At 56.9% G+C, this 115,343-nt stretch carries 102 protein-coding genes and 7 tRNA genes (2 of these 109 cut by a window edge); 72 read left to right on the forward strand and 37 right to left on the reverse strand.

The features are described from left to right. The 10 genes from CPH17_RS16435 to CPH17_RS16480 form a co-directional block, all read right to left on the reverse strand. On the reverse strand, positions 1–245 hold the 5' portion of the coding sequence (locus CPH17_RS16435) for a phosphoribosyl-ATP diphosphatase (RefSeq protein WP_074395310.1). 118 nt of this gene lie to the left of the window's left edge; the window shows 245 of its 363 coding nt (coding positions 1–245); it begins with the start codon at positions 243–245; its stop codon lies off the left edge, out of view. 21 nt (positions 246–266) lie between these two features. Then, complete coding sequence (gene ubiB, locus CPH17_RS16440; protein ID WP_096300392.1) at positions 267–1,889, reverse strand: ubiquinone biosynthesis regulatory protein kinase UbiB; 1,623 nt, start codon at positions 1,887–1,889, stop codon at positions 267–269. Then, positions 1,886–2,524 carry a ubiquinone biosynthesis accessory factor UbiJ gene (locus tag CPH17_RS16445; protein ID WP_074395312.1) on the reverse strand — a complete coding sequence of 213 codons (639 nt, stop codon included), beginning with the start codon at positions 2,522–2,524 and terminating at the stop codon, positions 1,886–1,888. Before CPH17_RS16445 ends, ubiB begins: the two co-directional genes overlap by 4 nt. 22 nt (positions 2,525–2,546) lie before the next feature. Beyond that, on the reverse strand, positions 2,547–3,302 hold the full coding sequence (gene ubiE / locus CPH17_RS16450) for a bifunctional demethylmenaquinone methyltransferase/2-methoxy-6-polyprenyl-1,4-benzoquinol methylase UbiE (RefSeq protein WP_074395313.1): 756 nt from the start codon (positions 3,300–3,302) through the stop codon (positions 2,547–2,549). 121 nt (positions 3,303–3,423) lie between these two features. Next, on the reverse strand, positions 3,424–3,807 hold the full coding sequence (locus tag CPH17_RS16455) for a gamma-butyrobetaine hydroxylase-like domain-containing protein (RefSeq protein WP_074395314.1): 384 nt from the start codon (positions 3,805–3,807) through the stop codon (positions 3,424–3,426). Positions 3,808–3,885: 78 nt separating this feature from the next. After that, on the reverse strand, positions 3,886–5,208 hold the full coding sequence (gene hslU / locus CPH17_RS16460; protein WP_074395315.1) for an ATP-dependent protease ATPase subunit HslU: 1,323 nt from the start codon (positions 5,206–5,208) through the stop codon (positions 3,886–3,888). Between the two features lie 11 nt (positions 5,209–5,219). Further along, positions 5,220–5,753 (reverse strand): ATP-dependent protease subunit HslV, encoded by a 534-nt coding sequence (gene hslV / locus CPH17_RS16465; protein WP_096300395.1) that lies wholly within the window; start codon positions 5,751–5,753, stop codon positions 5,220–5,222. 135 nt (positions 5,754–5,888) lie between these two features. Beyond that, positions 5,889–6,617: an SPOR domain-containing protein gene (locus CPH17_RS16470; protein WP_074395317.1), complete on the reverse strand. Its 729-nt coding sequence runs from the start codon at positions 6,615–6,617 to the stop codon at positions 5,889–5,891. Between the two features lie 3 nt (positions 6,618–6,620). Continuing rightward, positions 6,621–8,306 (reverse strand): arginine--tRNA ligase, encoded by a 1,686-nt coding sequence (gene argS / locus CPH17_RS16475; protein WP_074395318.1) that lies wholly within the window; start codon positions 8,304–8,306, stop codon positions 6,621–6,623. A gap of 117 nt (positions 8,307–8,423) precedes the next feature. Then, a complete protein-coding gene (locus CPH17_RS16480; protein ID WP_074395319.1) occupies positions 8,424–10,646 on the reverse strand; it encodes a primosomal protein N' in 2,223 nt (740 codons plus the stop codon). Positions 10,647–10,789: 143 nt separating this feature from the next. Between CPH17_RS16480 and rpmE the strand changes: the two genes are divergently transcribed. After that, on the forward strand, positions 10,790–11,005 hold the full coding sequence (rpmE, locus tag CPH17_RS16485) for a 50S ribosomal protein L31 (protein WP_074395320.1): 216 nt from the start codon (positions 10,790–10,792) through the stop codon (positions 11,003–11,005). A 318-nt stretch (positions 11,006–11,323) separates the two neighbouring features. Beyond that, a complete protein-coding gene (locus tag CPH17_RS16490; protein WP_074395321.1) occupies positions 11,324–12,595 on the forward strand; it encodes a malic enzyme-like NAD(P)-binding protein in 1,272 nt (423 codons plus the stop codon). 125 nt (positions 12,596–12,720) lie between these two features. Here the strand turns inward: CPH17_RS16490 and CPH17_RS16495 are convergent, their stop codons facing one another. Further along, positions 12,721–13,536, reverse strand: a complete 816-nt coding sequence (locus CPH17_RS16495; RefSeq protein ID WP_074395322.1) for an acyl-CoA thioesterase — start codon at positions 13,534–13,536, stop codon at positions 12,721–12,723. An 85-nt stretch (positions 13,537–13,621) separates the two neighbouring features. Here CPH17_RS16495 and tadA point away from each other — a divergent pair, with 85 nt between their 5' ends. Next, positions 13,622–14,113 (forward strand): tRNA adenosine(34) deaminase TadA, encoded by a 492-nt coding sequence (tadA, locus tag CPH17_RS16500; RefSeq protein WP_269449432.1) that lies wholly within the window; start codon positions 13,622–13,624, stop codon positions 14,111–14,113. On the opposite strand, the gene CPH17_RS16505 is transcribed toward tadA, so the two are convergent. Beyond that, a complete protein-coding gene (locus CPH17_RS16505; protein WP_074395323.1) occupies positions 14,091–16,049 on the reverse strand; it encodes a sensor domain-containing diguanylate cyclase in 1,959 nt (652 codons plus the stop codon). The two genes, tadA and CPH17_RS16505, sit on opposite strands and share 23 nt — an antisense overlap. 12 nt (positions 16,050–16,061) lie before the next feature. Beyond that, the gene (mltF, locus tag CPH17_RS16510; protein WP_096300397.1) at positions 16,062–17,525 is read right to left on the reverse strand and encodes a membrane-bound lytic murein transglycosylase MltF; all 1,464 of its coding nucleotides are present in this window, start codon (positions 17,523–17,525) and stop codon (positions 16,062–16,064) included. A 184-nt stretch (positions 17,526–17,709) separates the two neighbouring features. Between mltF and purL the strand changes: the two genes are divergently transcribed. From purL to nadA, 8 genes are all read left to right on the forward strand, one after another. Continuing rightward, complete coding sequence (gene purL, locus CPH17_RS16515; protein WP_074395325.1) at positions 17,710–21,645, forward strand: phosphoribosylformylglycinamidine synthase; 3,936 nt, start codon at positions 17,710–17,712, stop codon at positions 21,643–21,645. A gap of 46 nt (positions 21,646–21,691) precedes the next feature. Beyond that, complete coding sequence (locus tag CPH17_RS16520; protein ID WP_096300400.1) at positions 21,692–23,500, forward strand: DEAD/DEAH box helicase; 1,809 nt, start codon at positions 21,692–21,694, stop codon at positions 23,498–23,500. Between the two features lie 109 nt (positions 23,501–23,609). Further along, on the forward strand, positions 23,610–24,608 hold the full coding sequence (locus tag CPH17_RS16525; RefSeq protein ID WP_074395327.1) for a segregation and condensation protein A: 999 nt from the start codon (positions 23,610–23,612) through the stop codon (positions 24,606–24,608). Beyond that, entirely contained in the window at positions 24,605–25,423 is an 819-nt protein-coding gene (scpB, locus tag CPH17_RS16530; RefSeq protein WP_074395328.1) for an SMC-Scp complex subunit ScpB, read from the forward strand. Before CPH17_RS16525 ends, scpB begins: the two co-directional genes overlap by 4 nt. After that, positions 25,410–26,273, forward strand: coding sequence for a 23S rRNA pseudouridine(2605) synthase RluB (gene rluB / locus CPH17_RS16535; RefSeq protein ID WP_074395329.1), 864 nt, complete (start codon positions 25,410–25,412; stop codon positions 26,271–26,273). Before scpB ends, rluB begins: the two co-directional genes overlap by 14 nt. 103 nt (positions 26,274–26,376) lie before the next feature. Then, positions 26,377–26,452, forward strand: a tRNA-Lys gene (locus tag CPH17_RS16540). A 40-nt stretch (positions 26,453–26,492) separates the two neighbouring features. Then, positions 26,493–26,568: transfer RNA gene (locus tag CPH17_RS16545), tRNA-Lys, on the forward strand. Positions 26,569–26,814: 246 nt separating this feature from the next. Continuing rightward, complete coding sequence (gene nadA, locus CPH17_RS16550) at positions 26,815–27,843, forward strand: quinolinate synthase NadA (RefSeq protein WP_074395330.1); 1,029 nt, start codon at positions 26,815–26,817, stop codon at positions 27,841–27,843. A gap of 60 nt (positions 27,844–27,903) precedes the next feature. On the opposite strand, the gene CPH17_RS16555 is transcribed toward nadA, so the two are convergent. Next, positions 27,904–29,361: a M48 family metalloprotease gene (locus CPH17_RS16555; protein ID WP_074395331.1), complete on the reverse strand. Its 1,458-nt coding sequence runs from the start codon at positions 29,359–29,361 to the stop codon at positions 27,904–27,906. Between the two features lie 150 nt (positions 29,362–29,511). Between CPH17_RS16555 and CPH17_RS16560 the strand changes: the two genes are divergently transcribed. Continuing rightward, positions 29,512–29,775, forward strand: a complete 264-nt coding sequence (locus tag CPH17_RS16560; RefSeq protein ID WP_074395332.1) for a sulfurtransferase TusA family protein — start codon at positions 29,512–29,514, stop codon at positions 29,773–29,775. After that, the gene (locus CPH17_RS16565; protein WP_074395333.1) at positions 29,772–30,875 is read left to right on the forward strand and encodes an AI-2E family transporter; all 1,104 of its coding nucleotides are present in this window, start codon (positions 29,772–29,774) and stop codon (positions 30,873–30,875) included. Before CPH17_RS16560 ends, CPH17_RS16565 begins: the two co-directional genes overlap by 4 nt. 59 nt (positions 30,876–30,934) lie before the next feature. Here CPH17_RS16565 and CPH17_RS16570 read toward each other — a convergent pair whose 3' ends face one another. After that, complete coding sequence (locus tag CPH17_RS16570) at positions 30,935–31,408, reverse strand: peroxiredoxin (RefSeq protein WP_074395334.1); 474 nt, start codon at positions 31,406–31,408, stop codon at positions 30,935–30,937. Between the two features lie 252 nt (positions 31,409–31,660). On the opposite strand from CPH17_RS16570, the gene dapA reads away from it, so the two are divergent. The 3 genes from dapA to purC all read left to right on the forward strand — a co-directional run bounded on the left by dapA (position 31,661) and on the right by purC (position 34,372). Beyond that, positions 31,661–32,545 (forward strand): 4-hydroxy-tetrahydrodipicolinate synthase, encoded by an 885-nt coding sequence (gene dapA / locus CPH17_RS16575; protein WP_096300402.1) that lies wholly within the window; start codon positions 31,661–31,663, stop codon positions 32,543–32,545. A gap of 82 nt (positions 32,546–32,627) precedes the next feature. Further along, positions 32,628–33,623, forward strand: a complete 996-nt coding sequence (gene bamC / locus CPH17_RS16580) for an outer membrane protein assembly factor BamC (protein ID WP_074395336.1) — start codon at positions 32,628–32,630, stop codon at positions 33,621–33,623. Between the two features lie 32 nt (positions 33,624–33,655). After that, the gene (gene purC, locus CPH17_RS16585) at positions 33,656–34,372 is read left to right on the forward strand and encodes a phosphoribosylaminoimidazolesuccinocarboxamide synthase (protein WP_074395337.1); all 717 of its coding nucleotides are present in this window, start codon (positions 33,656–33,658) and stop codon (positions 34,370–34,372) included. Here the strand turns inward: purC and tsaA are convergent. Then, on the reverse strand, positions 34,369–35,106 hold the full coding sequence (gene tsaA, locus CPH17_RS16590; RefSeq protein ID WP_096300404.1) for a tRNA (N6-threonylcarbamoyladenosine(37)-N6)-methyltransferase TrmO: 738 nt from the start codon (positions 35,104–35,106) through the stop codon (positions 34,369–34,371). The genes purC and tsaA overlap by 4 nt on opposite strands. A 116-nt stretch (positions 35,107–35,222) precedes the next feature. On the opposite strand from tsaA, the gene CPH17_RS16595 reads away from it, so the two are divergent. Continuing rightward, positions 35,223–35,744 (forward strand): GNAT family N-acetyltransferase, encoded by a 522-nt coding sequence (locus tag CPH17_RS16595; RefSeq protein WP_074395339.1) that lies wholly within the window; start codon positions 35,223–35,225, stop codon positions 35,742–35,744. A gap of 10 nt (positions 35,745–35,754) precedes the next feature. On the opposite strand, the gene nadC is transcribed toward CPH17_RS16595, so the two are convergent. Next, a complete protein-coding gene (gene nadC / locus CPH17_RS16600) occupies positions 35,755–36,609 on the reverse strand; it encodes a carboxylating nicotinate-nucleotide diphosphorylase (protein WP_096300406.1) in 855 nt (284 codons plus the stop codon). Positions 36,610–36,687: 78 nt separating this feature from the next. On the opposite strand from nadC, the gene ampD reads away from it, so the two are divergent. The 7 genes from ampD to CPH17_RS16635 all read left to right on the forward strand — a co-directional run bounded on the left by ampD (position 36,688) and on the right by CPH17_RS16635 (position 45,965). Continuing rightward, positions 36,688–37,257, forward strand: a complete 570-nt coding sequence (ampD, locus tag CPH17_RS16605) for a 1,6-anhydro-N-acetylmuramyl-L-alanine amidase AmpD (RefSeq protein WP_096300408.1) — start codon at positions 36,688–36,690, stop codon at positions 37,255–37,257. 386 nt (positions 37,258–37,643) lie between these two features. Continuing rightward, a complete protein-coding gene (aceE, locus tag CPH17_RS16610) occupies positions 37,644–40,316 on the forward strand; it encodes a pyruvate dehydrogenase (acetyl-transferring), homodimeric type (protein ID WP_096300410.1) in 2,673 nt (890 codons plus the stop codon). Positions 40,317–40,373: 57 nt separating this feature from the next. Further along, positions 40,374–42,413: a pyruvate dehydrogenase complex dihydrolipoyllysine-residue acetyltransferase gene (aceF, locus tag CPH17_RS16615; protein WP_096300412.1), complete on the forward strand. Its 2,040-nt coding sequence runs from the start codon at positions 40,374–40,376 to the stop codon at positions 42,411–42,413. 238 nt (positions 42,414–42,651) lie between these two features. Further along, positions 42,652–43,305, forward strand: a complete 654-nt coding sequence (gene adk / locus CPH17_RS16620) for an adenylate kinase (RefSeq protein ID WP_074395343.1) — start codon at positions 42,652–42,654, stop codon at positions 43,303–43,305. 114 nt (positions 43,306–43,419) lie between these two features. Further along, complete coding sequence (tsaB, locus tag CPH17_RS16625; RefSeq protein ID WP_096300414.1) at positions 43,420–44,118, forward strand: tRNA (adenosine(37)-N6)-threonylcarbamoyltransferase complex dimerization subunit type 1 TsaB; 699 nt, start codon at positions 43,420–43,422, stop codon at positions 44,116–44,118. After that, on the forward strand, positions 44,115–44,822 hold the full coding sequence (locus tag CPH17_RS16630; protein WP_096300416.1) for a class I SAM-dependent methyltransferase: 708 nt from the start codon (positions 44,115–44,117) through the stop codon (positions 44,820–44,822). Before tsaB ends, CPH17_RS16630 begins: the two co-directional genes overlap by 4 nt. Before the next feature lie 21 nt (positions 44,823–44,843). Continuing rightward, complete coding sequence (locus CPH17_RS16635; RefSeq protein WP_096300418.1) at positions 44,844–45,965, forward strand: phospholipase D-like domain-containing protein; 1,122 nt, start codon at positions 44,844–44,846, stop codon at positions 45,963–45,965. Here the strand turns inward: CPH17_RS16635 and CPH17_RS16640 are convergent, their stop codons facing one another. Beyond that, positions 45,966–46,628 carry a YecA/YgfB family protein gene (locus CPH17_RS16640; protein ID WP_074395347.1) on the reverse strand — a complete coding sequence of 221 codons (663 nt, stop codon included), beginning with the start codon at positions 46,626–46,628 and terminating at the stop codon, positions 45,966–45,968. It lies immediately after the preceding gene. Between the two features lie 48 nt (positions 46,629–46,676). Between CPH17_RS16640 and CPH17_RS16645 the strand changes: the two genes are divergently transcribed. The 3 genes from CPH17_RS16645 to CPH17_RS16655 all read left to right on the forward strand — a co-directional run bounded on the left by CPH17_RS16645 (position 46,677) and on the right by CPH17_RS16655 (position 50,295). Then, positions 46,677–47,237, forward strand: a complete 561-nt coding sequence (locus tag CPH17_RS16645; protein WP_231896504.1) for a SprT family zinc-dependent metalloprotease — start codon at positions 46,677–46,679, stop codon at positions 47,235–47,237. Between the two features lie 180 nt (positions 47,238–47,417). Beyond that, the gene (acs, locus tag CPH17_RS16650) at positions 47,418–49,367 is read left to right on the forward strand and encodes an acetate--CoA ligase (protein ID WP_096300420.1); all 1,950 of its coding nucleotides are present in this window, start codon (positions 47,418–47,420) and stop codon (positions 49,365–49,367) included. Between the two features lie 265 nt (positions 49,368–49,632). After that, a complete protein-coding gene (locus CPH17_RS16655) occupies positions 49,633–50,295 on the forward strand; it encodes a LuxR C-terminal-related transcriptional regulator (RefSeq protein WP_066318388.1) in 663 nt (220 codons plus the stop codon). A 123-nt stretch (positions 50,296–50,418) separates the two neighbouring features. Here CPH17_RS16655 and CPH17_RS16660 read toward each other — a convergent pair whose 3' ends face one another. From CPH17_RS16660 to CPH17_RS16675, 4 genes are all read right to left on the reverse strand, one after another. Continuing rightward, positions 50,419–54,363 carry a hybrid sensor histidine kinase/response regulator gene (locus CPH17_RS16660; RefSeq protein ID WP_074395349.1) on the reverse strand — a complete coding sequence of 1,315 codons (3,945 nt, stop codon included), beginning with the start codon at positions 54,361–54,363 and terminating at the stop codon, positions 50,419–50,421. Positions 54,364–54,469: 106 nt separating this feature from the next. Continuing rightward, the gene (locus tag CPH17_RS16665) at positions 54,470–54,985 is read right to left on the reverse strand and encodes a hypothetical protein (protein ID WP_074395350.1); all 516 of its coding nucleotides are present in this window, start codon (positions 54,983–54,985) and stop codon (positions 54,470–54,472) included. Positions 54,986–55,091: 106 nt separating this feature from the next. After that, on the reverse strand, positions 55,092–56,873 hold the full coding sequence (locus CPH17_RS16670) for a sodium:solute symporter family protein (protein WP_074395351.1): 1,782 nt from the start codon (positions 56,871–56,873) through the stop codon (positions 55,092–55,094). Between the two features lie 6 nt (positions 56,874–56,879). Continuing rightward, on the reverse strand, positions 56,880–57,140 hold the full coding sequence (locus CPH17_RS16675; RefSeq protein WP_074395352.1) for a DUF4212 domain-containing protein: 261 nt from the start codon (positions 57,138–57,140) through the stop codon (positions 56,880–56,882). Positions 57,141–57,802: 662 nt separating this feature from the next. On the opposite strand from CPH17_RS16675, the gene CPH17_RS16680 reads away from it, so the two are divergent. The 3 genes from CPH17_RS16680 (at position 57,803) to ttcA (ending at position 61,271) form a co-directional block, all read left to right on the forward strand. Beyond that, positions 57,803–59,632: a putative nucleotidyltransferase substrate binding domain-containing protein gene (locus tag CPH17_RS16680; RefSeq protein ID WP_074395353.1), complete on the forward strand. Its 1,830-nt coding sequence runs from the start codon at positions 57,803–57,805 to the stop codon at positions 59,630–59,632. Further along, on the forward strand, positions 59,629–60,270 hold the full coding sequence (locus CPH17_RS16685) for a DNA polymerase III subunit epsilon (RefSeq protein WP_074395354.1): 642 nt from the start codon (positions 59,629–59,631) through the stop codon (positions 60,268–60,270). The genes CPH17_RS16680 and CPH17_RS16685 overlap by 4 nt, the downstream gene beginning before the upstream one ends. A 77-nt stretch (positions 60,271–60,347) precedes the next feature. After that, positions 60,348–61,271 (forward strand): tRNA 2-thiocytidine(32) synthetase TtcA, encoded by a 924-nt coding sequence (gene ttcA / locus CPH17_RS16690; protein WP_441316775.1) that lies wholly within the window; start codon positions 60,348–60,350, stop codon positions 61,269–61,271. Here the strand turns inward: ttcA and fnr are convergent. After that, positions 61,268–62,008 carry a fumarate/nitrate reduction transcriptional regulator Fnr gene (gene fnr, locus CPH17_RS16695; RefSeq protein WP_074395355.1) on the reverse strand — a complete coding sequence of 247 codons (741 nt, stop codon included), beginning with the start codon at positions 62,006–62,008 and terminating at the stop codon, positions 61,268–61,270. The two genes, ttcA and fnr, sit on opposite strands and share 4 nt — an antisense overlap. Positions 62,009–62,070: 62 nt before the next feature. Then, a complete protein-coding gene (gene hemN, locus CPH17_RS16700; RefSeq protein WP_096300974.1) occupies positions 62,071–63,489 on the reverse strand; it encodes an oxygen-independent coproporphyrinogen III oxidase in 1,419 nt (472 codons plus the stop codon). Between the two features lie 133 nt (positions 63,490–63,622). Here hemN and CPH17_RS16705 point away from each other — a divergent pair, with 133 nt between their 5' ends. The 6 genes from CPH17_RS16705 (at position 63,623) to CPH17_RS16730 (ending at position 65,053) form a co-directional block, all read left to right on the forward strand. Beyond that, positions 63,623–64,348, forward strand: a complete 726-nt coding sequence (locus tag CPH17_RS16705) for an alpha/beta fold hydrolase (RefSeq protein WP_231898044.1) — start codon at positions 63,623–63,625, stop codon at positions 64,346–64,348. Positions 64,349–64,455: 107 nt separating this feature from the next. Further along, a tRNA-Val gene (locus tag CPH17_RS16710) sits at positions 64,456–64,531 on the forward strand. Between the two features lie 63 nt (positions 64,532–64,594). Continuing rightward, positions 64,595–64,671: transfer RNA gene (locus CPH17_RS16715), tRNA-Asp, on the forward strand. Positions 64,672–64,712: 41 nt separating this feature from the next. Further along, positions 64,713–64,789, forward strand: a tRNA-Asp gene (locus tag CPH17_RS16720). Positions 64,790–64,833: 44 nt separating this feature from the next. Then, positions 64,834–64,909 (forward strand) — tRNA-Val (locus CPH17_RS16725). A 67-nt stretch (positions 64,910–64,976) separates the two neighbouring features. After that, a tRNA-Asp gene (locus CPH17_RS16730) sits at positions 64,977–65,053 on the forward strand. A gap of 116 nt (positions 65,054–65,169) precedes the next feature. Here the strand turns inward: CPH17_RS16730 and CPH17_RS16735 are convergent. From CPH17_RS16735 to glcD, 4 genes are all read right to left on the reverse strand, one after another. Then, the gene (locus CPH17_RS16735) at positions 65,170–65,571 is read right to left on the reverse strand and encodes a heme-binding protein (protein WP_074395357.1); all 402 of its coding nucleotides are present in this window, start codon (positions 65,569–65,571) and stop codon (positions 65,170–65,172) included. Between the two features lie 77 nt (positions 65,572–65,648). Then, entirely contained in the window at positions 65,649–66,878 is a 1,230-nt protein-coding gene (gene glcF, locus CPH17_RS16740; RefSeq protein WP_074395358.1) for a glycolate oxidase subunit GlcF, read from the reverse strand. 14 nt (positions 66,879–66,892) lie between these two features. Then, a complete protein-coding gene (glcE, locus tag CPH17_RS16745) occupies positions 66,893–67,993 on the reverse strand; it encodes a glycolate oxidase subunit GlcE (RefSeq protein WP_074395359.1) in 1,101 nt (366 codons plus the stop codon). A gap of 33 nt (positions 67,994–68,026) precedes the next feature. Next, entirely contained in the window at positions 68,027–69,526 is a 1,500-nt protein-coding gene (gene glcD / locus CPH17_RS16750) for a glycolate oxidase subunit GlcD (protein ID WP_096300422.1), read from the reverse strand. A 190-nt stretch (positions 69,527–69,716) separates the two neighbouring features. On the opposite strand from glcD, the gene glcC reads away from it, so the two are divergent. After that, the gene (glcC, locus tag CPH17_RS16755) at positions 69,717–70,496 is read left to right on the forward strand and encodes a transcriptional regulator GlcC (protein ID WP_096300424.1); all 780 of its coding nucleotides are present in this window, start codon (positions 69,717–69,719) and stop codon (positions 70,494–70,496) included. Positions 70,497–70,507: 11 nt separating this feature from the next. On the opposite strand, the gene CPH17_RS16760 is transcribed toward glcC, so the two are convergent. Then, positions 70,508–71,188 (reverse strand): GntR family transcriptional regulator, encoded by a 681-nt coding sequence (locus CPH17_RS16760; RefSeq protein ID WP_096300426.1) that lies wholly within the window; start codon positions 71,186–71,188, stop codon positions 70,508–70,510. A gap of 252 nt (positions 71,189–71,440) precedes the next feature. Between CPH17_RS16760 and CPH17_RS16765 the strand changes: the two genes are divergently transcribed. From CPH17_RS16765 to CPH17_RS16805, 9 genes are all read left to right on the forward strand, one after another. Continuing rightward, positions 71,441–71,902 (forward strand): GlcG/HbpS family heme-binding protein, encoded by a 462-nt coding sequence (locus CPH17_RS16765; RefSeq protein ID WP_096300428.1) that lies wholly within the window; start codon positions 71,441–71,443, stop codon positions 71,900–71,902. Between the two features lie 293 nt (positions 71,903–72,195). After that, entirely contained in the window at positions 72,196–73,182 is a 987-nt protein-coding gene (locus tag CPH17_RS16770) for a TRAP transporter substrate-binding protein (RefSeq protein WP_096300430.1), read from the forward strand. Positions 73,183–73,323: 141 nt separating this feature from the next. Next, positions 73,324–73,788 carry a TRAP transporter small permease gene (locus CPH17_RS16775; protein WP_096300976.1) on the forward strand — a complete coding sequence of 155 codons (465 nt, stop codon included), beginning with the start codon at positions 73,324–73,326 and terminating at the stop codon, positions 73,786–73,788. After that, positions 73,785–75,065 (forward strand): TRAP transporter large permease, encoded by a 1,281-nt coding sequence (locus CPH17_RS16780; RefSeq protein ID WP_096300432.1) that lies wholly within the window; start codon positions 73,785–73,787, stop codon positions 75,063–75,065. The genes CPH17_RS16775 and CPH17_RS16780 overlap by 4 nt, the downstream gene beginning before the upstream one ends. A gap of 29 nt (positions 75,066–75,094) precedes the next feature. Further along, on the forward strand, positions 75,095–75,880 hold the full coding sequence (locus CPH17_RS16785; protein ID WP_096300435.1) for an enoyl-CoA hydratase: 786 nt from the start codon (positions 75,095–75,097) through the stop codon (positions 75,878–75,880). Between the two features lie 24 nt (positions 75,881–75,904). After that, complete coding sequence (locus CPH17_RS16790; RefSeq protein WP_096300437.1) at positions 75,905–77,092, forward strand: CaiB/BaiF CoA transferase family protein; 1,188 nt, start codon at positions 75,905–75,907, stop codon at positions 77,090–77,092. A 78-nt stretch (positions 77,093–77,170) separates the two neighbouring features. After that, positions 77,171–78,382: a pyridoxal-phosphate-dependent aminotransferase family protein gene (locus tag CPH17_RS16795; protein WP_096300439.1), complete on the forward strand. Its 1,212-nt coding sequence runs from the start codon at positions 77,171–77,173 to the stop codon at positions 78,380–78,382. 19 nt (positions 78,383–78,401) lie between these two features. After that, a complete protein-coding gene (locus tag CPH17_RS16800) occupies positions 78,402–81,404 on the forward strand; it encodes an FAD-binding and (Fe-S)-binding domain-containing protein (protein ID WP_096300441.1) in 3,003 nt (1,000 codons plus the stop codon). A gap of 27 nt (positions 81,405–81,431) precedes the next feature. Beyond that, positions 81,432–81,956, forward strand: a complete 525-nt coding sequence (locus tag CPH17_RS16805) for a gamma carbonic anhydrase family protein (RefSeq protein ID WP_074395366.1) — start codon at positions 81,432–81,434, stop codon at positions 81,954–81,956. Positions 81,957–82,030: 74 nt separating this feature from the next. Here CPH17_RS16805 and CPH17_RS16810 read toward each other — a convergent pair whose 3' ends face one another. Beyond that, complete coding sequence (locus CPH17_RS16810) at positions 82,031–83,722, reverse strand: L-lactate permease (RefSeq protein WP_096300444.1); 1,692 nt, start codon at positions 83,720–83,722, stop codon at positions 82,031–82,033. A 375-nt stretch (positions 83,723–84,097) separates the two neighbouring features. On the opposite strand from CPH17_RS16810, the gene CPH17_RS16815 reads away from it, so the two are divergent. Both CPH17_RS16815 and CPH17_RS16820 read left to right on the forward strand, forming a co-directional pair. Continuing rightward, positions 84,098–84,793 carry a glutathione S-transferase family protein gene (locus tag CPH17_RS16815; protein ID WP_074398414.1) on the forward strand — a complete coding sequence of 232 codons (696 nt, stop codon included), beginning with the start codon at positions 84,098–84,100 and terminating at the stop codon, positions 84,791–84,793. A gap of 128 nt (positions 84,794–84,921) precedes the next feature. Continuing rightward, complete coding sequence (locus tag CPH17_RS16820) at positions 84,922–85,278, forward strand: phasin family protein (protein ID WP_074395368.1); 357 nt, start codon at positions 84,922–84,924, stop codon at positions 85,276–85,278. Between the two features lie 101 nt (positions 85,279–85,379). On the opposite strand, the gene uraD is transcribed toward CPH17_RS16820, so the two are convergent. Beyond that, positions 85,380–85,925: a 2-oxo-4-hydroxy-4-carboxy-5-ureidoimidazoline decarboxylase gene (uraD, locus tag CPH17_RS16825; protein WP_074395369.1), complete on the reverse strand. Its 546-nt coding sequence runs from the start codon at positions 85,923–85,925 to the stop codon at positions 85,380–85,382. 109 nt (positions 85,926–86,034) lie between these two features. Between uraD and uraH the strand changes: the two genes are divergently transcribed. The 3 genes from uraH to CPH17_RS16840 are packed head-to-tail and all read left to right on the forward strand — an operon-like array spanning position 86,035 to position 88,339. Then, a complete protein-coding gene (uraH, locus tag CPH17_RS16830; RefSeq protein WP_074395370.1) occupies positions 86,035–86,388 on the forward strand; it encodes a hydroxyisourate hydrolase in 354 nt (117 codons plus the stop codon). A 15-nt stretch (positions 86,389–86,403) separates the two neighbouring features. Further along, a complete protein-coding gene (locus tag CPH17_RS16835) occupies positions 86,404–87,606 on the forward strand; it encodes a urate hydroxylase PuuD (RefSeq protein ID WP_074395371.1) in 1,203 nt (400 codons plus the stop codon). A gap of 16 nt (positions 87,607–87,622) precedes the next feature. Next, positions 87,623–88,339 carry a GntR family transcriptional regulator gene (locus CPH17_RS16840; RefSeq protein WP_074395372.1) on the forward strand — a complete coding sequence of 239 codons (717 nt, stop codon included), beginning with the start codon at positions 87,623–87,625 and terminating at the stop codon, positions 88,337–88,339. A gap of 55 nt (positions 88,340–88,394) precedes the next feature. Here CPH17_RS16840 and ilvY read toward each other — a convergent pair whose 3' ends face one another. Then, positions 88,395–89,273: an HTH-type transcriptional activator IlvY gene (gene ilvY / locus CPH17_RS16845; protein WP_074398415.1), complete on the reverse strand. Its 879-nt coding sequence runs from the start codon at positions 89,271–89,273 to the stop codon at positions 88,395–88,397. Positions 89,274–89,464: 191 nt separating this feature from the next. On the opposite strand from ilvY, the gene ilvC reads away from it, so the two are divergent. From ilvC to CPH17_RS16860, 3 genes are all read left to right on the forward strand, one after another. After that, a complete protein-coding gene (gene ilvC, locus CPH17_RS16850; protein ID WP_074395373.1) occupies positions 89,465–90,937 on the forward strand; it encodes a ketol-acid reductoisomerase in 1,473 nt (490 codons plus the stop codon). 109 nt (positions 90,938–91,046) lie between these two features. Then, positions 91,047–92,549, forward strand: a complete 1,503-nt coding sequence (gene modF, locus CPH17_RS16855; RefSeq protein ID WP_074395374.1) for a molybdate ABC transporter ATP-binding protein ModF — start codon at positions 91,047–91,049, stop codon at positions 92,547–92,549. Between the two features lie 63 nt (positions 92,550–92,612). Further along, positions 92,613–92,681, forward strand: a complete 69-nt coding sequence (locus tag CPH17_RS16860) for a CopG family antitoxin (protein WP_231896540.1) — start codon at positions 92,613–92,615, stop codon at positions 92,679–92,681. A gap of 157 nt (positions 92,682–92,838) precedes the next feature. Here CPH17_RS16860 and CPH17_RS16865 read toward each other — a convergent pair whose 3' ends face one another. The 3 genes from CPH17_RS16865 to CPH17_RS16875 form a co-directional block, all read right to left on the reverse strand. Continuing rightward, positions 92,839–94,311: an NCS1 family nucleobase:cation symporter-1 gene (locus CPH17_RS16865; RefSeq protein WP_074395375.1), complete on the reverse strand. Its 1,473-nt coding sequence runs from the start codon at positions 94,309–94,311 to the stop codon at positions 92,839–92,841. A 54-nt stretch (positions 94,312–94,365) separates the two neighbouring features. Then, positions 94,366–95,736 (reverse strand): NCS1 family transporter, encoded by a 1,371-nt coding sequence (locus CPH17_RS16870; protein WP_074395376.1) that lies wholly within the window; start codon positions 95,734–95,736, stop codon positions 94,366–94,368. Between the two features lie 120 nt (positions 95,737–95,856). Further along, positions 95,857–96,573 (reverse strand): aspartate/glutamate racemase family protein, encoded by a 717-nt coding sequence (locus tag CPH17_RS16875; protein ID WP_096300977.1) that lies wholly within the window; start codon positions 96,571–96,573, stop codon positions 95,857–95,859. A gap of 345 nt (positions 96,574–96,918) precedes the next feature. Between CPH17_RS16875 and puuE the strand changes: the two genes are divergently transcribed. From puuE to CPH17_RS16905, 6 genes are all read left to right on the forward strand, one after another. Further along, complete coding sequence (gene puuE, locus CPH17_RS16880; protein WP_074395378.1) at positions 96,919–97,848, forward strand: allantoinase PuuE; 930 nt, start codon at positions 96,919–96,921, stop codon at positions 97,846–97,848. Positions 97,849–97,869: 21 nt separating this feature from the next. Beyond that, positions 97,870–98,751: a MurR/RpiR family transcriptional regulator gene (locus CPH17_RS16885; protein ID WP_074395379.1), complete on the forward strand. Its 882-nt coding sequence runs from the start codon at positions 97,870–97,872 to the stop codon at positions 98,749–98,751. Positions 98,752–99,013: 262 nt separating this feature from the next. Beyond that, positions 99,014–99,832 (forward strand): transporter substrate-binding domain-containing protein, encoded by an 819-nt coding sequence (locus tag CPH17_RS16890; protein ID WP_074395380.1) that lies wholly within the window; start codon positions 99,014–99,016, stop codon positions 99,830–99,832. 8 nt (positions 99,833–99,840) lie between these two features. Further along, positions 99,841–100,518 carry an amino acid ABC transporter permease gene (locus tag CPH17_RS16895; RefSeq protein WP_074395381.1) on the forward strand — a complete coding sequence of 226 codons (678 nt, stop codon included), beginning with the start codon at positions 99,841–99,843 and terminating at the stop codon, positions 100,516–100,518. After that, entirely contained in the window at positions 100,515–101,171 is a 657-nt protein-coding gene (locus tag CPH17_RS16900; protein WP_096300446.1) for an amino acid ABC transporter permease, read from the forward strand. Before CPH17_RS16895 ends, CPH17_RS16900 begins: the two co-directional genes overlap by 4 nt. Further along, positions 101,152–101,880, forward strand: coding sequence for an amino acid ABC transporter ATP-binding protein (locus CPH17_RS16905; protein WP_074395383.1), 729 nt, complete (start codon positions 101,152–101,154; stop codon positions 101,878–101,880). The genes CPH17_RS16900 and CPH17_RS16905 overlap by 20 nt, the downstream gene beginning before the upstream one ends. A gap of 51 nt (positions 101,881–101,931) precedes the next feature. Here the strand turns inward: CPH17_RS16905 and CPH17_RS16910 are convergent, their stop codons facing one another. Then, on the reverse strand, positions 101,932–103,380 hold the full coding sequence (locus CPH17_RS16910; protein WP_074395384.1) for a YfcC family protein: 1,449 nt from the start codon (positions 103,378–103,380) through the stop codon (positions 101,932–101,934). 293 nt (positions 103,381–103,673) lie between these two features. Between CPH17_RS16910 and CPH17_RS16915 the strand changes: the two genes are divergently transcribed. From CPH17_RS16915 to CPH17_RS16945, 7 genes are all read left to right on the forward strand, one after another. After that, entirely contained in the window at positions 103,674–104,504 is an 831-nt protein-coding gene (locus CPH17_RS16915) for a bifunctional allantoicase/(S)-ureidoglycine aminohydrolase (protein ID WP_096300448.1), read from the forward strand. 9 nt (positions 104,505–104,513) lie between these two features. Next, positions 104,514–105,005: an ureidoglycolate lyase gene (locus CPH17_RS16920; RefSeq protein WP_074395385.1), complete on the forward strand. Its 492-nt coding sequence runs from the start codon at positions 104,514–104,516 to the stop codon at positions 105,003–105,005. A gap of 82 nt (positions 105,006–105,087) precedes the next feature. Beyond that, complete coding sequence (pyk, locus tag CPH17_RS16925) at positions 105,088–106,572, forward strand: pyruvate kinase (RefSeq protein ID WP_096300450.1); 1,485 nt, start codon at positions 105,088–105,090, stop codon at positions 106,570–106,572. 3 nt (positions 106,573–106,575) lie between these two features. Next, positions 106,576–107,358, forward strand: coding sequence for a molybdate ABC transporter substrate-binding protein (gene modA / locus CPH17_RS16930; RefSeq protein WP_096300452.1), 783 nt, complete (start codon positions 106,576–106,578; stop codon positions 107,356–107,358). A gap of 56 nt (positions 107,359–107,414) precedes the next feature. Next, positions 107,415–108,026 (forward strand): molybdate ABC transporter permease subunit, encoded by a 612-nt coding sequence (gene modB / locus CPH17_RS16935; RefSeq protein WP_231896506.1) that lies wholly within the window; start codon positions 107,415–107,417, stop codon positions 108,024–108,026. After that, on the forward strand, positions 108,019–109,125 hold the full coding sequence (locus CPH17_RS16940) for an ABC transporter ATP-binding protein (RefSeq protein ID WP_096300454.1): 1,107 nt from the start codon (positions 108,019–108,021) through the stop codon (positions 109,123–109,125). The genes modB and CPH17_RS16940 overlap by 8 nt, the downstream gene beginning before the upstream one ends. Before the next feature lie 15 nt (positions 109,126–109,140). Beyond that, entirely contained in the window at positions 109,141–109,662 is a 522-nt protein-coding gene (locus tag CPH17_RS16945) for a DUF192 domain-containing protein (protein ID WP_096300456.1), read from the forward strand. Here the strand turns inward: CPH17_RS16945 and CPH17_RS16950 are convergent. After that, positions 109,659–110,519 carry a DMT family transporter gene (locus CPH17_RS16950; protein WP_096300459.1) on the reverse strand — a complete coding sequence of 287 codons (861 nt, stop codon included), beginning with the start codon at positions 110,517–110,519 and terminating at the stop codon, positions 109,659–109,661. The two genes, CPH17_RS16945 and CPH17_RS16950, sit on opposite strands and share 4 nt — an antisense overlap. A gap of 225 nt (positions 110,520–110,744) precedes the next feature. On the opposite strand from CPH17_RS16950, the gene CPH17_RS16955 reads away from it, so the two are divergent. From CPH17_RS16955 to CPH17_RS16975, 5 genes are all read left to right on the forward strand, one after another. Next, the gene (locus tag CPH17_RS16955; protein WP_096300461.1) at positions 110,745–111,755 is read left to right on the forward strand and encodes a DctP family TRAP transporter solute-binding subunit; all 1,011 of its coding nucleotides are present in this window, start codon (positions 110,745–110,747) and stop codon (positions 111,753–111,755) included. Between the two features lie 72 nt (positions 111,756–111,827). Next, positions 111,828–112,307, forward strand: coding sequence for a TRAP transporter small permease (locus CPH17_RS16960; protein ID WP_096300463.1), 480 nt, complete (start codon positions 111,828–111,830; stop codon positions 112,305–112,307). Continuing rightward, positions 112,297–113,604, forward strand: coding sequence for a TRAP transporter large permease (locus CPH17_RS16965; RefSeq protein WP_096300465.1), 1,308 nt, complete (start codon positions 112,297–112,299; stop codon positions 113,602–113,604). Before CPH17_RS16960 ends, CPH17_RS16965 begins: the two co-directional genes overlap by 11 nt. A 280-nt stretch (positions 113,605–113,884) precedes the next feature. Beyond that, entirely contained in the window at positions 113,885–114,877 is a 993-nt protein-coding gene (locus tag CPH17_RS16970) for a TAXI family TRAP transporter solute-binding subunit (protein WP_074395395.1), read from the forward strand. A gap of 138 nt (positions 114,878–115,015) precedes the next feature. Further along, positions 115,016–115,343: the beginning of a TRAP transporter permease gene (locus CPH17_RS16975; protein WP_074395396.1), read on the forward strand. Its footprint extends 2,276 nt past the window's final position; only the first 328 of its 2,604 coding nucleotides appear in the window; the start codon lies at positions 115,016–115,018; its stop codon lies off the right edge, out of view.

The following is a 115,343-nucleotide window of genomic DNA, read 5'->3' on the forward strand; positions in this document are numbered from 1 at the left end:
CATAAGTCAGCTGTTTCAGCGACCAGTGCCTGACGCTCGGCCAAACTGCCATGTTCGGCGTCTTTGGCGGCGATCAGCGTTTCTGTGGCTTCCTCGCCCAGCTTTTCGAGTATCTTGTTCAAACCCTTATGATGCAAGGAGGCAACATACGAATCGTCCGGCGAGGCGTGGCGACGCTTACGTAATACCTCGTCGAGCGCATCCAGTACAGGCGCATTATTGGGGGTAGGCGTCGTCGTGTCCATGGGGATCCTTAGGTTCTTCAACTATTGCCACGCCAACAGTAGCAGGCCAATCGCAGCGGCAGCCAGAACGGGCCATTGTTGACTGCTAGCCCACTGACTGAGCGGCTGCCAAGCGAGCGCTAACCCTAACAGAATCAAGCCAATGCGCAGACGATGCTGGCGCTTGCTCTGCCGCGACAACTGCTGTCGCATGGCGCTGATAGCGGAGGCTTGCTGATGGCGTTGGCGGTGTTCGTGTTCCATGCGGCTAAGCGCCTGGTGTGCCAATACTGGCAGCTCAGGTAACTGATGTGAAAGCTCTGGTGCCTGGCGTTTTAGTGAGCGCCACAGCCCACCCAATCCTGCACGCTCTTTCATCCACTGCTCTAGATAAGGTTTTGCTGTGCTCCATAGGTCTAGGTCTGGGTAAAGCTGTCGACCTAGGCCCTCAATATTAAGCAGCGTTTTTTGCAGCAATACCAACTGGGGCTGAACTTCCATATTAAAGCGTCGGGCGGTTTGGAACAGCCCCAATAACACCTGACCGAAAGAAATATCTTTCAACGGTTTTTCTAAAATAGGTTCACACACGGTTCGAATGGCCGCAGCAAACTCGTTGGCGCGGGTATTTTCACTTACCCAACCCGACTCAATGTGCAGCGCGGCGACTTCGTAATAATCCTGATGGAAAAACGCCAGCAGGTTGCGTGCCAGGTAATCTTGATCCTCGCGCGTCAGGCTGCCAACAATGCCACAGTCAATGGCGATATATTGAGGGTCTTCCGGGTTGTCGCAGTTGACGAAAATATTGCCGGGGTGCATATCGGCATGGAAGAAATTGTCGCGAAACACCTGGGTAAAGAAGATTTCCACGCCGCGTTCGGCAAGCTTTTTTAAGTTGGTACCGCTGGCTTTGAGGGTGTCGAGGTCGGCCACGGGGACGCCGCGGATACGCTCCTGCACCATGACGTGGCGACGCGTGTAGGGCCAGTAGATGGTGGGTACAAACAGCAGCGGAGAATCCTTGAAATTACGCTTAAGCTGCGAGGTGTTGGCGGCTTCCTTGTACAGGTCAAGCTCGTCGAAAAGCGTCGCCTCGTAGTCTCTGATCACTTCCACCGGGCGCAGACGACGCGCCTCGGGCACCTTGGCCAGTAGTTTGGCCACCTGGTACATCAGCGCCATGTCCTGACGCATGATGCGGTCAATGCCGGGGCGAATGATTTTAACCACCACGTCTTCGCCGCTATGCAGTCGGGCGACATGGACTTGCGCGATTGAAGCCGATGCCAGGGGAGCAGGGTCGAAAAAGGCGAAGGCTTCACTGAGTGGCATTTCGAGTTCTTTTTCGACCCGGGTCACAGCTTGCTCGCCTGGAAAAGGCGGTACCTGGTCTTGCAGTCGCCTCAGTTCATCGGCGATGTCTTCAGGTAGCAAGTCTCGGCGGGTGGAGAGCATCTGGCCGAACTTGATGAAGATCGGCCCCAGCGTCTCTAGTGCGAGGCGAAGGCGTTCGCCTCGTGAGCGCTGACCGATAGGCATCAGGCGCAGCGGCGAGAACCACAGCAGAAAACGCAGCCACCAGGGGAGTCTATCAAGCGGCAGGAGCGTATCCAGGCGATGACGGGCAATGACCCAACTGATGCGTAAAAGCCGCAAGCTCATTGATTCGCCTCCGCTCGAAGTCGTCGGTCGAGGCGCTTAAAGCGAGCTTCTAAGCGGTCGGTGGCCACCTCAAGCGCAGTGAGCTGGTCGCGTAATACATCACGCTGTTGTCGTCCAGGCAGCAACCGGGCCTCTTCAAAGACATATTCTGAAACGTCCTGCACTAGCTCCTCTTTGGTGCGCAGCCCCCAATCAGCAGCCCGCCGTAACCCTTCGGCAAGAGAATGAGCGGGGGTGTCGCCCAGCCAGCGCGCCAGTTCGTTTTCCCAGTCGAGATCCAGGTCAAGCAGCAGCGTACGCGTGGCTTCCAGTAAATGTACTTGACCACGCATTGCCAGTTTACCTTCAAACATCAGCTGCTCTACTGATGCGCCACTCAGCCATCTCGACAGCGTTTCAGGTGTCAGTTCCACGACCGCATCAACGTCGTTGTCGCCCAGATCGTCGGCGCGCAACAGGTCAATACCCGCGGCATGGTAGTGAAGTACCAGCGCAAGTTGGGGCTGTTCGAAGCGCACCAGCAGGCGGCTACCCGAAAGCTGCGCAAGCCGTGCAGGCGACGCCGGGTCTCGGGCGAGCAAGGCGTTCAACGTGCGTTCACATCCGGCCAGCAATAAGGTCGGGGTTACCAGCATGCTGACCTCTCGGTGGTTGATGTCATAACTTGATGCCGCGGTGAAGCGCGACAATGCCGCCGGTAAGGTTGGTGTATTCGACCCGCTCAAGACCCGCGTGCTCCATCATACTTTTCAGCGTCTCCTGGTCGGGGTGCATGCGGATCGATTCGGCTAAATAGCGGTAGCTATCGCCGTCTCCTGCCACCCACTCGCCCATTTTCGGCAGCAGGCGGAACGAGTATTCGTCGTAGGCTTTCGACAGCAGTGGGTTGTTGGGCTTGGAAAACTCTAGCACCAATAACCGTCCACCGGGTTTGAGCACCCGTGTCATCGAACGTAGCGCGGCGTCTTTGTCGGTGACGTTACGCAAGCCAAACGCAATGGTGATGCAGTCGAAGCTATTGTCGGGGAACGGCAGGCACTCGGCGTTGGCCTGGACATACTCGACGTTGCTGCCCACGCCGTTGTCCATCAGCTTGTCGCGTCCCACGTTGAGCATGGAGGCGTTGATATCGGCCAGCACGACCTTGCCCCGGGGGCCGACCAGGCGCGAGAACTTGAGCGTCAAGTCGCCGGTACCGCCGGCGATGTCAAGGACGTGGTGACCGGGCCGCACGCCTGCACGCTCAATGGTCAGGCGCTTCCAGACGCGGTGAATGCCCATCGACATAAGGTCGTTCATGACGTCATAGCGTGCGGCGACCGAGTGAAAAACATCGGCCACCCGAGAGGCTTTTTCGTCGAGAGGGACTTTCTGATAACCAAAATCAGTAGTGCGTTTATCCGTGGGGCTCATGGGGCTCTGGCTCCAGAGTTCAAGGCGATGAGCGTCGACCCAGCGGTCGTCGCATTAAAAGATTGACGACATTGTAGCCCTGTCCGCCCCGACTTGTCTGCGTTTGCCCTGGGGCGCGACGTCACAGCTGTTTGAACTGGATGCTGGCAGGCTCGCGGGAGGCGCCGGCGTCTTCAAGCCGTTGCAGGTAGTTTTCCCAGTAGGCCGTTTGATGCTGGGCGAGATCATATAGATAGTTCCAACTGAACAGGCCGCTATCGTGGCCGTCGTCAAAGTGCAGCTTGAGCGCGTAGTTGCCCGCTGGGGTGATGTTCTGCAGCCCCACATCTTTTTTGCCGACCTGCAATACAGCGGTATCTCCGCCGTGGCCGCGCACCTCGGCAGAGGGCGAGTAAACGCGTAAAAGCTCCACCGGCAGGCGATAGCTTTCGCCATTGGCATAACCAAGCTCAAGTTCGCGGGTCGGCTTATGATAGTGAACGCGGGTGGGGGTGGGAGCAGTCATAACACACCTCAAAAGTGGCTGGGTGTCGGCGGCCAGTGGTGGCACACCAAAACTCGGCATCCTTGCCGAGCCAGTACGTTACAGAATATAGCGCGATAGATCTTCGTCGACGGCTAGTTCACCCAGTTGAGCATTCACATAGTCGGCGTCGATCAACAGCGGGCTTTCCATATCGCCTCCTTTGAACGAAGCCTCTTCCAGCAGCCGCTCCATCACGGTATGCAGGCGACGCGCACCTATGTTCTCGGTACCTTCGTTGACCTGCCAGGAGATTTCGGCGATGCGCTCAATGCCATCCGGAGTGAACTCAACATCAAGCCCTTCAGTGGCCAGCAATGCCTTGTACTGCCGGGTCAATGAGGCAGACGGCTCGGTCAGAATGCGCTTGAAGTCACCGGGTGTCAGCGCATCCAGCTCAACGCGGATGGGCAGGCGGCCCTGCAGCTCAGGTATCAGGTCCGACGGCCGCGACAGATGGAAAGCCCCCGACGCGATGAACAGGATGTGATCAGTCTTGACCATGCCGTACTTGGTCGAGACGGTCGACCCTTCGATAAGCGGTAGCAAATCGCGCTGCACGCCCTCGCGGGAGACTTCGCCACCGCTTGATTGGCCGCTGCCCTTGGCCACCTTGTCGATCTCATCCAGGAAGACGATACCATGTTGCTCGACCGCTTCCACGGCGCGGGCCTTGATTTCCTCTTCGTTGACCAGCTTGCTGGCTTCTTCGTCGCGCAGCAGGCCGAAGGCTTCTTTCACCTTCACGCGGCGGGTTTCGCGCTTTTGCTGGCCCATGTTGGAAAATAGGCTTTGCAACTGGCTGGTCATTTCCTCCATGCCCGGCGGGGTCATGATGTCGATGCCTTGGCCCTGGGCAGACACTTCGATATCGATTTCTTTGTCGTCCAGTTGCCCCTCGCGGAGTTTTTTGCGGAAGGTCTGGCGAGTGCCGCTGTCGTCGCGGGGCTTGTCTTCCTGGCCGCGGGGCGGTGGCAGCAGGGCGTCGAGGATGCGGTCTTCCGCCGCGTCCTCGGCCCGGTGACCGACTTCTTCCTTGGCGTGCTCGCGCACCATCTTGATGGCCGATTCCATCAAGTCGCGAATGATCGATTCGACGTCGCGGCCCACATAGCCCACTTCGGTAAACTTGGTGGCTTCCACCTTGATGAACGGTGCCCGCGCCAGCTTGGCGAGGCGGCGGGCAATTTCGGTCTTGCCCACGCCGGTGGGGCCGATCATCAGGATATTCTTGGGTGTGACCTCCGGGCGCAGCTCGTCGTCCAGCTGCATGCGGCGCCAGCGGTTGCGCAATGCAATGGCGACGGCGCGTTTGGCGTCTTGCTGGCCAATGATGTACTGGTCCAGGGCGTGGACGATTTCACGGGGTGTCATCTGGGTCATAAAAGGTGGCCTCAACGTTCGTTGATGTTCAGCTCTTCAAGCGTGATGTGGTGATTGGTGAACACGCAGATGTCACCGGCTATAGCGAGGGATTTTTCGGTAATCTCTCGGGCACCCAGTTCAGTATTTTCCAACAGTGCCCGAGCGCTTGCCTGGGCAAAGTTGCCGCCAGAGCCAATCGCGATAATGCCGCGTTCGGGCTCAACGACATCACCGTTGCCGGTGATAATCAGCGAAGCGCTGTGGTCGGCCACCGCCAATAGCGCTTCCAGGCGGCGCAGCGCTCGGTCGGTGCGCCAGTCTTTGGCAAGCTCAACGGCAGCTTTGGTGAGGTGGCCCTGGTATTTTTCCAGTTGGGCTTCGAAGCGCTCAAATAGGGTGAACGCATCGGCGGTGCCGCCGGCAAAGCCCGCTAGCACCTTGCCGCGGTAGAGGCGGCGTACCTTGCTGGCGTTGCCTTTCATTACGGTGTTGCCAAGCGATACCTGGCCGTCACCCGCCAGGGCGACTTGGTTTCCGCGACGCACGGATACGATGGTGGTCATGGAGGTAACTCCTTGGGGGAGGCGAGCTCCCGATGACGGTCGGGTCGGGGTGCGACCATTATTAAGCGGTTCACAACAAAATGCGGGCGGCCGATAAAAAATCAACCGCCCGCGCACCATTGGGGTGTGAGTTTCTCAGTTTTGTAGTTGGATCAGCAGTGGCTCAATACCCTGCGTGGTCATTAGATCCTGAGCGCGATTGAGTTCGCGGGTGTCGTCGTAAGGGCCCACCTGCACTCGGTGCCAAGTACTGCCATCGGCTTGGATCTCGCTGATTTGCGCCAGCAGACTTAAGTTGCGTAGCCGCTGCTGAAGCTGCTCCGCGTCATCAAGCTCGCGGAACGAGGCGGCTTGTAGTACATAGCGTGCATCCTCTTCATTGGCTGCTTGCTGTGCGGTGGTGACTTGTTCTTCCGGTCGCATATTGGCAGCGATGACCTGGGCAATGGGGTCGTCAACGGTATCGTCGTCGCGATTGGACGCATCCGCATCCGCTTCGGCAGCGGCCGGCTGTTCAACGCTGGAAGGAGGCGTGACGCCGGGCGCAATGACTTCGGTTTCAGGCAGCAGGGTGTAAAACTCGAACGTTGGCATGGACGACTCAGACGATGACTCGGTTTCTCGTGCGGCCTCGCGTGCTTCTCGCTCCTCAGCGGTTGAGTCAGACGTCGTTTGGGCGTTGTCATCCGGCGTGTCCTGCCAGGGGGCGGTGCCATGCTGATGCTGGGCAAGAAAGAAACCGGCCGCCACACCTGCCAGTGCCCATAACCAGCCGGGCAAGCGGAACCCACCGCTGGAGCGGCGGGCAGCTTTGCGTTGGCTCGTGGCACCGCGGCGGGCGGGCTTTTTACGCGGACTGGCCATGGATTACATCTCCTCGGGGGCGCTGACCCCCATTAAATCCAAGCCATTGCGCAAGACTTGGCGGGTCGCCAGGCCCAGCGCCAGACGTGTGTTGCGTAGTGTGTCGTCGTCGACCATGACCTTGACGGCGTTATAGCAGGTATGGAAATCGCCCGCGAGGTCTAGTAAGTATTGGGCTACCTGCTGGGGTTCACGGTTGTTAGCGGCATTTTCGACCACCTCCGGGTAGCGGGCCAAACGGTTGAGCACGGCGCGTTCCTGGTCGCTGTCCAGTAGGGCTAAATTGGCCATGGCAAGGGGGTGATCGAAGGGCTGCCCGGCTGCTTCGGCCTTGCGCAGCATGCTGCACACCCGGGCGTGGGCATACTGGATGTAATACACCGGATTATCGTTGGACTGCGAGCGCGCCAGGTCGATATCAAAGGTCAACTGTGAGTCGGCGCGGCGGGCGGACAGGAAAAAGCGCGTGGCGTCGCGGCCCACTTCGTCGATCAGGTCGCGCACGGTGACATAGCTACCGGCGCGCTTGGAGAGTTTTACCTCGACGCCTGAGCGGGTCACCATGACCATTTGGTGCAGCACATAGTCGGGCCAGCCTTTGGGAATGCCGACTTCCAGCGCCTGCAAGCCTGCACGCACGCGGGTCACGGTCGAATGGTGGTCGGCACCCTGTTCGTTGATCACCGTCTTAAAACCGCGCTGCCATTTGTCGAGGTGGTAAGCCACGTCGGGCAGGAAATAGGTGTAGCCGCCTTCGCGTTTGCGCATCACGCGGTCTTTATCGTCGCCAAAATCGGTGGTGCGCAGCCACATCGCGCCGTCTTCTTCATAGGTGTGGCCCGCCGCGATGAGCTTCTCAACGGTGGCATCCACCTTGCCGTCGGCATATAGCGAAGATTCAAGAAAGTACACGTCGAACTCGACGCCAAAGGCTTTGAGGTCCAGGTCCTGTTCGCGGCGTAGCCAGGCCACGGCAAAGGCCTGAATCGCGTCAAGGTCGTCGGCGTTGGCATTGGCGGTGACTTCTCGGTCATCGGCGGTGACCGTTTCACCCGCCATGAAGTCCTTGGCGACATCGGTGATGTATTCGCCGCGATAGCCGTCTTCCGGCCAGCTTGGATCGTCGGGGCCGAGGCCCTTGGCGCGGGCTTGCACCGAGCGCGCCAGATTGACAATTTGCGCCCCCGCGTCGTTGTAGTAGAACTCGCGGGTCACGTCATAGCCGCTGGCATTAAGCAGGCGGCACAGGCAATCGCCGATCGCGGCGCCCCGGCCGTGACCCACATGAAGCGGCCCGGTAGGGTTGGCCGAAACGAACTCCACCTGAACTTTTTGACCCTTGCCGATCAGGCTGCGGCCAAATGCATCGCCGCTGTCGAGTACCTGAGCCACAATTTGTGCGACGGCATCCGAGGCGGCAAAAAAGTTGATAAACCCAGGGCCGGCGATCTCGGTTTTTTGGATAGCGTCGCTTGCAGGCAGCGCCGCAACCAGAACGTCCGCCAGTTCGCGGGGTTTCATGCCGGCCGGTTTGGCGAGCATTAACGCCAGGTTGGTGGCGTAATCGCCGTGGGATTTGTCTTTGGTGGGGTCCACCTTGATGGTGGGCTGTAGATCAGCGGGCAGCACGCCTTGGTGCTTGAGCGCGGAGACCGCGCCGTCGAGCAGTGAACTAATCGTGTCTTTCATTTAAGTATCCGGGTGTTATCAGTGGCGGCGTGTACATGCACGCATCGCTATGCGGCGGCAAAGTGCCCCATTATCGGCAATTGGCGCGCAGTTTCAAAGCGGTGTGTGCGCTGGCGACTAGGACAGACTTTGTGGGTCGATGTCGATTGACCAACGAACCCGCCGCGCCTCGCGGTTGGCTTCAAGCCATTGCACCATCCAACTAGTCGCAGCATGTAGCTGACTGCGTTTATCCGCGGCGAGCATCACCTGCAGATGGTAACGGTTTTGGCGACGCTCCATAGGCGCGGGTACCGGCCCTAGACAACGTACTGGGGAGCCGGCTTCGCCTAGCCATTGGCGTAGTGCCTGGGCGGCCTGCTGGGCCAGGCTAAGAGCCGCCTCTTCTTTAGGACTTTCGACCCGCAGTAGCGCCATAAAACAAAACGGCGGCAATTGGGCCAGGCGGCGCTCTTCCAGCAAGTTACGTGCCAGTGCCCCATAACCGTGTTCGGCGAGCTGACCCAGATGCGGGTCATCGGGGTGAAGCGTTTGTACCAGCACGCGGCCGGGGTGGGCCGCCCGCCCAGCTCGGCCGGCCACTTGTTCGAGCAACTGAGTGCTGTGCTCAAGGGCGCGGAAGTCCGCCGCGTAAAGACCGCCGTCGGCATTGACCACCACTACGAGCGTTACGTGGGGCAAATGGTGGCCCTTGGCAAGCATTTGCGTGCCCACCAGCAGGCAGGGCTCGCCACGTTGAATCTCTTTAAGCATTTTCTCAAAGCTGTCTTTGCGCCGCGTGCTATCACGGTCGATGCGTTGCACCGTGGTCTTGGGAAACAGGCTTTGCAGCGTTTCTTCGGTACGTTCTGTACCGCTGCCCAGGGCGCGTAAATCACCGCTACCGCATTGGGGACAAGCGTCCGGCAGGGCGCGGCGGCTGTCGCAATGGTGGCAGGCCAGTAGCGGTGGCTGTCGATGCAGCGTCATACGGGCATCGCACTGGCCGCATTCAGCCAGCCAGCCGCAGGCATGGCAGGCAAGCGTTGGCGCAAAGCCTCGCCGATTGATAAAAATCAATACCTGCTTGCCGGCAGCCAGGGTGTTTTTGATGGCGGTTAACACTGGTGGTAATAACCCGCCCTGACGACGTTGGTGGCGCATGTCCACCAGCTCGAGTTTAGCGGGTGGGTGGCTGCTGGGACGCTGGGTCAAGCGTAAGTGGCGGTAAGACCCCGCCAGTGCCTGTTGCAGACTTTCAAGGGACGGCGTTGCACTGCCCAGTAACAAGGGAATTTTATGTCGGTGGGCGCGGGCGACGGCCAAGTCCCGCGCATGGTAGCGCAGGCCGTCCTGCTGCTTGTAGGAACCATCGTGTTCTTCATCGACGATAATCGCCCCTGGGTTGGCTAGCGGCGTGAAAATCGCCGAGCGAGTACCAATGATGATCAGCGCCCGTCCGCTGGCAGCGGCCTCCCAGACGTCCAGGCGCTCAGGGTCGGTGAGCCCTGAGTGCAGCGCCAAAACCGGCACGCGAAAGCGGCTCTTAAAGCGCGCAAGCGTTTGTGGGGTCAGGCCAATTTCCGGCACCAGTACTAGCGACTGCTTACCTTTGGCGGCCACCGCTTCAATTAGCTGTAGGTAAATTTCCGTTTTGCCGCTGCCGGTGACGCCCTCTAGCAAGCAAGGGTGATAGCCATCGAGCTTTTCGTGTAATGCAGCAAGCGCGGTGGCTTGTTCGCGATTAAGTGGCAGCGCCGGGCTCGCCAATAAGCTGCCGCTGGGTGGCTTGGGGGCGGTAAGAGTAATGTCCTGGGCATGGGCGAGGCCTTTTTTTTCCAGGGCAAGCAGTTGGTCGCGGCTAAAACCATGCGCGCTGACCGCACGGCCCGGCAATCCGTGAGGGTGCTGGCGCAGTAGCGCGTGTAACTCTGCCTGCTTGGGAGCACGGCTCAGGCGTTCATCGTTGGAGGGGCCTTCTGCGTGCCAAAGAGTTTGCGTGCGCCCCGCCATCGGGTGGCCCTGGCGTAGCCGTGCAGGCATCGCCATGGCCAGCGTGTCGCCCAGGCTATGCTGGTAATAGCGTGCTGTGAATTGGCAAAGCCATAACCAATCGGCGGGCAGAGGGGCGTCGTCTAATATTTCGCTGACGCTGCGCAGTTGGGACTGCGGCAGGTCACTGTGGTCGGCCAGTTCAACGACCACCCCGACCACCTCTCGACGACCAAACGGGACGCGGACGCGTAGCCCCGGCTGCCAGCCATCAGGCGGCGCTTGGCGGCTGGGCAGGTAGTCAAACAGACGCCGCAGTGGCGACGGCAAGGCAATTTTAAGCACCTGAGCGGAAACAGCGTTGGGCAATTGGCCTCCGGCATTAGTTTTGCTAGAATATGCGGCCGCTCCGACTTTAAACGAAGGAGCGATTAACCGGTTAGTCGTTTTTAAACCCGTATGCGGTGCCTGGCACGAGATCAGGTGGCGGCATACCGCTGATGAGGCTCAAGATGAAACAAGGTATCCATCCGAATTACAACACGGTCACCGCCAACTGTTCTTGCGGTGCTACCTTCGAGGTAGGCTCGACCTCGGGCCAGGGATTTTCTCTGGACGTGTGCTCCAACTGCCACCCTTTCTACACGGGTAAGCAGAAGCAAGCGACCACTGGTGGCCGTGTAGAGCGCTTCAACAAGCGTTTTGGCGCTGCAGTCAAGCGCGGCTAATCCACGCAGGATTTGCCTTCTTGTCAGTGCTTCGGTGCTGTCAACAAAACCCACGCACTGGCGTGGGTTTTTATTTGCCTTGATATTCTTGTGGAAAAAATTTCCACAAAATGTTGCGTTGCATCAGTAAGGTAACTGTTATAACTGAAGCGGTTACATATAAGTTTCATTAAATATATTCGAAATGTTACGAAGTTGGGGTTAAAGTCGGTTAAACGACCGTTTTTATGTTGGGTTTACCGCTCGCTTGAGCGGGCTGGGATTTTTCTATATTCTGGCACCACTTATCCTCACATTAACGTAACTGGACCCTTTAACATGACCGATGCAAACAAGCAGGCCGCTTTGGATTATCACGCTAAGCCGATCCCCGGTAAGCTGTCGGTGGAGTTGACCAAACCCACCGCCACAGCAAGGGATCTAGCGCTGGCGTATAGTCCTGGCGTTGCCGAGCCGGTCAGGGAGATTGCCCGTGAAGCCGAGAACGCCTACCGCTACACGGGGAAAGGGAATCTAGTCGCGGTGATTTCCGACGGCAGCGCGATTCTTGGATTAGGTAACCTTGGGCCGCTGGCTAGCAAGCCCGTGATGGAAGGCAAGGGTGTATTATTTAAGTGCTTCGCCGGGATTAACTCGGTGGATATCGAAGTTGACGCTGAAAGCCCGCAGGCGTTTATTGATACCGTGGCGCGTATTGCCGATACCTGGGGCGGTATCAATTTAGAAGATATCAAAGCGCCCGAATGTTTTGAAATTGAGAAAGCACTGATTGAGCGCTGTCGTATTCCGGTATTCCATGACGACCAGCATGGCACGGCAATTGTTACCGCTGCGGGTATGCTCAACGCACTGGATATCGCAGGCAAGGCTATCGAGAACGTGAAGATCGTTTGCATGGGGGCGGGAGCCGCCGCGATTGCCTGCATGCGTTTGCTGGTAGCCTGTGGAGCGAGCAAAGACAACCTGATTATGCTCGACCGCCGCGGGGTTATCCACGGTGACCGCGAGGGCATCAACGAATATAAAGCCGAGTTTGCGCGGGATACGGACATGCGCACCTTGGATGATGCCATCGACGGCGCCGATGTGTTTATTGGTTTGTCAGGCCCTGGGCTGCTGTCGGCGGAGCAGGTGAAGAAAATGGCGGCGGATCCGGTGATTTTTGCCTGCACTAACCCTGATCCCGAGATTCACCCTGATGTTGCCCGCGAGGCGCGGCCTGATGTCATTATGGCGACCGGCCGCTCGGATTTCCCCAACCAGGTGAACAACGTGTTGGGCTTCCCATTTATTTTTCGTGGTGCGCTCGATGTTCGCGCGACGCGCATCAATGAGGCCATGAAACTGGCGGCGGTGCATGCGCTCAAAGATCTGGCCCGCGAGCCTGTTCCCCAGGAAGTCCTGGATGCCTATGAGCGGACCGATATGCAGTTTGGTCGCGAGTATATTATCCCGACACCCGTCGATGTACGCCTGCTGGCACGTATATCCTCGGCGGTGGCCCAGGCTGCTGTGGACTCAGGGGTGGCGCGTAAGCCGTATCCAGCCCATTACCCACTCGGTTCCATCAACGACGTATATGGCGACTAGCCCGCGATATCCGCTATCACCATTGCCAACGCCCGCTATCCAGCGGGCGTTGGTGTTCCAGGGTGGCTAATTGAAAAAAGCTAGAAGCGCTCAATGTGCCTGCCCCCTGGTATTTTTATCTACGATTACGGTGAATAGCGTGTCAGGCCTTCCTGAGCGGTAGAGGCGATTAAAAGGCCATCGCGCTGGTAGATATGCCCCCGCGCCAGTCCACGGGCGCCGCCCGCCCAAGGTGAATCGATGACGTACAGTAGCCAATCATCCAGCCGTGTGTCTTCATGCAGCCATAGTGCATGGTCAAGGCTCGCAATGCGTAATTGCGGATCGGTGAAGCGGATGCCGTGGGGTACCAGACTGGTGGTCAGCAAATTAAAGTCTGACGCGTAGGAGAGCAAGTGGCGGTGAAGGGCGGCGTCGTCGGGTAGACTGCCAGCCAGTCGAAACCACAGGCACTGGCCCGTCGGCATCGCCTGGTCTGGATTACCCTTGAGGTGCAAAAACTCGATCGGGTGGCCAGGAAAGCGAGCGTGCTTGACATCACCGCTTTCCATCAAGGCCTCGGGCGAGAGGACTTCGGGCATCGCCCGTTGATGGCTAAAGCTTGCCTCGGTGCTTTGGAACGAGGCGCTGCAGAAAAAGATCGGGCGGCCCTTTTGAATGGCTGTCACGCGGCGTGTGGTAAAACTGCCGCCATCGCGGATGGTATCAACCTGATAGACCACCGGACGGTGAGGGTCACCAGGGCGAAGAAAGTAGCCGTGCTGAGAATGCGGGCGGCGCTCATCGGGCACGGTACGACTGGCGGCGGCGAGTGCCTGCCCGAGGACCTGCCCGCCGTAGAGTTGGGGTAAGCCTAAATCTTGGCTCTGGCCGCGAAACAGAGTGTCTTCCAGAGTTTCTAGCTCAAGCAAATTGACCAGCGTATTCAGCGCGTCTGCCATTCTCGGTATCCTATGGTCTCTTATCAAGCGGCGCTGGAAGCACCGTTCATACGATCGTTTTGTTACCTTAACGGAGTTTGCCGTGATACGCAGCGATGAATTTTATATGCATCGGGCCCTGGACCAAGCGCGCCTAGCGGCAGAAATGGGCGAAGTGCCGGTAGGCGCGGTGGTGGTCGACGCAAAGGGCCAGGTGATTGGTGCGGCCGGCAATGCCCCCGTTACTAGTTGCGACCCCAGCGGCCATGCGGAAATTCGCGCGCTGCGCGCAGCGGCCCAGTATGCAGCTAACTATCGTCTGGCGGGCTGTACGCTATTCGTGACGCTTGAACCCTGCATGATGTGTGCCGGTGCGATGATTCACGCACGCATCAGCCGCCTTGTGTACGGTGCTCCCGAGCCGCGCACGGGGGTGGTTGAGTCCAAAGCCAACCTGCTGGCACAGCCTTGGTTTAATCATGCGATTAGCGTGCAGGGTGGCGTGCTGGCGGTACCCGCAACCAAATGTTTAAAAGCGTTTTTTGCCGCTAGGCGGGGCGAGGCTGATGGGGAGCTTAGTCAGCGGCTCGACCGGTAGCCACTCGGTTGCGGCCTTCCCGTTTAGCGCGATACAGCGCTTCATCGGCAGTTTGCATCATAAGCGTCATGTTGAGCGGTTGCGGGTCGTTAACGCTGACCACACCAGCGCTAAGGGTGATGGGCTCGCCATTCGCATGAGCCAAATGAGCACCAACGAGTTGCAAGCGTAGCGTATCAGCCACCTTGTATGCGGTGTCTAAGTCTAACCCAGGCAGCCAGGCGACAAATTCCTCACCACCGTAGCGCGCAAAAATGCCGCCGTAGTGCCCGATCAAGGCTTCTCCCAACACGGCCATGCGTGCTAAGTAGTCGTCGCCCACCAGGTGTCCCAACTGATCGTTGACGCGTTTGAAATGGTCGATATCAAACAATGCCAGGCTGAGCGGCCGTTGGTTCTGATGCTCATTGACATGGTCGAGAAAGTGTCGGCGATTAGCAATGCCGGTTAACTCATCGTGGCGCGCCAGCCATTCGACCTCGCGCTGCAATTTGCTGCGGGTCTTTATTTCTTGCTGAAGTGACTGATTGCTTTCCTGTATGGCGCGGTGATGATGGCCTAACCGCTTAAAGGTATAGATTACCAAGTACACCAAATAGGCGAATGTCAGACCTAGCACGAGGCTTAACGTAGGCAGCCTGGGGAGTTGGCTCAGTAGGTACTGCCGTCGCGGCTGGTCCGAGAGCGTCAGTGTTTTATCGCCTAGCGCTACCCGGTGTTGATACGCCCATGGACCAGGGTGCGAAGCATCTCCGTGTTCGGCGAGGATCTGTTCGCCATCGCGCCACTGAATCAAACCTTCGGTATCGGTTAGCCGCTCAAATAGGGTGTCAGCCAGCTGTGAAAAGCTCACCACCATTGCCGCTGCGCCTATCGGAGTTTGTTGCTCGTTGTTCACGGGCAAATAGTGGATCATGCCCGCTTCGCCTTGCAGCAGCTCAATAATATCGGTGCTGCCTTCACGCTCACCGCGAAGTGCCGGTTCCAGCGCGGGACGGCCTGCTGGTTGCACGTCGAAAAGGCGTAGCCCAAGGGTGCTTAAGTTAACCGGGGTGGCGGGGTAGACTTGGCGAATACCGCTATCGGGTGTGATGAAGGCCATATTGATCAGGTAGCCAAAGTCGCGTTGATATCCTTCAGCCTGATGCACCCATTGACGGTAGCTGGGTGGCGCCGATTGTAGCTCCCAAGTGCGCGCAAAACGGCGCATGGCGTCAAGGTGGGCGGTAATCTCGCGACTCAACTGGCTTGTCACGGTTTGCACGCGGGCTTCAGCACGCTGGTAGAGCGTGCGCTCGGCCTGGAGGTGGAGCTGCTGCCAAAGCAGCAGGGTTACGCCTACTAAGCCGAGGGTCGACCATAGCGACGTGGCAAGATAGCGCTTGCCATACCAGTAAGGGCTGGCGTAAACGGCTTGGGCGAGCAGCAGCGTTGCATGGAGGAGTAGTGAAGGCCAAGTCGCTGCATAGTGAAGCAAGGGGGTAAAGCCAGAGTACAGGGTAGAACCAATGCTTTGTAGGCCCAGCAAAAGGGCGGCCGCAATGACCAGTAATGGAGCGCCAAGCCGCGCGCGTAAATCTAACAGCAGTGCCAGCGCAGTCAGTTGTAGGGCGATGCTGGTGAGTAACGGTGCGCGGAGTGTTTCGAGCGTCGCGCCCGGTAAAACGCGTTCGGCCAGCAGTTGCCAGGCGGCGGTGGGCAGCCAGGCTTCGGGCAGCAGGTAGCTGAGCATGCCTGGGGCGAGTAATGCGAAGGCGCCGGAGGCGAGCAGGCATGCCAATGGCCGGGTTCCACGCATCGTTGCCAGTTGAGCGAGGCCCAGTAACCACAATGCCAGGGAGGTGATCCCCGGTGCCAGCATCAAAAGTGCTGCCGCGCCGACCATGACGATGACAGCAAGACTTAGCGCGGTGCGATTGAAAAGCGTTTGAGGCATTACGGTCTCGACTTAATCAAGCGACGGTATAGACTCAAACATTACCAGCGGGTCTGCGTTGACAGGCGTTTGGCCTAGTTGAAAAAACTGCTGGCGGCTGCGCTCAACATACTCAATCATCTCGTAATAACGGCGAATATTGCGCACGTAAATCACCGGCTCGCCGCCGCGGGCATAGCCAAAACGTGTTTTGCTGTGCCATTCGCGCTGTTGTAGCAGGGGCAGGGCCTCGCGAACGTCTGCCCAGCGGTTGGGGTTGCCGTCGCGCATTTCGGCGATATCGCGGGCGTCATAAAGGTGGCCAAGGCCAACGTTATAGGCTGCCAGCGCCATGTAAAGACGGTCATCACCGGTGATGTCGTCAGGCAGCCGGTCTTTGAGGCTGCGCAGGTAGCGCGAGCCGCCATCAATGCTTTGCGCGGGGTCGCGGCGATCATCAATGTCCATTTCCTCTGCGGTAGGGTGGGTCAGCATCATCAAGCCGCGCACGCCGGTGGGGGAGACGGCGTCAGGGTCCCAATGGGACTCCTGGTAGCCAAGCGCCGCGAGAAGCTTCCAGTCGAAACCGGTGGTTTGGGCGGCTTGTTTGAAGTCGTCGGTGTAACGAGGCAGCCGAGCATCCAAGTGAGCAAGGAAGGTTCGGGTGCCGACATATTCCAGGTAATCATCGTGGCCAAAGTAGCGCTCCATCAGCTGGTCGAGCATGCCCGTCTGCTGCAGGTCTTCTATAAAGCGATTGGCCGCCTCAAGCAACCCAAGCCCGCGTCCGCTGGGCACCGCCCACGCCATTGATACCGGTTCGCCCAACGCGAAGCCGTGCTCAACATTAGGGAAAAACAGTCGGTTAATGCGGAACTGGTGGTCAAAAGTCACCGCTGCATCCAGGCTGCCGTTTTCAACCTGAGCCAGTAGCTCGGCAACTTCGAGCTCCTGGGATTCACGCCAGCTTAATTCTGGGTAATCGCGCTGAAGCTCACGTAATGCTTTGCCTGTTCCGGCGCCGCTTAACGTACCCAGTGACAGTTCGACTAAGTCACTTGGCGCATTGATGCCGTTGATTCCGCGACGGTAAACCACGAGCGGCTGCATATTGATAATCGGGCGGGTGTAGTGAATGCCCGGCGTGTCAGGGAGCAGTGGTAGCGCGGCAGCCCCCAAATCTCCTCTTTCGCGCACCGTGGAAAGGATGCTTTCCGGATGATGCTGGGCTTCAATGTTAAGGCTGACACCCAAGCTATCGGCAAACCGACGCATGAGCTCATACTCAAACCCTGTTGGTCCGTTGCGCCCTTCATAATAAGTGAAGGGGGTATTGCGCGTATGGAGGGTAATAAAGTCACGCTGACGAACTTGCTCCAGGTGCTCGCCTTCCGGCACAAACGAAAAGGTAGGCATCATCACCAACAGCGCAATGGCCGTTAGCGCGAAGTAATGGCTGGAGCAAGCGATAAAATGTCGGCAAATCAACGTCAGCATGGCGTCTTGTCGGCACAGGGTAAGCTGCCACGATACCCAGCCGCTAGCAGGCTGTCACCTTGTTGATTTCGTGTGGCCGACGCTTTCCAGTATCATAGCCGCTAATTAGTGTCACAAAAGACGGCCGCATGGCGGCCTGTTGATTTGTCTGCTCGAATTCTTCCTGCTCTAGAGGCTTCTGGATATGCTCGAACTGCGAGGCGCGCCCGCCCTTTCTGCCTTCCGTCATGCTCGGTTATTAGCGGTGCTGCGTGAACGTGTTCCCGAGGTCGAGGCGCTATCCGCCGACTACGTTCATTTTATTGACCATCACGACGAATTGGATGAGGCTGCCCACGAGCGGTTGGCGCAGCTGTTGGATTACGGCCATGAGGAAGCGGTTGAGCCACCCAAGGGCGCACGGCGTTTTTTGGTGGTGCCGCGCATTGGCACCCAGTCTCCCTGGTCGTCTAAGGCCACCAATATTGCCCATAATTGTGGCTTGATGGGCATTTCGCGGATCGAGCGCGGTATTGATTATCGCATTGCATTTAGCTCATCACCCGACGAAGACGCATTTAACGCGGTGGTGGCCTGCCTTCATGACCGGATGACCGAAAGCGTGCTGACCGATGCCTCGGATGCCGCCAAGCTGTTCGCCCGTCACGACCCGGCGCCGTTAGGCAGCGTGGATATTCTCACTGGCGGCCGCGAGGCCTTGGCCACGGCTAACCGTGAGCTGGGGCTGGCGCTGGCGGATGACGAAATCGATTATCTGGTGGAAGCGTTTAATGAGCTGAACCGCAACCCAAGCGATGTTGAGCTGATGATGTTCGCCCAAGCGAACTCCGAGCACTGCCGCCATAAAATCTTCAATGCCGACTGGCTGATCGACGGCGAGCCGCAAAGCCATTCGCTGTTCAAGATGATCAAGAACACCTTCGCTACGTCGCCGGAAAATGTACTCTCCGCCTACAGCGACAATGCAGCCGTCATTAAAGGCAGTCAGGCGGGACGCTTTTTCGCCACCCCATTGACGGGTGCCGATAACCAGCGCGCCCTTTACGGCACGCATCAGGAACCTATCCACATCCTGATGAAGGTGGAAACCCATAACCACCCCACGGCCATAGCGCCCTTCCCAGGTGCGGCGACGGGGTCGGGCGGTGAAATTCGCGATGAAGGGGCGACCGGTATCGGCGGCAAACCCAAAGCGGGGCTGTCAGGTTTTACCGTATCCAATCTGCGCATTCCCGAATTTGTTCAGCCTTGGGAAGCTTTCGATTACGGTAAGCCCGAGCGCATGCAGTCGGCGCTTTCGATTATGCTCGATGGCCCTATCGGCGGCGCGGCCTTCAACAACGAATTTGGTCGCCCTAACCTGACCGGTTATTTCCGCACTTACGAGCAGGATGTGCTGAGTGACGACGGGATTGAACGGCGTGGTTTCCACAAGCCGATCATGATCGCCGGCGGTTATGGCAATATCCGTGCCCACCATGTGCAAAAAGGCGACATTCCGGTGGGTGGCAAGCTGATCGTCATGGGCGGCCCGGCGATGTTGATTGGTCTGGGCGGCGGCGCGGCCTCCAGCATGGCTTCGGGTGCGTCGAGCGCCGATTTGGATTTTGCCTCCGTACAGCGGGAAAACCCGGAAATTGAACGCCGTGCCCAAGAGGTCATCGACCGCTGCTGGGCGCTGGGTGACCATAACCCCCTTCGCTTTATTCACGATGTAGGCGCCGGTGGGCTTTCCAACGCGCTGCCCGAACTGGTTAAGGATGGCGGCCGCGGCGGCCTGTTTGATTTACGCGCGGTGCCTAATGCCGAGCCTGGCATGAGTCCGTTGGAAATCTGGTGCAACGAAGCGCAGGAACGCTATGTGCTGGCCGTGGCACCCGAGGATATCGCTACCTTTGATGCACTTTGTGCCCGTGAGCGCTGTCCCTACGCTGTGGTGGGCGAAGCCCTTGAACAGCACTATCTGGAAGTGCGCGACGGCCACTTTGAAACCAAGCCGGTGGATTTGCCGATGAGCGTGCTATTTGGCAAACCGCCCAAAATGCTGCGTGAATTTAACCGCCAAACGCCCGCCACCTCGAGTGTAATGCTCGATAACCTGGACCTGCGTGAAGCGATGGATCGCGTGCTGCGACTGCCGACGGTGGCTTCGAAAAGCTTCCTGATCACCATTGGCGACCGCTCTATTACCGGCCAAGTGGCGCGTGACCAAATGGTCGGCCCATGGCAGGTCCCAGTGGCCGATGTGGCGGTGACCACTGCGAGCTTTGATACACACACTGGCGAGGCGATGGCCATGGGCGAACGTCCCCCGGTGGCTCTGATTGACCCTGCCGCAAGCGCCCGGCTGGCCGTCGCTGAGGCGATCACTAACTTGGCAGCCGCACCGATTGCCAAACTGGGCGATATCAAACTCTCGGCTAACTGGATGAGCGCAGCCGACTACCCCGGCGAAAACCAGGCGCTGTTTGATGCGGTGCATGCGGTGGGCATGGAATTATGCCCGGCGCTGGGGATTGCTATTCCAGTGGGCAAAGATTCCATGTCAATGCGCACGGCTTGGCAAGCCGACAATCCGCAAGGCGAAAAAGAAGACAAAAGCATTACCTCGCCGCTCTCACTAGTGGTCACCGGTTTTGCTCCTGTGACCGATGCGCTGGCGACCCTAACGCCGCAAATTAATCTCGAACAGGACGAGTCCGATCTGATTTTGATCGACCTGGGCAACGGCCAGAACCGTCTAGGTGGCTCGGCATTGGCGCAGGTGTATGGCCAAGTGGGCGATGAATGTCCCGATGTAGATGACGCCGAAGACATCAAGGCGTTCTTTGAAGTCATTCAAGGCCTAAACCGTGACGGCAAGCTGTTGGCGTACCACGATCGCAGCGATGGTGGCCTGCTGGTGACGCTGTTGGAGATGGCCTTTGCTGCCCACGCGGGGCTTGAGATCAAGCTCGATTGGCTGATTGATGAGCCGGTGGAGGCGTTTAGCGCGCTGTTTTCCGAAGAACTGGGCGCGGTAATCCAGGTCAACCGTGAGCACACCGAAGAAGTGCTGACCCAGTTTGCCGTGGCCGGTATTGAAACCTGCGGCGTGATCGCGCGTCCGCGCTATGATGACCAAGTACGCGTGACGCTATTTGAAGAGCCGCTGCTCGAAACCACGCGTCAATTGACCCAGCGTACCTGGTCAGAAACCAGTTATCGCATGCAGGCGCTGCGCGATAACCCAGAATGTGCGAAAAACGAATTCGACAACCTGCTCGATATTCGCGATCCCGGACTTAGTGCATCGCCTACCTTTGATATCAATGACGATGTCAGCGCGCCGTTTATCAACACCGCAAAACCGGCCATGGCCGTGTTGCGTGAGCAGGGCGTCAATGGCCAAGTGGAAATGGCCTGGGCGTTCGATAAAGCCGGTTTTGACGCCGTAGATGTGCATATGAGTGACATTCTTGAAGGACGGGTGTCGCTTGATGATTTCAAAGGCTTGGTGGCCTGCGGCGGTTTCTCTTATGGCGACGTGTTAGGCGCAGGTGGCGGCTGGGCGAAGTCAGTGCTGTTCAACGAGCGTGCCCGCGAGCAGTTTGCCGGGTTCTTCAAACGTGATGACAGCTTCTCGCTAGGCGTTTGCAACGGCTGCCAAATGCTTTCGCAACTGAAGTCGTTAATACCCGGGGCAAAAGACTGGCCCGACTTTGTGCGCAACGAATCCGAGCAGTTTGAAGCACGTGTTTCTATGGTGCGGGTCGAAAAGAGCCCCTCCATTTTGCTGGCGGGCATGGAAGGCTCTCAGTTGCCGATCGCAGTTGCCCATGGCGAAGGCCAGGCGGCATTCCGCGACAGTGCCCACCTACGCCGGATGCAGTCGAGCAGTCAGGTGGCACTGCGTTACATCGACAATTACGGCCAGGCGACTACCCGCTACCCGTCGAATCCCAATGGGTCACCGTCGGGTATTACCGGGCTGACCACGCCCGACGGGCGCGTCACGATCATGATGCCGCACCCAGAGCGCGTGGCGCGCGCGGTTACCAATTCCTGGCGCCCCAGCGAATGGACCGAGGATGGCGCCTGGCTGCGCTTGTTCCGCAATGCGCGCACTTGGTTGGGTTAATTGTTGAGATCATCCAGTTGACGTCAGTCAAAACACTAGGTGAATGATGACACACCCTGAAAAGGCGGCCTGCGGGCCGCCTTTCGGCGCTGGCCCTGCAACACCCACACTGCGGCCTTATCAAACCCAGGCGGTTAGCCGCGTGGTGGCGCATTTTCGTGCCTCCCACGAGCCGGCGGTGGTGGTATTGCCGACCGGAAGCGGCAAGTCATTGGTGATCGCCGAACTCGCCCGGCTGGCGCGGGGCCGTGTGCTGGTGTTGGCCCACGTGCGTGAGTTGGTCGAGCAGAACCACGCCAAGTACCAGGCCTACGGTCTGAAGGCGGATATTTTTAGCGCCGGACTCAAGCGCAAGGACGCCCAGCGGCAGGTGGTGTTCGGCTCGGTGCAGTCGGTGGTGCGCAACCTGGATCGCTTTGCCGATGGCCGCTTCACCTTGCTGGTGGTTGATGAATGTCATCGTATTTCTCTGGATGAGGACGCCAGCTATCGCCAGGTAATCGACCACCTGCAGCAGCAAAATCCACAGCTTAAAATACTTGGCCTTACGGCAACGCCCTATCGCCTGGGCCAGGGGTTCATCTATCACCGCCATTATCACGGCATGGTGAAAGGTAGAGATGACTGTTTCTTTCGTGACTGCGTGTTTGAGCAGCCACTTAGATTAATGGTCAAGCAAGGCTATTTGGCCGAACCCAAACGGCGCGATATGGCGGTCGAAGGGTATGATTTTTCGCGTCTAGCGCCGTCAGCTAATGGTCTTTATAGCGAGGCGGCGCTGAACCAGGTGGTGGCGGGCAGTCGCGCCACGCCGGGCATTATCCGCCAGGTCGTCGAGCTGGCGGAGGGGCGCCAGGGCGTGATGATTTTTGCCGCCACCGTGGCCCATGCGGAAGAGATCATGGGCTATCTGCCGGTGGGGCAAGCGGCGCTGATTACTGGAGGCACTGTCTCTCAGGACCGCACGGCAATTATCGACGCCTTTAAAGCCCAAACGCTTAAATACCTGGTCAACGTGGCCGTGCTGACCACCGGGTTCGATGCTCCACACGTTGACTTGATTGCGATTTTGCGGCCTACCGAGTCGGTCAGTCTGTATCAGCAGATGGTGGGGCGGGGGCTGCGCCTGTCTCCCGGCAAGCAGGATTGCCTGGTGCTCGACTACGCGGGCAACCCTTGGGACCTGTATGCGCCGGAAGTCGGTGAACCTAAGCCGGATAGCGATAGCGAGCCGGTTCAGGTGGAATGCCCCGCTTGCGGCCATGCCAACCTGTTTTGGGGCAAGCGCGACGGTGAGCTGGTGATCGAGCACTTTGGCCGCCGCTGCCAGGGGTTGATCGAGGATGAGGCGGGCAAGCGTCGCCAGTGCGACTTTCGATTCCGCTTTAAAGTCTGCGGCGAATGCGGCGCGGAAAACGATATTGCCGCCCGCCGATGTCATGGCTGCGAGACGCTGCTGGTCGACGCTGATAACAAGCTTAAGGATGCCCTAAAGCTGAAAGATGCCAAGGTGCTAAGGGTCAGCGGTATGGCGCTGGAAGCCACCACCAACGGGCGGGGCTTACCACGCCTCAAAGTCACCTACTATGATGAGGACGGCGCGAGCTTGGCGGAATGGTTTGCGCTTGAGACGCCGGCCCAGCGTCGCGCGTTCTACATCGCCTTTATGCGCGACCACTTGCGCGCGCCTGGAACGCCTTGGCAGCCCGTCACGCCCCAAGAGGTGGTCAGCGAGCAGCGGCGCCTGCGCCATCCCGATTTTGTGGTCGGCCGTAAAGTGGGTCGTCACTGGCAGCTTCGCGATAAGCTGTTTGATTATCATGGACGCTACCGCAAAGCCGCGGAAGCGGGGTAAAGTGGCCCCAGGTCACGTCGCTCAGTGACTTTGTTACACTGCGCTTTGTATGAACTAGGTGACAACGATGCTATTTAACCCGCGTGATTAACCAAGGAAACCGACCCGCGTGAGCGAGACGCCAAGCGCTAATGCTCCCCTCTTAAGCACGGACACCTCGGACACAGCGCCGGTGGCCGAAGCACTGGGGCGGCTATTTAACGAACCGATCACTCAGATGCCGGAGGATTTATACATCCCCCCGGAAGCGCTGCGCGTTTTTTTGGAGGCGTTTGAAGGACCGCTGGATCTCCTGCTTTACCTGATTCGTCGCCAGAACCTGGATATTCTGACCATCAATGTAGCCACCATTACCCATCAGTACATTGAATATGTGGAACTGATGAAGGCCATGGAAATTGAGTTAGCGGGTGAGTACCTGCTAATGGCCGCTATGTTGGCCGAGATTAAATCGCGCACGCTACTCCCCCGCCCGCCTAAAGCGGAAGGCGAGGAGGAAGAGGATCCGCGAGCAGAGTTAATCCGACGCCTGCAAGAATATGAGCGCCTCAAGGAAGCCGCGGAATCGCTGGATACCCTGCCGCGGGTGGGCCGCGACTGGTTCAGCGTGCAGGCGGGTTTGCCACCGCTGGAAGCGCGGGTCATTCATCCGCCGGTCGAGCTGGACGAGTTGCTGGGCGCGCTGGCCGATATTCTCAAGCGCGCCGAGCTTACCCAGGCCCACCATATAAGCCGGGAGGTATTGTCCACCCGTGAACGGATGCTCGCGATCATGGAACAGCTCAGCGGAGAGGGCGCCGCGCCGCATTATATCCCCTTCGCTGCATTGTTTACCTTGGAAGAGGGTAGGGCTGGCGTGGTGGTGACGTTTATGGCGATTTTAGAACTGGCCAAAGAGGCGATGATCGATATCGTGCAAAACGCGCCGCTCTCACCGATCCATGTGCGCGCAAGGCCTGCGGCCATAAACGACCACGATGATCCTGAAGGCGCGTTTGAGATGGATGACATTGGCGAGAATAGTCTGGAAGAAAGCGCGTTTGAAGCGCGCACCGACGAGCAAGCGTCGCGCCGGGCAGATGAGCCCGCCGATAGGGAAACGCCATGAGAGAAGTCAACTCGGCACTGGACGAGATACTCGAAGCCGCGTTATTGGCGGCGGGTGAACCGCTGCCCCTGGAGCGCCTGGAAACGCTGTTTCTGGATGGTGAGTGCCCATCAAAAAACGAGCTGCGCGAGGTGCTGGCACGTCTGGACGAACGCCACAGGCAAGGTGCCCTTGAGCTCGTTGAAACCGCTTCAGGTTATCAACTGCGTATTCGTCCGCGGCTATCCCGGTGGGTATCCCGTCTATGGGACGAGCGACCGCAGCGCTACTCCCGGGCGCTGCTCGAAACCCTGGCACTGATTGCCTATCGGCAGCCGGTCACCCGCAGCGATATTGAAGATGTGCGTGGGGTTAGCGTTAGCAGTTCGATCATGCGCACGCTGATGGAGCGTGGTTGGGTAAGAGTAGTCGGGCATCGCGATGTGCCGGGAAGGCCTGCGGTGTATGCCACCTCGCGAAGCTTTCTGGATGATTTTGGGTTAAAAACGCTCGATGAGCTGCCGCCGATGCACGAGCTGGTTAGCGGGGAAGCCGACTGGCAAGATACGCTTGGCGAAAACGACGAGCAACCCCTGCTGCAGGCCCCTCCGACGCCTGAAGCGCAAGAAGGACTGGACGACACGCCTGAAACCGTGCAGGATGCGCCACCCGAAACGGCCGATAGCGCCGATACGCACGCCGAGACGGCGTTAACCCAGCCGCTGAGCTTTGCCGATTTAGAGGCACGCTTGACGGCACGTGCGCAGCGCTCCAGTGATCAAGGTGCGCGCACGCAGACCCATGATGAGAGGTCAGACGACCATGAGTCAGAGTAATACTCCCCCTACCAGCGAAAAGCTGCAAAAAGTACTTGCCCGTGCCGGATTCGGCTCGCGGCGTGAGATGGAAACCGTCATTGCGGATGGCCGCGTCAAAGTTAACAATCAGGTCGCCAAGCTGGGCGATCGCGTTGAAGCACGCGACAAAGTCAGCGTTGACGACCGGCTGGTAACACTGCGAGCAGAAGACGAAACACCCCGCCGGGTGATCATGTACAACAAGCCGGAAGGCGAGTTGTGCACCCGCAAGGATCCCGAAGGCCGTCGTACCGTGTTTGATCGGTTGCCGCGCTTGAAAGGCGAGCGTTGGATTGCCATCGGCCGTCTGGATATCAATACCAGCGGGCTTTTGCTCTTCACCACTGACGGCGAACTGGCTAACCGCTTAATGCACCCCTCGACGCAAGTCGAGCGTGAATACGCGGTGCGGGTGATGGGCGAGGTTAAGCGCGAGCATATCGTGGCCATGGTCGACGGCGTAATGCTGGAAGATGGGCCCGCCCGGTTTACCGATGTGCAAGAGTTTGGTGGCGAAGGGATTAATACCTGGTTCCACGTGGTCATTTTGGAAGGTCGTAACCGCGAAGTCCGTCGCCTTTGGGAATCACAGGAACTGACAGTAAGTCGTTTGAAACGGGTCCGATACGGCAATATCTTCCTTGATAAGCGCGCTAAAGCGGGCGAATGGGTTGAGCTTTCTCAGGATGAGGTGGATGATCTTGCCGCGCTTGCTCAACTTGAAACTCGCAAAGTGCCTGAGCTTACGCCAGACGAGAAAAACCGCTGGAGCCGCGATAAAAACAAGCGTCGTCCGGTGCAAGCGATGCGCAAGCCCAAACGGCGTTAAGGGCTGTTTAATACAGGTGTGAGTCGGCCAGCGGTTGAGGCAAAAGTTCAAAAAAGACTTGCGGATAGCGTAGCTCGTCCGTAAGATATGCATCCGTTCGGGCGGGTCGTTAGCTCAGTTGGTAGAGCAGTTGACTTTTAATCAATTGGTCGCAGGTTCGAATCCTGCACGACCCACCAGCCGAACTGTATTATCATTTGCCACCGCCGCGTGAGCGCCGGGTCGTTAGCTCAGTTGGTAGAGCAGTTGACTTTTAATCAATTGGTCGCAGGTTCGAATCCTGCACGACCCACCAAATTCAACACCCCTGGCAGTTCGCTGCCAGGGGTGTTTTGCTATGAGCGATTTGTCGGGGCTTAATAATTGGGCTTGCCGTCGGCAACCATTTCCCGCCAAAATGGTCTTATTAACGATGAATACCGGTAAGGCCCATCGCGAAAGACGCAGCGGTTCTTGCCATCGAGAGCGGCGCGTGCGGAGCGCATACGCCGTGACTGGTGTTTAACAGGGGGATACCCTGTTCGTCACAGTGGTAGACACGATGACTATTATGACTTCCCAAGCCGAGCTTGATGCTCCGCTCCCCAGCCCGTACTGCCCGACCCGCATTCCCGCCGAAGATCAGGCGCGCGTAGCGGAAATCAAACAGCTACTGAAACAGCACAACGCTGTACTGGTGGCGCACTATTACACCGATGATGCCATTCAACAGCTCGCGGAAGAGACCGGCGGTTGTGTGGCTGATTCGCTGGAAATGGCCCGTTTCGGTGCGCGCCATGACGCCACTACGCTGGTAGTGGCCGGGGTGCGCTTTATGGGGGAAACGGCGAAAATCCTGTCGCCGGATAAACGCGTCCTGATGCCGACGTTAGAGGCTACCTGCTCGCTGGATATCGGCTGCCCCGCCGATGAGTTCAGCGCCTTTTGCGATGCTCACCCTGATCGCACCGTGGTGGTCTATGCCAATACCTCGGCGGCCGTTAAAGCACGTGCCGATTGGGTAGTGACGTCGTCTATTGCCGTCGACGTCATCGAGCATCTCCAGGCAAAAGGCGAAAAAATTCTTTGGGCGCCTGATAAACACCTGGGCAGCTACATTCAGAATAAAACCGGTGCCGATATGCTGATGTGGGATGGCGCCTGCATCGTCCACGAGGAATTCAAAGCGAAAGGCGTCGAAGATCTAAAGCGACTTTATCCGGATGCCGCTGTACTGGTTCATCCTGAATCACCCGCGCCGGTGGTCCAGTTGGCTGATGTGACGGGGTCAACATCCCAATTAATCAACGCCGCCAAAAGCCTGCCTAACGAACAATTGATTGTGGCAACCGATCGCGGGATCTTCTTCAAAATGCAGCAAGCGGTGCCCAACAAAACGCTGTTTGAGGCGCCGACGGCGGGTAATGGCGCTACTTGCCGCAGCTGCGCGCATTGCCCGTGGATGGCAATGAATGCCCTTGATAATCTCGCGGGTGCATTGCGTGAAGGCAGCGGTGAAGTTTTCGTGGATAATGCACTGCGTCAGCAGGCACTCAAGCCGCTGGAGCGAATGCTGAATTTCAACGCCTAGCTATCTGACCTCGCACGGCTGGCTTTAAAGCCCCGCCGTGCGCACATTGTTTTGTAGCGCCTAAAACTGTTCCAAGGCCTCGCGATAGTCCATGAAATCTTTGCGCCGCTGTTCGATGCGTGCCAGCGCCTGTTGGTCGTTTTCACGCTCGGCGGCGTCTTCGGCAATATCCAACTGGCGAATGCCGCGATCCATGCGGCCGGTCAACTGAAGATATTCTGCGCGTGCCAAATGGCCCCAGCCGTTGCGTCCGCTGCGGCCAGCGGCTTCTGATAGCAGATTAAAGCCTTGCGGATTTTCAGGATGTTGTGAGGTGACGTCGCGTAGGACATCGTAGGCCGCGTCAGGATCCCGCTGAAGCTGCGCCTCGGCCAGCACCAGTTGGGCCGGTAAGTAGTTGGGCATTAAGCGCAGCAACTGCTGGCTGCGTTGGATCGCTTCATCGTAACGCTGTGCCTGAAGTGCAACGTCCGCCGCCGAGCCAGGCAGCATGGCAAGGTCTGGCTGTTCATCGCTTAGTTGATCAAGCGCTTGTAGCGCGTTATCGACTCGCCCGCCCTTGGCATCCACTAAGGCGGCTACATAGCGTTGTGCAGTCTCATCGGCATCTTCCTGAGCCAGGCGAGAGCTGGCCTGCTGGGGAGACTGTTGATGGATCTGCAGCAACGCACGGCCGCGAATCATGTCGTAGAGCGTGTCGCTTGAGTAGGCTGAGGCAATATTCATCTGGGCGGCGCGAGATTGGGCGTCACTTAGCCGAGACTCCGACACCGGGTGGGTCAATAAAAACTCCGGGGGCGTACCGCCTTGGAGACTGGCCATGCGCTGCAGGGTGCGGAACATGCCCACCATGGCCTCAGGGTCGTAGCCGGCATCGGCCATGGCCTGAAGGCCCACGCGGTCTGCTTCCTGCTCATAGCGGCGCGAGTAGGTAAGCTGGTCTTGAATGAGAGCTGCTTGAGAGCCCATAACGGTGGCAATGCCTGCATTACCGCCGCCCCCCGCCGCGATCAGTAGTCCGGCCAGCATGCCGGCCATAGCGGGAAGCTGTGTCTGTTCAGCACGCTCACTACCGCGCGCATAGTGGCGTTGGGAAAGATGCCCCAGTTCGTGGGCGATGACCGATACAAACGCTCCCTCGTCTTCTGCAAAGGCGAATAGCCCGGCGTTGATGCCGATGACACCACCGGGGACAGCAAATGCATTGAGCGTTCGGTGGTCGACCATGACGGTGGTGACGTCCAGGTCGCCCAACTGGCTATGCGGGGCTAACCGATTAATCAGGCTGTTTAAATAATCGTTGGCAATCGGGTCCTGCCATTGGGGGGCCTGAGCGCGGAATTGGCGTAGCCAAGCGCGGCCGAGCCGGTACTCTTCGCTGCTAGCCGACGAAGAAGAACTGCCTAGACTGGGTAACGACTGTTCGTTACTTACGGCAGGCAGGGGTATTAACAACGTGCTACAGGCGAGCGCTAAGGCGCGCGTCCAGCCTGCAGAGACGATACAAAATCGCGGCATGGCATCCTCATCGGTGATGGAAAGCGCTGAGTCATTACCTATGACATTGATTCACGATGTGAAGTGCCGTTAAATCAAGTGCGCAGAGAATACTGCACAGTCTATGCAACAATGGCTGATACGTGCAGGGTCTTTTTTAAGGGGATAAGAATGATGGAACAAACAACGCGCTTACAGCCCGATACCGTGCTTGACGCCTGCGGGCTTCACTGCCCGTTGCCGTTGCTAAAGGCCAAGCAGGCATTGGCGGGGCTTGCCCCTGGCCAGTTACTGGAAGTGCGTGCCACTGATGCGGGCTCATGGCGCGATATTGAAGCCTTTGCCCAACAGAGCTCGCATTGCTTGGAAGCCCGCGAACAGCACGGAGATATTTACTACTATTGGCTTCGTAAGGCTGAAGGTGAACACTCATGACTATGCGTGCGATCCTGAAAAGTTGGGTGGATCGTTATTTTTCGGATGAAGAAGCCCTTATTCTACTCGTAGTGCTCATCGCTGGGTTTGCCGCGGTCATCTGGTTTGGCCGTATGCTGGCGCCTTTTTTTACCGCGTTGGTCATCGCGTTTTTGCTCCAGGGGATGGTGGGGGCCTTGACCCGCCGTGGCATTCCTCATTTACTATCGGTGATAGTGGTTTTTCTTGCGTTTGTCAGCGTGTTGCTGGCCTTGGCGTTTATTTTGCTGCCGCTAATATGGAATCAGTTGATTGGCCTTGTGCAGGAAACACCGCGGATGTTTGCAAGCGGGCAGAGCTGGCTGGATGAGCTGCAGTCGCGCTATCCCAACCTGATTACCCCGGACCAAATGCAAAACTGGATTGGCGTCGCCAGCCGCGAAATAAGTCAGTTGGGCCAGCGTGCGTTGACGTTGTCGCTGGCATCGTTGGGCAATATTTTATCGCTGATTATCTATCTGGTGCTGGTACCTATTTTGGTCTTTTTCATGCTTAAGGACCGGGAGGCGCTAGTCGGTTTTACACTGTCGTTACTGCCACAGAAGCGCACCTTGATGGCGCGTATCTGGCGTGAAATGGACGATCAGATAGCCAACTATATTCGTGGCAAGTTTATCGAGATTATTATTGTCGCCATCGTCACCTTTATTACATTCTCGTTCTTTGAATTGCCATACACCGCACTGCTAGCTGTATTGGTTGGCTTTTCTGTACTGGTCCCCTACATCGGTGCGGCAGTCGCGACACTTCCCGTCGCGGCGGTAGCCGGGTTTCACTTTGGGCTAAGCGAGTCGTTTGCTTACGTGCTGGTTGCTTACGGGGTTATTCAGGCATTGGATGGCAACGTGCTCGCCCCGGTACTATTCTCGGAAACCAACAATATTCACCCGGTGTCGGTGATTGTGGCAGTGTTATTCTTCGGCGGGATATGGGGGTTCTGGGGCGTGTTTTTTGCCATTCCGCTCGCCACGCTGCTGAAGGCGTTGGTGCATGCGTGGCCGCGGGGGATGAAAGGGCGCGATGAGCGTCACCATGTTCTCGTCAACGAAGAGTCGCTGTAAGGGAAGACAGCTCGCTAGCTTGGTGTCTACCCATCCGCCTGGCGGATGGGTAGGGTGGTTTAACGCGCGTTAAGTGCCTGAGCCGTCGCGAGCACTTCATCGACGTGACCGGGCACTTTGACGCCACGCCAGGCTTGAGCGAGCTTGCCTTCGCTATCAATTAAAAAAGTGCTTCGCTCAATGCCCCAATGCTCCTTGCCGTAGAGCTTTTTGAGTTTGATAACGTCGAATAATCGGCAAACGGTTTCGTCTTTATCCGACACCAGCGTAAAGTTAAAATCCTGCTTGGCTTTGAAGTTCTCCTGGGCGCGTAAGCCGTCCCGCGAAACGCCGATAATTACCGTGTTAGCCTCATCAAAGTCGGCTTTGCGGTCGCGGAAATCGCCGCCTTCGGTGGTACAACCCGGTGTGCTGGCTTTGGGATAGAAATAAATAACGACCTGCTTGCCGCGAAGCTCGGATAACGTCAGGGTGGTATCACCCGTTGCCGGTGCCGAAAAATCGGGGACCGGTTGGCCTACGTCAATAGACATATAAAGCTCCTAATGTGTAGTGGCTTTCAAGGGCGATTACACGCAAGCTTGTGGTGCATGTCAAAGGAGAAAACATCTTTGGGTCAAAACTTGCCGCGCTTTCCGCTGTACAGGGTCGAGCCGCCTGAGTACCATTTGCCCTTTGTGGATTCCTGTTGAGATGATGGCAGGCTGCGTCATGCATTAACTCGGCTCCTTATCTCGTGAGTCATAGACGCTTGATTTAACCCTTTAGCAGGTGAGGAAATACGGATGATCACAGGCAGCATCGTCGCCCTGGCGACGCCGATGAAAGTCAATGGCGACATCGACTGGGAGGCGCTTCGTCGTCTGGTGAACTTCCATCTCGAAAACGGTACCGATGCGATTGTGGCGGCGGGCACCACCGGTGAGCCGACGACCATGTCATTTGCCGAGCACTTCGACGTAATACGCAGTGTGGTCGAGGAAGTAAACGGGCGCATACCGGTAATTGCTGGCACCGGGGCCAACGCCACGTCGGAGGCTGTTGAGCTGGCACGCTATGCGGGCGAAGTTGGCGCTGATTACTGTTTATCCGTATGTCCTTACTATAACAAGCCTACCCAAGAGGGCTTGTATCAGCACTTCAAAGCCGTGGCCGAGGGCAGCAAACTGCCGGTGATCCTCTATAACGTGCCCGGCCGGACCTGTTCAGACCTCTATAATGAAACCGTCGTAAGGCTGGCTGAAGTCAAGAATATCATTGGCTTGAAGGATGCAACGGGCAACCTGGAACGTGCCGAGGATCTGATCATTCGCCTCAAGGGCAGTGATTTTATGCTCTATTCGGGTGACGATGCCACTGCCTGTGATTTCATGCTAATGGGTGGGCATGGCGATATTTCGGTAACGGCTAACGTCGCCCCGAACGCGATGCATGAATTATGCGCCGCTGCGGTAGCGGGCGATGCGGATAAAGCACACCAAATCAATACGCGCTTGATGCCTCTGCATACCAATCTGGGGGTTGAGTCCAATCCCATTCCGGTAAAGTGGGCGTTACATCGAATGGGATATGCCGACGCGGGTATTCGCCTGCCGCTGACGTGGCTGTCGGAAAAGTACCACGCCACGGTCAGTGAAGCCCTACAACTCGCGGGGGTAGTTGAAGAATAACCCGCAAAAGACCCTTTGCTACCTGGCGAGGTAATGCTTCATAGCGCCAGGTGACCGATCTGTTGACTGTTAAGGTGGCTTAATGAGCTCTGTGCTTGAAAAACGTGCGCTTAAATGGATACCGCTGGCCCTGGTGGCGGCCGTAACGCTTGCTGGTTGCGCCCGCGATGAAGGCTTCTACCATGATCGCAATTTGGACTATGTAGACGCCAAGCCCGCGTCACCGTTGGTATTGCCCGATACCCGCAATACCCAACGCTACCGTGATGCGCTGCCGGTACCCGACGTTGCCAATCAAAGCGAACAGGATGACGTCGCCGAGGTACAGCCACCTCAGCCACTCGGCGTGGGGAGTGGCTTGTCGCCTGATTACGTCGAAGTTCGTGAAATCGGCGACCAGCGGTGGTTGGTGGTAGACGCTGAACCGAGTAGCGTATGGACGCAGTTGGAAAGCTTCGCACAAGCGCGTGGTTTGGATGTTCAGGAAAGCCGTTCCTCTGAAGGCATCCTGGTCACCTCGCAGGCTGAGCTCCGCTTGCAAAGCGCTCTGCGCGAGGGAAGCAGTGAAATTCGCTGTGAACGTGGTGGCCAGAGCATGGACAGCTGCATAGATGCATTAGCCACCTACTTGGATGACAGAAGCGCCTCTTCTGTTTCTTCTGATGCGTCATCTTCTTCATTAAATGCCCAGCGCCTGGAAGACAGTGACGAGGTAGCGCTTCGTCAACAAGGTGATGATTGGCTAGTGGCAGTCTCGCATCCGGTTGAGCGGGTTTGGGCTGAGTTGAATCACTACTTGGAGCTCGATTTTGACCAGGAAGGGGAGCGTGATCTGCTGGCTTCTGATCCGGATAATCGCTCGTTCACTGTTGAATACATGACTGAAAAGGAACGCAATCGTAACCCCCTCCAGATTGTGTTTAGCGCGGATGTACGTCGCATGTCTCAAGAAATACGTTTGGAGCTTCAACCTGATGGCAATGGTTCGGTTCTGCGAGCAGTTAACGCAAGCGACCGCTCGTTCAGTGAAGACGATCAACGCGAGCTTCTTGAGCGTGTAGCCGGCTATTTACGTTAATTCAATGATCTTTGTCTTTTTGCGGAGCTCCCATGGAAAAGCGCCAAGAACTCTACGCCGGTAAGGCAAAATCTGTATACACCACCGATGATCCGGACCTGCTGGTACTTGAGTTCCGTGATGATACCAGCGCCTTTGACGGCAAGAAAAAAGAGTCGCTGGCGCGCAAGGGGATGGTTAATAACCTCTTTAACGCCTTTATTATGGAGCGCTTAGAAGACGCCGGTATCCCAACGCATTTCGAGAAACAGCTTTCTGACACGGAAAGCCTAGTCAAGAAAATGCATATGATTCCGGTGGAGTGTGTGGTGCGCAATATTGCGGCAGGTGGTCTCGTGAAGCGCCTTGGCGTTGAGGAAGGCATTACCTTGACGCCGCCTACGTTCGAGCTGTTCTTGAAGAACGACGACAAAGGCGACCCGATGATCAACGAGTCACTGGCAGAGACCTTTGGCTGGGCGACGCCTGAGCAACTTGCCAAAATGAAGACACTCACCTTCAAGGTTAACCACATACTTAAGCAGCTGTTTGCAGAAGGCGATATGCTGCTGGTGGATTACAAACTTGAGTTTGGTGTATTTAACGGCGACGTCGTGTTAGGCGATGAGTTTTCTCCCGATGGGTGCCGGCTATGGGACGCCAATACCCGAGAAAAACTCGATAAAGACCGCTTTCGTCAAGGCTTGGGTGGCGTCATCGAGGCTTACGAAGAAGTAGGCCGCCGCTTAGGTATTACTTTTCCCCGTTAACGTTGAGCCGTCAACGTGTCGATAGCCACCACCTCCAACGTGGTGGCTTCGCCGTTTTGGCGTGGGTGAAATTTGACGTCCACATCGCGCAGCCTCACCCCGTATACCCGTTCAGCAGGCCGGCTTTGCTGGTAGGCAGGGCGAGGGTCTTGGCCCAGTACCTGTTCGATCAACGTCCTGAGCGAGGCTTGATCATCGCGCGTTGCCAACTGGGCGAGGGCGGCTGCACTGAAATGCACCGCTAGCCGAGCGGGGGCCTCGGGGGCAAAGCCGGCCTGGGCATCCGGGCGCGCTTCAGCCCAGGGCAGATAGGGTTTAATATCCACCACGGGCGTGCCGTTAACCAAATCGCAGCCTGACAGGATCAGGCGCACGCCCTGGCGGGTATCGATGCCACTCAGTTCGACCAGCGAAAGGCCAAGCCGGTTGGGACGATGCGTGCTGCGGCTGGCAAACACACCCACTTTGCGGTTACCGCCTAATCGTGGGGGTCTGACGAGTGGCGACCAGCGCTCGGGGCTTTGATGAAACACAAAGCTGATCCATACATGGCTGAAAGCGTCCAGTCCACGCACGGCGAGTGGATCGTCGTAGGGCGGACTAAGCACAAGTTGTGCATTGGCAGCAGGCGCAAGCCCAGGCTGGCGGGGCACGCCAAATTTATCGGCGTAGTCGCTTATTACATGGCCGATAGGTGTCAGCGCAAAAGACTCGCCGGGTGGGGCATCGTGCATCACACTGCCTCATCAAAGGGAAAAATAGATAGCCGAGTATAATGCAGCCGTGTTCTCAGCGCAGTGGCGCAGGGCATGCCTTGAAAAAGAAAGCGTTAACGCCCACAAGGTGAAGCATGACAGACGATCAGACTGTAAAGCCCTCGACGGCCCGCGTGACCTATCGCCTGGCGCGCGCACGCGATGCCGCCGATCAGGCGGAAGTGTTTTACCATGCCGTGATGCAAGGGGCCGCAACGCGTTATAGCCTGACGCAGCGGCGCGCATGGGCAAGCGTCTTGCCCCGTGAGGCCACCGCCTGGTCCGCTCGACAAGCGCTGTATACGACCCTTGTCGCGAGCTGTGACGGGCGCTGCGTGGGATTTATAGAGCTTGATGTGCCCGCTGGGCGAGTCGAAACGTTATACGTCTGGCCGGCACTCAATGGTCGAGGGATTGGCACCACACTATTAATTCACGCCGAACGGCTGCTGTTGGAACAAGGTGTTGACCGCATCCATATTGAAGCGAGTTTGACGCTTTACGAGCGGCTGATGCGACGAGGCTGGCAGAACCTGGGCGAACAGTGGGTCGAACGAGGTGGTGAGCCACTTCAGCGGTTTCGTCTTCAGAAGCGGCTCAACGCCGTCGAAACGTAAACGTTGCCGGTTACGGGGTCGCTTGACGGGTGACGCGCATCGACAGGTCAATGGCCTTGATGTCTTTGGTCAGCGTGCCGCAGGAAATACAATCCACGCCTGATTCGGCAATCGCGCGCAGGGTCGTGGTATCGACGTTACCCGAGGCTTCAAGAGTGGCGTTGCCCGCCGTGAGCTCCACCGCCGTGCGTAGCTCATCCAGGCTGAAGTTATCCAGCATGATGACATCCGCCTTGGCCGCCAGCGCCTGCTCAAGCTCGGCAAAATTTTCGACTTCCACCTCAACGGGAAGCTCGTCGGCCAGCTTGCGCGCCTGGGCGACGGCCGCCTGGATGCCGCCGCAGGCGGCGATGTGGTTTTCCTTGATCAAAAACGCATCCCACAGCCCAATGCGATGGTTGTGGCCGCCGCCACACATCACGGCGTATTTTTGCGCCAGCCGCATGCCTGGCAGTGTCTTGCGGGTGTCCAGCAGGCGCACACCCGTGTCGGCAATGAGATCCACGTAGGCCCGCGTGGCCGTCGCGGTCGCGGACAGGGTCTGCAGCACGTTGAGCGCTGCGCGTTCGCCGGTCAGCAGGCTGCGCGCTGGCCCTTCCAGGGTCAGAAAGCACTGCCCGGCGTCCAGCCGGTCACCGTCGGCGGCCTGCCAGCGGAGTGCCACGCGGCTATCCAGGCGGCGGAAAATATCGTCGACCCAGGCCACGCCGCAGAGCACGGCGGGGACCCGGGTAATCACTTCGGCGGTCGCCCACTGCTGATCGGGAATCAGTTCAGCGGTAATATCGCCCGGTCCAACGTCTTCGGCCAGCAGGCGAGCAGCGCTGGAACGGATTTCTTCGGCAAGTGCGGTCTGGTAATGCATAGCAGTCAATTCTCTGGGCGTTAGCGTTTATGCCCGGCATTATAGTGAAAGAGTGCGCCAACGTAGAGGAGTCCTTGCGTGACTGACCCAGATTCTTCACCGGGCTGGTGGCCATCCGCCCGCCGGGTGGTCTCGCCAAATGCCGACCAACGCCCCCACGATGAGGTGTCGTTGCTGCTGATTCACGCCATCAGCCTGCCGCCCGGCCAGTTTCACGGGGCTGCCATCGAAGCGCTATTTACCAACCAGTTGGACCCCCAGGCGCATCCTTATTTTGCCGCCATTGCCCACCTGCGCGTGTCGGCCCATATGCTGATTCGCCGCGATGGTGAGTGTATTCAGTTCGTCGATACCGATCGGCGTGCCTGGCACGCGGGGCGCTCCTGCTGGTGGGACCCGAACCAGCTGCGCTGGCGCAAGGCGCTGAACGACTTCACGGTGGGCATCGAGCTGGAAGGGGACGACACCACCCCCTATACCAAAGCGCAGTATGCGCGTCTGGCAGAGGCGATCGCGTGGCTCAGGGCGCGCTATCCGGCGATCACGCCTGGGCGAATTACCAGCCACGCCCGGGTGGCGCCGCTGCGCAAAACCGACCCCGGACCGGCCTTTGACTGGGCCTATTTGCGCCAGCAATTGGTGACGTGAAAAAGTGATTTAAGTCACGGTGAAAGCAGACAATGAAACGGGAGTTTGACTACATGGGCGCGCACTTTTTTGCGTCTTTCAACGTCTTAACAATGCCTTATGTTGCGGTGCAATAGTTTGTTTTCGATAGCCTTTTCCGTCTTACTGGAATTGGCAGCGTGGCGACTTTGCGGTATCTTCACCTATACAAAAGGCTAACTTTTACAACACTTATGTAGCTTTATTACATTTGGCGGCGTGTAGCTTGTTGAATGTAGAACGAAAACCCCAGGCGACGCTCAGGCGTCGGCTACTTGCATGCCTGTGGTGGCGACACACCACAGCCGCCCCTGACCCGGTGGGTTAGCGGGGCTGACTGTCATTTATCGTCATTCGGAGAGACCTCTATGAGTCTGGAGACAAGAGAAGATCTCGATCCGGTCGAAACCACGGAATGGATAGATTCCCTGGAGTCGGTGCTGGATCGTGAGGGCGAAGATCGTGCCCGCTACCTGATGACCCGCCTGGCGGATCGCCTGCGCCGGGACGGGATGAAGGTGCCCTTCTCGGTGACAACCCCGCACCGCAATACGATTCCGGTTCATCGTGAAGCGCCGATGCCCGGTGATTTGTTCATGGAGCGGCGTATTCGCTCTTTGATCCGTTACAACGCCATTGCTCAGGTCATTCGCAATAACCGGGCCAAGCCGGGCCTTGGCGGGCACATTGCCAGTTTCATGTCGTCGGCGACGCTTTATGATGTGGGCTTTAACCACTTCTTCCGCGCTCCTCAGGGCGACTTTGAAGGCGACCTGATTTACATCCAAGGCCACGTGGCGCCAGGCATTTATGCGCGTTCGTATCTGGAAGGCCGCCTCAGCGAAGCGCAGATGGATAAATTCCGTCAGGAAGTTGATGGCGACGGCCTGTCTTCTTACCCGCACCCGTGGCTAATGCCGGATTACTGGCAGTTCCCCACGGTATCCATGGGCCTTGGCCCGATCCAGGCGATCTATCAAGCCCACGTGATGAAGTACCTTCATCACCGTGAGCTGAAGGATATGTATGACCGCAAGATCTGGTGCTTCATGGGCGACGGTGAGTGTGACGAGCCGGAATCCCTGGGCGCCATTTCCCTGGCCGGTCGTGAAAACCTCGACAACCTGATCTTCGTCATCAACTGCAACCTGCAGCGCCTGGACGGCCCGGTACGCGGCAACTCCCGCGTCATGGACGAGTTCGAAGGCGTCTTCCGAGGCGCTGGCTGGAACGTGATCAAGGTCGTCTGGGGCCGTCACTGGGATCCGCTGTTCGAAAAGGATAAGAAAGGCATCCTTCAGAAGCGTATGGACGAAGCGGTCGACGGCGAGTACCAGAACTACAAGGCCAACGGCGGCGCGTACACCCGCGAGCACTTCTTCGGTAAATATCCAGAAACCGAGGCGATGGTCAAGGATCTCTCCGACGAAGATATCTGGAAGCTCAACCGCGGTGGCCACGACCCGTTCAAGGTATACGCGGCGTACAACGAAGCGGTTAATACCTCAAACGGCAAGCCGACGGTGATCCTGGCGCACACGGTTAAAGGCTACGGCATGGGTAGCGGCGATGGCGAAGCAGCCAACGAAGCGCACCAGGTCAAGAGCATGGAATACGAAGCGCTGAAGACATTCCGCGACCGCTTCGGCATTCCATTGACCGACGAGCAGCTCAAGGAGGTCCCGTATTACAAGCCGGAGGATGATTCTCCTGAGCTGAAGTATATGCATCTGCAGCGCGAGCGCCTGGGTGGCTACCTGCCCAGCCGTCGCAGCGACTTTGACGCGCTGGAAATTCCGACCCTGGAAGACAAAGCCTTTGCCTCGCAAATGGGCGGTTCCAAAGGTCGGGAAGTGTCTACCACCATGGCCTTTGTGCGCGTGCTTAATGGGCTGGTCAAAGACAAGAAAATTGGCAAGAAAGTGGTGCCGATCATTCCTGACGAAGCGCGTACCTTCGGCATGGAAGGCATGTTCCGTCAGTTGGGGATCTACACCTCTGAAGGCCAGAAGTATGAGCCGGTCGATAAAGGCCAGATCATGTTCTACCGTGAGGATCAGAAGGGTCAGATTCTCGAGGAAGGTATTTCGGAAGCAGGGGCCATGTCGGCGTGGATTGCCGCGGCGACCTCCTACAGCAACAACAATGTCACGCTACTGCCGTTTTACGTCTATTACTCGATGTTCGGCTTCCAGCGTATCGGCGACCTGGCCTGGGCCGCAGGCGATCTGCAGGCGCGTGGCTTTATGGTGGGTGGCACGGCGGGGCGCACGACGCTCAACGGCGAGGGCCTGCAGCACCAGGACGGTCACAGCCTGATTCAGGCATCGACCATCCCCAACTGCAGAAGCTATGACCCGACCTATGCCCATGAAGTGGCGGTGATTCTGCAGGACGGCTTGCAACGCATGTTCGCCAACAAGGAGAACTGCTTCTATTACCTCACGGTCATGAACGAGAACTACGAGCACCCTGAGCTCGACGACGTGCCCACTGAGGACATCGTCAAAGGCATGTACCTGCTGCGCGAAACCAAGGGCGATAAGGGCCGCGTCCAACTGTTGGGCTCGGGTACCATCCTGCGCGAAGTTGAAGCGGCCGCTGAACTGCTGGAAAACGACTGGGGTATCGGTGCCGATATCTGGAGCGTCACGAGTTTCAACGAGCTGCGTCGTGAAGCGCTGCTGCTGGAGCGTGAAGCCTTCCTAAGCCCAGAAGCCGATGCCAACAAGCCCCACGTCACCAAGTGCCTTGACGGCCGTGACGGGCCGGTGATCGCGTCTACCGACTACATGAAGCTTTACGCGGATCAGGTGCGTGCCTGGGTGCCGAGTGATTACACCGTGCTCGGCACAGACGGCTTTGGTCGTTCCGATACCCGCGAGAAGCTGCGTTATTTCTTCGAGGTAGATCGTTACTTCGTGACCGTCGCGGCCCTGCGCGCGTTGGCTGACCGTGGCGAGATTGATCGCAAGCACGTTGGTGAAGCACTGAAGAAGTACGGCATCGATGCCAATAAGCCGAACCCGCTGACCAGTTGATCCGCTGCCCGGCGGGCAGTGCCCGCCGGCTCGATCCGATTTTAAAGGAGCGCGACCTTGAGTAGCGAAATCATCAAAGTTCCCGATATCGGTGGCGATACCGATGTCGAAATCATCGAGATTGCGGTGTCGGAAGGCGATGTCATCGAAGCGGAAGACACCCTAATCACGCTTGAATCCGATAAAGCCAGCATGGACGTCCCCGCGCCTAAGGGCGGCAAGGTGGTCAAAGTGCTGGTCAAAGAGGGCGATACTGTCTCCGAAGGCGACGATATCGTTGAGCTGGAAGTCGAAGGAGGCGGCGACGAGAAGCAAGAGAGCTCGTCGGACAGCCAGTCTGAAGAGGCCCCAGCGAAACAAGATAAGCCGAAAGAGCCGTCTCAAGAGCAGAAGCCCGCGGCTAAAAAGTCCGCAGGCGGTAAGCAGACGGTGGATATCAAAGTGCCCGATCTCGGCGGCTCGGACAGCGTCGAAATTATCGAAGTTGCGGTCAGCGAAGGCGATGAGGTCGAGGCCGAAGACACCCTCATCACCCTGGAGTCTGACAAAGCCTCAATGGACGTGCCTAGCCCCCATAGCGGCAAGATCGTCAGCTTTACCGTGAAAGAGGGCGACACCGTCTCGGAAGGCGATGTGATCGGTAAGATGGAGATCGCAGGCGAAGGCGGCGACGATAGTGAAGATGCACCGCAAGAGAGCGCTTCTTCTGAGCAGTCGTCTAGCCAAGCCAGCAGCGAGCCCGAAGAGTCGGTAGAGGAAGACGATCAGGAAGAGGCCGCCAGCGGCGAACCGGAGCGCAAAGAGATTCGTGTGCCGGATCTTTCAGGCTCTTCTGATGTGCCGATTATTGAAATCGGCGTTTCGGCCGGTGACGAGGTCAACGAAGAAGACCCGTTGATCACGCTGGAGTCCGACAAAGCCTCCATGGACGTGCCCAGTCCCTATAAAGGCAAGCTCATTGAGCTGACGGTCAAAGAGGGTGATACGGTCTCTGAAGGCGATGTGATCGGTTATATCGAAGTCGCTGGCGCCAAGAAATCAGCCCCCAAAAAAGCCCAGCCGGAGAAAGCCCAGCAGAGCAGCGCTAGCCAGCCAAGCGCCAAATCTGCCGAATCGCCCGCCGGCACACCAAGCCCGGAAGCCCAGATGGCGTCGCACAAGCCGCGTGATGGCAAGTTGGTGCATGCAGGCCCCGCCGTACGCATGCTGGCGAGGGAGTTAGGCGTGGACCTGGGCCTCGTTAAGCCCAGCGGCCCGAAGGAGCGCGTGCTTAAAGAAGACGTGCAGGCCTATGTGAAGCAGGCGATTGCCAATCAGGGTAAGGCTCAGGCTGGCGCTGCCCCCGCCGCTGCCGGTGGCGCAGGTATTCCGCCGGTACCGGAGGTCGATTTCAGTCAGTTTGGCGAGGTCGAAGAGAAGCCGATGGGACGGCTGCTCAAAATGGGCGCCACCAATCTGCATCGCAGCTGGCTCAACGTGCCTCACGTTACCCAATTTGATGAAGCGGATATTACCGAGCTTGAAGCCTTCCGTAAGTCGATGAAGGCCGAGGCCGAAGCCCAGGGCGCGAAGCTGACGCCGCTGCCGTTTTTGGTCAAGGCGTGTGCCTTTGCGCTGCGCAAGTTCCCGCAATTCAACGTCAGCCTGAAAGGCGATGGCGAAACGCTGGTATGGAAAAACTACGTGCATATCGGCATTGCGGTGGATACACCGGAGGGACTGATGGTGCCGGTACTGCGCGACGCCGACAAAAAATCCTTGATTGAGATTGCCAAGGAAATGGCGGAGCTAGGTAAGAAAGCGCAAACCAAAAAGCTCAAGCGTGACGAAATGACCGGCGGTTGCTTTACCATTTCGAGCCTTGGCTCGATTGGCGGCACCGCGTTCACGCCGATCGTCAATGCACCGGAAGTGGCGATTTTGGGCGTCTCCAAGTCGCAGATGAAGCCGGTGTGGGATGGCAGTGACTTCCAGCCGCGCCTGATGATGCCGCTGTCGCTTTCTTACGATCACCGAGCCATCAACGGTGCGGATGCGGCACGTTTCACTGCGTTCCTGGCGGACGTGCTGACCGATATTCGTCGTCTACTGCTGTAAGTGGCGAAGGTGGGTCTCATGAGCGGCGCCCGATAGGGCGCCGCTTGTGTTTGGGCCGCTGCCGTTTGTGAATAAGAGGACGACCAAAGTACAAGTTGGGCGTCACTTGGCTGTTTTTATTTAAAAAAATGCCTTCAGGGCAGTGCTTTCAGGCTTTTGGGTAGTTGTGTCGCCTGGAAGGCACGGTTATTGTCGGCTAATTGATTTTTTGCATTTCTATCATTCAAGGAGCAGTGCCATGCGTTTAATCCTGTTGGGTGCCCCCGGCGCGGGGAAGGGGACTCAAGCTCAATTTATCTGCGAGCGGTATAGCATCCCCCAGATTTCCACCGGAGACATGCTGCGCGCGGCAATCAAGGATGGTAGTGAGCTGGGCCTTAAAGTGAAAGAAATCATGAACAGCGGTGGCCTGGTGTCGGACGATATCATCATCGACCTGGTCAAAGAGCGTATCAGCCAGCCCGACTGCGAAAATGGTTTTCTGTTCGACGGCTTCCCGCGCACTATCCCCCAGGCGGATGCCATGAAAGAAGGCGGCGTTAAACTCGATCACGTGCTGGAAATTGCCGTGCCCGACGAAGAGATTGTCAATCGTTTGGCGGGGCGGCGTGTACATCCTGCCTCGGGGCGGGTTTACCACGTTGAGCATAACCCACCCAAAGAACCGGGTAAGGATGACGTGACGGGTGAAACGCTGATCCAACGTGAAGATGACCAGGAGTCTACCGTGCGCAATCGTCTGGCGGTGTATCACGACCAAACCGCCCCGCTGGTGGATTACTATCAGCAGTGGGCCAAAGATGATCCCCAAGCGGCTCCACAATACCACCGCGTTGAAGGGGTTGGCAGCGTGGATGAGATTACCCGCCAGGTGAAAAACGCGCTGAGTTAAGCCCTGTTAAAGGCTGACCTGCGAATACGTGATGGCTCGCCAACGGCGAGCCATCGTCGTTTGGGCATGGCAAAGGTACAATGCCCGTTTATTGTTTACGAGTGCTGAACCGTTATGTCGCTATATCTGCTTGCCCTCGATGCGTCATCCAGTGCCTGTTCGGCTGCTTTGCTTCGTAAGGACGCTGACCACAGCGAGTGCGTGGCGCGCTTTGAAATGACCCCACGGGGGCATACGCGGCGGCTGATGCCGATGATCGATGACGTATTGGCCGATGCACAGCTTTCCGCAAACCAGTTGGATGCGGTTGCCTATGGCTGTGGTCCTGGCGCCTTTACCGGGCTGCGCATTGCGGCTGGGGCAGCTCAGGGCCTGGCATTTGGGCTGGACCGCCCGCTGCTGGGCATTTCTACGCTGGAAGCGCTTGCTCTACAGGCCCATCGTCGCTATCACTTGCGCCATGTCGTAACGGCGCTGGATGCCCGCATGGGGGAAGTCTATGTGGCAATGTGGCACTGTTTGAATGACAGCCTGCGGCGTCAGGGCGACGAGGCCGTGTTGGCTCCCGAAAGGGTGACCCTGCCCGACGAAGAAACCGACTGGGTGGGGGTGGGGTCGGGCTTTACGCTTTGGGAGCAGTTCAGCACGCCGCTGCAGGCCGCGATGACGCATCATTTGACCGATCTGGAACCGCGAGCTGAAGAAATGGCCTGGTTGGCCGCTCGGAATTTCGCCGCCGGGCTTGGGCAACCCGCCCACGCTGTGCAGCCGGTTTACCTGCGCAACCAGGTGGCCTGGAAAAAGCCGGCATGACGCTGCCCGATGCCGGTACATTGCCCGCTGGGTTAACGCTTGCCTACCACGATGGCCAATTGGTGTTAGCCGGCGATGAGCGACAGTTCGGCAAACCGCTCAGCGTTGATTTTGTTGCCGGCCGGGCGGCGCACCGGCGCCAGTTTGGCGGCGGGCGTGGTCAACTGATTGCCAAAGCCTGCGGGCTGAGCAAGGGTGTAAGCCCCAATGTGGTGGATGCCACAGCGGGGCTGGGGCGTGATGCCTTTGTACTGGCAAGTCTGGGCGCATCGGTATTGATGATCGAGCGCGTGCCGGCCATTGCCGCACTGTTAAACGATGGCTTGACGCGTGCGGCTAATACCGCGGAAACCGCAGCCATCGCCGCGAGGATGACTTTTCGCCAAGGGGATGCCGCCCAGGCATTGGCCATGCTAGTGGCTGACGCTGCTTTTGATCCTCAGGTGATTCATCTTGACCCCATGTTTCCCCACCGCGAAAAATCTGCGCTGGTTAAAAAAGAAATGCGCCTGTTTCGGGCGTTGGCCGGGGACGATGATGATGCGCCGCGTCTACTGGAAGCCGCTTTAGACGTCGCGACGCACCGTGTGGTGGTTAAACGCCCTCGTAAAGCGCCACCGATTGCCGGGCCCACACCTCAGCACACGCTACAAGGCAAAACCAGTCGCTACGACATGTATGTTCATCGCGCCCTGACCCGCTAGCAACGCCACCAAGGAGGGCTTATGTCGCCGAAGTGGCGAGACAGCAATCGCTTTACCCTGCTTCCCGAAGCCTCGCGTTTTTTACCCGCGATGCTTGGGGCGATTCATCATGCCCAGCATTATGTACTGGTTGAGCTCTATTTGATGGAGTCGGGCAAGCTGGCTGACCAGGTTAGCGAGGCGCTGATCAAAGCCGTAAAGCGGGGCGTACCGGTATGTTTGCTGCTAGACGGGTTTGGCTCAATGGGCTTGGCGAGCGAAGACCGCCATCGCCTGATGCAGGCTGGGGTGCAACTGCGCTTTTTTAACCCTCTGGGTTTTCATTCTCTGGCGCGCAACTTGAGTCGTGACCATCGCAAAATCGTGGTGGTAGACGGGGAGGTGGCATTCACCGGCGGGTTTGGCGCGGTGGATGAGTTTCTTGACGCATGGTACGAAATCGCGGTGCAGGTTGAAGGTCCGGTAGTCGCTGATTGGGAAGCGTTGTTTAGGCGGCTATGGCGGTCGCGGCTGGCTCGCCCTGATAAAGCCCAGACGCGCATTCAAGCGTTGCCCGACCAGCGTACGTCACCTAGCTATGCCGATGGTGCGCGCGGGCGAGTGGTGTCGGCAAGAGGCTATCGCTACCAGGCAATTCGTTATTCGCTACACCAACGCATAGGGCAGGCAAGGCAGCGACTATGGCTGTGTACGCCCTATTTTGTGCCGACGTTTCGCTTACGTCGGCGCTTGATGCGTGCCGCCAAACGCGGTATCGATGTGCGGCTTTTGCTGCCGGGTGCCCAACACGACCATCCTGGTGTGCGCTATGCCGGGCAACGGTTTTATCATGCGATGCTCAAGTCTGGCGTGCGCATCTACGAGTTTAAACCGTCGTTTATCCACGCTAAATTTGTGCTGGCCGATGAGTGGGTAAGTATCGGGTCGTGTAATTTCGACCATTGGAATCTCCACTGGAACCTCGAGGCAAATCAAGAGGTTGATGATCCCAGGCTGGCTCAACAAGTATGCGAGCTTTTCGAGCGCCACTTTGCCGCGAGTGACGAAGTGGATGCCGCCAAATGGGCGGCGCGGCCCTTAAGGCAGCGCGCTAAAGAATGGCTCTATGGGTTGCTGGACGCCTTGGTGATGCGGCTCAAGTAACTACCGGCGTGGTTTGCCTTTGGCCGGTGTTTTTTTGCGTGGTTTGGGCTTGGGAGTTTCCGGCGGTACGCGGTAATGTAGATATAGATCGAGTACCAGCTCCGGCAACTGCGCTACCAGAGTTTCCTGACGCTCCAAGTCGTTGGCCATGTCGGCCATATCCGGCTCGTCGTCAAATAGCCCTGAAAGCAGCATAAAGGGCAATAGCAGCGTGGCCGCAGTTTCTTCATCGTCTTGGAACCAGGCGCTCTCATCGCAGAACACGCCTTCCATGAAGCCAGCGCACCAGTCGCCTATGGGGGTCTCTTCGGCAGAAATACCGGCAAGCGTCAGCTCGAAGGGGAGTTCGGGCAATCCGCCTTGCTCCAGTACAGACATGGCGTTATCGCGTAGCAGCGTGAGCAGATGGGTGATCTCATCGCGCTGTTCATTGTCGGCATAGCGAGGCACGCCATGAAACAGCTCTGCAAGCCATTGGCTAGGCGGTACTTCGCTTGGGCCGACCGCCAGCGCAACGAGAAATCCATGCGCTGAAATCAGGTCGAGCGCATCTTCGTCGACCTGGTCGGAATCGAGAAAATCGTCCAGCTTATCGAGTTGTTCATCGTCAAGCAGCGGCTGCGGCGGAATAGCCTCTTCGGGCGTGTTGGGGGGCGCTGGCATAAGAAGCCTCGTCAATGAGCAGCGGAAACAAACAGTCAAAAAGACATAATGACCACTAGTTTATCACTAATGAATACTAAGCCACTCCCCCCTTGGCCGGATGCAGCACTTGCGGCTTTATCGACGCAAGCACTGCACCAGGCTGCCCGTGAGCGAGCCGATCTTGCCTGGCAGCGCTGTCGCGAGGTCTACCCCGAGCTGCCTCGGCCAGCGGTATGGTTTGATTTAAAGGGGGCGTCCGCTGGACAGGCGCATCTCGGCCGTGGCGGGGTAAGGTTTAATCCGGTGCTGCTGAATGAAAACCGCCGTGCATTTTTTGACGAGGTGATCCCTCATGAAATGGCCCACTGGCTGGTGTTTCATCTCGCCGATGGGACACGCCTAAAGCCGCATGGGCGCGAATGGAAAACCGTGATGCGTGACCTGTTTGGTCTGACGCCCCGAGTAACTCATCGCTTTGATATCGGTCGTGCTCAGCCGGCCCCTTATCGCTATCGGTGTGGGTGTCAGCATCATCAGTTGACGGCGCGGCGTCATGCTTTGGTGGTAAAAGGTCGTCGTTATCGCTGTCGCCACTGTGCTGAGACCTTGGTCTACTGTGCGGAATAGAGTCGCTGTTTCTATTATAAGTTATTGTAATTTATATTAAAAATGTTAATACCAATGTCTAAAGGGAAGCTCACGCTGAGAGGTTTATGCTAGGGTAACAATATGTGGTGCCGGTAACGTTAAATATTATATCGGCTACATTCCTTTAGAGAGTGCATTTCCACGGACAGAGGCAATTTCATGAGCGAACAGCAGAACGTCTATCCGGTGCGCGAGGATATCGCCGCCAACGCGTGGGCTGACGAAGCCACCTACCAGGCCATGTACCAGCAGTCGGTAGACGATCCGGAAGGCTTCTGGGCCGAGCAGGCCAAGCGGCTTGACTGGATTAAGGCGCCCGCCACCATCAAAAGCACTTCCTTCGCGCGTGATAATGTCGATATTCGCTGGTTTGAAGACGGCCAGTTGAACGTTGCCGCCAACTGCCTGGATCGTCACCTCGAGAAGCGCGGCGACCAGACCGCCATTATCTGGGAAGGCGACGATCCCAACGATGCCAAACACATCAGCTACCGCGAGCTTTACGAGCGTACCAATCAACTGGCCAACGGCCTGAAAGAACTAGGTATCGGTAAAGGCGACACGGTCACCCTGTACATGCCGATGATTCCTGAAGCGGCAATGGCCATGCTGGCCTGTGCGCGCATCGGGGCGGTGCATTCGGTCGTGTTTGGTGGTTTCTCCCCCGACGCCGTGGCGCAACGGGTTATCGGGGCCGACTCAAAACTTGTGATCACCGCCGATGAATCGGTGCGTGGTGGCAAGCAGGTGCCGCTGAAAGACAATGTCGACGCGGCACTGACCCGTGAGGGCACCGATGTCTGCAAAAACGTATTAGTCGTCAAGCGCACCGGTGGCGAAATCGAGTGGAATGAGGGCCGCGATCTATGGTTTGACGCCTTGGTCGACAAGCAGTCCACCGAGTGTGAACCCGAAGCAATGGGCGCTGAAGATCCTTTGTTTATTCTTTACACATCCGGGTCTACCGGCGCGCCCAAGGGGTTGAAGCACACTACCGGCGGGTACCTGACCTACGCGGCCATGACCCACCAGTACGTGTTTGATTATCAGGACGGTGAAGTTTACTGGTGTACCGCCGATGTCGGCTGGGTCACCGGGCACAGCTACATTGTTTATGGTCCGCTGGCCAACGGGGCCACCACGCTGATGTTTGAGGGCGTTCCCAGCTATCCGACCCACGGGCGGATGGGCGACATCGTCGACAAGCACAACGTCAATATTCTATATACCGCACCCACTGCCGTGCGTGCGTTGATGGCCCATGGTGAAAACGTCATGGACTCAAGCAAGCGCGACTCACTCCGCCTGCTGGGTTCAGTGGGTGAGCCGATCAATCCTGAAGCGTGGGAGTGGTTCTATCGCGTCATCGGTAACGAAAAGTGCCCGATCGTGGATACCTGGTGGCAGACCGAAACCGGCGGCATCATGATCTCGCCGCTGCCGGGGGCTACGCCGCTCAAGCCAGGGTCGGCCACCAAGCCGTTCTTTGGCGTTCAGCCCGCCCTGGTGGATAACGACGGTAAACTGCTCGAAGGCGCCGCTGAAGGCAACCTGGTCATTCTGGATGCTTGGCCCGGCCAGGCACGGTCAATCTGGGGCGACCATGAGCGCTTTGTGCAGACCTACTTCTCTACGTATGACAACATGTACTTTACCGGTGATGGCTGTCGTCGTGATGAAGACGGTTATTACTGGATCACCGGACGGGTTGACGATGTCCTGAACGTCTCCGGCCACCGGATGGGGACCGCCGAGATCGAATCGTCGCTGGTTGCCCACTCTGCCGTGGCCGAAGCCGCTGTGGTGGGCTTCCCCCACGATATTAAAGGCCAGGGCATCTATATTTACGTGACCTTGAACGATGAGGTCGACCCGACGGATGAGCTGAAAAAAGAACTGACCCAGTGGGTTCGCAAGGATATCGGTCCGATTGCCTCGCCGGATGTCATTCAGTGGGCGCCGGGCCTTCCTAAAACCCGCTCAGGCAAGATCATGCGTCGTATTCTGCGCAAGATTGCGGCCAATGAATGCGATGGATTAGGGGATACCAGCACGCTGGCTGATCCTTCGGTAGTGGATGAGTTAATCGAACATCGCGCTAATCAATAGTCCATTCACCGGCCCTGTGGTGGTCACCGCTGGGCCGGTGAGAGGGGGTAGGCTAAGCTTTTTGGCTCCTCTCCTAAGGGCGATGAAATGTCAGTGCCGGCCAACGCGCCGGCACTGCTATGTTGAGTGTGATGAAGAATCCATTACAAATTGTGCATGTGATGCTTGGGCATGACGAAGTCCATGGGGTACCATGCTTCAACCGTATGAGCCTAGCGTCGCGGCAGCAGCAAACCCCGCTGCTTGAGGAACCGGAGGAATATCCATGGCAGTAGCCCACAAGTTTATCGTCGCAGACGACCACCCGCTGTTTCGTGCAGCGCTCACCCAGGCGTTACGCCAACTGGCCCCGCAGGCAGAAATCGTCGAAGCCGATACCATGGAGGCGACTACCGAGGTGGTCAACCGACACCCGGATGCTGACCTTATCCTGCTGGATTTACACATGCCAGGTGCCCATGGTTTTTCAGGCCTGATCCAGCTGCGCGGGCAAATGCCTGATATTCCCGTAGCAGTTGTGTCAGGTAGTGACGAGCCATATGTGGTGCGTCGTGCCATCGACTATGGTGCATCAGGCTTTATTCCTAAATCGTCGTCGCTGCAGCTTATCGCCGAAGCGGTCAGCGAGATTTTGCAGGGTGAGGTATGGTTGCCCGAGGCGTTGGCGGGTGTATTGGAAGAGACCAGTGAAGAAGAATCGCGCTTTGCCGAAGCGATTGCTTCGCTAACGCCACAGCAATTCCGGGTGCTCAACATGCTCACGGAAGGGTTGCTGAACAAGCAGATCGCCTACGAACTTAACGTTTCCGAAGCGACCATCAAGGCGCACGTCACGGCGATTTTGCGTAAGCTAGGCGTGCACTCGCGCACCCAGGCGGTGATTGCAGCGCAAAAACTGGAAGTCGAGCCGCCCAAAGTCGAGTCCTGATGGGCTTCGCCCGGAGCTAGTAGCTGGAAGAGCGGCGCTTCGCGCCTGGCAGCGAGAAGGAAAAACTGCCTCCGTGGTCTTGCCACGGAGGCAGTTTCATTCAAGCTGTCATCCAGCTTCCAGCTAGGCCTTACCCGCTCGGCTGGCCTGCAGCGTACGCGTCAACAGCGCCCGTAGGGCTGCAGGTCGTACCGGCTTGAGCAGCAGCTGATACCCGGCACGCTTGACCTCTTCGGCTACCGCCTCGGTGCGGTCGGCGGTAATCACGATGCCGGGGACGGCGCCAACCAGACGCTCGCTTAAGGCTTCCAGCGCCATCAACCCGGTGACCTCGTTATCCAGGTGGTAGTCGGCCAGGATGGCGTCTGGGTCACCGTCCATGTTGCGCAGGATCGACTTGGCGCCGCCGATGCTGGTGGCGGTGAATACCTCGCACCCCCAGCCGCTGAGCATGGCAGTCATGCCTTCGAGAATCAGCGTTTCGTTGTCGATGCACACAATCCGGGTGCCGGTCAGCTTGTTGCCGCTGCGCCGTGGCCCGTGTTCCTCATCCTCGGCGCTGGGCTCGCGTGCTGCAACGTGCGGCACGCTCACCGAGAAGACGGTGCCGGTTCCCACCCATGAACGCACCTTGATGGGATGATCAAGCACACGGCTCATGCGATCGGCAATGGAAAGCCCCAGACCGAGGCCTTTTTCACTCTCTTTGTGCCGCGATACCTGGTCGAGACGACGAAACTCTTGGAAAATCTCGCTGAGCTTCGAGTCAGGAATCCCGGGACCGCTATCCCATACCTCAATCACCAGCCGCTCGCCTTGGCGTCGACAGCCCAGCAGTACACGGCCCTCCTGGGTATAGCGAATCGCGTTGGAAAGAAAGTTCTGCACAATGCGGCGCAACATTTGCGGGTCCGAATCGACCCACTGCTGGGTGGGGACCACGACCAGGTCAAGCCCGCGGTCGTCGGCCATCACTTCGAACTCTGCGCGCAGCGGCCGGAAGATATCGGCCAGCGCGAAATGGCTGCGCCGCGGCGTTAGAGCGCCTGCGTCGAGTTTGGAAATATCCAGCAGCGTACTGAGCAGTTCTTCCGCCGCTTGCAATGAATTATCGATATGGCCAATGGTGCGCTGGGTATCCGGCACGGTGACATTTTGCATCAGCGCCGAGGTGAATAGGCGGGCGGCATTCAACGGCTGGAGTAAGTCGTGGCTTGCCGCCGCTAAAAAGCGCGTTTTTGAGGCGTTGGCATCTTCGGCCAACTGCTTGGCCTGGCGCAGTGCCTGCTCGGCTTCAGCGCGGACACGATTCTCCTGACGCAGGGCGGCGTTGGCTTCGGAGAGCGCCTGGGTACGTTCACGTACGCGTTCTTCAAGGGTTTCGTTGGTTTCCTTAAGCGCAATCTCGGCCTGTCGGCGTTCGGTAATGTCCTGATAAAGCGCAAAGAACCCGAGAATCGACTGGCTGTCACCGAAGTGGGGCGTATAGGTGACCAGCATGTAGCGCATGGCGTCATTCAACTGCATGGCTACTTCAAAGCTTACTCGCTCACCGGCCAATGTAAGGGCTACCCAGGGCGCTCGCTCCTGGGCCTGCCGTTCTGGCAGAACATCTTCGTAGCGCTTGCCGATCACCGCGTTACGGTCGATACCGAAGGCCTGTTCATAAGCGCGGTTGGTGAACAGGTAACGACACTCTTTATCGAAGTAGGCGATCAGCGCGGGAACGTTATCGGTGTAAATACGGATGTTGTTTTCGGAGCGAATCAGCGCTTCTTCGATGCGTTTCTGCTGGGTAATATCCTGATAGGTATACACGAAGCCGCCACCCGGCATCGGGTTGCCCTGCACTTCGAGCACGCTGCCATCCTGCCGGTAACGAACGTAGCGGTGCGGCTGGCCGTCGCGAATGTTGTCGAGCAGCAGCTGAACGTGCTCTTCGGGATCGCCTGGGCCGTACTCGCCGTTGTGGGCGTTGTATCGGAAGATGCGGTCCATCGGTGCGCCCACGCGTATCAGGTGGTCGGGAAAGCGAAACAGTTCTAGATAGCGCTGATTCCATACCACCAGACGTAGGTTTTGATCGACAACGCTGATGCCCTGGTTAATGTTCTCGATGGTGGCCTGCAGCAGCGCGCGGTTGAATTCGAGCACCTGGGAGGCTTCATCGACGATCGAGATGACGTCGGAAATGCCGATCCCGCGCCCCTGGAGGGCAGAGTTGACCACGATCCTTGCCGACGATGCGCCAAGCACTGAAGCGAGAAAGCGCTCGGTGAACTGGATCACATCGATAGAGGCACGGGTGCCATCATCCAACGGTTTGCCCGCCCGTCGTGCATAGTCCTCAAAAGCGCGGCCCACCTGCCCGGCGCCCAGAAAACGCTCACAGAGCACCTTCAAATCGCCCACTGTGGTGGCCCCCGTCCAGGGGCGGTTAACCGAGGTTTGGCGGGTCTCAACGCTATCCACAAACAGTGACGCCTGAATACGCTCGACCACGCGCTGTGACGTCACCTGGGAAACAAAGATGTAGCAGAATAAATTGACGCCCAGCGATAGCATTACCCCATGAGTAAAACTGTCGCCCAGATTCAGGCCAAACAGCGCCGTGGGCGAGAGCCACGCGAGCCCTAGGGGGCCGCCATCCAGCCAGTTGGCCGGCAGCACATCGGCGTTAATCATGGCGGGCATGAGCAGGCTATAAACCCAAATGGCAAAGCCGGCATTCATGCCGACGATAACCCCAAGCCGGTTACCGCGCTTCCAGTACAGGCCGCCGATCAGCGCAGGAGCGAATTGTGCCGCCGCCGCAAAGGACAGCATGCCAATCGACGCCAGCGAGGTGAACTCGGCGATCATCTGGTAGAAGCCGTAGGCCATGGCCAGGACAGCGACAATGGTCAGTCGTCTCGCACGCAGGACCAGGCGACCGTAATCGCGCGCCTTGGTGTCGAACCAGCGCAAACGGAAAAGCGCAGGAATGACGATTTCATTGGAGATCATGATCGACACGGCGACCGCCGCCACAATGACCATGCCGGTCGCGGCGGAAAACCCGCCAATGAACGTCAGCAGAGTCAGCCATTCATGGCCGGACGCCATGGAAAGCGCCAATACGTAGGTATCCGGTTCAACCGAGGTGTCGGAAAACAGCATTAGGCCGGCGGCCGCCAGCGGCACGACGAAAAACGCGATCACGATCAGGTAGAGAGGAAACAGCCAGCGTGCTTTCGTCGCATCGTCGTGGTGGGTGTTCTCGACGACCGCCACATGGAATTGGCGGGGCAGGCAGAGAATCGCCAGCATGGCCAGCAGGGTTTGCGCCCAGAAGCTCTGACCGAAGTCCTGGTTGGCCAGTTGGCGCTGTAACTCCAGATGCGTTTCTGCATAACCCATCAGCTCGCCCAGGCCGTCGAACATCCCCCAGGTGACGAACACCCCGAGCACCACGAAGGCGAGCAGCTTGACCAATGACTCGAAGGCGACCGCGTGGATTAAGCCTTCGTGGTGCTCGGTGGCATCGGTATGCCGCGTACCGAACAGGATGGCGAAAATAGCCATCACCACGGCCACATAAAAGGCAGTATCGCCAAACAGTGGCGCATTGGTCATGTCGCCTTCGTCGGTTAATACGCTGAAAGTGGTGGAGACAGCTTTTAACTGAAGGGCGATGTAGGGCAGGGTGCCCACTAGTGCCACGAGGCTGGCGAAGGCTGCCAACGACTGGGTTTTACCGTAGCGCGAGGCGATAAAGTCGGCGATAGAAGTGACGTTTTGGTGCTTGGCCACGCGGATCATTTTCGCAAGCACAGGCCAGAACAGTAAAAACGTAAGCACCGGCCCGACAAAGATACTGGCGAACGACCAGCCGGCCGTCGCGGCTTGGCCTACAGCCCCATAAAACGTCCAGGAGGTGCAATAAATCGCCAGGGCAAGGCTGTAAATAATAGGGCGGCGGCGTGTTGCTCCGACTTTTCGAGCACGACGGTCACCGTACCAGGCGATAGCGAAGAGCACCGCGATATACAAAAGCGATACCGCGACTAACAGTCCGCCATGAAACATAGCCTTCCCCCGCCTGTTGCCTATCGATCAAGCCGCTATGGGCTACTCGTCCAGCGCCCCATTCTAGGCGAAATGAGATGGGGCGTCAGGCGTGAAATGCGAAGGCTTACACGCCGTCGCAAACATTGTTAAGCAGTGGTGAGGTGTCACGTAGTGTGCGCATTTGGTCGACTTGCGGCTCGCGGGTTTCTGGCTCAAGGGGAACCAGTTCACGGCTATCGCAGTTGAGCAAATACGGCTGATGGGTGACGACATCGGTATAATGGCGTTCAAACTGGTAGAGAATAAATTGCGCCAGACGGTCATCGCCGCTGGTGCCGAGTTTGATATTCTCGCTATCCACCACGCTGAACTCGGTGGTCATAGGAAACATAAAGGTCCAGGGTCGCCAGACCTGTTGGCTAGTGTCGCTGGAAATAACCTCGGCGGTTTCAGGAAGCTGTTGTTGCTTATGTTCAAACCAAGAATACTCGACATAGATTTGATAGCTGAGCATACCCAGCCCGCCGAAGACCGGCACGATCCATTTAGGCAGTCGCTTGCCACTCAACGTACGCAGTAATAGACCAATCCCTGCCGCCGCCAAGCCAGCAAATACGGCGGCAATCAAATGCCAAATCATAATACGTCCTTCTAAAAAGCCATCGGGCCTCCCGGAGGAAGCCCGATGGCGGGTCGGTTCCAAAGCCTGTGACACTTGGGTCAGCAGGTTAGGGAAAGATTATGACTTAGTGGTCGACGGCAACGCCAGCACCTTTCGGGTAGCGAACGCTTTCGACCAGTTCCTGGATCTCCTGCGGCGGTGCTTTGGTCACGCTGCAGACCGCAAAGGCCACGGCGAAGTTGATCATCGCGCCTATCGCACCGAAGGACAGCGGTGAAACCCCGAATATCCATTCTGCAGGTTCGTTGGCCAGCATATTTGTGCCGGGGACGAAGAACCAGCCCAAGTAGGTGAAGATGTACAGCAGGGTACAGATCAGACCGCTGAGCATGCCGGCGACAGCGCCTGAGTTGTTCATCTTCTTGGAGAAGATACCCATCATCAGCGCGGGGAACAGCGACGCACCGGCGATACCGAAAGCCAACGCCACGGTTTGCGCCGCAAACCCGGGTGGGTTAAGCCCCAGATACGTGGCAAGTAATATCGCCCCGGCCATGGAGATTCGCGCCGCCAACATCTCGCCTTTCTCGGATATCTTGGGGTTGATCATGGTCTTGATCAAGTCGTGACTGATCGCGGACGAAATCGCAAGCAACAGACCCGCCGCCGTGGATAGCGCCGCGGCGATACCGCCTGCTGCAATCAAGCCAATGACCCAGCCGGGTAAGTTGGCAATTTCGGGGTTCGCCAACACCATGATGTCGTTGTTGACGTCCAGTTCGTTGCCTTCCCAACCACGATCTTCAAAGTCTGAATCGTCGTTGTAGAACTGGATGCGGCCATCTTCGTTCTTGTCTTCAAACGTCAGCAGACCGGTGTCTTCCCAGGTGCGGAACCATTCCGGACGATCTTCGTAGCGCAGGGCTTCTTCGGAGGCGTCGGCGTAGTTTTCCGTTTGACCGGCCATCTCTGGATAGACCGTGGTCATCAGGTTCAGGCGCGCCATGGACCCAACCGCCGGTGCGGTGAGGTACAGCAGGGCAATGAACACCAGCGCCCAGCCGGCTGACCAGCGAGCATCCGCCACTTTCGGCACGGTGAAGAAGCGAATGATAACGTGGGGCAGACCCGCAGTACCGACCATCAGCGACAGGGTGAACAGCACCATGTTGAGCTTGTTGTCGACGTCGGCGGTATAGTCCTGGAAGCCCAGTGCACTGACTACGTCATCGAGCTTGGTGAGCAACGGTACGCCCGATTCGGTATGCGTACTGAACATGCCGAACATGGGAATGGGGTTGCCGGTGAGCTGCATGGCGATGAATACCGCCGGGATGGTGTAGGCAATGATCAGTACGATGTACTGCGCCACCTGGGTATAGGTGATGCCCTTCATGCCGCCGAAAACGGCGTACAGGAAGACGATAAAGGCCGCGATCCAGATGCCAGCGGTGTTAGGCACTTCCAGGAAGCGCGAGAACGCCACGCCCGCACCGGTCATTTGACCGATAACGTAGGTCACCGAGGCCACTATCAGACAGATAACCGCCACAAGACGGGCCGTGTTGCTGTAGAAACGGTCGCCAATGAAGTCGGGTACCGTGAACTTGCCGAACTTACGCAGGTAAGGGGCAAGCAGCATGGCGAGGATAACGTAACCCCCGGTCCAGCCCATCAGGAAGGTGGAGTTGGCGTAACCGCCCGACGCCAGCAGGCCAGCCATTGAGATGAACGATGCCGCTGACATCCAGTCGGCAGCGGTAGCCATCCCGTTGGTGATCGGGTGAACACCACCCCCGGCGACGTAGAAGTCTTTCGTCGATCCCGCGCGTGCCCAGATCGCGATGCCTATATACAAGGCAAAGGAGGCACCCACGAAAAGTAGGTTGATTGCAAATTGGCTCATACCGGCTTACTCCCCAAGGCCAAATTTTTCATCAAGCTTGTTCATTTTCCACGCGTAGAAAAAGATCAAGACGATGAAGGTGAGAATTGACCCTTGCTGAGCAAACCAAAAGCCCAGGTCGGTACCACCGACTGGAATAGAGGCAAGTAGCGGGCGGAATAGAATAGCGCAGCCGTAAGAAACGAATGCCCAGACTACCAAACATCCAATAATGGTACGGACGTTGGCTTTCCAGTATTCAGCAGCATTGGATTTGTCGTCTGCCATTGTGTTGCTCTCCACTTGTGTTTTTAGGTTGGAAAGTTCACTCGAAATAGCGGTTGAACCATCAGATCAATCGCACGTTTTTGGAACCACTCGCTATAGTGATGTCATGAATCAGCTGTTAGTTAACACGTCACCTGGCAAAAGGTGGATTTCGAGTGGTGCAATGACGTGCGATTACCCTGCATGACTCACTGACAATAGTGGGCAATAAATGCGAAAAAATAAATCCCAGACTTTGGTATCAATAAACTTTGGTGGTGAGCAAAAAGTAGCCAATCAGTTGAAAATGAGCTTTTTTATGGACTTTTAGTGTATTCATATAAGTTTTACTTAGCGCCATGGGACGATGGTCTAGGTGGGGGGGATACGGCAATGTTTGCTATGTTCAGAAACTGGCCTAGACATGTTTTTAATAATTCAAAAAGTGGCGACATGTTTTGCCTTTTTCACAACACCGAAGTGAATAAAGGTAGTTAGACATTAGCGCAATAACCCAAAGTAGTAGTCGGGTAATGAATTTCCTTAACGCCAGTTTTTAACCCAATGGCGAATGATGCCTTAAACGTTAGACTGCTTGACATTATTAACTAACACGCCTTGGACAACCATCCTCAGGTCAACGAGGTTCGCTTACACCGCATCATAATAACGAGGTCATGCTCATGGTAGATGTCGACCTTTCCCAGCCACCGTTTTCGCTGCTGGATGCCGAGGGGAAGGAGCACGTGCGTCGCGGCATGGACCTTGCCTATTTTGAGCGTCACGACATCATTGTCGAGACAGGCCAAGCGGGCGAATACGTGTATGTGATCCATAAGGGGGAAGTTGCCGAACTAGACCCCACCTTACCGTCATCAGTATCGCGCATTGGGCATTACACTGCAGGCGATTTATTTGGTGCCATTAGCATATTGAACGGCAAAAGCCGCTACCGGTTTCAAGCGGAACAGGAATGCTTGTGTTATCTGATGCCCAAAGCGCTATTCAAGACACTGTGCCATGAGTATCCCGAATTTAGTCAATTCTTTCGCCAGTCGTTGGCTCATAAAGCACGCCTGTTAACAGAAAAGCGCGCCGAAGGCGGCGTGACGATGGCAGGGTTCATGCTGGCCCGCGTCAGTGAGTGCATGCGCGCGCCCTTGTTACTGCCCGCCGATGCGGATGTCGCCACCGCCGTGCGCACGCTCAATGATAGTCATGCTGACAGCTTGCTGGTTGATGCATCCAGTCAACTGGGCATGGTGACTAAAACCGACCTGCTAAACGCCATTGTGCTGGGGGAGCATCCCGTAACCACACCGCTTGTTGATATCGCCCAATATACTCTGGTAACGGCGACGCCCGACCAATACTTATTTGAAGCGCTGGTCAGTATGACGCGCCATAAGGTGACGCGGGTCGTGGTGATGGACAATGCCCAGGCCGTTGGTGTGGTCGAACTGACCGACGTACTTAGCTATTTCTCAAGCCGCAGCTATGTGGTCAGCCTTCAGGTGGAGCAGGCCGGTGATTTGTCGGCGCTGGCCGCAGCTAGTCACCGTACGCCGGAGCTGGTCAACGCCTTGATGGCGCAGGGGGTGAAGCTACGTTTTGCCATGGATCTGTTGGCAGCCTTGAATGGCCGCATCATGAGCAAGGCTTGGGAATTCACTATTGATGCGTCACATCAGCAGCACAGCTGCATGATGGTCATGGGCAGTGAGGGGCGCGGCGAGCAGATTCTCAAAACCGACCAGGATAACGGCTTGATTCTGGCCGACGACGCTGAGTGGCCCGCTGTTGGGGATGACATGCAGCGCCTCACGGCCACCCTTATTGAGCTGGGTTACCCGCCTTGTCCGGGCAATATCATGGTGTCGAACCCGGATTGGGTGGCCACGGTAAGCGAATGGAAAGGGCGCATTGCGCGCTGGGCCAGCGCACGTGACGGCGATAGCCTGATGAAGCTGGCGATCATGCTCGACGCCCACGGCGTGGCGGGCAACCCGAGCCTGCTGGAAAGCGTCCGTGAGGAGCTGTTCGAGCGTTGCTCCCGGGACGAGTTGCTGCTGTCGTATTTCGCCCGCACTGCGCTGCGTTTTTCTACTCCCTTGACGCTGTTTGGTTCGCTTAAGAAGCCCCAGCACGGCATCGATATAAAAAAAGGCGGTATTTTTCCCATCGTTCACGGCGTTCGCACCATGGCGCTTGAGCGGCGTATTCACGACACCTCGACGTTTGGCCGGTTGGATGCGCTGGCCGAGGACGGGCGTCTCAACCGGCGCTTTGCTGACGACCTAGGCGAAGCCTTAGCGCTGTTTACCGAGTTGCGGCTTAAGCAGCAGCTCAATGATATCGCCGACGGATCATCCGTTAACCAACCGGAGCGCTCCAACCGGGTCGTCGTGCAGGAGTTATCGTCGTTGGAGCGTGATTTGCTTCGCGAAGCGCTGCACATCGTTAAAGATTTCAAACAGCGTCTCTCGCATCGTTATCACCTGGAGTATTCGTGATCAGTCGACACTATTTAGATGCCCCCTTTGGTTGGCTTGGCGGCCTGCTGCGCCGGGGAAGCGAGCGCCGCCGCTATGCAGCTTCTCCCTATGCGTGGCTTTTCCAACCTTACCTAGGAAATGAACTGGTGGCGCTTTCGTGTTTTGCCCACCATGGGGTAATGAGCATCGCGGCGGTAACGCTGCGTCATCACCAAATCCTGACCAGTCGCGCATGGGTTGCAGCGCTGAGCGAAGGCGCGCGAGGAAGCGACGCCGCCGAGCGCCGTCATCAGTTGCTGTACAACGTGGAGACCACGCTACCGCTCGATGTTGAAAGCCTGCGTTCGCTAGTCGAGTTTATCGGCAACCGGCCGATCGTCGGCTGGCAGCTTGAGCAGCGCCTCGCGCCGCTCGAGCAGGCGCTACGCCGCCATCTAGGGTTTGGCCTGCCCAATGCACGGGTGGATGTCACCAAGCTGCACCAGCGCCATCTGCGCCGCTTACACCCCCAGGCTGAGCAAGAAGATGAGCTAGCCAGAGCGCTAAACTGTTGGCAAGTGCCCAGCCAGGCGCCTCAGCGGGCGCTTGAAGATGCCACCGCCAGCGCGCTGCTGTATCTTCGCTTGCAGCGTACGGAGGTGGATGCTGCCCTGTAGTGGCAAGCAGTTGGGCGCTGGCGCTGGGAGTTGCTAGAATAGCGGTTGCTTCTTTTACCATCGGCAGTGCTTATACCATGCAACATCACCTTGATCATTTTGACCCAGCGTTGGCGACCCCTAATGCGGCACCCGGCTTCCCCGAAGCGGCTGTCGCTTCTGAATCCCACGCAGCCAAACAAAAACGCGAGTTCAATAAGCTACAAAAGCGTCTTCGCCGCGAAGTGGGCAATGCGATCATTGACTATCGCATGATCGATGAGGGCGATCGCGTTATGGTCTGCCTGAGCGGCGGCAAAGACAGTTATACAATGCTGGAGATGCTGCTCAGCCTGCAGCGCAATGCGCCGGTGAACTTCTCGCTGGTGGCCGTCAACATGGACCAGAAACAGCCGGGCTTTCCTGAGCATGTGTTGCCGACCTATCTCGAGCAACGCGGGGTGGAATACCACATTCTGGAGCGTGATACCTATTCGGTGGTGAAAGAGAAAACCCCGGAAGGCAAAACCACTTGCGCGCTATGTTCGCGCTTGCGCCGCGGTTCGCTGTACGGCTTTGCCGAAGAGATTGGCGCCACTAAGATTGCCCTGGGCCACCATCGGGAAGACATTCTTGAAACGCTGTTTTTAAATATGTTCTTCGGTGGCACGCTAAAATCAATGCCGCCCAAATTGCTTTCTGACGACGGCAAGAACATCGTTATCCGACCGCTGGCGTACTGCAAAGAGGCGGATATCGTTGAGTACGCCCAGCAAATGGCGTTCCCTATTATCCCTTGCAACCTTTGTGGCTCGCAGCCCAACCTACAGCGTCAAGTAGTGAAAGATATGCTGGCGGATTGGGATAAAAAACATCCCGGCCGATTGGAAAGTATGTTTAAAGCCGTCACCAATGTTGCGCCCTCGCAGCTTGCGGACCGCGATCTGTTTGACTTCGCCGGGCTAGAAGCCAAACAGGCTGAGTTAATGGCGGGGCGCATTCAGGCGCTCACTGTTGGCTAGGGAGCGGCGTCTTCTTCGGCAAGCTGCTGCAGTCTCGCTATATCAAGAATGCGTACCTCGCGGCCTGACACGTCCACCACTTCCTGAGATTGGAAGCGGCTTACAATCCGGCTGACGGTTTCCACAGCGAGCCCGAGATAGTTGCCGATATCCGCTCTGGGCATCGAGAGTCGAAAACTGTAGGGCGAGTAGCCCCGGCGGCGAAAACGGTCGGAAAGCGTGATCAGAAAGCTTGCCAGGCGCTGGTCGGCGGTTTTGCGGGACAGCAGCCGCATCATTCGCCGGTCATTACGCAGTTCTTTGCTCATGCTGCGGTATAGCTGGCCGCGTAGCTCGGGCAGCTTTTCAGACAAATGATCCAGTTGGTCAAACGGAATCTCGCATACCGTGGTGGTTTCCAGCGCGACCACGCTGCCGGGGTAATGGGGTTCATCGATAGCATCTAAGCCTACCAGTTCACTTGGCAGATAGAAGTTGGTCAGCTGTTCAAAGCCACCGCCTTCGCTGGTGACCTGTTTTAAGCTGCCTGAACGCACGGCATATACGCTGGTAAACGGCTCCCCCTGGCGAAAAAGCTGCTCGCCTTTTTTGAGCGGGGCGCGTCGCCGAATAATCGCATCAAACTGGTCTATATCTTCCAGTTCGAGCGCTAATGGCAGGCACAGCGAGCTTAAGCTGCAGGTTTGACAGCGTGCCTCATGTAGGATGGCACGCCGTTGGAGCATTGGTTCCAGCATGAGAGTCTCCGTCAGTGGCGCATGGCTTCATTATGTAAGCTGGAGCATATGGGCAGCAACCGTCAAACTATTTTTGAATAGCGCTGTTCGCTCTGATTAGCCAGGCGAGCATCAAACGCCATGGCTAAATGGCGAATTAGCAATCGCCCTAAAGGGGAAACGCGCAGCTTGTTGCCCTGTATATCCACTAGTCCATCGCGCTTTGCCTGGTCGAGAGAACTAAGCGCTAGGCGGAAATACTGGTGGGCATCAATCTGCCAGCGCTTGCCGAGCGCCGCCAAATCCAACTGCATGTCACACATCAAGCGCTCAATGGCATCGCGGCGAATCAGGTCGTCGCGACTCAGGCATACGCCACGCTGTGTGGCTAGCTGCCCTTGATCAATGGCTGACTGGTAAAGATTGAGCTGGCTGTTGTTTTGCGCATAACAATCGTCAAGGCGTGAAATGGCTGATACACCAAAGCCAATCAGATCGCACTGGGCGTGGCTGGAATAGCCCTGGAAGTTGCGCTGCAGCGTGCCGTTTTGCTGGGCAAGAACCAGGCTGTCGTCCGGTCGGGCAAAATGATCCATGCCGATATGCACATAACCGGCATCGGTGAGCATCTCGATGGTGACGCGCAGCATGGCCAGTTTCTCGTCGGCGTCGGGCAGGTCCTGCTGGCGAATGCGCCGCTGGGGCGGAAAACGCTCCGGAAGGTGGGCATAGTTGAACACCGACAGGCGCGCCGGGTTCAGTTCTATGACCTGGCGAAGCGTCTGTGCAAAACTGTTCGCCGTTTGCAGTGGTAGACCGTAGATAAGGTCCAGGTTGAGCGAGCGGAAGCCCAGTCGCTGGGCTTCGTCCATCAGCGTTTCGGTGAGTACCCGTGGCTGGTCACGGTTAATCGCTCGCTGTACCTGAGGATCAAAGTCCTGCACGCCCAGGCTCAGCCGGTTAAAGCCCAGCGATTGCAGATGACGCAGGGTTAACACATCGGCTTCGCGCGGGTCGATTTCAATGGCGTAGTCGCGCTCGGGGTCGCTGGACAGACCGAAGCGGGCATCCAGGCGGTCAATCAATTCGCTCATCTGGTCAAGCGTTAAAAAGGTTGGTGTGCCGCCACCCCAGTGCAGCTGCCTCACCGGTCGCCGGGTGTCGAGAGGCTGCGCTGCCAGCGCCATTTCACGGTCGAGCCTTGCCAGATAGGGTTCGGCAAGTGCGGTGTTCTTAGTGGCGATCTTGTTACAGGCACAGTAGAAACAGATCTTCCGGCAGAACGGAATATGTACATACAGCGATAGCGCTCGTTGAGCGTCGTTGCTGCGTGCCAGGGCAGAGGTAAAATCGTCGGCCGTAAACGCCTCGTCAAAGGACAGGGCGGTGGGGTAAGACGTATAGCGGGGGCCGCTTATTGCGTAGCGCTGGAGTAATGCGTCGCTCCACGTTGAAGTGGTCAAGGTGCTATCAGAAGCATCATCATTCACGGTGGTAGGCATGGGGCCATGCTCCAGGTCAAAGGCTTGACGCAAGGGTAGCGGCTGCCAGGCAACCCCGTGTTGAGCTACGTCAAGAAAAGCAGCGCCAGGTGGATGTTGGCGCATTCAGTCAAACAGCCCGGAGGGCCGCGTTGTGGAAACCCACTGGCCGCAGGAAACAAGCATCGATAAGCAGACGCTGGCGGAGGTGGTCGCCAAGCAGGTCAGCGGCTGTTTTTGGCTTGAGGGGATGGGGCCGCTCAGGCTTTATGGACAGGCCAGTCACGGCTGCCTGCTGTTGGCCCATGGCGCTGGCGCCGGGCACCGATCCGCTTTTATGCAGCAGTTTGCCAGTGCGTTAGCGCAGCATGGGTTGCAGGTGATTACGTTTGATCTTGGCTATATGCAGCAAATGCAGGCCACGGGAAAGCGCCGCCCTCCGCCCGCCATTGATCGCACGGTGGCGGAGTTGGCGCGTTGGTATGACGGCCTTGCCCCGCTAACGGCTAAGCCGCTTTGGCTCGGCGGCAAGTCGATGGGTGGCCGCGCGGCAAGCATGTTGGCCAGTCAGCAAGCTTGCCCGGGGCTAGTGATCGCCGGTTATCCGTTTCATCCGCCAAAAGCACCCGACAAACTGCGCCTGGCGCATTGGTCAGACGTGCAGGTGCCTTCACTGATACTTCAGGGCGAGCGTGATCCTCTGGGCAATCACGCAGAGGTATCGAGCTACGCGCTGCCGCATAACACCCAGGTGATGTGGCTTACCGATGGCGATCACGACTTTAAACCCCGCCGTGCCTCGGGGGTAAATCAGACGATTTTGATTGACGAAGCCGCCGCTCATGGGGCATCCTTCGTGCGCGCTCAATCGCTGCAGTGAGGCGTTTGGAAGGGTGCGTTTAAAGCCGTCTGTGGAAGCACAGTATTTGAACGTAGTGTGTTGACTTCCTTCGCGTCTACTGTAGAATGCAGCGCCACGTGACCAGCGGGTGGTTAGCTCAGTTGGGAGAGCACCAGCCTTACAAGCTGGGGGTCACTGGTTCGAACCCAGTACCACCCACCATCGTATGATGGCCTGGAAACGTCGCAGTAAGGAAAGCACCTAGCGTTAATAGTGCAATACAGCGGACCGGTAGTTCAGTTGGTTAGAATGCCGGCCTGTCACGCCGGAGGTCGCGAGTTCGAGTCTCGTCCGGTCCGCCATCGTTGCATTACCCGCCTGTTTTCCATGTTTTGTCGTATGTGGACCGGTAGTTCAGTTGGTTAGAATGCCGGCCTGTCACGCCGGAGGTCGCGAGTTCGAGTCTCGTCCGGTCCGCCACGATAAACACGTAACATAGCAAATATTGGCGATGCCAATAACCTGGGTGGTTAGCTCAGTTGGGAGAGCACCAGCCTTACAAGCTGGGGGTCACTGGTTCGAACCCAGTACCACCCACCATTTGAAATACTCGACGTGCTCAAATGGTCAAAACGCAAGACCCTGCTAGATGTAAGTACACTACAGCGGACCGGTAGTTCAGTTGGTTAGAATGCCGGCCTGTCACGCCGGAGGTCGCGAGTTCGAGTCTCGTCCGGTCCGCCATTATGCAGTCTACATTTCAGCAGTGATCATTATCGGTGTTATACCGAACGAATTTAAAAAAACCCCGGATCATCGATCCGGGGTTTTTCGTTTGCGCGGCGTTTACATGTTTATGTTCAGCCAATCGCGCTGACGCCAGCTTTGGCGACTTGAACGTCCTGGTCCGGTTTGACACCAGAAATGCCCACCGAGCCAACCACATGGCCATCGACGATAATCGGTACACCGCCTGAAAGCAGCCCCTGAAGCGGCGCAGAAACAAATGCCGTACGACCACCGTTGATCATCTCTTCAAAAACCTGGGTTTCTTTGCGGCCGACAGCCGCGCTGCGTGCTTTTTGGGTGGCAACGTCGGCGCTAAAAGGTGCCGCACCGTCCAGGCGACGTAGCGCCAGCAGGTGGCCGCCATCGTCGGCGACGGCAATGGTCACCGCCCAGCCATTGCTGTCAGCTTCTTTTTGAGCGGCATCAAGCACGCGAATAACGTCCGATTGGGATAAAATCGCTTTGGTTTGCATAGCGTGTCCTTTGGTCAGTTTTACAATTTAAAACGCCACTACCGACAGCGTGTTGGCAGTGGCAGCTTAATGGGTCTTCAGTGTAGCGCAGCGTCGACGATTTCTACCCAGTGGCGAACCGGCGTTCGGTTCGCACCGGCTAAATGGGTTTGGCAGCCGATGTTGGCCGTGACAATCATTTCCGGATTGCCCGCTTCCAGCGCGTTGAGTTTATTGTCGCGCAGTTGGGTCGCCAGTTCAGGTTGGGTGATCGAGTAGGTGCCCGCCGAGCCACAGCAGAGGTGCGCGTCCTGCACCGGGGTCAGCGCGAAGCCAAGCTTGGTCAGCACGCCTTCTACCGCGCCGTTGAGCTTTTGAGCGTGCTGCAATGTGCAGGGGCAGTGAAACGCCAGCCGCTGGCTGGCCTGAACATCCAATGCTTCCAGTGGTTCGTCGCGCAGCACTTCGACGATGTCCTTTGCCAGGGCGCTGATTTTCTCGGCCTTGTCGGCATAGTCAGGGTCATCCTTGAGCATTTCGCCATACTCTTTGACGAAGGCGCCGCAGCCGCTGGCGGTTTGCACGATGGCCTCTGCGCCTTGTTCAACGTGGGGCCACCAGGCGTCGATATTGGCGCGCATGCGGGCACGTCCGTCTTCCTGGGCGTTGAGGTGGAAATCAATCGCACCGCAGCAACCAACCTCTGATACCGTCGTTACGCTGATGCCCAAACGGTCCAATATGCGTGCGGTGGCAGCATTAGTGTTGGGTGATAACCCCGGCTGTACACAGCCTTCCAGCATGAGTACCTGACGGCTGTGCTGGGCGCTGGGCCGCTGGCCCGCATCGACCGGCGCGCCGGGCATTTTGCTGCGCAGCTTGCCCGGCACCAGTGGCTTGAAGGTTTGTCCCAGCGCCAGTAGCGCCTTGAAACGCTTGGGGTCGACCAGCATTTTGCGTAACGCATAACGCTGCGCACGCTCGGCCGCTGGGCGGGGTACGCGGCGTTCGATTTCGGCCCGGCCAATGTTGAGCAGCTTGTGATATTCCACACCTGACGGGCAGGTGGTCTCACAGTTAAGGCAGGTGAGGCAGCGGTCCAGGTGCAGGCGGGTTTCTTCGGTGACCTGATCGTCGTCATCACGACTCTCAAGCAACTCCTTCATTAAATAGATGCGCCCTCGGGGGCCGTCCCGCTCATCGCCCAGCAACTGATAGGTGGGGCAAGTGGCGTTACAAAAGCCGCAGTGCACACAGGTGCGCAAAACGCGTTCGGCTTCCTGGATATGCGGCTTTTCAAGGTCGGCATCGGTAAAGTGCGTCTGCATGTCAGCTCTCCTGATTAAAACGCCGCATAGAGACGTCCAGGGTTAAAAATACCGTGGCCGTCCAATTCCGCTTTCAAGTTGCGGTGGTATTTTTCCACCACGCTTGGCAACGGTGTAAAGGGGCTTTGCGCGCCGCCCTGAGTATAGGGGGTATAGCAGGTGGCGTGGCCACCGGCGGTGCGGCAGGCGTCGCGCAGCGTATCGGCATCCAGCGAGGTTTTTACCCAGCGTTGGCTGCCTGCCCAGTCGTAGAACACATCACTGTCTGGAATATTCAGCGTTAGTGGCGGCGTGTTGGGCGGCAGTGACAGCCGCCATAGTGCCTGGCCTTCACTCAGAGTGAAAAACGCGTGCTGATGGTCGCGTAACTGTTGCCAGAAGCTGGCATCAAGATCGTCACCCCCCAAGCGCTCGCGGGTGGCTTTTACTGAGCTATTGCCGCCTTCCAGACGAATAAACAGTTCATTCTGGTGCCATGCTGCGGCAGTGATTGGCAGCGGTTGACGTCCCAGTTCGGCAAGCTTCTTGAGTGCATCGTCGATGCCCATGGACAAGCGTAAGCTGTGGCTGGCGCTGGGCAATGGCAGTACCTTGAAAGAGATATCCGCCAGTACCCCAAGCGTACCCTGCGCGCCTGCCATCATGCGCGAGAGGTCGTAGCCGGCGACGTTTTTCATTACCTCGCCACCAAAGCGCAACAGTTTGCCTTCTTGGGTAATAATCCGCGTGCCGAGCACGAAGTCGCGGGCGGCACCGGCCCATGGACGGCGTGGACCTGAAAGCCCGGTGGCGACGGCACCGCCGATGGTGCTGGCGTCACCGAACGCGGGAGGCTCAAAGGCGAGCATTTGGTGGTTATTGGCTAACTCGGCGTCTAGCGTGCTTAACCGGGTGCCAGCGCGAACGGTGACCACCAACTCGACGGGATCGTAATCGACAATGCCGCTATGGTCGGCAAGATTGAGCGTTTGGCCTTCCACCGGACGGCCGTAAAAGGCACGGGTGTCGCCGCCGACAATCCGCAGCGGAGTACGGGAGGCATGGGCCTCGCGGACCTGGTCGCACAGCGCCTCGGCGATGTCGCCATTCGCAGTGTGAGTCACGGTGTTAGTCATGGTCTTTCCTAGTCAGGGTCTTTGCCTGGCGCATCAGAAACGCGGCAGTTCAGGATGCGGTAGCTCGTTATTGTGCACGTGCATTGCACCGAACTCGGCGCAGCGCGCCAGCGTCGGAATGTTCTTGCCCGGATTGAGCAGCCGCTGCGGATCAAACGCCGCTTTCAGGGCATGGAAAACGGTCAGTTCGTCGGGCTGGAACTGGCTGCACATCTGGTTGATCTTTTCCCGGCCCACGCCGTGTTCGCCGGTAATCGACCCGCCGGCGGCGACGCACAGCTCGAGGATCTTGCCGCCGACGTCTTCCGCCAGCGCCAGCTCGCCTTCCTTGTTGGCATCGAACAGGATCAACGGGTGCATATTGCCGTCGCCGGCGTGGAATACGTTGGCCACCAGCAAGCCGCTTTCTGCGGACAGGGCGGCAATGCCCTTGAGCACGCGGGGTAGCTCACGGCGCGGAATCGTGCCGTCCATGCAGTAATAGTCGGGTGACATGCGCCCAACTGCCGGGAAGGCGTTTTTGCGGCCCGCCCAGAACTTGGCGCGTTCGACCTCATCGCGGGCCAGTTGAATATCGGTGGCCCCAGCGGCGGTCAGCACCTGGCGCACGGTGTCGCAGTCGTCGTCCACGTCGGCTTCGACGCCGTCGAGTTCGCACAGCAGAATGGCCTCGGCGTCCAACGGGTAGCCTGCCTTGACGAAATCCTCGGCGGCCTTGATGGCCAGTTTGTCCATCATTTCCAGGCCGCCCGGAATAATGCCCGCGGCAATGATATCGCCCACCGCGCGGCCAGCTTTTTCAACGTCATCGAAGCTTGCCATCAGCACCTTGGCGGTTTCCGGCTTGGGCAACAGTTTGACGGTGATCTCGGTGACCACCCCGAGCATGCCTTCGGAGCCGTTCATCAGCGCGAGCAGATCAAAGCCTGGGGCGTCCAGCGCTTCTGAGCCCAGCGTCATGCGTTCGCCCTCGATGGTCAGTATGTCGACGCGCATCACGTTGTGAACCGTCAGACCGTATTTCAGACAGTGCACGCCGCCGGCGTTCTCGGCCACATTGCCGCCGATCGAACAGGCGATCTGCGACGACGGGTCCGGCGCGTAGTAAAGCCCGAAGGGCGCGGCAGCTTCGGAAATGGCCAGGTTGCGTACACCAGGCTGAACCCGGGCCAGGCGTGCTTCCGGGTCGACCTTGAGAATTTGATTGAAGCGCGACATGACCAGCAAAACGCCCCGTTCCAGGGGGAGTGCGCCACCGGATAGCCCGGTGCCAGCGCCGCGAGTGACCACGGGGACGCTTAGCGCATGGCAGCGTTTCAGCAGGCCCTCAACCTGTTCAAGGGTTTCCGGCAGGGCGACCAGCATCGGCAGAATGCGGTAAGCCGCAAGGCCATCGCATTCAAACGGGCGCAGGTCCTCTTCGCGATGCAGTAAGGTTAGCGATGGGACCGATTGCTGTAGGTCGGTCAACACCTCGGATTTGTCGCGGCGAACCAGTTCGCCGTCGAGGCGCTCATCAAAGAGGATATTCATAAGGACATCCCTAGCGGTTTAGTTTTGTGCCTTTTTCACTTAATAAAGTGATAGCCACGGTGCTTAGGCATTTGGCTCAATCTGAGCTTTTTTTGTGCGTCTGTCTAGGTTGTGGTGCAATGGTCGGACCAGTAATTGGTCGATAGTCAGTCAAGCGCTAGCAAAGTCAACACTACCCATAGGAGGCTGCATGGCATTTAGCAATGATGAAATACCAATGGGCCGACGCACCCCCGAGCATGTGGCCGCCAGGTTGGAAGAGCTGATTTTAGAAGGCGTTTTTCGGCCAGGGCAGTTGCTGCCCTCGGAGCGGCGGTTGTGTGATCGTTTGGGCGTTTCCCGCGCATCGCTGCGCGAGGGATTAAGAATCCTGCGTAGCAAAGCCATCATCGATACCCGGCAAGGGCATGGTTCCACGGTGGCCTCGCTGTTGCCGGTAGACCCGCAAAGCCCGCTGATGCACCTGTTTCGCGACCACCCACGTACCTTGTTTGACTTGTTGGAAGTCCGCTCGTTACTGGAAGGTGAGTCGGCTTATTTGGCAGCCAAACGCGGTACCTCCATGGACCGAGTGCTGATTACTCGCCGCTACCGCGAAATGGCCGACTATGCCGCGCAGCCTGAGGCGTTGGACGTTGAGCGACTGGCGCGGCTGGACCATGCGTTTCACCTGGCGATATCCCAGGCCTCGCACAATCCGGTATTGGTTCATACGCTGCAGAGCTTGACCGACTTACTGCTAAGTTCGGTGTTTGCCTCAATGAAGCACTTGTATCACCGCCCCGGCCCACGCGAAATGATCAATCAACAACATGTGCAGCTTCACGATGCCGTGGTCAGTGGAGATGCCGAGCAGGCAAAACGGATCGCCCTGGAGCATTTAACCAGTATTAGTGAGTTGTTGCGCGAACTGGAAGCCGAACATCATCGCCTAGAGCGCTCAGCCATGCGCTTGGAGCAGTGGCAGTAGCGTTTAACGCCTTAAGAATTCGCCACGCTCAGGCGGTCGTCTTCAATCACACCGGCCAGGGTCGCGACCTCCAGTTTATTGCACAGGTGGTCGCGTAAAATTTGCCCCAGTAACCGACCGTCGCGTTTTTCAAGTGCGGCCATCATGTTCTCGTGGTCTTGCACCGCCTGACTCCAGAACGTTTGGGTCATCTTTTTGGAATAGCGAACCCGTTTCACCCGCTGGCTTAAGTTACTGTACATCTCTTGAAGCACGTCGTTACGCGATGCCGCCAGAATGCTTTCGTGTATTTGCCGGTTGACCTCGAAATAGGGCATTAGCTCTCGATTACGGTAATGCGTCAGCATCTCTTCATGCAGCCTGCGAATGTCGGCGATTTCTGCATCGCTGATGTATTGGCAGGCCAGCTCGCCGGAAAGGCCCTCCAAGGCGGCCATCAGGTCGTAAGTATCTTTGACTTTTTTGAACGTTAAGCGAACCACTCGCGCGCCCCGGTTAGGCAGTAATTCAATTAGCCCTTCGGTGGCGAGCACTTTGAGCGCTTCGCGCAAGGGCGTGCGCGATACCCCAAATTTCTCGCACAGCTGCTTTTCTGAAATACGCTCCCCAGGCGCGAGTTCCCCGTGTTCAATAAGATCGCCGATACGGTCGGCCACTTCACGATACAGATTGCGTTGCAATATCTTGGTCATATTCGTTTCTCTTCACCTGAAGGCGCATATTGTGCATTACCTATCCCTTGGCTACCCAATATTACCGGAACCGTATGCGGCTATGGAGGTTCGGGTTGCGCCAGTACGTTAACGAGTATGATCTATAAAAAATATTATGAATTCAATATTCTTTGGTTGTGGTCAAGTGACACAGTTGCTATTTCTATTTTTCGGCAGTTCATTTCTTTCGGCAGTTTAGCAATCATTCACTCAAAATAAATGGAGCACGATATGGCTGGTCAGGTATTTAAGTGTAGCGTGCAGCTCACGCGGGAGCAGGCGCGTCAGATGATCGATGCCGCCATTATGAAGGCGCGAGCGCTAAATATACCGCCGTTAACGCTGGTGGTGCTGGACGGGGGTGGCAATCTTGTGGCCGCCGAGCGCGAAGACGGCTGCGCGCCGCTGCGCCACCCGGTGGCCCAAGGTAAAGCGTATACCGCGCTGGGCATTGGTGTTGCCAGTGGTGTGGTTGGGGCTCGTAATGCGGAGCGACCCGCCTTTGTGTCCAGCGTTTCGGCGGCTTCCCAGGGGCGCTTTGTCGCGGTTGCGGGTGGCGTCCCTGTTCTTGACGAGCAGGACTGTGTTATCGGGGCGATGGGCGCTAGTGGCGCTTCGTCGGAAGAAGATCAGCAGGTCGTTATTGCAGGTATCGAGGCTGCCGGGCTCAAGTGGGGGCTTGAACCCGAATAATCCCCTTCCTTTATACTACTAATTTTATTTAGTTGAATTCGCCAAGCCATTGAGTGAAATAAATTATTTGTTTCACTCAATGGCTTTTCTACTAAAGTTTAATACCTAATTATGCATTTTGAATTCAAGTTGAGGGTATGACGATTTGTTTCGCCGCTTCGCCAGACGGTCGAAGACGATACGTTTCGTCGTCGCGCTACCCAGGCGACAGCCACGCTACCCAAACAACCTCAAAGGAGCGCTGACCTGGGCAACACGCGCACAACAACAACAAGCCAGCACTGGAGTACCCAATGAAAAACATCAAGACAGCATTCGTCACCGCCTCACTGGCGTTGAGCCTTACGCCAGGGCTCGGTATGGCTCAGACCGAGCTACAATTCGGCCACGTGGGCAACCCTGGCTCGCTATTCGATACGTCCGTAAAAGAATTCGCCAAGCGGGCCAACGAACAGCTGGGTGATGACTACAAAGTGGAAGCCTATGGATCGAGCCAGCTTGGCGGCGACAGCTCCATGATGCAGAAGCTCAAGCTCGGCCAACTGACCTTCACACTACCCTCCACTGTGATGTCCTCAGTGGTAGACGAATTCGGTCTGTTCGAGATGCCCTATCTGATTCAGGATCGGGATCACATGAAGCGCGTCATCGAGGAGGTCATCGAACCCGATCTCTACCCGCTAGTGGAGGAGGAAGGCTACAAGATCCTCGCCGTCTGGGAGAATGGCTTCCGCCAGATCACCAACAATGAGCGGCCCATTGAGACGCCCGAAGACCTGGACGGTTTGAAACTACGCACCCCAGAGGGCAAGTGGAGGGTGCGTATGTTCGAGGAATACGGTGCTAACCCTTCTCCTATGGCGCTTTCAGAAGTCTTCACGGCGCTGCAGACCGGTACTATGGATGGCCAAGAGAACCCTCTGGTGCAGATCTCTTCCCAGAAGTTCCAAGAGGTGCAGGATTACCTCTCCATGACCAATCACGTCTACACGCCTGCCTACGTGGTGGTGTCCAAGAGCCACTGGGAGGATTTGCCGGAAGACGTGCGTGACGTCCTAGAGGAAACCGCTCAAGAGGTTCAAGACTTCGTCTACGAGACGGCCGCCAAGCAGGATGAAGAACTCCTCGGCGAGATGGAAGAGGCCGGTATGGAAGTCAACGAACCTGACCTGCAGGCCTTCATCGATGCCAGTGACCCGGTCTATGAGCGCTTCGACGAGGAAGTGGAAGGTGGCGGCGACTTAGTCGACCGCGTGTTGGAGCTCGGTGAGGAAGACTGAGCCTCACTGCAGTCTGAACCTTTCTGAACCCACCCCTGGACCGCCCTTGTCGGGCGGTCCTTTCCTCTGATCGACGGAGTGGCTTTAATGTCCCTTTTGAAACTTCGATCCGGATTCGAGTGGCTGCTCGAGGTCATCACCATGTTTCTGGTGGTTGCATTGACGGTCGTGGTGTTGCTCGGTGTCAGCTTCCGCTATACCGGCAATTCCCTGGGCTGGTATGACGAGGTCGCTGCCGTGATGCTGGCGTGGGTGACCTACTACGGTGCCGCCCTTGCCGCTCTCAAACGTGCGCACATCAGCGTCCCCGGTTTCGTCTATTCTCGCCCACGGGCCGTTCGCATGGCACTGGTCGTGATCGGTGAAGTCATCACCATTACCTTCTTTGTGCTGCTGGCTGTTTATGGCGTCTACATTATCGGCGTTCTCGGTGGCTCTACCATGGTCAGCGTGCCGATTCCCACCGCTGTTACTCAGTCCACCATTCCTATTGGCGCGGCGCTCTATGTCATCGCCGAGCTGCTTAATCTGCCGGACATCCTGCGTGAAGCCTGGGATGGGCGCAGCCCGCCCTCGGAGCAGGATATTGTGGAGGAATTGCAATGACGACGGCTTTGATTCTGCTGGCCGGCCTGGCCATGATCTTCATCAATATACCCATCGCGGTCGCCCTGGGGGCGATATCCATTGTCGCCATGCTGTTGCTGCAAGGCACCAACAGCCTACTCGGCTTCCCGCTAGTGCTGTTCGAGGGGGCGACCAAGTTCCCACTGATCGCTATTCCGTTGTTCGTGCTGGCCGGCGCCATTATGAATACCGGCGGCATCTCCCGGCGGCTGATCGACTTCGCCTCGGCGCTGCTTGGCTTCGTTCGTGGCGGCCTGGCCATGGTCAATGTCGGCACCTCGCTGTTCTTCGCTGAGATCTCCGGGTCTGCCGTGGCCGACGTGGCGGCGCTTGGCTCCATTTTGATTCCGGAAATGAAGCGCAAAGGGTATCCCGCTCCGTTTGCTGCGGCCATCACGTCGTCTTCGGCATCGCTTGCCATCATCATTCCGCCGTCGATCCCGATGATCCTGTATGCCGCTATGGCCGATACCTCGGTCGTGCAGCTCTTCGTTGCCGGTATCGTACCGGGCATTGTCGGCGGGCTGCTGATGATGGTGCTCGCCTGGTACTTCGCGGTCCGCTACAACTTCCCCGTTGAGCAGACCTTCAAGCTGAGCCGCGTATGGTCCACCTTTAAAGCAGCGGGCCTCGCCTTTTTGCTGCCCATGATCATTCTGGGTGGCATTTTTGGTGGCTTCATGACCGCGACCGAAGGCGCTGCGCTGGCGGTATTGGCGGCATTGTTGATCAGTTTCCGCTACGGCGAGCTGCGCTGGAAGAAGCTGCGTGCGGCCATGGTCGATGGTGGTGTTCAGACTGCTGTGGTCATGCTGTTGGTGGCAAGCTCGGCGCTGCTCGGGGATTTCCTGACTCGCGCCCAACTGCCGCAGATGCTGGCGGCGATGATCGGCGACTTCACCAGCAACAAGTACGCGGTGCTTGCATTGCTCAACATCTTTCTGCTGTTGATCGGCATGATCCTGCACTCGGCGGCGGCGATCATTCTTACCGTGCCTATTGTCATGCCGTTGGTGATGATGGTCGGCATCGACCCGGTTCATTTCGGCATGATCGTGACGCTGAACCTGGCGATTGGTCAGCAAACACCCCCGGTGGCCAGCGTGCTGATGACAGCCTGTTCGGTGGCTAAGGCGGATATTTGGGAGGTGTCCAAGGCCAATATTCCGTTCGTTGCTTTGCTGTTTGTGCTGCTGATGCTGGTGACCTACGTGCCGATCTTCCCCATGGGTCTGGTGGAACTATTTTACCGGTAAGCCCGATTGATGCTTAGGAGGACACGCTTATGTCCGACGAGACGCTGATTTTTCGGCGGGAGGGTAACCTCGCCTGGCTCGGTTTCAACCGGCCCGTGAGCCGTAATGCCATGACGTGGGACATGTATAACGCTCTGGAGGCCAGCTGCGTGCAGCTGGCCGAGGACGACAGCGTACATGCCGTGGTGCTGCACGGTGTCGGTGGCGAAGCCTTCGTGGCGGGGACCGACATCACCCAGTTCGCCCACTTCACCAAGCCCCAGGATGCCCTCGATTACGAGCAGCGCATCGAGCGGGTGGTGAGTGGCCTTGAAACCCTCAACAAACCGACCATCGCCATGATCGAGGGTTTCTGCGTGGGCGGTGGCGCGGCGCTCGCCATGGCGTGCGATTTCCGCTATTGCACGCCGTCGCTGAAATTCGGTGTGCCAATCGCCAAGACCCTGGGCAACACCCTGTCGATCACCAATGTGTCGCGGTTGATCGATATGGTGGGTGTCGCGCGCACCAAGGAGGTTTTGATGCAGGCGAAGCTGTTTAACGCCGACGAAGCCTATCAGGCGGGGTTGGTCAACAACGTCTTTTCGCCCGACACCATTACCACCGAGGTCACGGCGATTGCCAATGAATTCTCAAGGCGTGCACCGCTGACGCTCCAGGCCAGCAAGGCGCTGGTGGGGCGTGTCCAGGCCCAGCGCCGGGCGGCACTCGAGGCGGGTAACGATTGGGTGACCACCTGCTATATGAGCGATGACTTCAAGGCAGCCGTCGACAAGTTCGTCAACAAGACGTCTTTCGAGTGGACGGGGCGTTAAGTCATCCAGAGAGGAATTCAGCCAATGCTGCCACTACAGAACGTAAAAGTGCTCGACGTCTCACAAATCATGGCAGGCCCTTATTGCACCATGGTGCTGGCCGATATGGGCGCGGAAGTGATTAAGGTCGAAAAGCTCAATGGGGGTGATGACAGCCGCCAGATGGGTCCCTACATCAACGACGAGTCGACCTGCTTTTCACAGATCAATCGCAACAAGAAAAGCATCTCGCTCAACCTGAAGGATGAGCGGGCCAGAGAGATCTTCTATCGCCTGGCCAAAGACGCCGATGTCATCGTCGAGAACTACCGCACCGGCGTTACCAAGTCGCTGAAGATCGACTACGACACCATCAAGGCGATCAATCCGGGGATCATCTACTGCTCGATTTCCGGCTACGGCCAGTCAGGCCCCTATAGCCATCGCGGTGGCTTCGACCTGGTGGCCCAGGGCATGACCGGGTTAATGTCGATGACCGGTGAGAAGGGGAGACGCCCGCTCAAGACCGGCATTGCCGTCTACGATATCGGTGCCGGCATCACGGCGGTGTACTCGATTCTCGCGGCCTATATCCACAAGGCCAACAGCGGTGAAGGCCAGCATATTGATATCGCCATTACCGAGTGTGGCCTGCCCTGGTTTGCCTGGGAGGCAGCGGCCTACTTCGGTGAAGGCACGCTACCCGAACCCACTGGCTGGCGACATCGCGTGTCAGCGCCTTATCAGGCGGTCAAAGCCAGCGACGGCTACATTATGCTGGGCTGCGCCAACCAGCGTACCTGGGAGCGTTTCTGCCAGGACGTGCTCGCGCGCGAGGACCTGATGGCGGACCCTCGGTTCCTGACCAACTCCGACCGTGGTCAGCACGTCGAGGAACTCGAGGCGGTACTGGAAGCAATCATGGTTGATCGGGACATGAATCATTGGCTTGCGCTTTGCGACAAGGCGGGCGTGCCGGCCGGTCCGATCAACAATTTCGCCCAGGCCATGCAGGACGAGCATTACCTGGCGCGGGGCATGGTGCAGGAAATGGATCACCCGGTGATCGGCAAGATGAAGACCATCGGCTTTCCAAGCAAGTTCTCGCTTACCCCCTCGCAGATACGCAGCCCGGCCCCGCTGTTCGGACAGCATACTGATGAAGTGCTCGATACCCTGGGCGTCTCGCCCGATCAACTGGAAAAGCTGCGGTCCGAAGGCTGTATCAAGTAATTTTTTAAAAGACACGATTGAATTCATTATCCAATTTGCGGAGACATCTGCTTCGCAACAACAATAGGAAGCGACCGAATGTTAAATCTCGACTTTCATCCCTCCGGCCGTCATTTTCTGCAAATTCCTGGCCCGTCACCGGTGCCAGACCGTATTTTACGGGCGATGAGCCTGCCGACCATCGATCACCGTGGTCCAGAATTTGGCGCTTTGGGTCTTGAGCTGCTGAGCAAGATTCAAAAAATCTTTAAAACCGAGAATCCGGTGATTATCTACCCAGCGTCGGGCACTGGCGCTTGGGAAGCGGCACTGGCGAATACCATGTCACCCGGTGACCGCGTGCTGATGTTTGAGACCGGCCACTTCGCCACCCTATGGCACAAAATGGCGCTACGTTTGGACGTGCAGCCCGAGTTTTTAGGGTTGCCCGGCTATGAAGGCTGGCGACACGGCGTACAGGCCGACATGATCGAAGCGCGTCTTAAAGAGGATACCGGCCACGAGCTGAAAGCCGTCTGCGTGGTGCATAACGAAACCTCTACCGGTGTCACCAGCGATATCGCGGCCGTGCGTAAGGCTATCGACGCCGCAGGTCATCCCGCACTGCTGATTGTGGATACCATTTCCGGTTTGGCCAGCGCCGACTACCGCCATGATGAGTGGGGCGTTGATGTCACCGTCTCCGGCTCGCAAAAAGGCCTGATGCTGCCGCCGGGCATTAGCTTTAACGCGCTCTCGCCAAAAGCAATTGAAGCCAGCCAGCAGGCCAAACTGCCTAAAAGTTTCTGGGCCTGGGACGAAATTCTGGAGGCTAACAAGAACGGTTTCTGGCCCTACACACCCAGCACCAACCTACTTTATGGCCTGAACGAAGCGCTGGATATGCTGCTGGATGAAGGCATCGAAAATGTGCTGGCTCGCCATCAGCGCTGGGCCGCTGGGGTTCGCAGCGCAGTAGAAGCATGGGGGCTTGAGATTCAGTGCCTGGATCCGTCAGTTTACTCGCCTGTGCTAACCGGCGTGGTAATGCCGGAAGGCGTCGATGCCGATGCCGTGCGCAAGATTATCTACGAGCGTTTTGATCTATCGCTGGGCATGGGGCTGGGTAAGGCCAAGGGCAAGATGTTCCGAATCGGCCACTTGGGCGATTGCAATGACCTTACGCTGATTGCCACCCTGGGCGGCTGTGAGGCTGGCATGAAGCTGTCAGGCGTTAACCTCAAAGGCAGCGGCGTGACGGCAGCGCTGGACTATTTTGCCGCCAACCCGCTTAACGCAGGCAAGCGCTAAAACGACGGGGGAGAGCCATATGACGTCTCTGACGAACCAACACCCGTCCCGTGATGCCAAGATTAAGCCGCTCGGCGAATTCGCCGAGCGGTTATCCCGAGAAATGTCGGGTGAGGTGCTGTTTGATCAAGCCACCCGGGGGCGCTATTCCACCGATGCTTCTATTTATCAGGTGACGCCGGTGGGCGTGGTGATTCCCCGCCATCAGCAGGACCTGAAAATCGCCTTGGATATTGCCCGCGATGCCAAGGTGCCGATATTGGCCCGTGGCGCAGGTACCAGCCAGTGTGGCCAAACCGTCGGTGAAGCGCTGGTGATCGACACCACCCGCTGGCTTAACGAGATCGTTGAATTTGACGCCGAGGCGCGCACCGTCGTGGTCGAGCCGGGCATGGTGCTGGATCATCTCAACGCCTGGCTTAAACCCCACGGGCTCTGGTATCCAGTCGACGTTTCTACCAGCGCCCAGTGCACCATCGGCGGTATGGCGGGCAATAACTCCTGCGGGTCGCGGTCGATCTACTACGGCAACATGGTGCACAACGTGCTGGGCGTGGACGCGCTATTGGCAGATGGCAGCGCGGCGAGTTTTGGTTTCATTGACAGCTTCGCGGAGGGCTCGCGGGAGGAACGTCTTGCCCAGCAGGTGAGGGCGATTGCGGAGCGTGTGGGCCCTGAAATTCGTGATCACTTTCCCAAGGTACTGCGTCGGGTGGGTGGCTACAATCTGGATCTGTTCGATTGCCAGAACCCGATGCCTTACGACCCAGACCACCGCGCCAACCTGGCCCACTTACTGGTGGGCTCGGAAGGGACGCTAGGGGTAAGCCAGCGCATCAAACTCCGGCTGTCACCGCTGCCCGAGCAGAAGGTGCTGGGAGTGGTGAACTTCCCGACCTTCTATCAGGCGATGGATTTTACCCAGCATATCGTCAAGCTCGGCCCCACGGCGGTGGAGCTGGTTGACCGCACCATGATAGATCTGTCGCTTGAGAATCCCGCCTTCCGCCCGGTCATTGAGAAGGCGCTGATTGGCAAACCTGAAGCCATTTTGCTGGTGGAATTTGCCGGTCAGGATCACGCAGCGCAGCTTGAGGCGCTCCGCGGGCTTAATGAATTGATGGGCGATTTAGGCCTGCCGGGCAGCGTGGTGGATATGCCCGAAGCCGCCGAGCAAAAAGCACTTTGGAACGTACGCAAGGCCGGGCTCAATATCATGATGAGCATGAAGGGCGACGGCAAGCCGGTCTCCTTTATTGAAGACTGTGCCGTGCCGCTAGAGCACCTGGCCGAGTACACAGACAAGCTCACCGAGGTGTTCAACCGCTACGGTACCGAGGGCACCTGGTACGCCCACGCAGGTGTCGGCACGCTGCACGTGCGGCCAATTCTCGATATGCGCCGGGATGGCGCGACGAAAATGCGCGAAATCGCCGAGCTGGCCTCAGCGTTAGTACGCGAATACAAGGGCGCCTACTCCGGCGAACATGGCGACGGCATCTGCCGTGGCGAGTGGGTGGCGTGGCAGTTTGGCGAAACGGTCAACGACGCCTTCCGCGACATCAAGCAGCTGTTTGACCCTGAAAACCTGTTCAATCCTGGCAAAATCGTCGATACCCCCAAAATGGACGACGAGCGCTATTTTCGTTTTCCTAAGTCCTACACCACCATTCCGCTTACCCCGGTATTCGATTGGTCTGCCTGGAATGTGAAGCGTGACCCGCTCACCGGCGAGCAAACGCCTCCAGGCTCAGGCGGCGATGCGACCCACGGCTTGGCCATGGCGGTGGAGATGTGCAACAACAACGGCCATTGCCGCAAGTTTGATGCGGGCACCATGTGCCCCAGTTTCCGCGTTACCAAGGATGAGCAGCACCTGACACGTGGCAGGGCCAATACGCTGCGCCTGGTGCTCTCGGACCAGTTGGGCGAGGCGGGGCTAGCCAGCGACGATGTAAAAGAAGCGCTGGATCTCTGCGTATCGTGCAAGGGCTGCAAGCGGGAATGCCCCACCGGCGTCGATATGGCGAAGTTCAAGATTGAAGCCCGCACCGCTCGCGCCCGCGTCAAAGGCTTATCGCTACGTGACCGGATGGTTGGGGAAATGCCGCGCTACGCGCCATGGGCTAGCAAGTTTTCATCGTTGGTCAACGGCGTTGAGCGCGTGCCCTTCCTGGCTAAACAGATCAAGCAGGCGCTAAAACTCGCTCCCCAGCGCTCGCTGCCGGTGTTTAACGGTAACTTCCTTGCCAGTGCCGAGGCGTCTCAACATAAAGCCACGGCAGAACGTGAAGTGTTGCTGTTCGTGGATACCTTCAATAACTATATGGAAGGCGATAACGCCAAAGCGGCCAAGCGGGTGCTGGAAGCGGCGGGCTACCGTGTGCACCTCAATGTGACCAAGGGCCAGCGGCCGCTCTGCTGCGGGCGAACCTACCTCTCGTCAGGTCAGTTTGATAAAGCTAAGGCTGAAGCCAAACGCACGCTTGAGCACCTGATGCCGTTTGTAGAGCGGGGCGTGGCGATAGTGGGGCTGGAACCCTCTTGTTTGCTCAGTATGCGTGATGAGTTTCTGCAGTACGGCTTTGGCGAAGAAGCGCAAGCGCTGTCGGCGGAGGCCTATCTATTTGAAGAGTTTTTGGTCAAGGCACGTGCCGTGGATCAACTTCCCCTCGAACTTAAACCGCTGAACTACGAACGAGCGATGCTGCACGGGCATTGCCACCAAAAGGCCTTCGATGCGCTACGTCCTGTTGAGCAGGTGCTGGGCTGGATCCCCGGTCTTGAAGTCGAGACTATCGAGTCCTCCTGCTGCGGGATGGCAGGTAGCTTTGGCTACGAAGCTGAGCACTACGATGCCTCGCTGAAGATGGCGGAGCTGTCGTTATTGCCTGCGGTCCGAAAGGCAGGCGCAAATGCGGTACTGATTGCCGATGGCACCAGCTGTCGCCATCAGATTCATGATGGCAGCGGTCGGGAAGCGATACACGTTGCTCGATTGCTGGAACAAGCGCTAGCCTGAGTACGAACAATAACCCAGGAGGTCAATGTGGCCATTTATCAATACGGAGAGCATCGCCCAGATATTCAGGACGACGTATACATCGCCGAAACGGCGGATGTTATCGGTCAGGTGACCTTAAAGGCACGCTCAAGCGTGTGGTACCAGGCGGTGTTACGTGGTGACACTGAGCACCTTGAGGTGGGCGAAGAGAGCAATATTCAGGACGGCGCCGTACTGCACGCGGACCCAGGCTTTCCGCTTAAGGTGGGCAAAGGCGTGACGGTCGGGCATCAGGCCATGCTGCACGGCTGTACCGTTGGCGATGGCTGCTTAATCGGTATTCAGGCGGTAGTGCTCAATGGTGCGGTGATTGGTGAGAATAGCCTGGTGGGTGCCGGTGCCTTTATTAAGGAAGGCGCGGTATTTCCGCCTAACTCGTTGATCGTTGGCTCGCCTGCCAAGGTCGTGCGGGAGCTTTCCGAAGAGGCCGTGGCCGGTATGAAGAAAAATGCTCAGGGCTACGTCGAGCGAGGTCGGCGCCACGCCGATCAGTTGAAACGCATCGGCTAATTTTTCATTGCGTATAAAAAACCCCAGGCCTTGGCCTGGGGTTTTTGTTTTGCTCATAAAACAGGGATTCAACATCACATGAGCGCGTCGGTAACCCCCAATACATAGAAGGCGATCAAGCCAATCAGGCCGGTAAACACCAGGTAATAGATAGTCGGCAGGATCGTTTTACGGATCGTCGCCCCTTCGCGGCCGAGTAGGCCAACAGTGGCGGATGCCGCGACCACGTTGTGGATCGCAATCATGTTACCTGCTGCCGCACCTACCGCTTGCAGTGCCACCATCATCGCAGTGGACAGCCCGAGAGATTCAGCAACGCTGAACTGGAACTCGGCAAGCATCAGGTTGGAGACGGTGTTCGAGCCGGCGATAAAGGCCCCCATGGCGCCGACTGCAGGTGCAAAGAACGGATATACACCGCCAACACTATCAGCCACCGCCTGGGCCATCATTACCGGCATTGAGACGAGGTCTGCGCCGTTAACGCCCGAGTTGATCAGTATGCGCACCATCGGCACGGTGAAGATCAATACAAAGCCTGCGCCAAATATCGTTTTGGTCGACTCTGAAATCGCGGCACTAATCTTGCGGCCATTCATCTGGTGCAGGAAGTAGGTGATAAACACCACCGCAAGAATGATACCGCCCGGCAGATAAAACGGCTCAACGCTGCCGCTGATGCCTTCCTCGCCAAGGATGTTTGTCCAACCCAGGCTCAGCGAGTTCAGTGCGGCTTTCAGCGGTTCAATGGTGCGTGAAGCGACCAGGAACAGCGCCAGCAGTACGTAGGGTATCCAACCTTTAAAGGTGGACATGGGAGCTTTGCCTGCAACGTCATCAAGCTTGATTTGCAGGTTGCCGATCCACTCGTCGGGCCAGGAGCTGGCTTCAGGAAAGTCCCAGGTGTCTTTAGGTAGCAGGAAGCCCTTGCGCGCGGCAGGGACCACAATTGCCAGACCGACCATCGCCCCGATCATCGAGGGGAATTCCGGGCCGAGGAACACGCCCACCAGCATGTAAGGCACTACAAAACAAATGCCGGTAAAGATGGCGAAAGGAGTAATTGAAAGCCCTTCTTTCCACGACTTGTTGGCACCGAAGAAGCGGACCATCACAGTGACCAGAATCAGCGGCATTAAGATGCCTACAATACCGTGGGTGATGGCCACTTCGCTGGTCACTAGCTGGAAGAATACGTCCCATGTAGAGCCAGCTGATTCCAAGTCAGAGGTGATGCCTGCGCGGTCAAGGCCGCTACCCACACCTACGACAATCGGCGTGCCGACGGCACCAAACGATACCGGCGTGGACTGGATCATCATGCCCACCACGACAGCTGCCAGCGCTGGGAAGCCCAAGGCTACCATCAGCGGTGCAGCCACAGCGGCAGGGGTGCCGAAACCAGAGGCACCTTCAATAAAGCAACCAAACAACCATGCGACGATCAGCGCTTGAACACGACGGTCGGGGCTGATCCCCGAGAACCCGTTACGGATGGCGGTGATGCCACCTGAGTGCTTAAGCGTGTTGAGCAGCAGGATCGCACCAAAAATAATCCACAACAGCCCCGCCGTTTGGATAAGTCCTTGGATGGTTGAGGCGACAATCCGCGAAAAGGACATATCCCAAGCGGTAAGGCCGATGATGGCCGCAGTGATAAAAACGATGGGCATGGCTATCTTGGCCGGTATTTTAAAGCCAATAAGCAACACCCCCGCTAACAGCAGCGGCGTGAATGCCAGAAGTGCAAGGATTGATTCATTCATGGGACGAACTACCCCTTGTTATTGATCGTATGCTCCACAATGATGACAAGCCGCATCGCGGCTTTTGGCGTCACTGTGAAAGATACGGCGCTGCTGGAGAGATGACTACTATTGGAAAATTGGTAATACCAATAGAAAACACGCTAAACGTTAAGTTTTAATTAAGGGTTTAGTTTATAACTTATTGTTTTTATTTGGCTTTAAAGGCGTACGGTGAGTAAGTTTCGAGTGCTATCCATTAGACTAATAGACAGTCCTCGTGAGCGCCTATTATCGAACGTTAATGGCATAGCGTGGTAAAACGAATGACCCATAGTGAATGCTATTGTTCATTTAGAGGTATGACGGGACTCTTTCAACCAAGAGAGATTTATGATGCCAAGACAGCTTTATGATTTATGCGGCCGTGACGAGCGGTTACGGTTCTCGCCTTTTTGCTGGCGGGTACGGATGGCACTGGCCCATAAAGGTCTCGAGTTTACCACTCGGCCTTGGCGGTTTCTGGAGAAAGAAGCACTGGCGTTCGCCAAGCACGATAAAGTGCCGGTGCTCGTCGATGGTGAGCAAGTCGTTACCGATAGCTTTGATATCATGCGCTATCTGGACGATGCCTATCCCCAGGCGCCGCTTTTTGGCCAAGGTGCCAGCTATCAACGGGCACGCTTCTTCAAGCATTACGTCGAACGTAGCGTGACGCCAGCGCTGTTTAAGATTGTTGCGCTGGATTTACTGGCGGCGATCCATCCCGACGACCGTGACTACTTCCGCGAAACCCGCGAAGCGCGATTTGGCTGCACACTGGAAGCGTTCCATCAGCCAGAGCAGGGGCGTGCGCAGCTCAAGCAAGCGCTGGCCCCGGTTTATGCCCAGCTGAAAGAAAGCGACTTTCTTGATGGTGATACCCCAAGCGGTGCTGATTACTTGTTATTTGGCAGTATGATGTGGGCTTACACTGTGTCGCTTGAGGCGCTGGTAGAGGCAGGAGATGACATTGATCAGTGGTTTCAACGCATGTTGGCCGTTCACGATGGCCTTGCCAGTAAGGCCACTACAGTGAGGGATTTAGCCTAGTACTAAAATTTATGTTGCACTGCACAAAAGTGACTGCTAACGTGTGGTGTAGCAAAGGCGCCGACCTTATCGATGTTCCCATTTCAAGGCGCGCCTATGTCGTTACTCACTCCTAAGGAGATAGTGCAATGAACAAAGCCGCCGAAAAAACCAGCCAGCAAGTCGAGTCCATCTTTGTATCGCCGATGCGTTCTTACACGCTGACGGCACTGGACTACTACGATCAGATCGTAAGCGCGCAGCTCGACGCTGTTCGTGCTTACTCGGACCTGAGTGTTGCCCAGGCCCGCACTTGGCTGGACGTGAAAGATGCCGACAGCTTCAAAAAGGCACTGGAAAGCCAGCAGAAAACTGCCAGTGATCTTTTGGAGCGTATGAAAGGCGATGGCGAGAAAGTTACTTCCATCAGCCAAAGCTTCATGAAAGACAGCCAGAAAATGGCCGAAGACACCACCAAGAAAGCGGTAGAAACGGCTAAGCAGTAAGTCTAGCCGCTAACGCTTAATCGCTTGGGTTAATCACTGCGCTCTTTTAAGGGCGCAGTTTTTGTATATCCGTATATAAAGTGAGCAGAAGGGTAAGTCTCTTACGCTTTTTGCTCTGCTCGCGCACGCAGTCGCAGACGCGCGATACGAATGATTTGCTCAATGGCAGTTCTCCGTTCCGTCGCGGCGTCATTATCGAGGCGCTCGGCAAACGCCTGTAAGATGGCGTGTCGATCAAGACCTTTAACGGCGATTACGAAAGGAAAACCGAATTTTTCCTTGTAGCTGGCATTAAGCGCCTCAAAGCGGGCAAACTCTTCTGGGGAGCATTGATCAAGCCCCGCGCCTGCCTGTTCGCTAGTAGAATCCTGCGTCAACTCGCCTGCTAAAGCCGCCTTGCCTGCCAGGTCCGGGTGGGCCTGAATGACACTAATCTGCTGCCCGCTTCTTGCCTGCTGCAGTTGGAGTCCCATTAAGTCAGCAAGCGTATCGGGGGCGTCGTGGGCGGAGGTTAGCCCGGCTTCCCAAGCGGCTTGTGCCACCCAGGGTGAATGCTCGTAGATGTCGCCATAGTGGTCGATAAACGCATTAAGCGATAACTCACTTGGGCGGGGGTGTAAACACAACGCGGCGTGATGTGACGACATGGTGGCTCCAGGCTAAGCTAAGTCTGTGATGGCTCTATGTATACAATAAAGCAAGCTGACGGTACTCTAAAGCCATCCATATAATACACAATAGCAATAAGGAGCCATCATGGGACGTCTGACTACCCACGTGTTGGATACCGCACGCGGCTGCCCTGGCCAAGGTATTGCCATCGACATCCTACGATTGAACGGCAGCGAACGTCAGCATATACGCACGGTGACCACCAACCAAGATGGTCGTTGCGATGCGCCGCTCCTCGAGGGTGAGGCCTTAACGCCCGGCGAGTACGAACTTTGCTTTCATGCGGGTGACTACCTTCGCGCGCAAGGGGTGGAGGCCACTGAGCCGCGTTTTCTCGACGTCATCCCCATCCGCTTCGGTGTAGCGGACGCTCATCAGCATTACCACGTGCCGCTATTGCTTTCGCCGTATGGCTACTCGACCTACCGTGGCAGCTAATAGCGGAGGCCTTTGATGCAAGCGTATTTGATCGACGCGGTTAATGTCCTGCTGCGGTGGTTGCATGTTATTGCAGCGATCGCCTGGATTGGTGAATCCATCTACTTTGTGATGCTGGATAACAGCCTGCGCACGCCAAAGGCAGAAACGGACCGCCAGAAGGGGATTTTTGGCGAGATGTGGGCCGTACATGGCGGCGGCTTTTATCATAACCAGAAGTACACTACGGCACCTGACAAACTTCCCAACGACCTACATTGGTCGTTCTGGAAAGCCTATACCACCTGGCTTTCCGGATTTGCCCTGTTTGTCATCCTCTACATGGTCAATCCTGGCTTTTATCTGGTAAACCCGGATAGCCCCTGGCAGTGGGCCGCCAGCATGACCGGCTGGCAGGCTAATCTACTGGCGTTGCTTTTCTTATTCGGCGGCTGGGTGGTGTATAACGAGTTGTGCAAGCGCATTAGCCCCAATATGGATCGTGACGGCCTGCTTAGCGTAGCGGTTGCTGTAATGATGGTTGTGGTTGCCTACCTAAGCACGCAAATGTTCACCGGCCGTGCGGCTTTTCTGCTTACCGGGGCGGTGATGGCGACGGCGATGTCGGCGAATGTCTTCTTCTGGATTATTCCCGGCCAGCGCCGCATGGTAAAAGCCATGAAAGCAGGCGATGCGCCTAACCCGCTGGATGGCAAGCGCGGCAAGCAACGCTCGGTACACAACACTTACTTCACGCTGCCGGTCGTGCTGTTGATGGTGAGTAATCACTATTCGTTTATCTACTCCCACGAGCTTGCATGGGTCGTGATGGTACTGTTCATTTTTGCCGGTGCGTTGATCCGTCAATTCTTTGTCTTGATGCATGCAGGCAAAACCCAGCCGGCGTATTCCGCTGTCGGTGTGGGGCTTATTGTATTAGCGTTTTGGGTAGCTGCACCCAGTGCTTCCGCGCCTGGTGACGCTGACGGTAGAGAAGGGCCAGATCAGGCGCAAATCAGCGGTTTGATTGAGCAGCACTGCGTGCAGTGTCACGCACGCGATCCCGAGCATGAGGGTTTCTCAGCCCCGCCGGCCGACTATGCGTTCGATGACTGGGACGACATGCTGGCCCAGAAAGAGGCTATTCAGCAGGTCGTCGAGAGTCGTTACATGCCGCTAGGCAACTTAACCAAGATGAGCGATGAAGAACGCGATACCATTGCCGCCTGGGAGGAATGAACCACGAGGAGAATCCATGAGCGATGCGCAGGCGGTTGTTAAGCGACCCGCGTCGAAAGCGGAGGGCGATGAGCGTCACGAAGCGATTTATCGTGCGGTAAGCGACGCCATTGTAGAACAGCGACTGAAGCCCGGTGCAAGGCTGCGCGAAGATGCCCTGGCCGATGTGTTTGACATCAGCCGTACCGGGATTCGCAAGATATTGCAGCGGCTGGCGCTGGAGCAGTTGGTGACCCTAACGCCGCGCCGCGGTGCCAGTGTTACCCGACCCACCGCTGATGAAGCGAAGGATGTGTTCGACGCGCGCCAGTTGATCGAGTGCGGATTAATGCCTGACGTGGCAAGGCGCATCACTGAGCAGGACGCCCGCGAACTTCGCGATATGGCTCAGCGCGAGCGCCAGGCGTTGCGAAACGGCGAGCAGAGCGTCGCCATTCGACTCTCGGCGGATTTTCACGTGCGCTTAGCGCAGCTTTCGGGCAATGCGACCCTGGCGGCCTTTGTTGAACGGCTTTGTTCTCGCTCGTCGCTGATTTTGGCCGTCTATGGCCACCCTGGCCACTTGGGCTGTGAATCCCACGACCACGACGATCTTATTGGCTATCTGGAATCAGGCAGCGATGAGCGCGCCCGAGCCTTTATGAGCCGGCATCTGAAAGCCATCGAAGCCTCGCTCTCGATGGTCGAGGAAGAAGACACCGTACCGGACCTGCAGCAGATATTTGGGGGGTGAGAGCGGTTGTGTCGGATCGCTAAAAACTGCGCTCAGGGCTTAAATTAAGTAGGCCTTACATCAAGCGCCAAAACGCGTCGACCAACGGGTTTTTTAGGTTTTTCGTTAGGGTAAACAAACCAATATCGTAGGGCTCCAGTTCCGGCGTCACGTCGAGCACACGAATGCGATCTACCAAGGGGCTGTTGTCGAGGACGATTTTGGGCACCACGCCAATGCCAAAGCCTAAACTCACCATACTCACAATGGCTTCATTACCGGTGACCTGGGCATAAATGCGTGGGGAGACATCCAACTGGCGAAACCACTCATCCACACGGGCTCTGGAGACACCACTCTCCGATAGAATCATCGGGATGCTCGCCCACTCTTGCGGTGTGGTTGGCGTGCTCGTTGGTACATTCGGCACCTGCTGATCAAGCGGGGCAATAAACAGCAAAGGCGACGTGGCAATGGATTTAAACGCCAGGCCACGCGGCAAGTTGGCAGGCTGGGCCGCGATGCTAAGATCCTCTTTACCGTCCAGAACATGCGCAATAGCGTGTTCTGGATCCCCCGTGCGCAGCTTGATTTCAATGATCGGGTAGGCAATGCGAAAGCGCCGCAGCAGTTCGTGCAAAAAGCTGTAGCTGGCGGTGACGGAGCCATACAGGCTGATTTCACCGCTTAATTGATCAGGATTGTCGGTTAATTCATGACGAATCAAATTCCATTGGCTGCTGGCATCGCGGGCGTACTTGAGAAACTTCTGCCCCTCTTGGGTCAACACCACGGTACGGTTGTCGCGATTAAACAGCGACACGCCCAGCTCCTCTTCCAAATGCCGGATGTTGCGCGACAGGGCAGAAATACTGACGTAGCACTCATCGCTTGCGCGCCCAAAATGCAGGGTTTCTGCCAAGGCAAGGAACTGTTTTAAAATTTTAAAATTCATAAACGCCATGATAATTGAGTTTTGCAAAAAAAGGGACATGCTGTTGCAAATATATCAATTTAAGAAATGGTCGTGTTTCGGTAGATTGGCTTTACTAACATGGCGCTGAAGCCTGTATCGAGCGGCCGTGTCACACTTCGCGTGTCGGTGTAGCGACATCGACCGTACGATCACCAATCAGGACGTTAAAGATGGCTAACTATTTCAATACCTTATCTCTGCGCGAACAGCTGGAGCAGCTGGCGAAATGTCGTTTCATGTACAGCTCGGAATTCGCCGATGGGGTCGACGCGCTGAAAGGCAAAAAAATGGTCGTTATCGGTTGTGGCGCCCAAGGCCTTAACCAAGGCTTAAACCTGCGCGACAGCGGCTTAGATGTCTCTTACGCACTGCGCCCTGAGGCCATTGAACAAAAACGTCAGTCTTGGAAAAACGCCACCGAGAACGGTTTTGTTGTAGGTACCTACGAGGAGTTGATCCCCACGGCAGACGTTGTATTGAACCTGACGCCCGATAAACAGCACTCGTCTGTCGTAACGGCGGTCATGCCGTTGATGAAAGAGGGCGCTTGCCTGTCTTACTCCCACGGTTTCAACATCGTGGAAGAGGGCATGAAAATCCGTGATGACTTAACCGTCATCATGGTGGCGCCCAAGTGTCCAGGCTCTGAAGTTCGTGCTGAATACGTGCGTGGTTTTGGCGTTCCCACTTTGATCGCTGTTCACGAAGCCAACGATCCTAAAGGCGAAGGCCTTGCCCTGGCAAAAGCCTACGCGGTGGGTACTGGCGGTCACAAGGCCGGCGTATTGATGTCCTCTTTCATCGCGGAAGTTAAGTCCGACCTGATGGGTGAGCAAACGATCCTTTGCGGCATGCTGCAAACCGGTTCTCTCCTTTGCTTCGACAAAATGATCGAAGAAGGCATCGAACCTGGCTACGCCGCTAAGCTGATTCAGTACGGCTGGGAAAACATCACGGAAGCATTGAAATACGGCGGCGTGACCAACATGCTGGATCGTCTTTCTAACCCAGCGAAGATCAAAGCCTTTGATCTTGCTGAAGAGCTGAAAGACATCATGCGTCCGCTCTACAACAAGCACCAAGACGACATCATGAGCGGTCACTTCTCGCACACGATGATGGAAGACTGGGCGAACGATGACGCTAACCTTCACAAATGGCGTGCCGAAACCGCAGAAACCAACTTCGAGAAAACCCCTGCGGGTGACGTAGAAATTACCGAGCAGGAATACTTCGACAACGGCATCTTGATGGTAGCAATGGTTAAGGCAGGCGTTGAGCTGGCTTTCGAAACCATGACGGCGGCGGGCATCATCGCCGAGTCCGCGTACTACGAGTCGCTCCACGAAACGCCGCTGATCGCCAACACCATCGCGCGTAAGAAGCTGTACGAAATGAACGCGACCATCTCTGACACCGCGGAATACGGTTGCTACCTCTATAACCACGCGTGCGTGCCGCTATTGGCTGACTTTATGAAAGGCATCAAATCCGATGTTATCGGTAAAGGCCTGGATGTAGACGACAACGGCGTTGATAACGCGCGTTTGATCGAAGTCAACGAAGCGCTTCGCGCCCACCCGGTAGAAGCCGTTGGCGCAGTGCTTCGCGGCCACATGGCGGACATGAAGAGGATCGTTTAATCGGCTGATTAAATGATAGACCGCTAAGTCATCTATAAAGCCGAGATATCGCCACGATATTCTCGGCTTTTTTGTCTCTGATTTATTTAACACCGTAAGGAATATATCGATGGAGCCTTCAAGCCGCTTAGAGCGTATTCAGCTAAACAAAGCGACAATCAGTTTTGATGATCGCTTCACCCTAAGCGAGATTGATTGGATCATCGAGGCCCACCAGCATTGGGTCATTACGGGCACCAATGGCTCAGGCAAATCGGCCCTGGCGGCGGCGCTGGCTGGCGTTGGTAAAATTGAATCGGGCACGGTTCAAGGGCTTCCCAACAACGTTGGGTTGGTCTCTTTCGAAGCGCAAGCCGAGCTTATCGCCAAAGAGCTGAAAAAAGACGATGCCGATATCATGGATGTCATTTCACTTGGCACACCCGTTAGTGAAATGATTTTCGAGCAGTGCCAAAACCCTGAGCTCGCAAGCGAGCTGGTCGAAAAGTTCGGGCTGACCAAACTGCTCGACCGCGCCTTTCGTAAACTCTCCACGGGCGAAACCCGCAAGGTCATGCTGATTCGCGCGCTGGCGAGCAAGCCGGACTTGCTTATTTTAGACGAGCCGTTTGATGGTTTGGATGTCGACACCCTCGCCATGCTGCAAGCCCATCTTGCCTCCATCATCGACACCGTTCCCATGGTGATGGTGCTGAACCGCTTTGATGAAATGCCGGACTTCATCACGCATGTGGCCTATCTGGATAAAGAGCGCTTGGAGAAAAAGCCAGGGGATAAGAAGCCAGGGGATAAGAAGCGGGGAGATAGTGGACGACTAGCGTTCACCGTAGACCGTCAGGATGAAGCCGCCTTCAATGAGCTGTACCAATTGCTGCATCTGAAAACCGCCGACCTAAGCCTGCCCGAGGCCGACCCAGCCACTAAATTACCCGCCCTCGACCCCAGCCAGCCGTTAGTGAAGCTCAAACAAGCGACGATCCAATACGGCGATACCGTCATTGTCGATAAGCTGGATTGGACGATAGAGCAGGGCCAGCACTGGCAGCTGAGCGGCCCTAACGGAAGTGGCAAGACCTGCGTCTTGTCCCTGATCACGGGGGATCATCCACAGTGCTACACCAATGATATTTTCGTGTTTGGCTTCCAGCGCGGTAACGGCGAAAGCATCTGGCAGATCAAGCAGTTTATCGGCTATGTCTCCACCGCCCTGCAGTGGGAGTATCGCGTCAGCACCAGCTGCAAAAACGTGATTATTTCAGGCTTCTACGACAGCATCGGCGTATACACAAAAGCCACCGATCATCAGAAAAAAATCGCCGACCAGTGGCTCGAACTACTGGGCATGCAAGAGCGCGCCGATCAGCCCTTTAACAAACTCTCCTACGGCGACCAGCGACTGCTACTTATCGCCCGTGCCATGGTGAAACACCCGCCACTGTTGATTCTAGACGAGCCTTGCCTCGGCCTGGACGATATGAACCGCCAACTGGTTCTCGCCCTCATCGAGAAAATTTGTGAAGGCAAAGAAACCACGGTGCTCTACGTCAATCACCACACGGAGGACAAGATAAAGGAAATAGACAATCATCTGGCGCTGGAGAAGAATCACTAGTTGTAACCTCCGCCCGCTAGATGCACCGAAAGGAGAGGGCTGTTTATGAGCAACCTAAAAAAGATGCCTGAGTTCAAGAATGAGGCCGAAGAAAAAGAATTCTGGGAAACCCATGATTCATCAGACTATTAGCTGAGCATGAATACCGAAAAATGAGTTGCAAGATATGGTTCAGGCAGATTGCCGACAGTTTCCAAGGTAGCTAGTCAGCCCGCGCCAAAAAAAGCGCCATCGGCAAAACCGGTGGCGCTTGTATGCGCTTTTAATCAGCTAGTGTCGACCCGCTTGTCTACTGCTCAGCCAACGCAGGCGCAGCCTTAAACTGACGCATTAAACCGTAGTAGAAAAGCCCACCCAGGCCAGCGCCAAGCAGCCAGCCGTAGCCGTTGAGGCTGGCCAACGCTGGAACCAGTACGGTGGAAAGCGAGAACAGTGCCGCCACGCCAAAAGCGATCAGCGCACGGGTATTCCAGCCGTTGGTGTAGTAGTAGGCACCGTTGGGGTCGGATGAGAATAGCTCCTGCATATTCAACTGTTGGCGCTTAATCAGGTAGTAGTCAACCACGATGATGCCGTAAAACGGGGCAACAATAGCCCCCAGCGCATTCACAAACCCCGGTACGCCAATCTGGCTGATCACCGAGACCCACAGCGCGCCCACGAAAAACGCGATAATTGCCGTAATCAACCCACCAATCTTAAAGCTGATCTTGCTAGGGAACAGGTTGGCAAGGTCATAGGCGGGGGGGATAAAGTTGGCAACCAGGTTAATGCCCACGGTGGCGGCAAAAAAGGTTAGGGCGGCCACGATGGTTAGCGGCAGGCTGTCTACCCGCTCGACAATATCAGATGGGTTGGTCAGCGCCTCGCCAAACAGCACCAAGGTGCCCGCGGTAATGATCAGCGCGATAAACGAGAAAAACGCCACGTTGAGCGGCAAGCCCAGCAGGTTGCCCAATTTCATTTGCCGCTCGGTTTTCACAAAGCGGGTGAAGTCGCCAAAGTTAATTACCACTGCCGCAAAGTAGGCCACCATGGTGCCAACAATGGCGAAAAAAGCGTTAACGCCCGGGGTGGTATCGTCGGCCTCGGCACCGCTAAAAATCGTGCCAATCGCTGGCAAGAGTTCGCTACCCGCCTGGACCCAAACAATCATCATCAGCGCGATCATCACTAGGTAAACGAGTGGCCCCGCCCAGTTTAAAAAGTGCTTGATGCGCTCGATTCCCGACCAAAAAATCGCAATCTGAAACAGCCACACAATGACGAACGATATCCAGGCCATGGGGGATAAGCCCAAGAACGTAGCGTTGCCCTCGCCGCCGAACAACGCAGTGAGCAGCAGCGTCATGGCGGTGGAGGCAAAGTAGGTTTGCACGCCATACCAGAAAATCCCCACGATGGCGCGCAGCATGGCAGGCAGATTAGCACCGCGTACGCCCATGCTGGCGCGCACCATTACCGGAAAGGGAATGCCATATTTGACGCTGGGTTTGCCGGTCAGGTTAACCAGCCCCATCACGATAACCCCGGCCAAAATTATCGCCACCATCACCGCCCAACCATTCAAGCCGTAGCTGAGAAATAGCGAGGCGGCGAGGGTGTAGCCAAACAAACTCTGAATATCGTTTGACCACACGTTGAATATCTCAAACGCGCCCCAGGTTCGTGCTTCAGGCTTAAGCGGTGCCAGGTCTTGGTTGTAAAGCGTGGGGTCCATGTGTTGGATCGATAGCGAATCGTCGTGGTGTGTCTCGTTCATTGTGTTCACCTTGCTCGGGTGTGCAACGCCGCCAGTGCTTGGCGGCACCGGGGCTTACTGACAAAAACGTTGGCAAGGTGCCCAATGTTTCATCAGCAGGTAATAGGTCACGCCTGCGGGAATTAAGCTTGCGTACCAAGAAACCGCCGAGAACAGCAGGGCGGCCACGATGCCAACGGCGGTGGCAATCAGCGCGGCGATATTCACACCTTGATACGGCCCGTTGGCGTCATACAGCTTGCTGATGTCCAGCGTGCGGCGACGAATCACGTAATAATCGACCACCAAAATGGCAAAGATGGGGCCAAGAAACGCCGAGTAGGTTTGCACGAAAAGTTGCAAGCCAGCGGCTGAGCCTGGCTGAACCAACTTCCAGGGGAAGGTGGCAAAGGCCAGCAGGCCAACAATCACGGTTGCAATCGGAAACTTGATCTTGAAGACGTCCATCAATACGTAGGTGGGCGGGACGACATTATTCAATACGTTGGTGGTGACCTGGGCAAAGGCGATAAACAGCAGCGTGGTCATCAACAGCGGCGTGTTATCCACCGCGTTGGCGAATACCTCGATAGGGTCGGCGGTGCCGGTGGCTTCCGAGACCATAAAGCCAATCAGGCCCATGAACAGCGTACAGGGCAGAATCGACATGGCGTAAAGGGTGGTGAGTAAGCCCGGCCCCGAGCCAGCTTTATGTTCACGCGAGTAGTCACTGACGTTGAGCATCATGGTGCTGTAGATGCCCAAAAACAGCATGGTCGCGCCCCAGAACGGCATGCCCCAGGAGCCTTCCATGGTCAGCATATTGGCCGAAAGCTCATCGCCATAGCGCTGAATTGTGGCCACAAACATGTACACCAGCGACACTAAAATGAAACCGCTGCCGATATTTTCCAGCCATTTGATGCCCTGAAAGCCGGTGACCGACAGGGCAATTTGCAGCAGTTGGAAGGCGATGAAGAAGAACACGACGTTATCAAAGCCAAACAGCGTGGCCGATACCATGTTCAGCGCGCCGGCCCCAATCCAGCTTTGAAAGCCGTACCACACAATTGCCGGTACTGCGCGAACCAGCCCCGGCAGGCGGGTACCCGCAAAGCCAAAAGCGCTGCGCGCCTGGACCATAAAGGGGATACCATATTTATAGCCAGCGGCACCGTTGAGCGCCAAGGCAATGCCGATCACAAAGCAGCCAATGGCAATCGCCAGCGTGGCCTGAATCAGGTTGAGCGTGCCGACAACACTTGACCCCATGGCGAAGGTGCCAATGGACACGCAGCCGCCAAACCAGGCCAGAAAATAAGAGGCGCGCCCCATTATCCGGGTTTTTTGCGGCGCGAGCGATTCGTCGCCTAGGCTTTTCCGCCCATCGCTGGGTGCGATGGTTGCTGGGTCGTCTGATGTCAGACCCGATGGTGATGCACTCATGGTGTCGTCCTCGCAAGATTGCTGTTATTGACCCTCAGCGATGCTGGGGATGCTTGCGGCTGGCGTGTGTTTCCGATGCTTTGATTGTTATTGGCTGGCATCGTGATGGTGTCGCGTGGGTTAGCCTCCGGGCGGTAGCGTTAGATTGGAGAAATCGGCAAACTGACCGGTAAACGGTTTGGGGCGCGGGTAAGCTAAATCGCCGTGCTTGCTGGTCGAGAGCCCCAGCCCGACCAGGGATTCGGCAAGCTTGAGCCCCGCGCTCACGCCTTCAACAACGGGCAGGCCTACCTCGTGGCTGATTTCCTGGGTGAGGTTTGCCATGCCCCCGCAGCCCAGCACAATGGCGCCAATGCCATCCTCGTCGCGGGCACGGCAGCACTCCTGCACAATGCGCCGATAGGCGGCTTCCGGGTGGTGCTCAAGGTCCAGTACGGGAATTTCAGCGGCGCGGATGCGTCGACAATGGTGACGAAAGCCGTACTGTTCCAGCAGGTGCTCGGCAATAATGCCGGTTCGGCCGAGCGTGGTAACAATCGAAAATCGGGTGCTGATTAGCGTCGCCATATGAAACGCGGCTTCGGCAATGCCCACCACCGGGGCGCGGGTAAGTTCGCGGGCGGCAAGCAGCCCAGGGTCGCCAAAACAGGCCACAACGTAGGCGTCAATGTTGCCTTCCTGCTCGCCCTTGATGACTTCCTGAGCAACGCCGACGGCGCTGACGGCTTCATCAAAATGGCTTTCAATCGAGACCGGCCCTGCCTCCGGCTGACAGGCGCTAACGTGGGTTCCTGAGGCGGCATAGTCGTTGGCGGCACGATAAATCGAGGCAGTCATCGAGGCCGTGGTATTGGGGTTAATCAGTCGGATGTGGGCCACCCAGTTCTCCTTTTGGTCGCAAAGTACACAATATTAGGTGAACAATTTAAAAGTTATTGTATACAAAATAGGGTGATTTTTTGCCCACCGCAAGTAGCAAATCACGCCATATATCAATCAATTGGTTGACCGATTGTTCAGCTTTCAGCAGGCTTTACGCTTGTTAAAAGACAAAAAATGCTGTCACCTCAGACCGCTAGCGACCCTAAGCGTTGCGGTTGAGTTTTGAGCAGGCTATTTTGTATACAAATTGTTGGTTGCGTTATTCGTGACCAAAGACAGGATTAACGGAAGGAGCTGCCCATGACGTCCCGCGATTACCCCCGTGACTTGATCGGTTATGGGCGTACGCCACCCCACGCCAATTGGCCGGGTAAGGCCAAAATTGCTGTGCAGTTTGTCTTAAATTATGAAGAAGGCGCGGAAAACAGTGTCCTCCACGGTGATACTGGCTCAGAGCAGTTTTTATCAGAAATTATTGGCGCCCCGGCCTTCCCTGAACGTCATCTCAGTATGGAGTCCATCTACGAATACGGCTCCCGCGTTGGGGTATGGAGAATTCTGCGCGAGTTTGAGCGACGGGGGTTGCCGCTAACGGTATTTGGCGTGGCGATGGCGCTGGAGCGCAATCCTGAAGCGGCCATGGCATTTAAAGAGCTGGGCCATGAAATCGCCTGCCATGGCTACCGCTGGATTCATTACCAGGAAGTGCCCGAGCACGTGGAACGGGAACATCTGCAGAAGGCCATGGATATCTTCCAGCGGCTGTATGGAGAAAAACCGCTGGGTTGGTATACCGGCCGCGATAGCCCTAATACCCGGCGCTTGGTGTTGGACGAGGGCGGTTTCCTCTACGATAGCGACTACTACGGCGATGATTTACCATTCTGGACGCAGGTGGCCGATAGCCAAGGCCATGAGCATCAGCATCTAATCGTGCCCTACACGTTGGACAGCAACGATATGCGCTTTGCCGCTCCCCAAGGCTTCAATACGGGGGATCATTTCTTTAACTACCTGCGTGACGCCTTTGATGTGCTTTATGCTGAAGGGGAGGAGGCACCGAAAATGCTATCGGTGGGCATGCACTGCCGTTTGCTGGGCCGCCCAGGGCGTTTTCGCGCGCTACAGCGTTTTCTCGATTACATCGAAACCCATGACCGTGTATGGGTGGCGCGCCGGGTAGACATCGCCCGCCATTGGGCCGAGCACCACCCTACAGCGGACGACTGATAATTTGATAGACAGGAAGCCATGACGCCTCATATCGGACAGAGGATTGCCGCTCAGTACGATGCACTCAGCGCCCAGGAACAGCGCGTTGCTAGCTTCATACTCGACCATTTTGACGATTTAGCCGTGTATAGCGCGGCTGATCTGGCTCGCCTAACAGGCGTATCGAAATCCACGGTTAGCCGCTTATTTAAGCGACTGGGTTTTGAAAGCTACCGCACAGTAAAGGCGCACGCGCGACAGCTGCGTAATTTAGGTGTGCCACTGGTAATTGATGCCCAGGCAATGCAGGAAGACAGCGGCTCGCCATTTCAGCGTCATGTTCAGCGGGAGAAGGAGAACCTGCAGCGTTGCGTCAGTACGATTGTCGCTGCCGATTTTGCGGCGCTCACCAGCCAACTGGCCCAGGCTTCACAGGTGGTGGTGATTGGATTTCGCAATAGCTATCCATTGGCACTGCATTTTCGTCAGCAGTTGATTCAAGCCAGACCAAAGGTGCGTCTGGCGCCCCAGCCTAATCAATCGCTGGCAGAGGATATTGTGGATTTAACCGCGCAGGATGTAGTGGTGCTATTTGGCTTCCGCCGCCGCCCGTCTGCGTTTGAAAGCCTGGTAAATGTGCTTGAGCGCTCCCCCGCTCAGGTCGTGATGATAGCCGACCCTACCGCGGTGAATTTTGCCCCCCAAGTTACCTGGTATCTGGAAACACCGCTGGAAAGTCTTTCGGCTTTCGATAGTTACGCTACTGCCAATAGCCTTATTTGCCTGATTGCCAATGCGGTGCTGCATCAACGTCTGGCGGAAGGGCGTGAACGCATTGGGATCATCAGCGACCACTATCACGAGCTGGATGAGCTCGAGTCCCATATCATGAGCGTCGATTGGAACGCTACGCCTTCCTAACGTGATCATTTAGTAGTGCAAGCTTGCTGGCTGAGCGTCAAATTTTGCACCAATTCGTTGCGTGAGCCAGCTGGGTGTTGCTGCAACAGCTGATCGAGAGATGCGTGCTTGATGCTTAATACTATGTTCTATAAGCATTGTTAATGCACTGGCCCTGCTTTTGCTTTGATGTGAAACGAACGTTTCTTGATGGCTTTATATGCAACAAAGCTTTCATTTAGCGTCATTGAATGTTTCAACTCAGTCACTGCAGGAGAGCTTCATGCGCCCCTTAACCCGCTACCTCAAATATAAGTCCCTTCGTCTGTTGGCGACGAGTATCGTCGCTTTTGGCGCGCTAACGACTACTGCTGCGCATGCTGATGCGCTGGAGGATATTGAATCGCGAGGCACTATCAAAATTGCGGTGCCGCAGGATTTTCCACCGTTTGGCTCGGTGGGTACCGATATGGAGCCACGTGGCTACGATATTGATATGGCCAACTATCTCGCTGAGGAGATGGGCGTTGAGGTGGAGCTAATCACCGTGACCAGCGCCAACCGCATTCCTTATTTAGAGACCGGTCAGGCGGATCTAGTGATTTCCAGTCTGGGTAAGAACCCTGAGCGGGAAGCGGCGATTGATTTTTCTGATGCTTACGCCCCGTTCTTTTTAGGCGTATTTAGCGCAGATGCGGATGAGAAAGTGGATGACCCAGAAGGCTTAGCCGACAAAACTATCGGTGTCACCCGTGGTGCCGTAGAGGATATGGAGCTTTCTGAGATTGCCCCAGACTCGACCACGGTGCAACGCTTTGAGGATAACGCCACGACTATTTCTGCGTTCCTTTCCGGCCAGGTCGACTACGTCGCAACAGGTAATGTTGTGGCCGCTGAGATCGCCGAGCGCAATAGCGACCGTGCGCCCTCGCTGATTTACCAGCTCAAAGACTCGCCCTGCTACGTAGGGATGAATAAAGATGAGCCCGCGTTGATGGAAGAAGTGAACCGCCTGATCGCTCAAGGATTGGAAGATGGCACCTTGAATGAGATGTCTCAGCGCTGGTTCAGCGCCGACCTACCTGAAAACTTCGGCAGCTGAGGTTTATCATGGGGCCAACGCTTGATTTTCTTACCCTGTTGCCCTACATCGGTCAGTTGCTTAAAGGTATTACCACCACGGTCATTTTGACCGTGGTGACCACCTTAACCGGGCTAGCGCTGGCCGTGGCCGTGGCATATCTACGCGTGAATGCGCAGCCATGGGTACGCTGGGGGCTCGGCGGTTATGTAGAATTGACCCGCAATACACCCTTTATCGTGCAGCTGTTCTTTATCTTCTTTGGGCTACCAGGGCTCGGCATCAAAATTGATGCCATTACCGCGGCGTTTATCGCCATGACGCTTAACCTGGCCGCCTACAGTGCCGAAATTCTACGCGCTGGAATTAGTGCAACGGCGATAGGTCAGTTAGAGGCTGGCCGAGCGCTGGGCATGACCACGCTGCAAAGCTATCGCCATGTGGTGCTTGTGCCCGCCTTTGCGCGGGTTTATCCCGCACTGATCAGCCAATCAATTATCGTCATGCTGGGCTCGGCGGTGGTGTCACAGATTTCGGTATTTGACCTCACTTACGCGGCGAATTTTATTCAGTCGCGTAACTTCAGAAGCTTTGAAGTCTACCTGTTGATCACGCTGATCTATCTGCTTCTCGCCTTTGGCATGCGGCGCAGCTTTATGCTGGTGGGCAAGCGCGTATTCGCCTATCAGCAAGGAGAGCAACGATGATTGAGTTCACCTTCTGGGATATTTTGCGCAACCTGCTGCTGGCAACTCGCTGGACCATACTGTTGTCGCTGATTGCCTTTGTAGGCGGTGCCACGGTGGGCTTGCTGTTGACCTTCATGCGCCTCTCAAGCAAGCGCTGGTTGCAGCGTTTAACGTCACTCTATGTTGATCTTTTCCAGGGTACACCACTGCTGATGCAGCTGTTTTTGATCTTCTTTGGCGCTGCCGCCATGGGGCATCAGATTTCAGCATGGCTTGCGGCCTCCATTGCGCTTACGCTATTTACCAGCGCGTTTCTGTGCGACATCTGGCGTGGTTGTTTGGAAGCGGTCTCTAAAGGGCAGTGGCACGCGGCGCGGGTGCTGGGGATGAACTACTTCCAAACCATGCGACATGTCATTTTACCTCAGGCGCTACGCCTCTCGATTCCCCCTACGGTAGGCTTCTCGGTACAGGTCATTAAAGGCACGGCCCTGGCGTCGATCATTGGCTTTGTGGAGTTGACCAAGGCCGGCACCATGCTCAATAACGCTACCTTTGAACCTTTCACCATCTTTGCCCTTGTGGCTCTGCTTTACTTCGCGCTGTGCTACCCACTTTCCTGCTACGCGCGCTATCTGGAGAAAAAGCTCTATGACGCTGGTCTACGTTGATAACGTTCATAAAGCCTTTGGCGATTTGGAAGTACTGAAAGGCATTAATCTTTCGGTGGCGCAAGGCGAAGTGGTGGCGATTATTGGTCGCAGCGGTTCGGGTAAAAGTACCTTGCTGCGCTGCCTGAATCAGCTCGAAAAACACGATAGTGGCCAGATTACCATTGCCGATAAGCAGTTGGATGCGACGTCGATGTCGCCCAAAGAGCTAAGTGAAAATGTTGGCATGGTGTTTCAAAGCTTTAACCTGTTTCCCCATAAAACCGTGGGAGAAAACGTCTGTATAGCACCCATTGTGGTGCGTGGTGAGGAGCGGGCTGAGGTTGAGAAAATCGCCCATGAAGTGCTTGAGAAAGTCGGCCTGTCGGATAAGTATGATGCCTATCCGGCGCAGCTTTCCGGTGGGCAGCAGCAGCGGGTAGCCATCGCCCGGGCGCTCGCCATGCGCCCCAAAGTCATGCTCTGCGATGAAGTAACTTCGGCGCTTGATCCTGAGCTGGTAGGTGAAGTACTGCGCGTACTGGAAGCATTGGCCGCAGAAGGCATGACGCTGATTCTGGTCACCCACGAAATGAGCTTTGCCCGTGACGTGGCCGACCGCGTGGTGTTTATGCACCAGGGGCGCATCCATGAAGAGGGCGCCCCCAGCGAGCTGTTCGGCAATCCGCAAACGCCAGAGCTAAAGCAGTTTATTTCTGCAGTGCTCTAGCGTGTCGATAGCTCGCTATATAGACAAAAATAGAAGGGTGATGGCAGGCATCTATCCGGTCCACTGTGTCGCTTGAGCAAGAATAAGAAAACCTAACGCGATCAATATCCATACGCAAAAAAGTGGGAAGAAGAATTTGACCCACTTCTGCCACGGGACACCTGCCAGGGCCAGAGTTGCCATAAAGTAGCCCGAGGTTGGGTAGAGAATGTTGCCGATGCCGTCACCCAGCTGGAAAGCCAGCACTGACGTTTGGCGCGTTACGCCAATAATATCGGAGAGCGGTGCCATGAGCGGCATAGTGACGAGTGCTTGGCCGCTGCCGGAGGGGACAATAAAATTGAAGCCGAGCTGGGCGAAGAACATGCCAATAGCGGAAAGCAGGGTAGGCAGGCCGCCGACAAGATTGCCAAGCCCAAACACCAGGGTATCCATGATCTGGCCATCTTCCAGCATCACCGCCACGCCTCGGGCGACGCCCGCAATCATGGCGCCGACCAATACGTCGCGGAAGCCCTGGTTGAAGCCTGCACATATTTCGTCGGTGTCAAGGCCTGCAATAATTCCCACCGCAATGCCCATGATGATAAACAGGCCTGCCATCTCCATCATGAACCAGCCTTGCTGTAACACGCCATAGACGAGTACGGCGAAGAAGGCGAACGTTGCAATGGCTGCAAGTATCTGGCGAGTTGTTGCGATTAAAGCGGGGCTGTTGTCAGCGTGTTGGTACAGGCTACGTTTTTCGGATTCGCCAGAGTCTGTGCTCAGTAGGCTGAGTGAAGGCTCGTGGCGGACCATGCGCGCGTAGCGCATGACGAAGAACATGGCCGCAGCTAACATGGCAATAAACGCCATGATGCGTAGGCCATAACCAGAGTAGAGAGGTAAGTCAGAGAGTTGTTGCCCAAGCCCCGTGTTGATGGGGTTGAGTACCCCCGTAGTGAAGCCAACAGTGGTGGCGCAAAGTGCCACCGCCGCTGCAGTGACAGAATCAAAGCGTAAGGCAATCATCAGCGGCAGGATGACCGGCACGTAGACCAGCGCCAACTCTTGAGTACCGATGATGGTTGCTATGACAGCAAATACCGTCATCAATACCGGAATCGTAAGTAGGCTCTGCCGCGCAAAGCGACGCGTCAGCTTATCCACACCAATCTCAATAATGCCGGTACGCCTTAATACCATGAACATGCCGCCAATCATGAACGTAAAAAACACCACTTCGCCAGCGCTCATCAATCCATTGGGTATCGCCAGCATGAAGTCGACCAGGCCAACTGGGGTGGCGGCAACGTGTTCAAACGAGGTGGGATCGATAGTGGTACGTCCGTCTGGGCCAGGAACACGTTCGAACTGACCTGCAGGCACAAAATGAGTCGCTATCGCGGCCAATCCGATAAATACGAACAGAACCACGTAAATATCAGGGATCCGGCACCAGCTTTTTTTAGGCTTTGGACCATTAGAAGGATCCGGAGGTTGAGTGTGTTGGGACATGCTGTACCTCGCGTTATAGGACCGCCATTCAGGACGGCTATTGTTATAAATGTCTAATCTGAGTAACGCTATAGCCCATGGAAACAATGGGTAGAGGATAGCGAATGCTTACTGGGATATTGCTGCTGACCATGATTCGTTTGGCTTAAGCGATATGAAACGAAAGTTTCTATAGAAGTTACTATTGGGAGAAACGTTTCACAAGTATTCTGATGAAGATCCCTTTAATGTGTATGGCTAATCTTGTATACAAGATGCTTCTCTAATTTTTCATAAGTCATATGGGCTCAAATATGCCAGCTACCTACTACGCCCCCACCGGCGGGCATCCGCCGCAAACGCAGATAACCGCTGATCGTGCCGTCTTTACCGAGGCGTATGCGCTAATTCCTAAAGGGGTGATGCGCGATATCGTCACCAGCAATCTGCCGTTCTGGAAAGGCACCCGTTTATGGGTGCTGGCGCGGCCGCTGTCGGGCTTCGCCGAGACCTTCTCCCAATACATTATGGAACTGCAGCCGGATGGCGGCAGCGACAAGCCGGAACTGGATCCTCAGGCGGAAGGGGTGCTGTTTGTTGTCGAGGGTGAATTAACACTAACGCTGGCGGGCGAGCGTCACACCATGCTCCCCGGTGGCTATGCGTTTCTTCCCCCGGGGAGCCACTGGCAGGTTCGCAATGAATCTAGCGCACCGGTGCGTTTTCATTGGGTGCGCAAGGCCTATGAGTATGTCGAAGGGCTCGACGTACCCAAGGCGTTTGTTACCAACGAGCAGGACATTGCCCCCATCGAGATGCCGGGCACCGAAGGCCGCTGGGCGACCACGCGTTTTGTCGACCCGGCGGATGTTCGTCACGATATGCACGTCAATATCGTCACCTTCCAGCCGGGCGGTGTGATTCCGTTTGATGAAACTCATGTCATGGAGCACGGCCTTTACGTGCTGGAAGGCAAGGCGGTTTATCACCTGAATCAAAACTGGGTAGAAGTCGAGGCGGGGGACTTTATGTGGCTGCGTGCCTTCTGCCCCCAGGCCTGCTATGCCGCTGGCCCCGGGCCGTTCCGGTATTTGTTGTATAAAGATGTTAATCGCCATGCTTCTCTAAAACTGTCATCGCGTTAAGGAGCTGCAATGTTGAAGCTAAAAGCCGAGCCGCTAACGGCAGAGGCCTTTGCCCCTTTTGGCGATGTGATTGATGCGCGTACCTCCGCGTCGTTTCCCATTAATGCCGGGCGTACCCAGCGCCACCATGATTTGGCCAAGGTGGAAACCCTGGGCGAAAACGCTCGCACGCTGATCAATATCTTCGTCAGTCAGCCGGTTACGCTGCCGTTGGAGCTCACGTTTCTGGAGCGGCATCCGCAGGGCAGCCAAGCGTTTATGCCGCTGCATCAGGAGCGTTTTATTGTCGTGGTCGCCCCGCCGGGAGACGTTATTAACCTTGACGATGTACGCGCCTTTGTTACCGATGGACGCCAAGGGGTCAACTATCGCGCGGGCACTTGGCACGCCATTCAGTCGGTTCTGGAGCGAGAAGGCGAGTTTTTGGTGGTGGACCGGGGTGGCGACGGCAACAACTGCGACGAATATCCGTTGTCATTGCGAATTCACCTCGCCGATTAACGCGGGGTGTTGCATAGCGGTCATGTTTCGCGCGTTATACTGTTAGGCTAGTGATCATACACGTCAAGCGCCCGGGAGCTTTATGAACGCACTGCACCATTCCTTGATTCGCCGCACAAAAATTGTCGCCACCTTGGGGCCCGCTAGCGACCGCGAGGGTGTGCTAGACGCCATGCTTGCGGCGGGGGTCGATGTCGTACGGTTGAATTTCTCCCATGGCAGCGCCGACGATCACCGTCGTCGGCTTCAAGAAGTGCGTAAATCCGCCGCCAAGCTGGGAAGGAGCGTAGCAGTACTGGGTGATCTCCAAGGTCCGAAAATTCGCGTCGCCCGCTTTAAAGAGGGCGCGGTGATGCTGCAAGAAGGCCAGCCGTTTATTCTCGATATGGCGATGGACGGCGAGGCGGGCGATAGCGCTCAGGTGGGCTGCGATTACAAGACGCTTGCCGATGACGTCGCCGCCGGTGATCGGCTATTGCTTGATGATGGCCGTGTGGTGCTGGACGTCACCGGTGTCAAAGGGTCTCAGGTCCATACGGTGGTCGTGGTGGGCGGCAAACTGTCCAATAACAAAGGCATCAATAAGCAGGGCGGTGGGCTGTCGGCCCCGGCGCTTACCGAGAAAGACAAGCAAGACCTTAAAACCGCGGTTGAGATTGGTGTCGATTATCTGGCTATCTCTTTCCCCCGTCATGCTGAAGATATGCGCGAGGCACGCCGCCTGCTCGGTGAAAAGGGTGCCGAGATTGGCCTGGTGGCCAAAGTGGAGCGTGCCGAAGCGGTGGCCGATGACGCCACGCTTGACGGCATTATTGAAGCCTCGGAAGCGGTGATGGTCGCCCGCGGCGATCTGGGCGTTGAGATAGGCGACGCCCAACTGGTGGGTGTGCAAAAACGCATGATCAAGCGGGCGCGTACGCTCAACCGCGCGGTCATCACGGCTACGCAAATGATGGAAAGCATGATCTCGTCGCCACTGCCAACGCGTGCCGAGGTGTTCGACGTTGCCAACGCCGTGCTGGATGGCAGCGACGCGGTGATGCTCTCGGCGGAAACCGCCGCGGGGGATTATCCCGTCGAGACCGTCGACGCCATGGCACGCGTATGCCTGGGCGCCGAGCGCGAAAAGACTGCCCAGGAGTCGGGCCACCGTATCCACGAAGGCTTTACCCGTCCGGACGAAACCATTGCGCTTTCCGCGATGTATGCGGCGAACCATATGGAAGGCGTCACGGCCATCGCCTGCATGACCTCGTCGGGTTATACCCCGCTGATTGCCTCGCGCATACGTTCGGGGCTGCCGATTGTCGGCCTGGCGCACAACCCCATCGCTCAGCGGCGTATGGCGTTGTATCGCGGTGTGGTTTCGCTGCCGTTCGATACATCAGAGATGACGGCCACCGAACTTAACGACCGCGCCCTTGAGCTTTTGGTTAAGCAAGGCGTCGCCAAGCTCGGCGATTACGTGATACTAACCCGCGGCGATCACATGAATGCCCACGGTGGGACTAACACCATGAAAGTGATGGCCATCACCGAGCAGCATCTGCCTCCACAGGCGAGCTAAGCAATGCCTCGCTTGTGTCGGCGTGGCCTATGGATGGCGTGGCTGCTGATGGTCGCCATGCCCACCTCGGCGGGGACGGCGACGGTCGCGGCAGCCTCGGATTTGCAATTTGCGCTTAAGGAGGCCGCCGAACGCTTTGAGGATGCCACTGGGCACACGCTGCGGCTAAACTTTGGCTCTTCGGGCAATTTTCGTCGTCAAATTGCTCAGGGTGCTCCCTTCGAGCTGTTTCTCTCAGCCGATGAGCGCTACGTGGAGGCGCTGCATGGCGAGGGGCATACCCGTGGTGAGGGCGTGATTTACGCCATCGGACGGCTGGTTTGGCTGCAGCGGTCGGGACAGGCAGAGATGCCTGACGACGACGCGCCGCTGGCTGGGGTGGAGCAGGCCCTGGCGCACCACGCGAATGGCGAGCGGCCGCGTATTGCTATCGCCAACCCCGAGCACGCACCGTATGGCGTTGCCGCTAAGCAAGCGCTTACTCATGCAGGGCTTTGGGAGCAAACCGAACCGCTGCGAGTGCTCGGGGAGAATGTCTCCCAAGCAGCACAGTTTGCGCTCTCCGACGATGCCCAGGGCGGTCTGGTGGCCTATTCCCTGGCGCTGGCACCGCCGTTGGCTGAACGAAGTGAGTATGTACTCATCCCCGAAGGCTGGCATGAGCCGCTGCGCCAACGTATGGTCCTCACCCGCCAAGCGGGGGACGCCGCCCAGGCGTTTTATGCCTGGCTCCAGCAGGAAGAGGGGCGGGCGATCTTTCAACACTATGGGTTTAGTACAGACTGATGGATGGGTCGGCGCTTTCAGTGTCATTCCGCCTAGCGGCACTCACGTGTGTTTTTTTGCTTCCGTTAGGTATCTTTCTGGGCCGCTGGTTGGCCGGAGCCCGCTTTCGCGGTAAAGGGCTTTGCGAAGCGTTGGTGGCGCTGCCGCTGGTAATGCCGCCGACCGTATTGGGGTTTTATCTACTACAAAGCTTTGGCCGCGAGGCGCCGGTCGGTCAGCTGTGGATGGCGCTCACCGGCGGTGGGCTCAACTTTACCTTCAGCGGTATTTTGCTGGCCTCACTGGTCGCCAATCTGCCCTTTGCCGTCCAGCCGATTCAGCGTGCCTTTGAAAACGTGCCTCACAACCTGCGCGAGGCGGCGTGGTGCAGCGGGCTAAGCCCGTGGCAAACGCTGCTACGCATTGAGTTGCCGCTGGTATGGCCGGGGGTTCTCTCCGCCACCGCGCTGACTTTTGCGCATACGTTGGGCGAATTTGGCGTCATTCTGATGGTCGGTGGGGCGATCGACGGCGAAACCCGTACGCTGGCGATTGCCATTTACGACCGAGTGCAGGCCTTTGACGAGCAGGGGGCCGCCCTGATGGCGGCGCTGTTGCTAGTGGTGTCGTTCACCACCCTAGGCGTGGTGTACGGCCTGGCAGGCCGTCGGAGGTGGGCACGTGGCTAAGCTCTCCGTTAACGTAAAGCAAACCGGCCCGATTCCGCTGAATGCTGAATTTAATTGCATGCCAGGCGAACTGCTGGCGCTGGTGGGGCCTTCGGGGAGTGGTAAAACAACCCTGTTACGGACCATCGCCGGGCTGTATCGCCCGGATGAGGGGCACATTGAGTGCGCAGGGCAAACATGGTTTGACTCGCGAGGTAAGCGCTCGCTATCGCCCCAGAGGCGCAGGGTGGGCATGGTATTTCAAGACTATGCACTATTTCCCCACCTAACCGCCCTGGCTAATATTGCGCTGGCGCTGCGTCATTTGCCGCCTGCCAGTCGACGCGTGCAGGCTGAGCAATGGCTTGAAACGGTGCGCCTGAAAGGCCTGGAAAATCGCTACCCAAGCGAGCTCTCTGGCGGTCAGCGTCAACGTGTGGCCCTGGCCCGTGCGCTGGCTCGCGGCCCACAGGTGCTGCTGCTTGATGAACCGTTTTCGGCGGTGGACCAGGTGACGAGGCGGCGCCTTCAGCGCGAGCTGGCCAGGCTTCGCCAGCAAATTTCCATACCCATTGTGCTGGTCACCCACGACCTTGAAGAAGCCGCCGCGCTGGCGGATCAAATATGCGTGCTGCATAACGGTCACAGTTTGCAGCAAGCCCCGCCTGAATCCCTGTTTAGAATGCCTGCCTCGCCGAATGTCGCACGGTTGTTGGATCGGCAGAACGTCTTTGAAGGCCAGGTGGTGGAGGTGGGAGGAGAGCGTCGTTTACGTTGGGGAAATGATCAACTGGACGTTGCCTCAGGGCTTGAGGGGCTTGACATCGATGAGCGAGTGGCCTGGTACCTGCCACCTTCGGATATCGTTCTCCATCGTCGCGACCGCCCTTCGCTTGGCGAGCGAGAGAACCCCATTGCCGCCACGGTCGATGAGCTAGTCGTGCTGGGCGGCATAACGTCGGTGGCATTGCGCGTTCAACACGGCGATATGCTACGTTTCGATATTGCTACCCACGCGGCACGGCGTAACCAATTAACCCCCGGCGCAACAGTGCATGTATCGCTGTTGGCAGAGGGCATTCATCTGATGCCAGGACACGGCGTTGATAGCGCCCGATGAGAAAAGGAAAACACCATGACCATGAACCGTCGGTCGCTGCTGAAAGCGTCGCTTATATTGCCGTTGTCACTGTGGTTACCTGGGACCTCATTATGGGCGCAAGCGACGCCAGACGATGCGGAAACCCTGTCATTGGCGATTCATACCGAGAAAGGCCCACATCGCTTGGACGTCGAACTGGCTGATACCTTGCCGAAACGTCAGCGTGGGTTGATGCAACGCGAACATCTCCCCGAAAAACGCGGCATGCTGTTTGTCTTTGAAAGAGAACGGCCAGCCGACAGCGGATTCTGGATGTACCGCACGCTGATTCCGCTGGACATCGCCTTTATCGACGACGCAGGGCGCATTGTGGCGATTGAAACGATGCAGCCCTGCGAGTCATCGTCGCCGAGTAACTGCCGCTCCTATGCCCCTGGTGCTGCCTATCATGCGGCACTGGAAGTTAATGCAGGCTATTTTGCTGAACGTGGGATTGGCGAAGGTGACTGCGTATCGGTACCCGCCTTGAGCGGTTTTTGCCAGCCGGAAGATTAAGCGGGGCGAGGGCGAGGACTGATATTAAGCACAATCAGGGCGATGCCCGCGATCACCAGCCCGCCGCCCACCAGTTTATGCACGCCCAGACTGTCGCCCATCAGCAGTGCTCCCAGGCCGACCGCCAATACCGGAACGAGCAGCGTCATGGGGACGACGCGATTGACCGGGTGGCGGCGTAACAGCGCGTACCAGATCCCGTAGGCAACGATTGATGACATCACGGCGGTGTAGATCATCGCCCCCCAGCCTAACCAGCTTGCCTGCTTTAGTGCTTGCCACTGTCCACTTTCAAACAGCCATGATCCCAGTGCTACCTGGGGCACCGCAAACAGCGCGACCCAGCCCGCCAACGCCAGCGGCGCAATAGGTGGGCCGCGTTTGATTAACAGTTGGGATACCGCCCAGCCCATGGCGCTGCACAACAGAATAGTCAGCGGAAGTGGTGCCGGTAAGGTGGGGCCACCTGCTAGCACAATGATGCCCGCAAATGAAAGCAGAAGCCCCATAATACGTTTTGGCCCCAGCTTTTCGTTGAGAAATATCACGGCCAATAGCGTGGCAAAGGGCGTCCCCATCTGCACTAAAAGCGCTCCAGTGCCTGCTTCTGCCTGCCCTAGACCAATGAATAACAGGGCAAAGTGCAGGCTGCCGAATGTTATCGACAACAGCATCAGAAAGGGTAGCTGCGCCCGGGCCACGGGGTAAAAGGGCACCAGCAACGCGGCGACCAGCATAAAGCGCAGCGTGGTCATCAGCAGCGGTGGAAGCTCTGTTACGCCGACTTTGATGACAATGATGTTCAACGCCCAGATAGCGATAACAAATAGGCCGAGCAGCAAGTCGCGTAGAGGCACGTTGATGTCCGTAGGTAGATCGAAATTATTGCTATTGTATCAGCTTGGCTAAGTGCCAGACTGATAAGACAATAAGTGTCCGCGTTCCCGTCTCTGATAGGTGCACGATGCCGACCTTCGGCGTCTTCCTTTTGGTAGTGGAGCGCTTACAATGACATGGGGCACTAACCACGGCGTTGCGCCGTTGGATACACCACCATAAAAATCGATAAAAAAGGATCTGTTATGACGCTGACACGCTCAATGGCTTTTATGTCTACCGGCTTGGCCGGTGTAATGTTGCTGTCTTTCTCCCTCTCCGCGCAGGCCCGCGAACTGTCTGTGTCGACAGTGCTGCCCGACGCCTTTCCCTGGGGGCAAGCGGCTGAAAAATGGGCGGATCTGGTCGAGGAACGTAGCGACGGTGAGCTAACTCTTCGGGTGTATCCCAACTCTCAGTTGGTATCGGGTGACCAGACCCGCGAGTTTTCGGCCATGCGCTCGGGGCTGATCGACGCGGCGGTAGGTTCGACCATCAACTGGTCGCCGCAGGTACCCGAGCTCAATCTCTTCTCGCTGCCGTTTTTCATTCCCGACGAAGCCGCGGTGGATGCGGTGACCGGTGGCGACGCTGGGGAAATGGTATTCGAGGCAATTGAGTCTCGCGGTGTGATTCCGTTGGCGTGGGGTGAGAATGGCTTCCGCCAGGTGTCGAATTCGAAAGGCCCGATTAGCGAGCCTGGGGACTTGGACGGTCTGAAAATCCGCGTAGTCGGCTCGCCGTTGTTCCAGGATACGTTCTCGGCCCTCGATGCCGACCCCACGCAAATGAGCTGGACCGATGCCCAGCCAGCGCTGACCACCGGCGCAGTGGATGGTCAGGAAAATCCGCTATCGGTATTTGACGTGGCGCGTATTGATCAAGTCGGCCAGGAGCACTTAACGCTGTGGAATTACATGAACGACCCGCTGATTTTCGCCGTTAACCAACAGGTCTGGGAGTCGCTCAGCGAAGATCAACGCACGCTGCTACGCGAGACCGCCAAGGAGGCGGGAGAGTGGGAAATCGCCATGACCCGTGAAGAAGAAAGCGAGCGGCTCGCGGCTATCAAAGAGCGTGGTGTCACGGTCACCGAATTGAGCGATGAGCAGTATCAGGCGTTTGTAGATGCCACTCAGTCGGTCTACGAAAAGTGGACGCCGCGTATTGGCGAAGAGTTGGTAGACGCGGTGCAATCAGCCATTGACGAGCGCTAATCCAATATAACCAACGTTATTTATCTATACGATCACCGCCCTAGGGGGTGGTGACGCTTGTGAGGCTGTTTCATGAAAGGCATTCCGGACGCGCGGCCCGAGCGTTGGCTGGGCGCGCTGGCATTGATTGTTATCTCACTGATTAGCCTGGGTAACGTGGTCACGCGTTACCTGACGGGGGGCTCTTTTTCGTTCACTGAAGAGTTGTCGGTGTTTCTACTGGTGGTGCTAACTTTCGCGGGTGCCTCGGTAGCGCTGCGTCGTCAGCGGCATATTCGCATCAGTTTTTTAGAGCGTTTATTGCCACCTCGTATGCGTAGGTTGCTAATCCTTTTCCAGGCGCTTTGTACGCTGGTGGTGCTGGGGTTAATTAGCGGCTTTGGCGGTCTGATGGTTTGGCAGGAATACCAGTGGGAGTCACTGTCGCCCGGCCTTGGCGTGCCGCAGTGGTGGTATCTGGTTTGGCTGCCCATCCTGACGCTGGCGATGGTGTGGCGTCTCTTCCAGCAAACCCGTGACCGTTTGGCCGGGAGGGAAAGCGATGACGCCTGATGTATGGATGATTCTGGCCTTCGCCGGCTTGCTGATTGCGGGAGTGCCGGTGGCGTTTTCGCTGGCGCTCTCGGGAGCGGTGGGTATTGTTCTTGGTCTCTCCCCGGAAATGTTGGCGACGCTGGGGACCAATACCTACAACAGCATTGCCAAGTATCCGCTGATTGCGATTCCGCTGTTTATCTTGACCGGACTGATTTTCGAGCGTGCCGGTGTGGCGCTGCGTCTGGTGCGTTTTGCCCAGGCCTTGATTGGCCCGCGCCATGGCGGTCTGGCGCTGGTAGCGGTGCTGGTGTGCATGATTATGGGTGGTATGAGCGGGTCAGGCCCTGCCGATGCGGCGGCGGTGGCGATGGTAATGCTGCCGAGCATGACCAAGGCCGGCTACCCCAAGCCATTTTCGGCCACGCTGATTGCGGCGTCGGCTTCCACCGCCATTCTTATTCCGCCTTCTGTGGCGCTGATTCTCTACTCCATCGTGGTGCCGGGTGTCGATCTGCGCGCCTTGTTCGCGGCTGGCTTGTTCCCAGGCATATTAGCGGGTTTGTCGCTTTTGGTGCCGGCGCTGCTGGTGTCCAAGCGCTACGGTTGGGAAGGCGGTACACCGGTGGAAGGCGCCGAACGACTGAGTGTGAAAACAACGTTCAAACAGGCACTGCCAGCGCTATTCGCCCCGGTACTGATACTCGGCGGATTACGCTCGGGGCTGTTTACGCCTACAGAGGCCGCGGTAGTGGCGGTTGCCTACGGGGCTGCCGTTGGGCTTTTTCTGACCCGTGAGCTCTCCTGGCGGGATTTGTGGGAGCTATTTGGTGAAGCGGCGATTATTTCCGGCGTGGTCATGCTGATTATTGCCCTGGCGGGTATTTTTGCCTGGGCGGGGACGATGCTGGGTACTTTCCGCCACTTGGCAGAGTGGATTATCGGTTTGACCGATAACGGTGTGTTGCTATTGATCCTGATCATGCTGGCAGTGCTAGTAGCGGGAATGCTGCTGGATGCGATCTCGATCTATCTGATCATGATGCCGATTTTGATTCCGGTCATGCAGCACTTCGAATGGAACCCCGTCTGGTTTGGCATTCTGCTCGCCATGAATATCGCCATCGGGCAGTTTACGCCACCGGTCGCGGTGAATTTAATGGTCACCACGGAGGTGGCAAAAATCCGCCTTGAGCATACGCTCGGCTGGGCGTTGCTGTTTGTGCTTGCCATGAGTTGCGCACTGGCATTGGTGGCGATATTTCCCGGTATCGCGCTCTGGTTGCCGCGTGTTTTAGGCTATAACGTTGGCTAATGCCGTTTGCCCTATGCAAAAGCGGTATGACGGTTAACGCTCCCTAAACGGTGGATGTCGCTACACTGAATGGCATACGTTGAGAAACGATGTTTGCCGATTAACAATATTGCGCTTCGCCAATTACGTTTTTTTTCGCTAAAGTAGACAAAGCCGACAGACATTGTCGATGCTGATAACAGATTGTCTTGACAACGTTTTGGATCAATCCGCCTGGGGAACATCAAGCAGGCGGACCAAACGCACAACGCTCATAACATCAAGATAAAGAGGTGTGTTTATGAAACGCCATGCATTTTCTACCGCTGCTTTCTCCGGTGCGCTACTTGCTGCCGCTGCCTTTGCATCACCCGCAATGGCCGAAGAAGAAGACGGTGAAAACTACATTACCATTGGTACCGGTGGCCAGACCGGCGTTTACTACGTCGTTGGCCAGTCCGTATGCCGACTGGTAAACCGCGGCAGCGACGATCACGATATTCGCTGTAATGCGCCGTCAACCGGTGGCTCTGTTGCCAATATTAACGGCATTAAGTCTGGCGAACTGGATATGGGCGTTGCCCAGTCTGATGTTCAGTACCAAGCGTATAATGGCGAAGGTAACTTCGAAGACGAAGCTTTCGAGGATCTGCGTGCGGTATTCCGCATCCATGGTGAGCCGCTGACGCTGCTGGCTCGTGAAGACTCTGGTATCGAAACGCTGGATGACCTGGAAGGCAAGCGCGTTAATATCGGCAACCCGGGTTCTGGTCAGCGCAACACCATGGAAGTGGTGATGGACGCGAAAGGCTGGGACGAAGATAGCTTCTCGATGGTTTCTGAGCTGGATGCCTCTGAGCAGGCTGCGGCCCTGGCCGATAATAACATCGATGCCATGGTCTACGTAGTCGGTCACCCGAACGGCTCCATCCAGGAAGCCACTACTACCGTGGATTCGCGCTTGATTCCGCTGGACGATGAAGATGTTCAAGGCATCGTTGACGAGTATCCCTACTATACAAACTCGACTATCCCAGGCGGTCTGTACAAAAACAATCCTGACGACGTAGAGACGTTCGGCGTGTCGGCGACCTTTGTCTCCTCCGCTGAGGTAGATGAAGACGTGGTCTATGAAACCGTTAAGGCTGTATTTGACGACTTTGACCGCTTCAAGCGTCTACACCCTGCGTTTGAAAATCTGGATCAAGAAGAAATGGTGTCAGAAGGCCTCTCAGCACCGCTTCACGATGGTGCTAAGAAGTACTACGTAGAGCAGGGTTGGATCGAAGAATAAGGTAATCGGTTCAATGGTGATAATCATCCATTGAAAGATGCGCGCGGTCTCTCTTGGGACCGCGCGCTGTGTTTGGGATGCCACTAGGCATCAAGTTGGCATTCCACAGTGCCATCCATATTTCTGCAGGGCATGCTTATGACAGTGGACAACACTAAGGCCAGCGGGTCGAATGTTGATCTTGACGACCTTGTCGCCTCTACCGACTCCGGAGCGCGTAAACCAGCGGGCGTTCCAGGTAAGTTGTTGGTCAGTATTGCGGCGGCTTGGTCACTCTTTCAGCTATGGATCGCTTCGCCCCTGCCATATGTAGTGGGTTTTGGCGTATTTAATGCGACCCAGGCCCGTTCGATTCATTTAGCCTTTGCGCTGTTTTTGGCCTACATGGCGTACCCAGCGCTTAAGCATTCGCCTCGCGATCGTATCCCGGTATTGGATTGGGTCCTGGCGGCCGTCGCCGCGTTTT

The organism is Halomonas sp. hl-4, from assembly GCF_900215475.1.
Taxonomy (GTDB): Bacteria; Pseudomonadota; Gammaproteobacteria; order Pseudomonadales; family Halomonadaceae; genus Vreelandella.

What these genes read in the sequence shown, in the direction of transcription:
- CPH17_RS16635 (WP_096300418.1), top strand. Translation starts at nt 44,844, where the DNA reads ATGTCGCCGAAGTGGCGAGACAGCAATCGCTTTACCCTGCTTCCCGAA.
- aceE (WP_096300410.1), top strand. Translation starts at nt 37,644, where the DNA reads ATGAGTCTGGAGACAAGAGAAGATCTCGATCCGGTCGAAACCACGGAA.
- CPH17_RS16890 (WP_074395380.1), top strand. Translation starts at nt 99,014, where the DNA reads ATGCGCCCCTTAACCCGCTACCTCAAATATAAGTCCCTTCGTCTGTTG.
- scpB (WP_074395328.1), top strand. Translation starts at nt 24,605, where the DNA reads ATGAGAGAAGTCAACTCGGCACTGGACGAGATACTCGAAGCCGCGTTA.
- CPH17_RS16445 (WP_074395312.1), bottom strand. Translation starts at nt 2,524, where the DNA reads ATGCTGGTAACCCCGACCTTATTGCTGGCCGGATGTGAACGCACGTTG.
- rluB (WP_074395329.1), top strand. Translation starts at nt 25,410, where the DNA reads ATGAGTCAGAGTAATACTCCCCCTACCAGCGAAAAGCTGCAAAAAGTA.
- CPH17_RS16565 (WP_074395333.1), top strand. Translation starts at nt 29,772, where the DNA reads ATGACTATGCGTGCGATCCTGAAAAGTTGGGTGGATCGTTATTTTTCG.
- CPH17_RS16885 (WP_074395379.1), top strand. Translation starts at nt 97,870, where the DNA reads ATGACGCCTCATATCGGACAGAGGATTGCCGCTCAGTACGATGCACTC.
- CPH17_RS16735 (WP_074395357.1), bottom strand. Translation starts at nt 65,571, where the DNA reads ATGCAAACCAAAGCGATTTTATCCCAATCGGACGTTATTCGCGTGCTT.
- CPH17_RS16965 (WP_096300465.1), top strand. Translation starts at nt 112,297, where the DNA reads ATGACGCCTGATGTATGGATGATTCTGGCCTTCGCCGGCTTGCTGATT.
- CPH17_RS16455 (WP_074395314.1), bottom strand. Translation starts at nt 3,807, where the DNA reads ATGACTGCTCCCACCCCCACCCGCGTTCACTATCATAAGCCGACCCGC.
- CPH17_RS16785 (WP_096300435.1), top strand. Translation starts at nt 75,095, where the DNA reads ATGTCCGACGAGACGCTGATTTTTCGGCGGGAGGGTAACCTCGCCTGG.
- CPH17_RS16895 (WP_074395381.1), top strand. Translation starts at nt 99,841, where the DNA reads ATGGGGCCAACGCTTGATTTTCTTACCCTGTTGCCCTACATCGGTCAG.
- hemN (WP_096300974.1), bottom strand. Translation starts at nt 63,489, where the DNA reads ATGCCTACCACCGTGAATGATGATGCTTCTGATAGCACCTTGACCACT.
- CPH17_RS16905 (WP_074395383.1), top strand. Translation starts at nt 101,152, where the DNA reads ATGACGCTGGTCTACGTTGATAACGTTCATAAAGCCTTTGGCGATTTG.
- CPH17_RS16775 (WP_096300976.1), top strand. Translation starts at nt 73,324, where the DNA reads ATGTTTCTGGTGGTTGCATTGACGGTCGTGGTGTTGCTCGGTGTCAGC.
- CPH17_RS16820 (WP_074395368.1), top strand. Translation starts at nt 84,922, where the DNA reads ATGAACAAAGCCGCCGAAAAAACCAGCCAGCAAGTCGAGTCCATCTTT.
- CPH17_RS16955 (WP_096300461.1), top strand. Translation starts at nt 110,745, where the DNA reads ATGACGCTGACACGCTCAATGGCTTTTATGTCTACCGGCTTGGCCGGT.
- CPH17_RS16570 (WP_074395334.1), bottom strand. Translation starts at nt 31,408, where the DNA reads ATGTCTATTGACGTAGGCCAACCGGTCCCCGATTTTTCGGCACCGGCA.
- puuE (WP_074395378.1), top strand. Translation starts at nt 96,919, where the DNA reads ATGACGTCCCGCGATTACCCCCGTGACTTGATCGGTTATGGGCGTACG.
- CPH17_RS16760 (WP_096300426.1), bottom strand. Translation starts at nt 71,188, where the DNA reads ATGACCAAGATATTGCAACGCAATCTGTATCGTGAAGTGGCCGACCGT.
- tsaB (WP_096300414.1), top strand. Translation starts at nt 43,420, where the DNA reads ATGTCGCTATATCTGCTTGCCCTCGATGCGTCATCCAGTGCCTGTTCG.
- glcC (WP_096300424.1), top strand. Translation starts at nt 69,717, where the DNA reads ATGGCATTTAGCAATGATGAAATACCAATGGGCCGACGCACCCCCGAG.
- CPH17_RS16915 (WP_096300448.1), top strand. Translation starts at nt 103,674, where the DNA reads ATGCCAGCTACCTACTACGCCCCCACCGGCGGGCATCCGCCGCAAACG.
- purC (WP_074395337.1), top strand. Translation starts at nt 33,656, where the DNA reads ATGGAAAAGCGCCAAGAACTCTACGCCGGTAAGGCAAAATCTGTATAC.
- CPH17_RS16920 (WP_074395385.1), top strand. Translation starts at nt 104,514, where the DNA reads ATGTTGAAGCTAAAAGCCGAGCCGCTAACGGCAGAGGCCTTTGCCCCT.
- glcF (WP_074395358.1), bottom strand. Translation starts at nt 66,878, where the DNA reads ATGCAGACGCACTTTACCGATGCCGACCTTGAAAAGCCGCATATCCAG.
- modF (WP_074395374.1), top strand. Translation starts at nt 91,047, where the DNA reads ATGGAGCCTTCAAGCCGCTTAGAGCGTATTCAGCTAAACAAAGCGACA.
- CPH17_RS16660 (WP_074395349.1), bottom strand. Translation starts at nt 54,363, where the DNA reads ATGTTTCATGGCGGACTGTTAGTCGCGGTATCGCTTTTGTATATCGCG.
- CPH17_RS16505 (WP_074395323.1), bottom strand. Translation starts at nt 16,049, where the DNA reads ATGCCTCAAACGCTTTTCAATCGCACCGCGCTAAGTCTTGCTGTCATC.
- glcE (WP_074395359.1), bottom strand. Translation starts at nt 67,993, where the DNA reads ATGACTAACACCGTGACTCACACTGCGAATGGCGACATCGCCGAGGCG.
- hslV (WP_096300395.1), bottom strand. Translation starts at nt 5,753, where the DNA reads ATGACCACCATCGTATCCGTGCGTCGCGGAAACCAAGTCGCCCTGGCG.
- CPH17_RS16490 (WP_074395321.1), top strand. Translation starts at nt 11,324, where the DNA reads ATGACCGATGCAAACAAGCAGGCCGCTTTGGATTATCACGCTAAGCCG.
- acs (WP_096300420.1), top strand. Translation starts at nt 47,418, where the DNA reads ATGAGCGAACAGCAGAACGTCTATCCGGTGCGCGAGGATATCGCCGCC.
- glcD (WP_096300422.1), bottom strand. Translation starts at nt 69,526, where the DNA reads ATGAATATCCTCTTTGATGAGCGCCTCGACGGCGAACTGGTTCGCCGC.
- ubiE (WP_074395313.1), bottom strand. Translation starts at nt 3,302, where the DNA reads ATGAGCCCCACGGATAAACGCACTACTGATTTTGGTTATCAGAAAGTC.
- mltF (WP_096300397.1), bottom strand. Translation starts at nt 17,525, where the DNA reads ATGCTGACGTTGATTTGCCGACATTTTATCGCTTGCTCCAGCCATTAC.
- CPH17_RS16680 (WP_074395353.1), top strand. Translation starts at nt 57,803, where the DNA reads ATGGTAGATGTCGACCTTTCCCAGCCACCGTTTTCGCTGCTGGATGCC.
- bamC (WP_074395336.1), top strand. Translation starts at nt 32,628, where the DNA reads ATGAGCTCTGTGCTTGAAAAACGTGCGCTTAAATGGATACCGCTGGCC.
- ilvY (WP_074398415.1), bottom strand. Translation starts at nt 89,273, where the DNA reads ATGAATTTTAAAATTTTAAAACAGTTCCTTGCCTTGGCAGAAACCCTG.
- CPH17_RS16560 (WP_074395332.1), top strand. Translation starts at nt 29,512, where the DNA reads ATGATGGAACAAACAACGCGCTTACAGCCCGATACCGTGCTTGACGCC.
- CPH17_RS16495 (WP_074395322.1), bottom strand. Translation starts at nt 13,536, where the DNA reads ATGGCAGACGCGCTGAATACGCTGGTCAATTTGCTTGAGCTAGAAACT.
- hslU (WP_074395315.1), bottom strand. Translation starts at nt 5,208, where the DNA reads ATGACCCAGATGACACCCCGTGAAATCGTCCACGCCCTGGACCAGTAC.
- CPH17_RS16790 (WP_096300437.1), top strand. Translation starts at nt 75,905, where the DNA reads ATGCTGCCACTACAGAACGTAAAAGTGCTCGACGTCTCACAAATCATG.
- ubiB (WP_096300392.1), bottom strand. Translation starts at nt 1,889, where the DNA reads ATGAGCTTGCGGCTTTTACGCATCAGTTGGGTCATTGCCCGTCATCGC.
- CPH17_RS16770 (WP_096300430.1), top strand. Translation starts at nt 72,196, where the DNA reads ATGAAAAACATCAAGACAGCATTCGTCACCGCCTCACTGGCGTTGAGC.
- CPH17_RS16780 (WP_096300432.1), top strand. Translation starts at nt 73,785, where the DNA reads ATGACGACGGCTTTGATTCTGCTGGCCGGCCTGGCCATGATCTTCATC.
- CPH17_RS16645 (WP_231896504.1), top strand. Translation starts at nt 46,677, where the DNA reads ATGACCACTAGTTTATCACTAATGAATACTAAGCCACTCCCCCCTTGG.
- CPH17_RS16655 (WP_066318388.1), top strand. Translation starts at nt 49,633, where the DNA reads ATGGCAGTAGCCCACAAGTTTATCGTCGCAGACGACCACCCGCTGTTT.
- CPH17_RS16555 (WP_074395331.1), bottom strand. Translation starts at nt 29,361, where the DNA reads ATGCCGCGATTTTGTATCGTCTCTGCAGGCTGGACGCGCGCCTTAGCG.
- CPH17_RS16970 (WP_074395395.1), top strand. Translation starts at nt 113,885, where the DNA reads ATGAAACGCCATGCATTTTCTACCGCTGCTTTCTCCGGTGCGCTACTT.
- CPH17_RS16800 (WP_096300441.1), top strand. Translation starts at nt 78,402, where the DNA reads ATGACGTCTCTGACGAACCAACACCCGTCCCGTGATGCCAAGATTAAG.
- CPH17_RS16910 (WP_074395384.1), bottom strand. Translation starts at nt 103,380, where the DNA reads ATGTCCCAACACACTCAACCTCCGGATCCTTCTAATGGTCCAAAGCCT.
- modA (WP_096300452.1), top strand. Translation starts at nt 106,576, where the DNA reads ATGCCTCGCTTGTGTCGGCGTGGCCTATGGATGGCGTGGCTGCTGATG.
- ttcA (WP_441316775.1), top strand. Translation starts at nt 60,348, where the DNA reads ATGCAACATCACCTTGATCATTTTGACCCAGCGTTGGCGACCCCTAAT.
- CPH17_RS16765 (WP_096300428.1), top strand. Translation starts at nt 71,441, where the DNA reads ATGGCTGGTCAGGTATTTAAGTGTAGCGTGCAGCTCACGCGGGAGCAG.
- argS (WP_074395318.1), bottom strand. Translation starts at nt 8,306, where the DNA reads ATGAAAGACACGATTAGTTCACTGCTCGACGGCGCGGTCTCCGCGCTC.
- CPH17_RS16840 (WP_074395372.1), top strand. Translation starts at nt 87,623, where the DNA reads ATGAGCGATGCGCAGGCGGTTGTTAAGCGACCCGCGTCGAAAGCGGAG.
- adk (WP_074395343.1), top strand. Translation starts at nt 42,652, where the DNA reads ATGCGTTTAATCCTGTTGGGTGCCCCCGGCGCGGGGAAGGGGACTCAA.
- uraD (WP_074395369.1), bottom strand. Translation starts at nt 85,925, where the DNA reads ATGTCGTCACATCACGCCGCGTTGTGTTTACACCCCCGCCCAAGTGAG.
- CPH17_RS16795 (WP_096300439.1), top strand. Translation starts at nt 77,171, where the DNA reads ATGTTAAATCTCGACTTTCATCCCTCCGGCCGTCATTTTCTGCAAATT.
- CPH17_RS16865 (WP_074395375.1), bottom strand. Translation starts at nt 94,311, where the DNA reads ATGAACGAGACACACCACGACGATTCGCTATCGATCCAACACATGGAC.
- dapA (WP_096300402.1), top strand. Translation starts at nt 31,661, where the DNA reads ATGATCACAGGCAGCATCGTCGCCCTGGCGACGCCGATGAAAGTCAAT.
- nadC (WP_096300406.1), bottom strand. Translation starts at nt 36,609, where the DNA reads ATGCATTACCAGACCGCACTTGCCGAAGAAATCCGTTCCAGCGCTGCT.
- uraH (WP_074395370.1), top strand. Translation starts at nt 86,035, where the DNA reads ATGGGACGTCTGACTACCCACGTGTTGGATACCGCACGCGGCTGCCCT.
- tsaA (WP_096300404.1), bottom strand. Translation starts at nt 35,106, where the DNA reads ATGCACGATGCCCCACCCGGCGAGTCTTTTGCGCTGACACCTATCGGC.
- purL (WP_074395325.1), top strand. Translation starts at nt 17,710, where the DNA reads ATGCTCGAACTGCGAGGCGCGCCCGCCCTTTCTGCCTTCCGTCATGCT.
- pyk (WP_096300450.1), top strand. Translation starts at nt 105,088, where the DNA reads ATGAACGCACTGCACCATTCCTTGATTCGCCGCACAAAAATTGTCGCC.
- CPH17_RS16875 (WP_096300977.1), bottom strand. Translation starts at nt 96,573, where the DNA reads ATGACTGCCTCGATTTATCGTGCCGCCAACGACTATGCCGCCTCAGGA.
- CPH17_RS16470 (WP_074395317.1), bottom strand. Translation starts at nt 6,617, where the DNA reads ATGGCCAGTCCGCGTAAAAAGCCCGCCCGCCGCGGTGCCACGAGCCAA.
- CPH17_RS16595 (WP_074395339.1), top strand. Translation starts at nt 35,223, where the DNA reads ATGACAGACGATCAGACTGTAAAGCCCTCGACGGCCCGCGTGACCTAT.
- CPH17_RS16810 (WP_096300444.1), bottom strand. Translation starts at nt 83,722, where the DNA reads ATGAATGAATCAATCCTTGCACTTCTGGCATTCACGCCGCTGCTGTTA.
- CPH17_RS16815 (WP_074398414.1), top strand. Translation starts at nt 84,098, where the DNA reads ATGCCAAGACAGCTTTATGATTTATGCGGCCGTGACGAGCGGTTACGG.
- CPH17_RS16670 (WP_074395351.1), bottom strand. Translation starts at nt 56,873, where the DNA reads ATGAGCCAATTTGCAATCAACCTACTTTTCGTGGGTGCCTCCTTTGCC.
- ilvC (WP_074395373.1), top strand. Translation starts at nt 89,465, where the DNA reads ATGGCTAACTATTTCAATACCTTATCTCTGCGCGAACAGCTGGAGCAG.
- CPH17_RS16835 (WP_074395371.1), top strand. Translation starts at nt 86,404, where the DNA reads ATGCAAGCGTATTTGATCGACGCGGTTAATGTCCTGCTGCGGTGGTTG.
- fnr (WP_074395355.1), bottom strand. Translation starts at nt 62,008, where the DNA reads ATGCTGGAACCAATGCTCCAACGGCGTGCCATCCTACATGAGGCACGC.
- CPH17_RS16630 (WP_096300416.1), top strand. Translation starts at nt 44,115, where the DNA reads ATGACGCTGCCCGATGCCGGTACATTGCCCGCTGGGTTAACGCTTGCC.
- CPH17_RS16870 (WP_074395376.1), bottom strand. Translation starts at nt 95,736, where the DNA reads ATGAGTGCATCACCATCGGGTCTGACATCAGACGACCCAGCAACCATC.
- rpmE (WP_074395320.1), top strand. Translation starts at nt 10,790, where the DNA reads ATGAAACAAGGTATCCATCCGAATTACAACACGGTCACCGCCAACTGT.
- nadA (WP_074395330.1), top strand. Translation starts at nt 26,815, where the DNA reads ATGACTATTATGACTTCCCAAGCCGAGCTTGATGCTCCGCTCCCCAGC.
- CPH17_RS16665 (WP_074395350.1), bottom strand. Translation starts at nt 54,985, where the DNA reads ATGATTTGGCATTTGATTGCCGCCGTATTTGCTGGCTTGGCGGCGGCA.
- CPH17_RS16520 (WP_096300400.1), top strand. Translation starts at nt 21,692, where the DNA reads ATGACACACCCTGAAAAGGCGGCCTGCGGGCCGCCTTTCGGCGCTGGC.
- CPH17_RS16675 (WP_074395352.1), bottom strand. Translation starts at nt 57,140, where the DNA reads ATGGCAGACGACAAATCCAATGCTGCTGAATACTGGAAAGCCAACGTC.
- CPH17_RS16945 (WP_096300456.1), top strand. Translation starts at nt 109,141, where the DNA reads ATGACCATGAACCGTCGGTCGCTGCTGAAAGCGTCGCTTATATTGCCG.
- CPH17_RS16900 (WP_096300446.1), top strand. Translation starts at nt 100,515, where the DNA reads ATGATTGAGTTCACCTTCTGGGATATTTTGCGCAACCTGCTGCTGGCA.
- CPH17_RS16960 (WP_096300463.1), top strand. Translation starts at nt 111,828, where the DNA reads ATGAAAGGCATTCCGGACGCGCGGCCCGAGCGTTGGCTGGGCGCGCTG.
- CPH17_RS16640 (WP_074395347.1), bottom strand. Translation starts at nt 46,628, where the DNA reads ATGCCAGCGCCCCCCAACACGCCCGAAGAGGCTATTCCGCCGCAGCCG.